We start from the raw sequence: 112,320 nt of genomic DNA on the forward strand, positions 1-112,320 counted from the left end.
CGGTGAGGGCCGCTATACGACCGACGTGAAGCCGGCCGGCACGCTGGTCGCCTTTGTCTTGCGTTCGCCGCTTGCGCATGCGCGCTTCGACCCGCCGCGCCTTGAGGCGGCGCGAAAGGCAGAGGGCGTGAAGCTCGTGTGGACGGCAGCCGATGTCGCCGACATGGCCGCCATGCCCTGTCTCGGATCGGGGCCGGCCAAGGGCGAAATGCGCAAGGCCGAGGTGCCCGTTCTCTGCGAAGGCGTGGTTCGGCATGTGGGGGATGCAGTCGCTTTCGTCGTCGCCGATACAATCGAGAATGCGCGCGCAGCGGCGGAATTGATCGAGATCGATTACGAACCTCTGCCGGTTGCGGTCGGCACCGATCGGCTGCTCGAGGCGGACACGCCGCTCGTATGGCCGGAGCACGGGACCAACCTTGCCTTCGAGTATGAGGTGGGAGACGCGGCCGCGACGGATGACGCGTTCGCTAAGGCCGACAAGGTCGCCCGGCTCAGCCTCGTCAACAACCGCCTCGTCTGCAACTATATCGAGCCGCGCGCGATCGTTGCCGAATACGATCCGGGGCAAGAACGCTGGACGCTGACGGTCGGCTCGCAGGGGGTGCACGGCATGCGCAAGGCGGTCGCCAAAGCGATGCAGGTGGACCCGTCGCGCCTTCGTGTCGTCACGCCGGAGGTCGGCGGCGGCTTCGGCCCCAAAATCTTCGCCTACCGGGAATATCCACTCGCGGCCAAAGCGGCCGCAGTGCTCGGTCAGCCTGTGCGCTGGGTTTGCGATCGCAACGAGCATTTTCAGTCGGATGCGCAAGGCCGCGACAACATCGCGGAGGCGGCGATGGCGCTCGATCAAGACGGCCGCATCCTCGCCATGAAGGTCGATCTCACGGCCAATATGGGTGCCTATCTCTCGCAGTTCGGGCCGTATATTCCTTGGGTCGGGGTCTCGATGACGACTGGGCTTTATGACATCGACATCGCCCATGTGAGCGTCAAAGGCGTCTATTCGAATACCGTGCCGGTCGACGCCTATCGTGGTGCCGGGCGTCCCGAAGCGGCGTTCCTGTTGGAGCGGCTGATCGACGAGGCCGCCCGCGTGGTGGGTCTGGCTCCAGACGAAATCCGGCGACGCAACTTTATCCGGCCGGAGCAATTGCCGTACGAGACCGTCACCGGACGACTGTATGATACAGGCGAATTTGCTGGGCACCTGGATCGGGCGCTGGAGGTCTCGGACCACGCCGGTTTCGAGACGCGCGCCGCAGAGAGCAAGGCGCGCGGACGGCTCAGAGGCATCGGGATGGCGAGCTATGTGGAGGCTTGCGCTTTTGCCGGCTCCGAACCGGCGAAAATCGTGCTCGAAGACGACGGCCATGTCGCGCTTTTCATCGGCACGCAGGCGACCGGACAGGGACACCGCACGGCCTATGCCCAGTTCGTGGCCGAGCGGCTCGGCCTCGATCTCGATCAGATCCGGGTGCATCAGGGCGATACCGATGCGCTGGAAACGGGCGGCGGCACGGGCGGCTCACGCTCCATCCCGCTCGGTGGTCCGTCCGTGCGGATCGCATCGGACAATCTTGCGGAAAAGCTCAAGGATCTGGCTGCCGATGCGCTGGAAGCGGCTGCGGGCGATATCGAGCTTGCCGCCGGAGAGGCGCGGATCGTCGGGACCGACCGGGCGATTTCTTTCGCCGATCTCGCGGCCAGAGCGGGCGACCGCGCCGAGGTGACGGCGATCGGAGAGTTCAAACAGGCGGAAGCGACCTATCCGAACGGCACGCATGTCTGCGAATTGGAGATCGATCCGGAGACGGGCAGCACACGTATCGAACGCTACACCATCGTCGATGATTTCGGGGTGAGCGTGAATCCGCTGCTGCTCGAGGGCCAGGTGCATGGCGGTGTGGCGCAGAGCATCGGCCAGGTGCTTCTGGAGAACACGGTCTATGACGAAGACGGGCAGCTTCTGACCGCAAGCTTCAGCGATTATGCCATGCCGCGCGCATGGGACACGGTTTCCTTCCATTTCGAGACGCGCAACGTGCCTTCGACGCACAATGCCCTCGGCATCAAAGGTGCGGGTGAGGCGGGAACGATCGGCGCGACGCCCGCGGTCATGAATGCCGTTGTCGATGCGCTTTATCGAGAGTACGGGATCCGCCATCTCGACCTGCCGGCGACACCGCTGCGGGTATGGAATGCCATTCAAGCCGCAAAGGCGGCGCTCCCCGGACAACGAGGCTAGGGTGACCAAAGACGTAGCGGACTGCCGGCGTAACGCGCGGCAGAGCCGAGGCGGTGGGCAATCGTGACCACAGCGACCCGCGCCATCATTCTCAAGGTCAGCTCGACCATTGCCTTTGCGCTGATGCTTTCCTGCATCAAGCTCGTCGGCGAGCGCGTGCCGACCGGCGAGATCGTTTTCTTTCGCTCCGCATTTGCGCTCGTTCCGCTCCTCGGCATGCTCGCCTGGCAGAACAAGCTCAAGGAGGCCGTGCGCACCAAAGATCCCTGGAGCCATGCCCGTCGCGGCCTCGTCGGGGTGACCACGATGATGCTGTGGTTCGCCGGCGTCCAGCGCCTGCCTCTGCCCGAATCCATGGCGATCAGCTACGGTGCGCCTTTGATGATCGTCGTGTTGGGCGCCCTGATCCTGCACGAAACGGTGCGCATCTATCGTTCGACCGCCGTTGCTGTCGGTTTCGTCGGCATCATGATCGTGCTGTGGCCGCGCTTCGATCTCCTCTCAAGCGGTGAACTCGGCGGGCGGGAATTCGTCGGCTCGCTCTGCGCGCTCGGCTCCATGGTGCTGACGGCGGTGGTCGCGATCCTCATCCGCAAGATGACGGCGACGGAATCGACCTCCGCCATCGTCTTCTATTTTTCCGTCACGTGCACGGTCGTGGCGCTTTTCACCATCCCGTTCGGGTGGGTCATGCCCGATACGGAAGAGATGATCCTTCTCATCCTGTGCGGGCTTTTCGGTGGCCTCGGGCAGATCACCCTGACGGCCGCCTATCGTTATGCCGAGACGTCAACGATCGCGCCTTTCGAGTATGCCTCGATGATCTGGGGCACGATCGCCGGCTATCTGCTCTTCAATGAAATTCCCGGAATCAACGTCGCCGTGGGCGGAGCGGTCGTCATCGCTGCCGGCATCTTCATCATCTACCGCGAGCATCAATTGGGGCTGGAGCGGCGAAAGATGCGCAAATTGTCGACGCCGCAGGGGTGAGGCGGATGAGCCTCAGAACGCCTTGAAGGTGGGAATCGTTTTGGTGTCCTGGATGCCTTCGATGACGTGCACCTTTTCCTGTACGAAGCGGCCGATGTCGTCGTCTGCGCTCAGATAGAACTTTGCGAGAAGGTCGTAATCGCCTGCTGTGGAATAGATTTCTGACGCGATCTCGGCGTCGGCCAGGGCGGTGGCGACCTGGTAGGCCTGGCCGAGCTGGCATTTGATGAGTACGAAAAACGGGGTCATGGCTGTCTCCTTGGCGCGGAGAAAACCGCAACTGTCCGGTCGCGGCAAGGGCCAAGCGGCCGATGCTTGCAAAGCGGTTCTGAGACCACTAGATCGGAAGACGTCTCAGGGGGTGCCGCTGCAATCTGTAGGCGGCTGAGAGGCGATCCGGCCAACCCCTCGAACCTGATCCGGTTAACACCGGCGGAGGGATGGGATGATGCCGAGAAATCCTCGTCGTTCATTTGCTTCCGCTTCGGGCCGGGTCCGAAGTGGGAGAATTTCATGCCTATGACGATCGACGAGGTCTTTGCGGCGCTGACGGATCTGCGGGCGCGCCGGCCTCTCGTCCAAAACATCACCAACTTCGTTTCGATGAGCGTCTCCGCGAATGCGCTTCTCGCACTCGGCGCATCGCCTGCGATGGTGCATGCCGAGGAAGAAGTCGGTGATTTCGCCAAGCTTGCGGATGCGCTCGTCGTCAATATCGGCACGTTGTCGCCCGCCTGGCTGCGCGCCATGAAAAAAGCCGCCGAGGCCATGGGGGAGCAGCAGAAGCCCTGGGTGCTTGACCCGGTGGCGACGGGCGCGACGCCATTTCGAAGCGAAGCCGCGAACACACTTCTGTCCCTGCGACCCGCGATCGTGCGCGGCAATGCGAGCGAGATCATGAGCCTCGCAGGCGAGGCTGGGGCACTCGGCAGGGGGGTCGATTCTCTTGCCGCCTCCGATCAGGCCGTTGCGGCGGCGAAGGCGCTGGCGCGGACATCGGGAAGTGTCGTTGCCGTGACTGGCGCCACGGATTACGCGACAGATGGCGATGAGGTCGTTTCGATCACCGGCGGGCATGATCTCATGCCGCGCTCGACCGCCCTCGGCTGTGCGCTTTCCGCCTGTGTGGCCGCTTTCTCGGCCGTGCGGCCGCCGCTCGAAGCGGCGACCGCCGGGCTTGCCGTTTATGCCGCTGCCGGCCGGATCGCTGGTGAGCGATGCGGCAACGGGCCTGGTCATCTTCCGGCCGAGCTTTGTGACGCGCTTTTCCGCATGGACAAGGATCTTCTTGCCGCTCATTCCGGTATTGGCGCTGGAAGCGGGGAGGCGAAATGATGCGTCATCCCTTCGATCTTTCGCTTTATCTCGTCACCGATCCGAAGCTCTGTGGTCCGCGCGATTTTTTCGAGACGGTCGCTGCGGCCGTCAAAGGCGGTGTGACGCTGGTGCAGCTGCGCGATCCCGACGCCGGCACGCGTGAACTCGTTGCCATTGCGCGTCGCCTGAAGGCGCTGTTGGAGCCGATGAGCGTGCCGCTCATCGTCAATGACCGCATCGATGTCGCGCTCGCGGCCAGGGCTGACGGCGTGCATCTCGGTCAGAGCGACATGGACGGCGCGGATGCACGGCGGCTGATCGGCGAAGAACGCATCCTCGGGATTTCCGTGGGCAATGCGGCGGAACATGAGGCGTCCCGAGAGGCTCTTTCCGGCGCCGATTATATCGGGGTCGGACCGGTCTATACGACGGCCACCAAGCCCAATGCCGGAGCGGCCATCGGCTTGGAGGGGCTTGCTGCGGTCACAAGAGCGGTCGGGCTTCGCTCCGTTGCTATCGGTGGGATCGGCGCTTCCAATGCCGCCGAATGCATCGCTGCCGGGGCCGAGGGCGTTGCCGTCGTGTCCGCCATCATGGGGGCCGACGATCCACAAGCCGCCGCCCAGGCGCTTCTTGAAGAAATTCGTACAGCGAAGGACACACAATGACGGCCATCGCACTTTCGATTGCAGGCACAGACCCGACCAGCGGCGCCGGCATCCAGGCCGACCTCAAGACTTTCTCCGCCCTTGGCGTCTATGGCGCGACGGTGATCACGGCGCTGGTCGCCCAGAACACATGCGGTGTGAGGGCCATTCACGACGTGCCCGCGGATTTCGTGGCGGCCGAGATGGATGCGGTCTTCTCCGACCTTGCCGTCGGCGCGACCAAAATCGGCATGCTCTCGAAGCCGGCGGTCATCGAGACGGTGGCCGAGGGGCTGACGCGGTGGGAGCCCGGTCCCGTCGTGCTCGATCCGGTGATGGTGGCCGCTTCCGGCGATCCGCTCATTGCCGATGAGGCCGTGACGAGCCTGCGCGAGAGGCTTTTCCCGCTTTCCGCCGTGATCACGCCCAATCTGATGGAAGCGGCCCGCCTGCTCGACGAGGAGCCTGCGGACGATTCCGACACCATGCTGCGCCAGGCGCAGGCGCTTGCCGATTTCGGCGCCGGGGCGGTCCTTCTCAAAGGCGGGCATGGCAATGGCGATGAAGCCGCGGACCTGTTGTGGTTCGAAGGCGAGGCCCATTGGTTCAGCGCGCCGCGCATCGACACCAAGAATACACACGGTACCGGCTGCACGCTGTCCTCGGCGATTGCGGCGGGGCTTGCCAACGGGCTCGGCCTGCCGGAGGCGGTCGATGCCGCCAAGGCCTATGTCCACAACGCCATCGTCAATGCGGACCTTTTGGAGGTCGGCAAGGGGCATGGACCGGTTCACCATTTCTACCGGCAATGGAGGAATGGGTGAGCTCTGGCCACGGCCTCAGCCGGCGCGGCCTTCTCGCCGGAGGGGCGGCGACTGCAGGCGCTGGCGCACTTGCCCGACCGGCAGTCGCCCAAAGCCGCATCGAATGGTCGATGGTCACGTCGTGGCCGAAGAACCTGCCGGGCCCCGGCGTTTCGGCGGAACGGATCGCACGTGATATCGAGCTCGCGTCCGGCGGACGCATGATCGTGCAGGTGCATGCTGCGGGCGAGATCGTCCCGGCCCTTGCCGTGTTCGATGCGGTGTCGGAAGGGACAGCCGAGATGGCGCATACCGCCTCTCTGTTCTGGGCCGGCAAGGCGAAGGTCGCTCCAGTCTTCACCGCGGCGCCTTTCGGCCTGACCCCTCTGGAGCATATCACCTGGATCGACCATGGCGGCGGTCAGGAGCTGTGGGACGAGCTTTATCGCCCGTTCGGGGTGAAGCCGTTCATGGCCGGAAACACCGGCTTTCAGATGGGCGGCTGGTATCGCGGCGAGATCAACTCGCTCGACGATTTCAAAGGCCTCAAAATTCGCATGCCAGGCCTCGGTGGTGAGGTCGCGCGCCGGCTCGGGGCAACGCCCGTGTCGCTGCCAGCATCGGAGATTTTGCCGGCGCTCCAGTCGGGGACGATCGACGCGACGGAGTTTTTGGGGCCCTGGTCCGATCTTGCCATGGGATTCTGGCAGGTTGCGAAGAACTATTACTGGCCGGGCTTTCACGAGCCGAACGGAACCGGCGAGGGCCTCGTCTCGATCTCCGCCTGGGAGAAGCTGCCGGGCGATCTCAAGGCGATCGTGCGCCATGTCCTTGCGGTGGAGAACATTCGCGGCCTGGGCGAGGCCGAATGGGAAAATGCGAGGGCTCTGGAACAGCTCACGCAGGACAAGGGTGTGGTGCTCAGACGGTTTCCCGACGATTTCCTGGCTGCAGCGCGCCAGGCGTCCGACGAGGTCTTCGACGAGCTTGCAGACGCCGGCGGCGTGCAGGCCGAGATCGTTGAAAGCTACCGCTCGGCGCGGGCGCGGATGCAGCCCTGGTCGGAAGTGAGCGAGGCGGCGCTTCTCGCCGCCCGCCGTTGATCAAGTTTTATCGCGTCGACGGACAGGGCGCGCCGCAGGGGGCGCAGGCGACGACGTCGCTCGTTCCCGTCTGATGCAGAGGCGGTGACAGGAGATGGTCGGCAAGAACGAGCAGGAGCCCGAGTGTCACGAAGCCGAAAAGAAGATAACGCGCCATCACCGCCTCAATTCGCCAGACCGAAGGCAGGCCGCAGCCGGATGCCGATCAGAGTGCCGAGAAAGGCCGAGGCGAACCAGATCCACCCGTGCAGGGAACCCGAGGCGATGCCGCCGAGGAAGGCCCCGATGTTGCAGCCGAAGCCGAGGCGGGCGCCGTAGCCCATCAAAAGGCCGCCGATGACGGCGGCAAGCGCGGATTTCGCACTCGGCAGAGGCGCCTTGGCGAAAGATCCCGCAAGTGCGGCGGTCGCCATCGCGCCCAGCACCAGGCCGATATTCATCACCGAGGTGACGTCTGCGAGAAGCGAGGTGTGCAGCGCCTGATCGCCTTTCGGCCATTGCCAGAACTCATAAGCCGACATGTCGATGCCGATCGCCTGTGCCGCCTTCGCGCCCCACAGAGCGAAACCATAGGTGATCGTCCAGGGATGGCCGGCGATGAGGAGCGTCAACAGGTTGAGCACGACGAGTGCGCCACCGGCCCACAGAAGCGGCCAGGGTCCGCGCCAGAAATGCCCGGGCTTCCTGGCCGGGGCCATAAAGTTCGCCCGCTTTTCCATGGCGAAGGTAAGGGCGCCGACGAGCGCAAGGCCGACAAAGATCGCGATCAGCGCACCCGGCACGGTCAGGAACTCGGCGAGGTTGACCGGATCGAAGCCCGGCTGGTCGAGCCACCAGGGGAGCTGAACGGAACCGACGACCGAGCCGATGATGAAGGCGACCAGCGTGATCAGCATCCGGCCTGAGCCCCCACCGAGGGTGAAAAGCGTGCCAGAGCCGCAGCCATTGGCGAGCTGCATGCCGAGGCCGAAGAGGAACGAGCCGACAATGAGCGAGGTGCCGACCGGCGCGATTGCACCCTGGACGGTCAAGCCGGGCACCATCCCGTTGATCAACGGGATGAAAAAGAGTGCCGTGAAGGCGATGACCCAGAGCTGAGCCCGGAGCCCGCGCCCATCGCTTTTCGTGACGCAATTGCGCCATCCGGCGGTGAACCCGAAGGCGCCATGAAGGAGTGCGGCGCCAAGCCCGGCTCCGATCAAAAACAGCGAGGCCATCTTTGGCGAGACCTCGTAGCCGATGATCAGGGTGCCGAGGAGAAGGGCGGCCGCCGCGAAGGCGAGGGCGGAGCGGTCGATCGCGGCGACGATTTCGGCAGCGGATGCGGGAGCACCGCTCCCCCGCGCCGTTTCAGCTGAGACGGACATTCAATCTCTCAAGTTATGACAGGGACAGGAAACGGCAGGCTTAGCCGTTGCCGTTCCACCAGGCCTTGATGTCGTCGAGGCGGCTGCGCTCGCTCTCGACCGGATTGTCGGGATTTTCCGTCCAACCCACCATGGAATCGTCGTAGAGCGTCACGTTCTTGTGTCCGAGAACTTCCGACAGGACGAACCAGTTCATCGAGGCCCAGTGCCCGGTGTTGCAGTAGCTCACCACCTCGGCCTTCGACTGCGCCGCAGCCTCCGGCAGGAGCGATGCGGCGACCGTCTGCGGCACGAGCTTTCCCGTCGCCGGATCGAAGAAGACCGACTGGTCGAGATTGACGGCGCCCGGAAGATGACCGAAGCGCTTCGCGGCCGGATGCTTTTCCTTGCCCTTGAACTGTTCGGCCGGACGTCCATCGAGGAGAACGGTGGAGCCGTCATCGAGATGCGAACGGACGTCATCGCTCGAGACGAGCAGTTCCGGCCGCAGTTGCGCCTTGAAGTCGGCGGCAACGATTTCGGGCGTATCCGTCGCAAGCGTCGTGCTCGGATCGGCATTCCAGGCGCGGTAGCCGCCATTCAAAATGGCGAGGTGATCGAGGCCCGCGAGCTTGAGCGTCCAATAGATGCGCGTCGCGCCGCCGAACTCGCTGGAGCTCGACGCGGCCGGGACAATGACGATGGTCTCGTCGCCGGAAATCCCCAGGCTGCCGATATGTTTCTCAAGAGCTGAAAGCTCCGGAAGCTGACCGGGAACGCCGTCACGCGTCGCGCGCCAGCCGCCCGGATAGGGTGCGTGGACGGCGCCCGGAATGTGGCCTTCCGCATAGGGATCGGATCCGTCCGCCTCGCCCCTCGTATCGAGAACGACGAGATCTGGCTGGTCGAGATTGGTCTTGAGCCAGTCGACGTCCACGAGAGGCCCGGGAACGTCGGCGGCGTGGGCGTGCCCGACAAAGCTGAAGCAGGCTGCGGCCGTGAGAATGATGGCGGCTGCCAGTTCCACGGGAACCAGCCGGCCGAAAAGACGATGATGGGTCATGCGACCTCCGAAATGTGACGTGGCGCCGACCCGGGGGGAAGAGTGGCGCCACCAGCGTCATCCGTGATGACGGAAACTGAGAACGGTTCTCAATGTAGGGCGGAGACAGGCTGCTCCCAAAGCATGCCGATGCGCCTTGCGGCGACAGAGCGCATCTCTGTCCTGCCGAGTGGACGATCGGGAGAATGTTATTCGCTCGCGTCTGGCGAGGCATTCCGAGCGGAGCTTCGTCGGCGCACTTCTGGCTTTTCGGAGCCCGGCTGTATGTGTGGGAAGTTTCCGGCCGCGATCTAGAGATCTGCGGAGCTCAAGGCGGAGATATCCAAGAAATACTGTTTCACTACACTTCCGCAACGGCAATCGTGGCGGTTTTGTCACAATCGCTTACCGAAGACGCGGAGCACGTCCGGTGTCGGCGTTCCGCGATTGCTTGTCCTAAAGACGCATGGCTTAGTGCTGCCACATGTGAGCCAAACGAATCGGGGGAGGGAGCGAATGCACAAACTGAAGAGGCATCTCGGCCATAGCGTGGCCGCCGCCGCACTCATCGCGGTGACAGCGAGCAGCATGGCGCATGCAGGCGCATTCGCGCTGCGCGAGCAGAGTGCTTATGGTCAGGGTATGGCCTTTGCCGGCATGGCAGCGGGCGGCAGCCTGTCGTCGATGTTCTGGAACCCGGCGACACTGAGCGCCGTCATGGGCTTCCAGAGTGAGAGCGTGATTTCCTATATCGCGCCGCGCTCGGATGTCGATATTCTCTCGCCCTTCCCGCAGAACGAAGGGGATATCGCCGAGAACGCGCCCGTGCCCGCTTCTTATTACGGCTACCGGGTGAACGACAACATCATCCTCGGCCTCGGCATCAACGCGCCGTTCGGGCTTGCGACGAAATACGATTACAATTCGCTCGTGCGCACCAGCGGTATTGCGGGAACGACGGAAGTCTTCACGATGGCGGCCAACCCGGTCGTCGCCTATCAGTTCAATGATTACCTCACCATCGCCGTTGGCGCGGTCGTGGAATACGCCAATGTTCGCCTGACCGGCCAAACGCTTCCGGTATTCGGTGTCTCGGCCCTCGACGATGCGGACGACGTCGGGTTCGGCATGACCGCCGGTATTCAGTTGAAGCCGATGGACGGCACGGAAATCGGTATTGGTTATCGCTCCCGCATCGACCACGATCTCGAAGGCCCGCTCGTGACCCAGATCGGGCGGTTCGATGTCGACGCAGACGGTTTCGACATGCCGGACAAGGTGAGCGTCGGCTTGCGTCAGCGCATCATGGATGGTTTCCGGCTGACGGCCGGCCTCGAATGGGCGAATTGGAGCCGCTTCCAGACGGTGACGCTGAGCGGCGCGCCGGCACCGATCCCCCTGGGCTTCGAGTATGAAGACAGCTGGTATTTCGCTCTCGGTGGCGAATACGACGTCAATCCGGACCTCACGGTGCGTGCCGGTGTGGCGCGTGAATTGTCGCCGAACGACAATGCCAACCGCTCCTTCCGCCTGCCGGACAACGATCGCTGGTGGTTCTCCGCTGGTGCGAGCTATCAGGCGACCGAGCGTTTCTCCTTCGACGTCGGCTATTCCTACATCACGGCCGATGACACCGATCTCATTCCGGCGGCTGCCGGAGGCCCGCTCTCCAACGGTCCTTTTGACGGCACCTCGGATGGCTCCGTGCACATCCTGTCTGCGGCTTTGAAGATGAAGTTCGGCGGCCCGCGCACGGAAGAGCCGATCGTCGCCAAATACTGAGGCTTCGTCGAAGTCCTGGAATTCGAAAGGGGCCGGCTGACCGGCCCCTTTTTTGTGCCTTCTGCTTTTGTGATGGCCTTGGTTCAGAGCACGGCCGTTGCGAGCATCCTTCCTCACCAAAACTGCCTTGAGGCAGGCCGTGTGGTCGCGCTCAAAAAGCGACCGGAAGCAGGCCTCCGTCGACCCGGAAATTCTGTCCCGTGATGTAGCCGGCCTGCGCCGAGCAGAGGAAGGCGGCGAGCTCGCCGAATTCTTCCGGCGTTCCGAAGCGCCCGGCGGGAATTGCAGCCGCCTCGCGCTTCGCCGCCTCGTCCTCGCTGATCCCGGTCTTTTCGGCCTGCCAGGAGATCCCCGCACGTAGGCGGTCCGTGTCCATCTTGCCGGGCAGGATGTTGTTGATGGTGACGTTGTGGGGCACGAATTCGCGGCACACTCCGGCGAGGAAGGCCGTCAAACCAGCCCGGGCACCAGAGGAAAGGTCGAGGCCCGGGATCGGCATCAGCACCGACAGGGAGGTGATGTTGACGATCCGCCCGAAGCCGCGGTCGACCATGCCGTCGGCGACGGCCTGAATGAGTTCGATCGGTGTCACCATGTTCTGGGTGACGCCCTCCAACATGTCCTCGCGCGTCAGTTCGCGGAAGCCGCGGCGGGGCGGACCGCCATTATTGTTGATCAAAATATCGACCGCCTTTGCCGCGGTGAGAACGCGCTCTTGTCCCTCACGGCTGCCGATATCGGCGGCGACCGCGGTGACGTCGGCGCCCAGAAGTCGGAGATCGCTTGCCGTTGTCTCCAGGCTCTCCGCGTTGCGGCCATTGATGATGAGCCGGCAGCCGGCTTTGGCGAGCGCTTCCGCGCAGCCTTTCCCCAGCCCGCGGCTTGAGGCGCATACGACGGCTGTCCGTCCTTCGATGCCGAGATCCATGGCGTTCTCCTATGTTTGTTGACGTTTTCTAGGGGAGGCGGCTTTTCATTCCAGCGCGGGACGCCCTGCCGCAGCTTTGCGTCGGCCGATGTCACACAACTGATACCTGAATCGGGTTTTTCATGCTTGAAAGACATGGGAAGCACGGCGATGGCTCCGCCAAATCATTTCCGGACATTGTTTCTATCTGACATTCATCTCGGCACGCGCGGGTGCCAGGCCGAGCTGTTGTTGGAGTTTCTGAAGGTGCATGACGCCGAGACGATTTATCTCGTCGGAGATATCGTCGACGGCTGGCGCCTGCGCCGGGGCTGGTACTGGCCTCAGTACCACAACGACGTGGTGCAGAAGCTTCTGCGCAAGGGCCGCAAGGGCGCCAAGCTCGTCTATATCCCGGGCAACCACGACGAATTCTTGCGCGGCTATCTCGGCAGCCATTTCGGCGGCATCGAAGTGTGTGACAGCGTCATCCATGAGACGGCCGACGGACGCCGCTTCCTGATCATCCACGGCGACCAGTTCGACGTCGTCGTGCGCCATGCCAGATGGCTCGCCTTCCTGGGCGACTGGGCCTATGTCACGGCTCTCGGCGTCAACACCTACGTCAATCAGCTGCGGCGCGCTCTCGGCTTTTCTTACTGGTCGCTGTCGGCCTGGGCGAAGCTAAAGGTCAAGAACGCCGTGAATTTCATCGGTGCGTTCGAAGAAGCGCTCTCGGCGGAGGCGCAGCGCCAGGGCGCCGACGGGGTCGTGTGCGGGCATATCCACCATGCGGCCATTCGCGACGACAGCAATGGCATCAAATACGTCAATTGCGGTGACTGGGTCGAAAGCTGTACCGCGGTGGCCGAGCATCACGACGGGCGGATGGAGATTATCCGCTGGTCGGAGATCATGCGGGCCGCCCCTTTGAGTGAGCCGCATCACGCTCCGACACCGGTTGCTGCCTGAGCATGACCCGATGAGGCTCGTCATTGTCACCGACGCCTGGTTCCCCCAGGTCAACGGGGTTGTGCGCTCGCTCAAGCGGGTTGTCGATATTCTGACCGAGGGCGGCGACGAGGTCACGGTGATCGCGCCGGAGCGCTTTTCCACGCTGCCGATGCCGACCTATCCGGACATCCGCCTTTCCGTGACGACGAAGACGCGTGTCGGCCGCATGATCGAGGCGGCGCGCCCCGATTGCATTCACATCGCGACCGAGGGTCCGCTCGGTTTTCTGGCGCGGCGCCATTGCCTGAAGACGGGGCAGCGCTTCACCACGAGCTACCACACTAAGTTTCCCGAATATGTGCGTGCGCGGGCGCCGGTGCCGCTTGGGGCGCTCTACGGGATGATGCGCTGGTTCCACAACGCCGCCGCCGGCTGCATGGTCGCGACGCCTTCTCTGGAGGCCGAGCTCACGGAACGCGGCTTCCGCAATCTGATGCGCTGGTCGCGCGGGGTCGATTCCCATCTCTTCCATCCGCGTGCCGGGGCCGACCTCGGATTGCCGCGCCCGGTATTCTTGAATGTCGGCCGTGTCGCCGTGGAAAAGAACCTCGCGGCGTTCACGTCGCTCGACCTGCCCGGTTCCAAGGTCGTCGTAGGCGACGGGCCGGCCCTTGCCGATCTGAAAGCGCGTCATCCGGATGTGCATTTCCTTGGAGCCATGGAAGGCGAGGAGCTTGCCCATGCCTACGCGGCTGCGGATGTTTTCGTCTTTCCGAGCCTGACGGACACGTTTGGCAACGTTCTCCTGGAGGCGCTCGCCTCCGGCCTGCCGGTTGCCGCATATCCCGTCACCGGCCCGAGCGATGTGATCGTGGAACCGGAGATCGGGGTTTTGAGCCAGGATCTGCGGGCTGCGGCGCTTCAGTGCCTCGATCTTTCGGGAGAGGCGGCGCGGGCCTATGCGACGCGCTTCAGCTGGGATGCGAGCGTGCAGGAATTTCGCGAGAATCTCGTCAAGGCACAGGGGCCGGACTGCCAGCTCGCCGCATGACGTCGTAGAATAGCGGATACGATACTTTTCTACCTCTTCAAAGCGGATGAAAAACGCCTTAAGGGCGATCCATGACCCTGCCGGTTTCTCTCAACGATATCGAGGCTGCTGCGACCCGCCTGCAAGGGCGAGCCATGCGGACGCCTCTCATTGCTGCGCCAGCCTTGTCGGAGCAATTCGCCGCCCGCGTCTTCCTGAAGCCGGAATGCATGCAGCGGACCGGCTCGTTCAAGTTTCGCGGAGCCTACAATGCGCTGATGGCGGCGGGCGACGCCGCTGCGGGCGGCGTGGTCGCCTGTTCGTCTGGCAATCACGCCCAGGGCGTTGCGGAGGCGGCGCGTCTCGCAGGCGTGCCGGCGACGATCGTCATGCCGGAAGACGCGCCAGCGGTGAAGGTCAATCGAACGCGCGCGGCGGGCGCCCGCATCATCACCTATGATCGTGCGCGCGAAGACCGCGAGGAAGTGCTTGCGGACCTCATCCGCCGCGAGGGCGGCTTTCTGATCCATCCCTATAACGACACCAAGGTCATCGCCGGGCAGGGAACGATCGGGCTCGAGATCGCCTCTGAACTCGCCAATATGCGGCTTGTCCCGGACATCGTGATGATGCCCTGCAGCGGCGGCGGACTGGCTGCCGGCGTGTCGCTCGCGGTGACCGAGCGCGCGCCGAACTGCCGCGTCCTTGCGATGGAGCCTGAAGGCTTCGACGATTATGGGCGATCGCTCGCCGCCGACCAGATCGTCAGAAACGAGCGAACCAGCGGCTCCGTCTGTGACGCGTTGCTGGCGCCTGCACCTGGGGAGATCGGCTTCGCCATCAATCGCGAGCGTCTGTCGGGAACACGCACGGTGAGCGACGATGCGGCGCTCAATGCCATCGCCTTTGCCTATGAGCGTTTTCGGCTGGTGCTGGAGCCGGGGGGCGCGCTCGCCCTTGCCGCCTTGCTGTCGGGTTCGGTCGATGTGCGCGGAACCGTCGTCGTTTTGGTTCTCTCCGGCGGCAATGTCGACGATTCCGTCCTGGCGCAGGCGCTCGCTCGTTATCGCTCGGCGGCTTAGTGGTTTTCTTCCGACGCCCGGTCGCGGTCGTCCCGGCTTTCTTCCGACGCGGTGCCGAAGGGACGGAATTGCTTCAGACGCTCCAGAATGTCAGCCGTCTGTCCTGCGGTTGCCGCGGCATCGGGTGCTGCGTCGTGCAAACCCGCGGCAAGCACCATCAGATCCTGACGCGCCCGTCCCGGCGGCACATTGCCCGCAATTCGCGTCAATTCACGCGCGATCTGACTCGGCTTCAGCTGCGTGCGCAGTGTGCTGACATTCATCGCAAGCCTCGTCATCGCCGTCATCAGCGAACGGGTCTCGGTGCGACGCGAACGGCGCACATATTCCTCGAGGAAAGCGCGTCCCTTCGACGTGCTGGTCAGCGCCGACAGCATCGTCTCGTACTCGATGTCCGTCAGGCCCTTTTCGATCAGGCGCGCCATGCCTTTTCCTCTTCCAGAACGCAATCGCGTTGACGGGTCCGAAGATGGACCGGAAGAGCTTAGAAAGAGCTAATGGCGACGGCAAGCACCGTGCAAGACGCGTTTTCGGACTGAAGAGCGCGGGCTTCCTCGCCGCCGTCTTCTTTGCGCTCGGCGTTTATCTGCCCTTCTTCCCGGTGTGGCTCGAAGCGCAGGGGCTTTCCGACGGACAGATCGGTGTGGCTGTTGCTTTGCCGTTGCTGGTGCGTGCGGTCCTGAGCGGGACGCTCGCCGCGGCCGCCGATCGTCTCGGCGAATTGCGGGTCGCTGCGGCACTTTATGCCGGCATCGCGACCCTCGTTTTCTTTGCTCTCAATTTTGCCGGAGGTGCTGCGGCGCTGCTTCTGATTTCTTCTGCCGCACTGATCTTCTGGAATGCGCTCGTGCCTTTGGGGGATGCTGTGGCGCTCACGGGCGTGCGTCGGCATGGCAATGATTACGGGCGGATTCGGCTTTGGGGATCGGTCGCGTTCATCGTCGGGAATTTCGCTGCCGGCCAGATCATCTCAAGCGTCTCGGTCGATGCCGTATACGGGCTGCAGCTTGCGGCTTTCGCCTTCGGGATCATTGCCGCGCTATCGCTGCCGCTGGTCGGGCGGGCCGCAAAGCTGGCCAAGGGTGGCGGGATGATCGGTTTCCCGAGGGATCGGCGGCTCGTTCTGACCATCGCTGCCGCCAGCCTCGTGACGGGCAGCCACGGCGCTTACTACGCCTTCGGCAGCCTCTACTGGCGCTCGCTCGGTTTCTCCGACCTCGTCATCGCGGCTCTCTGGTCGCTCGGTGTGGTCATCGAAATCGCGCTGTTCTGGTTCGCGCGGCATTTCGTCGGCTGGGGCGCACGACGTTTCCTCATCGCGGGTGCCACGGGCGCGCTGCTGCGGTGGTCGCTCTTTGCCTTCGCAACCGACGTCTCATGGGCCTTCGTCTTGCAGGTCCTGCATGGCCTCACCTTCGCGGCGACGCATCTCGGGGCGATGATGGCGCTCGCCGCAGTCGCTGAAGCAGGGCATACGGCGCGGCTTCAGGCCGCCTACCAGCTGAGCGCCGGGCTGGTGATCGGCAGCGGCACCCTGGCGGCCGGGGCGCTTTACGGGATTGCACCATCTCTGCCGTTCCTGCTCATGGCCGCGTTCGGCGCCTGCGCACTTGCGATTGCATGGCGCCTTCCGCGCGGCCTCAAAGCCTAGAGCAGTCTCTCAGAGCTTTTCTGAAGGCTCAGCCCCAGAGCTGCGGCGTCGGGGGTTCGACGAGCGAGCCCACATAAACAAGGCCGGGCTGGCGATCGCGCGCCAGGAGGAGAGGGCCGTCGAGATCGACGACATCGGCATCCTGGGCCAGGATGACGGCCGGCGCCATCGCAAGCGACGTGCCCACCATGCAGCCGATTATGATCAGATAGCCGCGCCGGCGTGCCTCGCGGACGAGCTCCAGCGCTTCGGTCAGGCCTCCGGCCTTGTCGAGCTTGACGTTGACGGCGTCGTACTTGCCGGTGAGGCCGTCGAGATCGGCGAGTGTGTGAAGGCTCTCGTCGGCGCAGATGGGCGCCACATGCGGCATCTCCCGCAGCATCTCGTCTTCACCGGCCGGCAATGGTTGCTCGATCAGCTGGACGTGAGATTCCGCGCAGGCGCGCATGTTTTCGAGGATGTTGTGCTCGCTCCACGATTCGTTGGCGTCGACGATGAGCGGCACATGCGGCATGGCCGCCCGAACGGCGCGGACGCGTTCCGCATCGCCTTCTCCGCCGAGCTTCAGCTTGAGCACATGATTGTGACCCGCACGGTGAGCCGCGCTTGCCATGTCGCTCGGGCTGCCGAGAGAGATGGTGTACGCGGTCTCGAGCGGGCGGGCGACCATGTGGCCGCAGCGATCCGCGGCGGACGTGCCGTCGCGCTTGGCCTCAAGGTCCCAGAGGGCACAATCGATTGCATTGCGCGCGGCACCGGCCGGCAGCCGCTTTCTCAGCGTTTCGCGGTCGAGCCCTTCAAGGTCGACGCCGCGAATCTGTTCTGCGACGCTTTCAACCGTCTCGCCATAACGCGGATAGGGGACGCATTCGCCCCGTCCGGTATGGGACCCGTCCTTCAGATGCGCGACGATGACCTTCGCCTCGGTGCGCGAACCGCGGGAGATCGTGAAGCTGCCGGCGATCGGCCAGGATTCGACGGCGAGATCGAGCGACAGGCTCATGCCACGAACTCTTTGAGAAGGCGGTCCACGAGTTTGGCGACACCGGTGCGGATCGGATCGCAGGCCGGCAGCCCATAGCGTTCTTCCGCCTCTGCGAGACAGGCTTTCGCCTCGTCGTCAGAGAGTGCCTGCGTGTTGATCGATATGCCGAGCGGGGCAATGTCCGGATTGGTGAGGCGCCCGAGCCGCATCGTTTCCTCGATCACCGCCTCGATCGTCGAAATCGGGGCTTCGACATTGCGCATCTTGGTGCGTGTCGGCTCGTGGCAGACGACGAAGACGTCCGGCTGGGCACCGTGCAGAAGGCCGAGGCTGACGCCGGCAAACGAGGGATGGAAGAGCGAGCCTTGGCCCTCGACGATCTGCCAGTGGTCCGGCTCGGTCGCAGGCGACAGCCACTCAGCCGCGCCGGAGATGAAGTCGGCGACAACGGCGTCGATCGCGACGCCTCGGCCGGAAATCATGACGCCGGTCTGGCCGGTGGCGCAAAAGGTCGAGTTGACGCCGCGTCCGTTGAGTTCGCGATCGATCGCGAGCGCCGCGTATTTCTTGCCGACCGAGCAGTCGGTGCCGACGGTCAAAAGCCGCTTGCCCGGGCGCTTTGTGCCCTTGCCCGTGGCAAAGCGACGATCGGCGTGGCGCGTGTCGTGGAGTTTGACGCCCTCGCGCTCGGCCGCCTCGCGGATCGCGTCGACGGAGGCAAGCCGCACATGCAGGCCGCTTGCGATATCCATGCCGGCTTCGATCGCCTCCACGATCGTCGACGTCCAATGCTCAGGCAACACGCCGCCGGGATTGACGGCTCCGATGATGAGGGTGCGGGCGCCAGCTTCGGTCGCCTCGGCAATCGTCATATCCTTCAGACCCGTATCGGCCTGGCAGCCGGGGAGACGCAGCTGACCGACACACCATTCTCGGCTCCAGTCGACGACACCATAGGCCGTCTTGGCCGCGAGCTTGTCCGGAACGTCGCCGAGGAAAATAAGATAAGGACGCTCAATCATTTGAAATGTGTGGCCTCGTTGCGCTTGTGATGCCTGGTCGGTGCGGGCAAAGTCCGCGCCATGAAGGCCGCACCGTTAGCACGCTGCAAGGGCAGCGTCAGCTGTTGTTACGTCACGTGAGGTTATGACGTCCGATCTCTCCTACGAACTGGTCGGCGAGCGTTTTGTCCTGCGGCCCAAGGGGGTGTGGGCGATCGACCAGGCCGCCAATCTCGGCCGTTCGCTGCAGAAGGCGACGGGCGATCAGGAGAGCCGTGCGCACCGTCTGGAAATCGATCTGTCCGAACTTGAGACGCTCGACACAGCGGGCGCTTTTCTCCTCGTGCGGCTGGAGAAAGCCTGGCGGGAATCGGGCCGGGACGTCACCTATGTCGGCGCGGAGGACGGACGCGAGACCCTGATCGAGAGGGTGCGCGTGGCGCTCAAAGACGGCGAGACGCTACCGCACCCCAAGAAGTCGAACGTTTTTGCCGATGTCGGGCAGACTGTCCTGTCGATCATCGCGGATGCGAGACGCATCGTCACCATGCTCGGCTCGGTGATCCTGGAAATCCTGCACGTCATCCTGCATCCGGGTTCGGCGCGGTTTTATGCGATCATCAACCAGATGGAGATGATCGGGCTTCGCGCCGTGCCGATCGTGGTGCTGATGTCCTTCATCATCGGCGCCATCCTCGCCCAGCAATCGGCCTTCCAGCTGCGCTATTTCGGCGCTGAAGTCTTCTCCGTCGATCTTCTCGGCATTCTCGCTTTGCGCGAAATCTCGCTCTTGTTGACCGCCATCATGGTTGCGGGCCGCTCGGGCAGCGCCATCACCGCGGAGCTTGGCTCCATGCAGATGCGCGAGGAAATCGACGCGTTGCGCGTGATGGGCATGGATCCGATCAATGTTCTCATCCTGCCGCGCATCCTGGCGCTGTTGATCGTTCTGCCGCTGCTGTCCTTCATCGCTGCGCTTGCCACTCTCGCAGGTGGCATGATGATGCTGTGGCTTTATTCGAGCATCACGCCTGATGCTTTCATCGCTCGCCTGCACGACGCCATCGATATGTCGAGCTTCCTCTCAGGCCTTTATAAATCGCCTTTCATGGCGCTCATCATCGGTCTCATTGCCTGCACCGAGGGCATGGCGGTCGGGGGCAGCGCGGAATCGCTCGGTCGCCGGACGACCGCCTCCGTGGTGAAGGCGATTTTCATGGTGATCGTCGTCGACGGGTTGTTTGCCGTCTTCTACGCCGCGATCGGCTTTTGAGGTCTTGATGGAGCAGACGACCAACAAAAGCGGGAACGGGTCCGACGGACGAACCAGCGGCAAGGGCAAAGAGCCGATCATTTCGGTGCGCGGCCTGACCGTCGGCTTCGGCGACAAGCCGATCCTTCAAAATCTCGACCTCGATATCTATCGCGGCGAAGTGCTTGCGATCGTCGGTGCGTCGGGCGCCGGCAAATCGGTGCTGACGCGTGCCATTCTCGGTCTTCTGCCGCGCCGGGAAGGCCGCATCACGGCTTTCGGACACGACCTGACGAAGGGGGGTAACCCAGAGCTCGAGCGCCGTTGGGGTGTTCTCTTCCAGCAGGGCGCCTTGTTTTCGGGGCTGAGCGTCGCCGACAACATCATGGTGCCGATGCGCGAATACCTCGATCTTCCGGAAGCTTTGATGGAATCTCTGGCGACGATGAAGGTCGAACTCGTCGGATTGCGGGCCGCCGACGGCATCAAATATCCGTCAGAACTTTCCGGCGGCATGATCAAGCGCGCGGCCCTTGCCCGCGCGCTGGCACTTGACCCGGAGATCGTTTTTCTGGACGAGCCGACGTCGGGGCTCGATCCCATTTCGGCGGCGGCTTTCGATCAACTGATTGCCGATCTTCGCGAGACTTTGGGTTTGACCGTCGTCATGGTAACCCACGATCTCGACACACTGCACGCCATCGTCGATCGCATTGCCGTGGTCGGTGAAAAACGCATTCTTGTCGAAGGTGACATCGCGACGATGGAGCGCTTCGACCATCCCTGGGTCCGTGATTACTTCAGCGGCGAGCGCGCGCGGGCGGCCGGTCTTTCGGAAGTGAGCCGATAAACATGGAAAGCAAAGCCAATACAGCCGTCATCGGCGCCTTCACCCTTGCTGTCCTGGTTGCGGCCTTCGGCTTCATCTACTGGATGGCGGCCGGGGAGGGCTCGCAGGAGCAGCAGCCGCTGCGCATCGTCTTCTCCGGCTCCATCACCGGCCTCACCAAAGGGGCGCTGGTGCTCTTCAACGGCATCAAGGTGGGCGACGTGAAGTCTTTGGAGATCGATCCGTCGGATCCCTCACGCGTCTATGCGCGCGTCTCTGTCGGTGCCAACACGCCCATCAAGTCGGACACCGAGGTCTCGCTTGGCTTCCAGGGTGTGACTGGCGTCGGCTATATCGAGATGGTCGGGGGCTCCGCCAACGAGCCGGACGTGTGGGAGCAGACGGAGGATGACGTCCCCGTGCTCGTGGCCAAGCAGTCCAACATGCAGGATCTCATGGCCTCGGCACGCGAGATTGCCGGACGGGCGGAATCCACCCTCGATGCCATCGACAAGATCGTTGCTGACAACCGCGACGGCATCAATCGGATCATCTCCAATGTCGACACCTTTTCCGGGGCGCTTAGCGACAACTCGCAGCAGATCTCGAGGCTGATCGATTCCGTCTCCAGCGCGGCCGAGGGTATGGCCGGGATGTCGGGAAAGCTCGATGGCATCATCGCCAAGGCGGATGCGATCGTTGCCTCGGTGCAGCCCGACAAAGTCTCGCAGACCGTCGACAATGTCGCCGAATTCAGCCAGTCGCTCGGAGATACGAGCGCGGAAGTGCGCAAGTTCGTCGAGAATCTCTCCGGCGTTTCCGACGATGTGCGCGAGTTCTCCGATCGCATGCGCAATGTCGGCGAGAAAGCGGACCTCCTGGTGAGCGAAGTTCAGGCGAAGACCGGTCCCATTCTCGAAGCCGTCGATCCGGAAAAGCTCGCCCGCACGCTCGACAATATCGACCGGGTGAGTGGAGCGATCGATCCGGAAGAGGTACGCACGGCCGTCAAGGGCGCGTCCGATCTTGCGGCGACGCTGAGCGCCAGACAGGCCGATATCGACCAGTTCGTCACCCGGCTTTCTGCCGTCAGTACGCGCCTCGACGAGGTGCTGGCAGCGGTCGATCCGGAGCGCGTGCGCAGTGTCGTCGATCAGGCGGAAACGATCGTGGCGAGCGTCGATCCCGCGAAAATTTCCTCAACCGTCGACAATGTCGACCGGATCAGCGCGGCCATCGATCCTGAGCGCATTCGCACCACCGTCGAAGGCGTCTCCGATCTCGCCGCAACGCTCAAGGCGCGGCGCGAACAGATCGACGAGCTGGTGACGCGCCTCGCCTCCGTCAGCACTCAGGCCGACAAGGTACTTGCCGCCGTCGACCCGCAAAAGGTGCAGACGATGGTCAACGATGCGAGCGAGGTCGTCGCGAGCGTCGATCCGCAGAAGATCACCGACACGGTCGACAGCATCAACCGGGTCGCGACGACGGTCGACGAATCGCGAGAGGACATCCGCGTCATCCTCGCCAATGCGCGCCAGGTGTCGGACCGGCTCGGCATTCTGAGTGCGAAGGCCGAGGGGCTTCTCGGCACGCTCGACGACACCGCCTCGAGCGAGGAGGGGCAGGGGCTGATCGCCCAGGCGCGGGCAACGCTCGCCGAAATCCAGACGGCTGCGGCGACCTTCAACGAGCAGGCAAAGACGATCGGCTCCGGGGCTTCGGATTTTTCCAGCCGGGGGCTTGCCGATATCCGCCAGTTCGTGAACGAGGGTCGGCGAACCGTGTCACGGCTGGATTCGCTGATTTCCGATCTGGAACAGAACCCGGGCCGCTTGATCTTCGGCGGAGACAACGCGCCCACCTATCGCGGCCAAAGACGGTAATGGCGACGATGATGGCAAAGTCCGGTTGGGGCAGAGCTCGCAAGGGCGATTGGATGAACATGCGCAAGGATATCGGTAAGGCCAACTCTCGGCGCCGGCGCCGCTTCGGAGGCATGGCCGGGGCCGCGGCGCTCGTCTCTCTGTTGCTGCTCGGCGGCTGCGCCGTACTGCCGAAGACACCTGATTCCATCTATGATTTGACCGCGCCGCAGGATGTTTCTGTGCGCGCCGGGACATCCGCGCAAATCCTGGTTCCAGTGCCTGCCGCGCTCGCAAGCCTCGACACGACGCGCATTGCCGCGCGTCCGACGCCCGCCGAGCTCGCGTACCTGCCGGGAGCGGCCTGGCCCGACACGCTGCCGCGGCTGCTGCAGGCGCGGCTCATGGAGACGCTGCAGAATACCGGGCGTGTGAAAGCCGTCGGCCTGCCGGGGCAGGGGCTTTTGATCGACTATCAGATCGTCCTCGACGTGCGCGCCTTCGAGCTCAGGAACGGCGTCGCCGTCGCGAACTTCAGCGTCAAGCTTCTCAACGACCGCAACGGCCGCGTCGTCGCCTCGCGCGTCGTCCACGCGGAAAGCCCGGTCGGAAGCAACGACAACGCCGCGATCGTCGCCGGCCTGAACCGGGCGATGGATCAGGCGTTCGCCGAGATCGCCAGCTGGACGCTGACGAGCGTGTAGCTGATCGCCGCGGCTCTCACTCCTTCCGGCGGGAGATCGCTGGTGCTGCCGCCGTGTGATTTTTCCTGCCCCGCGAGATTCGAAGCGTGACGGTCACCAACCAAGACGAACTGGATGGGCTGAAGGAAATCGGGCGCATCGTCGCCAATGCCATGCGCTTGATGGCGAAAGCGATGGAGCCCGGGATGACGACCAGAGAACTGGACGACATCGGCCGGGCGTTTCTCGATCGGCAAGGCGCCGTCTCCGCACCGCAAAGCTGTTACGATTTTCCGGGCGCCACCTGCATCAGCGTGAATGAGGAAATCGCACACGGGATCCCCGGCGACCGGATGATCGCTCAAGGCGATCTGGTCAATATCGACGTTTCGGCTTCCAAGAACGGCTATTTTGCCGATACCGGGGCAACGTTTCGCGTCGGTCCCGTCGAGCCTTCGCTGGAGCGCCTGTGCAAAGATGGGGAGCGCGCCATGCAGATCGGCATCGCACAGGTCGGCAGTGACCGGCCGCTCGCGGCCATCGGAGCTGCCATTGGGCGTTTCGCTTCGCAGCGCGGCTACACGCTCATCCGCAATCTTGCCAGCCACGGGGTGGGGCGTTCCCTGCACGAATATCCGGGAGAGATCGCGACCTGGCCCACGCTGAGCGACCGGCGGCGTATCAATAAGGGGCTCGTGCTCACCGTCGAGCCGTTCCTGTCGACAGGCGGTCTCTGGGCGGCCGAGGGTGACGACGGATGGACACTCTATAGCGAGCCCTCCGCCCCCGTGGTGCAGTACGAGCACACGATCGTCGCGACTGATCGAGATCCGATCATTGTGACGCTGCCGGGCTGACGGTCCTGCTGCGCCTCGGCGGTTCAAGCCCGGGCTGAGACCTTTGAGACTCTCCTCAGCTTTCTCATGGCCATTTGGAGACAACAAAAAAGGGCGGCTCGCGGCCGCCCTTTCTTTTGTCCGTGATCGACTGGCTTAGCTCAGCCGGCCCGCCGCATGGGCCAGCATCGTGTAGACCTTGCCGGTGTCCGATGCGAGGTAGCTTTGCGCCATTGCCGGGTCCTTCTGGCGCTTCGCCAGCTGGTCGAGAAGTTTCTCGAAATCGGCGATGTAATGATCGACCGCACGGCGGAATTCGCCGTCGCGCTCGTATTTGCGCCGGATCTCGTCGAACGTCTTCTGACCCTGGATCGTGTAGAGGCGCCGCGTGAAGACGTTGCGCTCTCCCTTGCGGTAGCGCTCCCACAGCTCGAGCGCGGCCTGATGGTCGATCGCCCGGGCGATGTCAACGGACAGCGAGTTGAGGCTCTCCACCATCTGCGAGGGCGAACGGCCCGGCGTCGCATTCTGCGTCGTGGGAGCGGGCTGCGGGGTCGGGGCGGAGGTGGGCTCCGGTCCCGTGTCGTACTCGCTCTCGTCGCTCGAGGCGCGCCGCAAGAGATCCGCCACCCAACCGCGACGCTCGCCTTGCGGGCGCGCTTCCGGTTTCGGCTCAGGCTGCGCTGCGGGACGGGCAAAACGCTCGCTCCACTGCGTCTGCTGGGCTGCGGGCTGTTGGGCAGGGGGCTGTTGGACCGCCGGTTGCGGGGTCTGGGCAGGCACCGGCTCAGGCGCCGCTGCAGGTGCCGAAGGGGCGCTGGCCGGAGCTGGCCCCGTCGAGCGCGGTGCGATCGGGGCGCGGTCGGACGCGCTTTCCGTCTCCAGATTTGCCGCACGGGGCAGGCTGCGCGGCTGCGGTGCTGCTTCGACGGCTTCTTCCCGCCGCGGCGTCGCCGCTGCCGGCTGGGCGGGACGCTTTGCTGAACCTTCGCGGCGCGAGACGATGTCGGTCAGAGCCGAGATCGCCTCGATCTGCTCGGTGATGGCGCGGCGCATCGCTTCCGAAGCGTGACGGGCTTCTTCCGGCATGTCTTTGACGCCGCGACGGAGATCCTCGCGTGCCGATTCAAGCTCGCTCTTCATGTCGCGGGCGGCATGACGCATTTTCTCCGCGGTTTCGGCGAAGCGCTCCGTGGCGCTTTCGACGGCCTCGGAGATTTCCGACATAAGCCGCTCGCTCGCCGCGCGGACCTTTTCGTCGGACCCGGTCGTCACGTCGGCGAGGCGTTCCGTCAGTTCAGCGCGGGCCTGTTCCACGCTTTCCACCGTCCGCTGGCCTTCGGCGATGGCGGCAAGCCGCATCGTCTCGAACTGGCTGATGGCGGCGCGTGCGGCTTCCTCGGCCCGACGACCAAGCGCCTGGGCGATCTGCGCCACACGCTGCTCGGCCGAGCTCAAGGTCTGCTCCAGCTCTTCCGAAGCGCCGGTGGCGGATTGTGCCGCGCGGGCGCTCAGGGCATCGGCCACCTCGTTGATCCGCTGCATGGCCGCGGTCAACGTGGTTTCCAGCTCCTGCGAGGTGGTCTGAACCGACATCGAGGTCTTGGCGCTCAACGATTCCGCGAGAGAGGCAACGCGCTCTTCGGCCGAACCGATAGCCCGATCCAGTTCCTCCGACGTGCTGCGGGCCGTATCGGAGGCCGCAGACGACAGGGAGCCGGTGAGGGCGGCAATGCGCTCTTCCGCCTGCGAAAGGTTCTCTGCGAGCTCCTCGACGGCCTGACGGGCCGACATGGCCGCGCGCGTGCTGAGCGAGCCGGAGATGGCGTTGATGCGCTCCTCCGCCTCCGCGAGGCTCGCGGCGAGTTCCTCTGCGGCCTGGCGAGCCGAATCCGACGCCGTGGAGGTGAGAGAGTTCGCGATGGCGCTCACCCGCTCTTCCGCCGCGCCGAGGCTCTGGGCCAGCTCTTCGGTTGCCCGCTGCGCGGACAGAGAGGCACGCGAGCTCAAGGAATCAGCGACCGAATTGATGCGCTCTTCGGCCGATCCAAGCGTATCGGAGAGCATCGCCGTGAGGCGCGTAAGCTGCTCTTCGACGGAAGAGGCCTGGCCGGTGAGGCCCTGCGCCATCGCTTCCAACGCCTCGGTGGAGCCGCTGATGCGGCCTTCCATCGTGCGGTTGGCCTCGTCGAGCATGCGTCCGGCTTCCGAAAGCGATTCAGACTGGCTGTCGAACTGCGAGGCGATGGCCGTGATGTCACGCAGCACGTGGGTCGACACGTCGCGCAGCGTTTTGATCTGGTCGGAGAGGATCGAGGTCGAGGTGGAGGTGTCCTGCGCTGCCGCCGAGAGGGCGTTGCGCAAGCTCTCCGCCTGGCCGGCGAGGTTGCTCTCGATCGCGGAGAGCTGCTCTCCGCTCGATCCCAGAACTTCGCTCAGCTGTGCGTTGGTTTCTTCCATCCGCGTCAGCAGCGAATCGATATCGGTGCGGAAGCGGGCGTTGGTGCCGGTGACCGCATCGATGATGTTGTGGGAATGCGTGCTGAGGTTGGACAGAAGCGCGCGGGCACTGTCGTCCAGGCGGGCAAGCGATTCCTCGCTCGTCGCGCGGATGGCATCGGCCGTGTTGCGGCTGCGATCCTCCATACCCTCAAAGAGGCTGTCGCGCTGCCGTTCGAGATCCTCCATGAGGCCGGAGCGACGGCTGTCCAGCGCCTCGGTGAGGTCTCGGGTGCGTCCCTCGAGGCCTTCCACGAAGCTCTCCGCCTGCGTTCCGAAGGTGTCGGTGAGGATGCGGTTCTGGTTCTCCAGGCCGTCGATAACGAAGCGCCCGCGGTTCTCGATCGTCTCCACCAGGATCGACGAGCGCGAATCGATGACCGAAGCGAGTTCGCTCTGACGCTGGGTCAGCATGTTGTTCAGCGTTTCGGTCTTCTCGTTGAGCGCGTCGCTGGTGCCGGTGAGCGTCGCCTGCAGCGAGTTCGCCCGGTCGGCAAAACTGTGTTCCACGGCCATCAGGCGCTCGCCGAAGCTCGCATTGACGTCGATCATGCGGCTGGCGATCGTCTCCGTCAGCTCCTGCGTCTTGCTGGTCAGGGTTTCGCCGAGTTCGCCGAGGCGTGCGTCGAGGCTCGTCGTCATCTCCGACTGGCCTTCGTTGAAGGCCGTGGCGATTTCGCGGGTGCGTGCCACCAGCGTGTCGCTGATCTGGCGTGCCCGCGTGTCGAGCGCCGTGTTGATGCGTCCGAGGCGGTCGTCGAGCGTCTCCGACAGGCCGTCGGCGCGTTCGCCGAATTCCTGCGTGACCTCGCCGATGCGCGCCGTGACGCGGTTTTCGAAGTTCGACAGTCGCGCCGACACGGCCATCTCGATCGTCTCGGCCGAGGAGGCGAGGCGGACCGCAACGTTCTCGGCGCTTTCCTTGAGGCGTGTCTCGAATCCGCCGAGGCGGCCGTCGAGGGTCTCTCCGACCTGAGCGACGTGACCGTCGATCATGGCGCCGAGAGCCTGGCCACGCTCGCCGAGCACGGTCGACAGCATCGCCGTCTTCTGGTCGAGCGTCTCCGAAATCGTATTGCCGCGATCGTCGAAGAGGACGTTCAAGCGTTCGACATTGCCGTCGACGCTACGCTGCAGACGCTCTGAGACGTGCTCGCCAGTTTCCTCGAGACGTCCGGCCGAGGCCCGCAACGTGTCCTCGATGTCGGACAGGCGGCCCGTCAGGCGGTCGACATTGCTGTCGAGGCTGGAGCCGAGCCGCTCCGACACGCGCTCGCCGGCTTCTTCGAGCCGGGTTGCCGAGGAGAGAACGGACGTCTCCATCTCGGAAAGACGGCCGGCGAGATGCTCGACGTTGACGTCGATATTCTGACGCAGGCGTTGGCCCGCGCTGTCGCTCGCCTGCTCGAGACGGCCGGCGGAATTGCGCAGTGCGTCTTCCATCTCTGCAACGCGTCCGGCGAGGCGATCCGCATTGCCGTCGAGGCTCGCGCCGAGGCGGCGGGCGACATCGTCGCCGGTCTCCACCAGACGGTCGGCCGAGCCGCGGACGGAGCCTTCCATTTCGGAGAGGCGGCCTGCGAGACGCTCGACATTGACGTCGATGTTCTGGCGCAGGCGTTCGGCCACGCCGTTGCCGGCTTCTTCCAGGCGATCGGCAGAACTCCTGACGGAATCCTCCATCTCCGAAAGACGGCCGGCGAGCCGGTCGGCATTGCCGTCGATGCTGGCGCCGAGGCGGCGGGCGACATCGTCGCCGGTTTCCACCAGGCGCTCGGCCGATCCGCGCACCGAATTTTCCATTTCGGAGAGGCGGCCCGCGAGACGCTCGACGTTGACGTCGATATTCTGGCGGAAGCGTTCAGCCACGCCATTGCCAGCCTCTTCAAGCCGCTCGGCCGAGCTCTTGACGGTCCCTTCCATCTCGGAGAGGCGTCCCGAAAAACGCTCAACATTTATATCGACGTTCTGGCGCAGGCGTTCGCCGACATTGTCGCCGGCTTCTTCCAGGCGAATGGCGGAGCCTTTGACCGTCTCTTCGATCTCCGACAGACGTCCCTTGAGGCGATCTGCGCTCTGATCGAAGCCGGTTTCGATGCGGCCAACCTGCTCTTCCACGGTGCCGGCGACACGTTCGCCGGTCGTCGACAGTCTGCGCTCCGCATCCGTCAGGCGCTGCGTGACACCTTCGAGCTCGGTGTGCATGGCAACCGAAATCGACTTTCCGGTCTGGCCGAGCTGGTCGATGACATTGCGCGAACGGGTATCGAGTGTGTTGACGACGATGTCGCTCGCCCGTTCCAGCCGGCTCGCCGTTTCCTCGGTCTTTTCTCCGATGCGGTCGGCGATGGCATCGCCACGCGCGCCGAGCTGCTCGACGAGCTCGTCGCCGCGGATGGTGATGCGTCCGGCGATATCGGCTCCCGTGGTGCCCAGCCGGTCATTCAGCGCATCGGCGCTCGCCGTGATGCGGGCGGCCACATCCTCGCCGCCGGTCTCCAGGCGTGAGATGAGCTCTTCGCCAGTTGAAGAAATCCGGTCGGTGAACTGACGGCTCGACGTCGTAATCCGCCCGCTCAGCTCTTCGCTGCTGGAGAGGAGGCGGCCGGTCAGTTCTTCGCTGCTCGTGACGAGACGACCGGTCATCGCTTCGCCGGTCTCCGTGAGCTGGCGGGTGAGGCGATCGCTGCTCGAGGTCATACGTTCGGCAAGCTCTTCGCCGCGGCTCGACATACGTTCGGCAAGTGCGGGCCCATCGACCAGGATGGCGTTTTCGATGCGCTGGCTCGATTGGCCGAGATTTTCGAGAAGGGCCGTGGAGCGTTCCGTCAGCGTATAGTTGAGCCGATCCTGAGCCTCGACGATGCGGTCGTTGAGTTCGCCGCCCTTGGAGGCGATGAGCTCGTTCAGCCCTTCGCTGGCGGCGCGGATGCGCTCCAGAAGCTCACTGCCGCGTTCTGTGAAGCTCTCGGTGGCTTCCGACTGGCTGCGGTTCAGCCGGCCGACGAGTTCTTCGCCGCGGTGGTCGATCGTATCGCCGATCTGGCCGCTCACCTGATTGATGCGCTCCAGCAGGCTTTCCGTACGGCTCGAAATGGAGGTGGCGAAATCGTCTCCCGCGCGGGAGAGATCGACGGTCACATTCTTGGTACGCTCGACGAGCAGGTCGGCAATGCGGCGCGCCGCTTCATCGGCGGTGGAGAGAATCTGGTCGCTGGTCTTGGCGAGATCGGAGGTCAGCGTCTCGTGCGCCCCGCCCATCGCCGCCTTGATGCGGTCGGCGTTCTGCAGGATCGCCTCGCGCTCGTTGACGAGCTCGTCGACGAGACGGCGGACGCGCATCTCATTGTCTGTATAGGAGCGCTCCAGCGATGCGACTTCGTTTTGTACCAGCACTTCGAGTTCGCTGGCGCGCGCCAGCGCCCGCTCGATGCCGTCCCCCATGGAGGCGACTTCACGGCGGATCGCCTGGCCGACGGTGACGATCGATTCCTTGGCGATGTTCTCTGGCTCAGCAAGGCGAAGCGCGACTTCTGTCATGGTGCGCGAGACGATGCGCATCTCCTGAGAGCGCCAGATCATCAGCGCCATGACCCAGAACAGGAGGACCGGGACGACGATCGCGACACCGAGAGCGACGAGATGCGGCGCCTCGCGGAGCTGTTCGATCGAATTGAGGGCTGCAATCTGGTCGCGCCAGAGTGCCATCCCGAAGGCCGTGCCGAGGCCGGCCCATACGGCCGACATGAGAAGCGCGGTCCAGAAAGGCGCGTAGGAAGGCCGGCGCTGCAGGGCATAAAGAAGATTGCCGATGGAACGAACGTCGTCATTGGCAGCGCGACGCGCCTTGCGCTCGCTGCTGCGGGACGATTCCGTCTCGGCACGCTTTTCAGCCTTGGTGGGCGCTTCCGTCTTTTTGGAGCGGCCGTTGTTGGCGGGCACGGGCTTTGCCGCCGCCGCACCTCCTGAAGCTTTCGCAGGACTGTTCGCCGCGGCGCCGAAGTCGATCCTCAGCGCTTCTTCGACCGCCGACAACGCCGCTTCGGTCGATTCCGCTTTTGGTATTTTACCCATGACATTCGCTCCGGTCCGTACGCAACCACTCCAACGGACGCCGTGCCGGTCTCTGCCGGCATGCGAGGGTGACATATAAAGGGGCCACCCGTTCTGGACGATTCCTGCCACCCCCTTGGCTGTAGAACCGCCGCCGCCCGATACCGAACGCAGCCGTGTCGACCAGGACACAGCTGCGCCTTCCCATCAAAATGGGTGAATGCATCCTAATATTTATGTAACGGCCTGAGAAGCCGGAATCACCGGATTTCCCGTTTCTGTGCACTTGTTTCATGAATAATATGAATGTGCTGCAGCCTGTCGTGCATGTAGCGAGCTAAGATTCGGGCTATTTTGGGGCACATGCGTGGCGGAAGCGGACGCCACCCGGGCCTTGGGGGCAAAACCATCCGCTTCCACGAAGGAACAGGCCATGGCGGAGGATGCTGCGATCCTCAATGAGGCCCATCTCGATCGGCAGACGATGCACAACGAGGCCTTGAAGGTTGAGATCCTGGCGCTTTTCGTCACCGAGGCGGACCGGCTTTTCAATCAGGTCAAGGAGGCGACCACCGCTTCTGCACGCGGTGAGAGGGTGCACGCCCTCAAGGGCCTTGCCCGCAATATTGGCGCCGAAAGACTGGCTTTGGTGGCCGCTCTCACTGAAGAACGGCTGAAAGCGGGAGGCTGCGACCTTGCGCCGCTCGAAGCCGCCGTGCAAGAGGTTGTGCGATATCTCGCCCGAACCTGAGCCACGGCTCCCTGCGACACGCGGGCACCTGTTTTGTGCCCTTCTTGACATCGCCCGCCGCGTCCCTAAACCCGTGCGGCGCAACACGGATCGATCATGCCAAAAATCACTTTTATCGGTTTGGACGGCGACCGCCACGAGGTGGAAGCCGAAAATGGCTCCACTGTGATGGAAGCCGCTCTCAAGCAGGGCCTTCCCGGAATCGAAGCTGAATGTGGCGGCGCCTGCGCCTGCGCGACCTGCCATGTCTTTGTCGCCGAGGAATGGTTCGAGCGCACCGGCTCTCCGGAGCCGATGGAAGAGGACATGCTGGATTTCGCTTACGATGTTCGGCCGACCTCGCGCTTGTCCTGTCAGATCAGAGTTCGTGACGAGTTGGACGGACTCGTCGTCACCATTCCGGAGCATCAAGCATGACTGGAACGCTTGTTGAAACCGACGTCGCCATCATCGGGGCGGGACCCGTCGGGCTTTTCGCCGTTTTCGAGCTCGGATTGCTCGATCTGAAATGCCATCTGGTCGACATTCTCGATCGCCCGGGCGGCCAGTGCGCCGAGCTCTATCCTGAGAAGCCGATCTACGACATTCCGGGCTGGCCGGAGATTTCGGCCCAGGGCCTCATCGAAAAGCTCATGGAGCAGATCGCTCCCTTCAATCCGGAGTTCCATTTCGGCGAAATGGTCTCCGAACTCGAGCGCACCGAAGATGGCGGTTTCATTCTCAGGACCGATGCCGCGACGACGATCAAGGCGAAGGCGGTCGTGGTTGCTGCCGGCGGCGGGTCGTTCCAGCCGAAGCGTCCTCCGATCCCGGGCATCGAAGCCTATGAAGGCAGCTCCGTCTTCTACGCGGTGCGGCGCATGGAGGATTACCGCGACCACGATCTCCTGATCGTCGGCGGTGGCGATTCGGCCCTGGACTGGACCTTGAACCTGCATCCGATCGCAAAGAGCGTGACGCTCGTCCACCGGCGCCCAGAATTCCGGGCTGCGCCGGATTCCGTCAACAAGATGTTCGCGCTGCAGGAAAAGCACGAGCTGACGTTTCAGCAGGGGCAGGTGACTGCGCTCAAGGGCGGGGACGGAAGTCTGGAAGCGGCCGTTCTCAAGACGCCGGATGGGGAGATCGAAGTCTCCTGCACGCGCATGCTGCCGTTCTTTGGACTGACGATGAAGCTCGGGCCGGTCGCCGAATGGGGTCTCAATCTCCACGAGAATCTGATTCCGGTGGATACGGAGAAGTTCCAGTCCTCCGAGCCGGGCATCTTCGCCATCGGCGACATCAACACCTATCCGGGCAAGCTGAAGCTGATCCTCTCGGGCTTCCACGAGGCGGCTTTGATGGCGCAGGCCGCAAAGCACTACATCGCTCCAGACGAGCGCGTCGTCTTCCAGTACACGACGTCCTCGTCGAAACTGCAGAAGAAGCTCGGCGTCATCTGAGACGGGCTGCTGGTTGCCGCTGCGAAGCAGGCAATCAGCAGCCTTGAGATTGAAGAGAATTGGCGGCTCCGGCCGCCTTTTTTGTGACCTGATCTCTGTTCCGCAGCATGGCGTTGCCGGCTGGGTGGGAAGCCCGCTAGAGGCGTAGCATCAGATTGGCCAGGTGCGAGCGCACCGGCAGAGGCAGGGCGTAATACAAGCGCTTCAGCCGCGGCTTGCCGTAGCCCAGTACGGCGCGCAGGTAGAACCGGCCACGCCAGCTCAGCGGCACGCCGAAATCGTGCACGAGGACTTCACCCGTCCTCCATTCGTGCTTGTTGCGAGAGCGCGGTGCCATCATGTCGTAGCGTGTCACGTCGTTTTCGCAGCACCAGCGGAGATTCAGCTCCGTCAGCACGTTGCCGGGCCCAAACCGGGCATATTCTGGTGCGAACGTTCCCATATACAGGAAGTAATCGTCGCAGTAGCGAAAGCCGATCGCTGTAGCGGCAACAGCATCGCCAACGACAAGCCGCGAGGCGATCATGCGAATGTCTGCGCGGGGATCACCGTAATGCGCGGCCAAAGCCTGGAGGCAGCGATCGCTGCGTTTGTCGAGAAAGGCGCGGCTGGTGAAACCTTTCTCCCTCAGCCATTCACGTTTCACCTGAATGGTGTTCTGTAACCATTGCTGGGTGGTGACTGCGTCTGGCGCAACTTCAAGACGGATTTCCCCTTCCTTCGCGAGTGCCGCCCAGCGTCTCTTCTGCTGGCGGCGCAAGTCCCTTTTCCGGGCAGATAGGATCTTGTCCACGTCGCCTGAGGCAAGGTCGACGAATGGTGCGCCTTCTTCCTCGCCCAGTTTAACGGTCTGCGGCGGCAGCGCCGAGGCGAGTGCGGAATCGGCCCGCACGCGCTCCATCAGGATGAGATCGATGCCGGCTCGCTCCACTTCGGCGAGAGCCTGGGCGAAGAGCGCCGCGGTCTCGTCGTTGTGCGCGACCAGAATGTCTTCATATTGGGCAATGGGTGCGCCGGCGGTTTGCGCCAGCCGCAATGGGCCGATCTTCCAGAAGGCGAGAGGCCAGATCAGCTCGACCTTACCGTTGCGGCGAACAACGACGCATTTGAAACCGACCTTGGGATCGCTCGCAAAATGCTCCGCCCATATCGCCAGATGCTGCGGGGTCTGAAAAATGCGGCCGCGAGGAGAGGCCTCGATCAGCCTTTGCCAATCGGACGTGAGCGACAGCAACGCTGCCGCGCCTTCCACGATCGTCGCTTCGAGAGCTGGCGCGGCTGTTGGAGCGGGAGGCTCTGCCTGATCTTCGGTTTCCGACTTAACGACGCGTTCCAACGATTGTGCGGTTGACATACGGCTTCCCTCTCCGGCGACACCGAAGGTGAGGGTGAATCGTGAAGATTCCCGAAAACCGGTTCCACCGTCCGCTATTTGTTAGCGGGCTCGATCGATCCTGTGATGGCCGGATCATAGATCGGCAGCGAATCGGAGCCGGCTCTCGCAAATCCCATTGCTGCAACAGGAATAGAGCGTCGCGAGTTCGGATCATAGAGCGAAAGGAGGATGGTCATCTTGCCGTCGCCTGCCGGTTCGGCATCCAGCAGCCCCTGGAGTTCGCCGCGCATCAGCTTCAACATGAAGCCTTCGCCGTCGCGCTCGCCGATGATATTGGCACCGTCGCCTTCCGCGCCGTCCATGAAGGAGCCGAAAAAGCGCTTCTGATCGCCGTTGTAGCGCAGCTTTGCGTAGACCGGCGCGGAGAGCGAACCGGTCCAGCATTTTCCGGTCATACCGAAGGCCATCATGCTGCGGCTCGGATCACCGTTGAGCGCGCAATGGAAGCGGAGACCGCTTTCCGGACCGATCAAAAGACGGCCGCTGCCGCGCCATTCGCCCCCGAAGCGCTCCATGAAGGCGACAGCGTCCTCATCGGCCGCTGCGGCCGGCTGAGGGGCAAGCGCGGGAATGCAGATTGCAAGAGCTGCAACGAAAAAAGCGCGCAACATCAATGGCTCCGAATGTGGCGTGGCCTGAACTGATGATCAGCCTAGGAGCCAAATGCCAATCATTCGTTAACCCTACGAGCATTTCGTGGGGATGTTGCCACGACCTCCTGGCGGGAGGCGGAAAACGAAATCAGATCGCCCGCCAGATCCTTGAGGCGGGGCCGCGGCTGCGCCACGAAGGGCACCGGCCGACAAACGTCGAGTGCGGACAGACCGATGCGGGCCGTCATGAGCCCGTTGACGACACCTTCTCCGAGCCGGGCGGAGAGGCGCGCTGCAAGCCCCTGGCCCACCACCTGCTGGAGGAGCGTGTCGCCGATGGCGATCGTCCCCGTCACCGCGAGGTGACTGACGACGGCGCCCGTCAGGCGCATCAAGCCGATCACACCGGGTCGGCCGCCGTAAATGGCGGCGACGCGGCGAATGAGGCTGAGGCAGGCGATCAACACATAGGCGACGTCGATGAGGGCACGAGGGCTGACGGCCGTGACCACGGAGACGCGCTGAGACGCGCTCGAGATCGCCTGCTTGGCACGCTGGTCGAGGGTTGCGACGAGGTCGCGCTCGGCTAGGCGAATTAGGTCGGAGCCATCCATGACCGCGCCGAGATGCTCCTTGAGCTGTCGGCGACCCTGCGCCGTATCTGCCCGGTCGGCATATTGATGGATCAGCTCTTTAACGACTTTGCGCGCCTTGTCGGGATCGTTCTCCTCGTACGCGGCGTCTGCCGTCAGGCGCAGGCGGGCGATCGCCTTGAGGCGCGCGAGCCCCAGGATTTCCCGGCCGATGATGGCGCCGAGCGCGAGAAGAAAGAGACCGAGGCAGGCAAGGCCGACCCAGCCGAGCCAGTCGGCGCGCGTGAAAAGACTGCGAATGAGATCGTCGATGGCAATGCCGATGGCAAGCGACAGAAGCGCGCCAGCCGCGGCGACTGCGAGCCGCCCCCAGCGGATGCCGTTCTTTTTCGGCTCGATGATGGTCGAGACGGCCCGGTCTGCATCCGTTTCCTCGGGATCGAGCTCTTCCCAGACCTCCTCTTCGATCTCGGCTTCCCCGGGTTCGTCTAGGCGGAAGGCTTCCGGGGCGCGGCGGGTCTCCGAGGCGGTCATTGCAGCCGGTCTCCGACAAGAAATTGCAGGGCCTGATCGAGGCGTATGTGCGGCAGTGAGAGTTTCAGGCCGGTTTCACTCCGCTCCACCCGGGGCGGGCGGAAGCGCAGATAGCGTAGCGCCAGCGTGTCGTCGTGGGCTTCCTCTGCAAGGTCCCTCGGCTTCGACTGGAACTGCCGGGCGGCTTCGAAGATCGATTCCGGATCTTTCGGCAAGTCCCCGGGAAACAAGGCGATTTCGCTTGCGCCGTCATAGACTTCGCCCGCGACCTCTTCACCTTCGAGCGGGACTCCGGCGATTGCTGGAAGCTTGCGTCCGCCACGGGTTACCGTCACCTCGCGGGTGGCGCGAACTGCCGCCATCGGCATGACGCTGACCTCGGCACCGGCAAATTCCGCGCGTTTTGCTGCCTTCTCAGTCAGGCGTGCGAGCAGGGCGCCGAGATTGTCGTGATCGGAGCGATGGACATGATCGGCCTTCGTCGCCGCAAACAGGATCTTGTCGATCCGGCGGCTCAAGATCGATGTCAGCCAACTCGCGCGACCCGGCCGGAAGCAGGCGAGGACGTCCGCCAGCGCCTGTTCGAGGTCGCGCAAGGCCGCTGGACCCGCGTTGAGCGCGGCCAGCATGTCGACAAGCACGATCTGCCGGTCGAGTCTCGCAAAATGGTTGCGGAAGAACGGCTTCACCACATGCGTCCGGTAGGATTCATAACGACGCGCCATCATGGCGGCGAGGCTGTCCTGCAGCGGCTCGCGGTCGGGCGAAATATCGAGCGGCGAAAAGGTGAGGGCGGGCGAACCTTCAAGGTCGCCGGGCATCAAAAAGCGACCGGGTGGCAGCATCGAAAGCGCATATTCGTCGGCTCGGGCTGCGCGCAGATACGAGGTGAAGGCGCCGGCGAGCTCCTGCGCCTTCAATTCATCGGCCGGCGCGTCGGGATCGACGCCCTGCAGACGGTGATGCCATTCGGACGCGAGCTCCTGGCGATGCGGTTCGCGTGACATGGCGACAGCCTCGGCCGACCATTCGCCGTAACTTTTGTTGAGAAGAGCGAGATCGAGAAGCCATTCGCCCGGATAATCGACGATGTCGAGATCGAGCCGGCCCGGCCCGAAGGTCCGTTTCCAGGTGCTCGCCGATTCGTATTCCAGGGTGACGCGCAATTCGCTGATGCGTCTCGTCGAGCGCGGCCAGATGCGGGCATCGACCAGATTGCGCACATGCGATTCGTAATCGAAACGCGGGACGGCGTCGTCGGGCTGCGGCTGCAGCTTGGCTCCGGCGAGCCTGCCAGAGGCGTAGGCGTCGAAGAGCGGAAGCCGGCCGCCATGGATGAGATTGTGAACGAGTGCGGTGATGAAGACTGTCTTGCCGGCGCGCGACAGGCCGGTGACGCCGAGCCTCAGGGTCGACGGGCCGCCGAGCACGCCTTCAAGGAGATTGTCGAACGCGTATCTGGCTTCGTCGGCGAGGGTGATGATGGATGCCACTGAGGTTCAGGCTCGTTTTGCGCGCTTTATATGGGCAGAGGCGGTCGCTGGTGCAAAGCGTGCCGTCACGACGTCAGATCGGCTGGCCGGACATATCCCGTCAGGCGTCCTGAGCCCGTCTTCAGCTCCGCCCAGGGCGCGTCGAATTCCAGGATCGAGAGCGTGCCGCTCGGATATTTTACCGCAAGACGCGCCATGTCGTGTGAGGCCCCATCTCCTGAAAGGCTCAAGGCCGCTTCATACGTCATCGGGTTGTGTCCGACGAGGAGACAGCACTCGGCCTTGCCCGCCTCGTCTCGGAGCACCGTCTGATAGTCGCCACCGTTCTCTTCATAGAGCATTTCTGGAAAACGCACGTCTTCCGGAAGCTGCAGGCTTTTGGCGACGAGTTCGAGCGTTTCGCGGGTGCGCTTGGACGGTGAGCAAAGCACCAGATCAGGCGCCAAACCCTCCGCAGCCATAAAGGCGCCCATCGCCTCGGCGGCTTCGCGGCCACGCGCATTGAGCGGGCGCTCGAAGTCCGTGCGGGCGCCGGAATGCCAATCCGATTTGGCGTGACGTAGGAGGAGCAATTTCGGCATCATTGCGACTTAGACGAAACGCGGAGGCAGGGGCAAGCTTCACCTCGTTCATGATGCGGCGTCTATTGTCGCGCAGCCGCAGTTTCGCTTGCGTCCGTATCTGGCGCATCCGTGACGAGATGGTAGTCGGCGAGCTCTTCCAGAGTGAAGAGATAGAGCTGGTTCTTCGGCGTTTCCATGGCGTGGATCCAGACGCGCGGGTCGACGCCGAAATCGATCAAGAGGGCTTGGGCTTCGGCGGAAACCCGCTGTGCCTGATCGAAGCCATCAGAGAGTGAACCGAGCGCATCTGCGCCCTTCATCGCGTAGATCTGATGAACGCCGATCCAGGCCTTCTTGCCGGCATGGCGTTCAACGCCTGACGCGAAAACGAGGGGGCAGGAGGAGGCGCAATACCCCTCTGCTGCGATCCGGGTGTTGAATTCATGCTCGCGGATCTGGCGGGCCATCGACATGGCGTCGGCGACCGACCCGCCCGGCGAGTGAAGCAAGACCTCTGTCCCTGCGGCGAACTCATTGTCCTGGAGGAAGCGCTCGAATTCTCCGGCACTGCCGGGAACGATCGTGCCTTCCATGGAGATCGTCTCGTCATTGAGTGCGCGGAAGCGAACCGGTTCGGCCTCCTCGAAACTGCGGGGAGGTTGCCGCCTTGGTGCGCCGTCGCGATCGGGGGAGACCGGCCGCGTCTGAGGCAGATAGGGGCGGACCTGATCGCCGGGGGCGGGCCGCGGCATGGTGACCGGCTCTCTCGCCGGATTGACGAAAGGATCGGCACGACGTTCGTCGACGATAGATTTCAGATCGAAGCCGACCATTGCCACGGAAAGTGCCACGAGGCCGAAGAAAACGCCTTTGAGGATCGTGCCTTCCGGCAATTGCCGGAGGCGTTCTGTAAAACCGGTCTCGGGCGCCACGGCTTCCCCGGCGTTCGAGGGCTCAGGAGCTGACATTGCCGTGGCCGCCGTGCTGCGAGGGTGCTCCGCCTTTCGGTGTCAAAGTGGTGATGTTGCGTGGCTCCGTCGTCTCGGGGTCGCGGGCGGCTGAGGCGGTCGCTTCCGCCGGTGCCAAAACGGCCGGCTCGGCCGCTCGGGCGGGGTCGGCGGCACGCATGCGCTCGTAAAGCCGCATGGCCACGAGCATGTCTCCGGCCGTCATGGCGTGTTCGTCGACGTCGGGATCTTCGTGATGGCGGATTGCGCCATGTACCGCGACCAGCATCAGAACGAGGACGGCCGGCAGAAGGTCGATGGAGATCGCGCCCGCCCAGGAGGGCAGGAAGTCGCTCGCGTAAAGCAGGACCGCTTCAGGCGTCGATAAAGGCACGAAACGCTTCGGCTGGACGGGCGGCTCGGAGAGGATGTTGTCGGCCGCCGTGGCGAGCGCCGCCGATTGCGCCTGTACGGCCTGTGCCACATTGCCGACGACCGCCGTCTGGCGCTGGCGAAGGTCCGCATCATCGCCGTCGGCCACGGGGGCGATGAAAGACAGCGACAGATCCTCTGCAGCCCGTTTCACGGCGGGGGCGACCGAGGTCTGCTGCAAAGATGCGATGACGCCGGCCAGCGACACCGCCTCTTCGGCGAAGGAGTTCGCCCGCGGATCGATCGGTCCGGAGGCCGAGACAAGGCGGCGCATTGAGGCGAGGTGCTCGCTGCCCTGATCGAACAGGCTTTTGACGCGTTCGCGCGACGCCGCCACCTCATCGGCAAGACCGCGCAGTTGCTGCGACATCTGGTTGAGGAGCTGCACCACCGTTCCTGACCCTGAGGTGCCGGTGAGCGCGCCGGATGAACGCTCTTCATCGGCAAGGCGCGAGAACCTTTCGGCGGCCATCTGGATGTCGGGCAGAAGCGATTGAGCCGCGAGCGCATTGTTGTGCGCTGCGTCGAGATCCTGCGTGTAATCCTCCACCGTGTTCGCGAGGTGCTGTTCCAGCGCCGCAGAACCTGCGAGGGCCGCTGCGTTCAGCCAGGACGACATGGCGACGATCATGATCGAGCCGATGCCCATTGCCGCCCATAAAGCCCGCCGCCCGCCGCGTTCTCGCATGAGAGGCAGGAAGCGCATGAGATAGGTCCAGAAGGCATAGATGCCGACGGAGACCGCCGCCGAATAGATGATCGCCCCGAAGAAGACGATCGAGGCGGAGCCGTCCAGGAGCCCGCGCACGCCCAGATAGGTGTAGACGCCTGAGGCCAGCGCCAGGACGGCGAGGGTGACCTTGGTGGTGAGTTCGAGGCGGTCGATGCTTTCGCGTAGAGCTCGCGCCATGCGGCTTCCCCTTTGTCGCAAAATAGACGGTGCCGCATATTCCGGCCGAGGGGCCCGTGCGACGCGAACGAAACGTGTTCTGTGGCTGCGGTTTATCTGGGGCCGAAGAGGATCGGCTTCCAGAGCTGGTGGAGCAAACGCTCCATCGGCCGCCTCCAGCGCATTCGCCGCAAGCTTTCGATTTGCCAGGCAGGGGGTTGCGGCAGTAGGAGCTGCCTTAAAAGGACGCAACGCTGCTGGCTGCCGCGCAAAGAGGCAATCCAGGCCGATGGCGCCAGCGGCAGGTGAGGTGAGATGATGACGATCGGTGCCCAACCGCATGCTGAGAGCTGGTACGCCAGCAAGGAAGAAGGTCCGGTCTTCCCGGTCCTGGAAGGAGAAGAGGACGTCGAGACCGTGGTCGTCGGCGGCGGTCTTGCGGGCATCACCACGGCGTTTTGCCTTGCGCGTATGGGCAAGAGCGTTGCTCTTCTGGAGGCGAACCGGGTCGGCTGGGGTGCCTCCGGCCGCAATGGCGGCTTCGTCTCGCCAGGCTATGCCCAGTCGATCTTCGCCGTGGAAGCCAAGCTCGGTCTTCCGAAAGCCAGAGCGCTGTTCAATATGGGGCGGGCGGGCACGCAGTTCGTGGCGGAACGCCTCGACGAGTTCGGGCTGCAGCATCTCGTGGGTGGTCGCGGCTGGCTCAAATGCGTGCGCTATCCGGCTGAAGACGCGCTGAAAGAGCGCGCGGAACGGATGGCGCGTGATTATGGCGTTCATTACCAGGTGTGGCCGCGCGAAGCGGTGCGCGAGACGCTTCAGACCGACCGTTATTTCGGAGCGCTTCACGATCCGGAACCGTTTCATCTCGACCCGCTCGCCTACAGCCGCGCGCTTTCTGTCGCCGCAGCCGACAGCGGGGCCAGAATCTACGAGGCGAGCCCGGCGACCGGCCTGTCGCGCGAGAGCGGAGGCTGGCGCGTCACCACGCCCAAGGGGGCGCTTCGTGCGCGACATGTCGTGCTTGCCGGCAATGCGACGCAGGTCGGCCTCTATCCGCCGCTCGAACACGCCGTCCTGCCGGTCTCGACCTATGTCGTCACCAGCGAACCTCTGGGCGACCGCCTCGACAAGGCGATCCATTTTTCCGGCTGCATCGGCGATACGCGCCGGTCGAGCGACTATTACCGAATCGTCGGCTCAGGCGACGATCGCCGTCTCTTGTGGGGCGGACGCATCACCACGGCGCGCAGCGAGCCGAAAGAGCTCGCTTGGATGCTGACACGGGACATCTTGTCGATTTATCCCCAGCTCGGCGCCTTCCGCATCGAATACGCCTGGGGTGGCCTCATGGGCTATCAGCGCAACAAAATGCCGGTCATCGGGCTCCTGGCAGGTGCCCGCGATGCCGGGCTGTGGGGCGTGACGGCATTCGGCGGCCATGGCATGGGGGCGACCGCCACGGGCGGCAACCTCATTGCTGCGGCGATTGCCTCAGGCGACGAGAGCTGGCGGGCGTTTGAGCCGTTCCTCCCGGCCTGGATCGACCGTCTCGTCGGCGGCCGCAACATCTTCGGGCAGGCCGCGACTCAGTTGGTCTATTGGCAGCTGCGCCTGATGGACCGCTGGCAGGAATCCCGGGGCAAATTGTGAGAATGTCAGGCGGCGCGGGCGTGCTGACCGGGGATCTTTGGCGGTTGGGTGCGCGCCAGCCTTTCGGACTGGGGCGGGAGGCTCTTTTTCCCGGCAGACGGCTGCTTGAAGACGAGGCCGGCCTCCGAACTCAGGCGGGCCGTGGCGAGAGCCGCGAGCTCGACGCGCAGGAGGTTTGCGAAAGCCCGGCGTTGCGCTTCGAGGCGCTCGACTTCGGCCTCGCTCGTCACCTTGCGCCGTACGGCGTGAAGGGTGGCGATATAGGTTCGCGCCGCCTCATTGAGGGCCGTGCCGTAGGCCTTGGCCGCGAGCTTTCTTCCGGCTTGCAAGGCCGAGCGCTGCTGCGCGATCGCATCCGTGACCATCGCTTCGGCTACAGCCATGGCGTGCAAATGAGCCGCAGAAGAGTTCGCCTGATTGTTCATAAAGGGAGAATGCCGATGACACGGTTAACGTGAGGTTAGCCATGGCCTTTGACCCTACGTCATATCAAAGGTTCATATTCGAACGCTTGCGCGCCAGTGGTCTTGACCGTATAGGGCACGCCAAGGGCAGACGCGGCACTGCGGGGAAGACCGATGGTGTTGGAGGCAGAGAAAATCTATTCGCCAAGTGAAGATGAGCCGTTCATGAACGAGCGCCAGCGCGAATATTTCCGTAAGAAGCTGCAGGCTTGGAAAGAGGAGATTCTGGCCGAAAGCCGGGAGACTCTGCAGGCTTTGCAGCAGGAAAACCAGAATCATCCCGATCTTGCGGATCGGGCGTCGTCGGAGACGGACCGCTCGATCGAGCTTCGTGCCCGCGACCGGCAACGCAAGTTGATCGCCAAGATCGATGCTGCGTTGCGGCGAATTGAGGATGGCAGTTACGGATTTTGCGAAGAAACCGGCGAACCGATCAGCCTGAAGCGGCTCGACGCCCGACCGATCGCCACTTTGTCGGTCGAAGCGCAGGAACGCCATGAGCGTCGGGAAAGAGTCTACCGCGACGACTGAGGTCTGGGCGGAGATGAATTTTCCTTCGAAGGCTTGAGAATCAAACACCCGGCTGAGCGATCAGCCGGGTGTTTACGTTTTGGATTGAGCGACAGCGCGGGCACCTTTGCGGGCGCCCAGGGCTCAACGGTTCTTCAGATCGCCCGTCAGCTCGCCCAAAAGGCGCGCCATCTCGTCTTCGAGCTGTTCCTGCTCCGACGCCCATTTGCGCTTCGGCTCGAAGGCAACGACGCTCGCCGATTCGTCGTTTTCAAGATTGGCGGTCGAGCGACGCTCCCGCTGCTCCTCGTCGTTTGCCTGATCCTGGCTCTCTCCCGTCTCCGAAGAGAGGGGAGCTGGAGCGATCGCAGGCGCTTCCGGTGCGAGCCGTTCTTCGACCCCATGAGCGTCGTCTCGGTGGATTTCCGGCACTTTTGCCATCACCGAGATTTCGTCGCCGCCGCTTTCGGCCTCCGAAACAGTCTCAGGTTTTGCTGGTGAAACGTCCGGGCCTTCCGGTTGCGCACCCGCCGTCACCTGTTCGCTCGTGTGCGTGCGGGGCGTCACATGTTGGGAGAGCGCGCTTTCCAGCTGACTTGCGATGTCTGCAATCGTCGTTGGCTGCGGACGTTCATCTCTCGGGCTTTGAGCATCTCCCGGGCTCTGGGCCTCGGTCAGTCCGACAGGAGTGTCCGACCTTTTTTCTCCGGCCATGGAAATCGTCGGCCAGGTCACCTGAGCGGTGGTCGTTTGTGCCTCTCCCTTATCCTCGTTGAGAGCAGGGGGAACGTTGAGCGCGGAGCGGTCCGCTCCACCCGGCCTCGCATCGGCCGTGTCGCTGCGCTGGGCCGCGATCTCGCCGAAAGCCTCGCCGATTTCCTCTTCAAGCGAGCGGGTATCGGGCTTGGAAGTCTCGGGTTCGGCAGTCTCGGGCTCGGAAGTCTCGGGCTTGGCCGGCGCGACCTCCTCGGTTGCTTCCTTTGAAACCCGGCGGATGTTCTGGAAGAAGCTGACGGTCGCTTTTTCGATCGCAGCAGTTTCCTGAGGCGCGGCGACCAGCTCCGGTTTCGGGTCGGCCGCTTCCTGAGGCACAGGTGCTCTGCTGGCGGGCCCTTTGTCCTGCTGAGGAGCGGGCCGCTTTGCAAAAGGAAGGGTGTTGGAGAGCGCCTGACTGGCCGGCGTCTCGTCCGGCACCTGCTGTCCCGGTTTCGGGGCGGGACTGAAGAGACCCGACAGCATCCGCGCTCTGAGGGCTGGCGGCATGTCCCCGAAGGGCGTCTCGTGTGCGGCCTTGTTTTCCTCTTTCGCGGCGTCTGCCGACAGGCTTTGCGCCGGCGGATTCCTTAGCTCGCGGTCGTTCGCGTCGGACGCGTCATGACGCGGCTCTGTCCTGGCGTCCGCGGTCCTGCTTGAAAGCTCTGCCGAGGAGGGAGCCGGGCTGTCGTCCTCGTCCATTCCGAAGCGATAGGCCTCAGGCACTGCGCGCCTCGTGCGAACCGGTTCCGCCTCAGATTCCAAAACCTCCGCCGCCTCTGGGCGTGGCCTCGAAAGGTTCGGCGCAAGCGGTGCTGCCTGCGCAACACCGTGCCCGGGGCCATATCCGGGCCCATCTCCTGAGGCTCGTCGGAGGGCGGGCGAGGGGGCGCGGGGTTCGGCCGGGGAAACAGGGGTCTGTCCCATCGGCTGCGGTGCACTCGATGTGGGGGGATACTCGCCACTGTTCGGTGCGGGCGCGCGATGCGGCGCTTGGTAGTCTGGCATCTGCGGAGCAACCGAAGGGCCGCCTGGCCGTCGGGGTGTCGGCTGAGCCGTCGGCCGGCCGCGCACGATCTGCGATTCGACGACGATGTCCGCCGGGCCGCCAATCATCACGAGATGTTCGACCTGATCGCGCCGGATCAGCAGCAGGCGGCGCTTCTGGTCGATGGCATGGGTTTCCATGACCTGCAGCCGGGAAACCCGCTGCGCACCGGCGCCGCGCCCCGGAACGATGCCGCGCCGGGTGATCCAGACGACAAGTCCCAGGATGACGAGAAGGACGGCTATGGCGAGGAGAATGGGGCCCGCAAATGCCCCTGTTGAAAGATCGGTTAAACCGCGCATGGACGCCTCCTTGACTTACGCTACACTCAACCCACGCGGTCGATATGGCACGATAGCCCGGATATTAAGGCTTTTCAAACGAAGCTGTGCCTTGCGAGTCAGTTGCGAGCTCTCGTCAAGGCTGTCACAAGTCACGCAAAGGCCTGCGGCGTGGTTCGCCGAATCGGCTAATCTCACTTAATGGCCGTAACCAGCGATCCCATGGCAGACAGGCAGAGCACCGAGGCTGCAGAAGCCGGAGAGCGGCGCGACAGCATGATTCGTATTTTCCTCTTGTCGCTCGGACTTCTCGTCGTGGCAGGCTCTTACCTCTTCGTCCCGCCGGAATGGACCGATACCGTTGTGCTCGTGTGCCTCGGTATTCTTTCAACCGTTGGCGTCATGTGCCTATTCATGGCGGCCGGGGGCCTCATCCGCTTCGTGCGCTCCCGGGTCGCCGACACGCGCGTGCCGGGTCTTCCCGAACAGCTCTTCGAGGCGATCGGCGAGGGTGCCCTGATCGCCGACAGCGCTGCGGGCGCCATCAAGGCCAACCGTGCCTATTATCGCCTCTATGGTGAGGAGAGCGACGATTTGCGCTCCATCGAGCGGCTTTTCGCGGAAAGCCCCGATGCTTCGGAGGCGATCTATCGCCTTTCCGGAGCCGCCGAAAAAGGCCGTCGGGCGATGGAAGAGATCCGCATGCCGGGTGGGATCGGCGGTCAGTCCGGTTCGGCGCGCTGGTACCGGGTCAAGGTGAACCCGATTGCTGGGCGCCCTGAGCTCGCTTTGTGGCTCATCTCCGACATCACGCGCGAGCGGGAGCATCAAGAGAACATTTTTCAGGAACTGCAGAACGCGATCGATTATCTCGATCACGCTCCTGCAGGTTTCTTCTCCATGCAGCCGGACGGCCGCATCCGATATGTCAATGCCACCTTGGCGGAGTGGCTCGGCATCGATCTTGCGGATTTCGAGCCGGGGGCGGCAGAGATCGGCGATTTCGTCACGGCCGAGAGCCTGTCGGTTCTGGAGGCTTCGGGTCAGCGCGGCGAAACCGCGACGGAGCGGCTCGAAATCGATCTCGTGCGGGCGAACGGGACACGCAAACCCGTGCGTCTGCTGCACCGCGTGCCGGTTTCGGCCGATGGCACAGTGGGCGCCTCTCGCACGCTTGTTTTGGAAGTTGGGCTTGCCGACGGGGATGCCGGGCTTGCGGCAGAACGGCGGTTCACGCGCTTCTTCAACAACACGCCGATGGCGATCGCCTCCGTCGACCATAGCGGGGCGATCAATCTTTCGAATGCGCGGTTCCTGAAACTCTTCCGCAAGAGCGGACCCGCCCGCATCGAGCTGACGAGCGTGGTGAAGGCCGCCGACCGCCCTGCGCTCAAGGCCGCCCTGCATGCGGCGATCAACGGGCAGAGCGATATTTCTCCGGTCGACGCGCAGTTTGAGAGCGACGAGGAAAGAAGCGCGCGCTTCTTCGTCAGCCCGATCGTCGAAGGCGAGCCCGGCGAGGACGCGGCGATCGTTTATGCGCTTGAGACGACCGAGCAGAGGGCGCTCGAGGCGCAGTTCGCGCAGAGCCAGAAGATGCAGGCGGTCGGACAGCTCGCCGGTGGCATCGCGCATGACTTCAACAATGTGCTGACCGCCATCATCGGCTTTTCCGACCTCTTACTATCGAACCACCGGCCATCCGATCCGGCGTTCGAAGACATTATGAATATCAAGCAGAACGCCAATCGTGCCGCGGGTCTGGTGCGGCAGCTCTTGGCGTTCTCCCGCCGGCAGACGCTGCAGCCGCGCGTCATTCGCCTCGAAGAAGTGTTGTCGGATCTCACCGTGCTGCTGGATCGCCTCCTCGGGGAGACCGTCGAGCTCAAGACGGATCACAAGAGCGGGCTGTGGCCCGTCAAGGCGGACCTCAACCAGCTGGAACAGGTGGTGGTCAATCTCGCCGTCAATGCGCGCGACGCCATGCCGAACGGCGGCATGCTTACGATCCGCGCCAGCAATCTGGAGGAGGCCGAGAGCCATCGCTTCCGCCAGGACGGATTCCGGCCCGCCGATTATGTGCTGATCGAGATCACCGACACCGGCACCGGCATGACGCCGGAGGTGATGGAAAAGATCTTCGAACCGTTCTTTTCGACGAAGGAGATCGGCAAGGGAACCGGCCTCGGCCTTTCCACGGTCTACGGCATCATCAAGCAGACGGACGGCTTCATCTTCGTCGACAGCGAGCTTGGAAAAGGCACGACCTTCTCGCTGCTTCTCCCGCGCTATGTGGCGGAGCGGGAAGCGGAGGAGGAGGTGGCCTCGCCCAAGTCCGAGCCGACCGATCTCACCGGCAGCGCCACGATCCTTCTCGTCGAAGACGAAGAGGCGGTGCGCGCCTTCGCCTCTCGCGCGCTCGCCGCGCGCGGCTACGAGGTGCACGAGGCCGCGTCGGGACCGGAAGCGCTTCGCATCATGAAGGACATGGACGGTGCCATCGATCTCGTCGTGTCCGACGTCGTCATGCCGGAGATGGACGGGCCGACGCTTCTGAAAGAGTTGCGCAAGACCAATCCCAACTTGAAGATCATCTTCGTCTCCGGATATGCCGAGGACGCTTTCGCACGGCATCTGCCCGAGAACGAGGACTTCCACTTCCTGCCGAAGCCGTTCTCGCTCAAGGATCTGGCGATCACGGTGAAGCGTGTCCTGCAGCCTTAGCGGTCGGAAAGGTGCCGGGCGGAGGTCGTTCGATTGGATGGGGGGCGGATAGGCTGAGCTGACGTTCTCCCTTGCCTGTTCATATGTTTTCGGCGAATCCGCCGGCCGAGAGGTGTGTCACATGCGTTTTCCCGAGCGTCTCCTTCAGGGCTATCAATCGTTCCGCGATGGCCGGCTGCCCATCGAGCAGCATCAATATGCCGAGCTCGCAGAGGTCGGGCAGAGCCCGGAGATCATGGTCATCGGCTGCTGCGATTCGCGGGTTTCGCCGGAAGTCATCTTCGATGCCCGGCCCGGCGAACTTTTTGTGGTCCGCAATGTGGCCAATCTCGTGCCGCCTTACTCTCCGTCGGCTTCGCAGCACGGTGTTTCCTCGGCGATCGAATTCGCCGTCGAGGCTTTGAAGGTGAAGCACATCGTCGTTCTCGGACATGCCAGATGCGGCGGCATCCGGGCTTTCGCCGACGATGAGGTGGGACCGCTTTCCCCCGGCGACTTCATCGGCAAGTGGATGTCTTTGATCGCACCTGCCGCCGAAGAGCTCGGCCCGCGCGATGCGGCGCCGCTCGACGACTACCTGCAGCGGCTCGAGCAGGTATCGGCGGTGAAGACACTCGACAATTTGATGACGTTTCCGTTCGTGAAAAGGCGCGTGGAAGAGGGCTCGCTCCAACTCCATGCGGCCTATTTCGCGGTGGCGACCGGCCTTTTGATGGTGCGGCGTCCAGACAGCGACGTCTTCGAGCCCGTAGGTGCCGCAGCGCCGGGAAAGTAGGCTTTCCGGCGCGCCTCTTTTGGCCCGCCGAGAGGGGATCGGGCGGTGTTGACGCTATAGAACAAATAGAGTACGAAATTCTCTGAGGAGCGGGTGGTCATCCGCTGAACTTTAGAGGATAGTCCGATGGCGAATCCGTTGCGCGTAGTCGAAGGAGGCAAAGAATCCATGGATCGAACCAAGGCTCTGGACGCTGCTCTCAGCCAGATCGAGCGCTCCTTCGGCAAGGGGTCGATCATGCGGCTCGGCCAGGAGGGGCAGGTCGTCGAGGTTGCGACGATCCCGACCGGTTCGCTCGGACTTGATATCGCGCTCGGTGTCGGCGGTCTGCCGCGCGGGCGTGTGGTCGAGATCTACGGGCCGGAATCCTCGGGTAAGACGACGCTGGCGCTGCACACCGTGGCGCAGGCGCAGAAGAAGGGCGGTATCTGCGGCTTTATCGATGCCGAGCACGCGCTCGACCCGATTTATGCGCGCAAACTCGGCGTCAAACTCGATGATCTCCTGATTTCGCAGCCGGATGCCGGCGAGCAGGCACTCGAAATTGCCGATACGCTGGTGCGGTCGGGCGCCATTGACGTGCTTGTCGTCGATTCGGTCGCGGCCCTTACGCCGCGCGCCGAGCTTGAAGGCGAGATGGGCGATTCGTTGCCCGGCATGCAGGCGCGGCTGATGAGCCAGGCGCTCAGAAAGCTGACGGCCTCGATTTCGCGCTCGCATACGATGGTCATCTTCATCAATCAGATCCGCATGAAGATCGGCGTCATGTTCGGCAGCCCGGAAACGACGACGGGTGGCAATGCCTTGAAGTTCTATTCCTCCGTCCGCCTCGATATTCGCCGGATCGGTGCCATCAAGGACCGCGACGAGGTCGTTGGCAACCAGACCCGGGTCAAGGTGGTGAAGAACAAGCTCGCGCCGCCATTCCGGGAGGTTGAGTTCGACATCATGTATGGCGAAGGCATTTCCCATACGGGTGAGCTTCTCGATCTCGGCGTGAAGGCCGGTATCGTCGAAAAGTCCGGTTCCTGGTTCTCCTACGACAGCCAGCGTCTCGGTCAGGGACGGGAAAACGCGAAGAACTTCCTGCGTGAAAACGAGGATGTCGCCAACGCCATTGAGAAGGCGATCCGTGAGAACGCCGGTCTCATTGCAGACGAGCTTCTGGATGGTCCGCGCCAGGAGGATGAGGGCGGCAAGGCGGCCAAGGCCTGAGTTTTGCCTGCCGTTCGCCCTCTTGGTTTCGCCGGCATCTGCGAGCTGGCGGGGTGAGTGAGCGGAATCTCTGCATCAAGATGTCTTCATAGGGAAAGCCCGCTTCTGGCGGGCTTTCTGGTTTTTGGGCTATTGCATCTTCGGTCTTTTTCTTTTCGCCTGTGGGGCTTTTCTGGTGAGGTCGGCAGGGCCGGGCCGTTCGGAGTGTCACCGGAGATCGGGCGCGGCCGATGGACGCCGATGTTTGCGGCTGGTCGGCTTCTCACCGGACGAGAGCGGGCATTTGCGGCGTCTTGTCGGACTGACGCGTGAGTTGCACAGCTTGCGGTGTTGCGGTGTCGTTTGGCGCCGGGTCGAGCCATGTGGACAGTTCTCCGGCCCGTCGCTAAAACCACCGCCTGCGGGCTTTCGGTGATCCGATGACAGTGGTGATCCGACGACAGCCCGGAAATTCCATTACTTCGGTGCCGGCCGTAGATGTTCGGTGGCCATGAGGTCCAACCACAGGTGTTTCGCCAGATGATCGGCGTCAACGAGATCCGCTCTGCGTTCCTCGACTATTTTTCCAAGCACGACCACGAGATCGTCGCTTCCGGCCCGCTCGTGCCCCGCAACGACCCGACCTTGATGTTCACCAATGCGGGCATGGTCCCGTTCAAGGACTTTTTCACGGGGCGGGCGAAGGCTCCGTATCAGCGCGCAGTCACCTCGCAGAAATGCGTGCGGGCGGGCGGCAAGCACAACGATCTCGACAATGTCGGGTATACGGCGCGTCATCACACCTTTTTCGAGATGCTCGGGAATTTCTCCTTCGGGGATTATTTCAAGGAGCGCGCGATCGAGCTTGCCTGGAACCTCGTCACCAAGGAATTCGGGCTCGACCCGAAGCGGCTTCTCGTCACCGTCTATGCCGACGACGAAGAGGCGTTTTCGCTGTGGCGCAAGATTGCGGGTCTGCCTGAAGAAAAGGTCATCCGTATCGCGACCTCGGACAATTTCTGGCAGATGGGCGAGACGGGACCCTGCGGCCCCTGTTCGGAGATTTTCTACGATCACGGTGCCGAGATCCCCGGAGGGCCTCCGGGCTCGCCCGACGAGGATGGCGACCGCTTCATCGAAATCTGGAACCTCGTCTTCATGCAGTTCGAACAGGTGGCGGGCGGAGAGCGCCACGACCTGCCGCGACCGTCGATCGATACGGGCATGGGGCTCGAGCGGATCGCGGCCGTTCTGCAGGGCGTGCACGACAATTACGATATCGACCTTTTCCGGCATCTGATCGAGGCCGTGGAAGGTGCGACGCGCGCCAAGGCGACGTTGGAGAACCGTGCGAGCCACCGCGTGATCGCCGATCATCTGCGGGCGACGAGCTTTTTGATCGCCGACGGTGTGCTGCCGTCGAACGATGGGCGGGGCTACGTGCTGCGTCGCATCATGCGGCGGGCGATGCGGCACGCGCATCTTCTCGGCGCCGAGGAGCCGGTGATCTATTCGCTGGTCCCGACTCTCATGCGCGAGATGGGGGGCGCCTATCCGGAGCTGATGCGCGCCGAGGCTCTCATCACCGAGACGATCCGTCTGGAAGAGAGCCGTTTTCAGCGTACGCTGTCGCGCGGGCTGAGCCTTCTCGATGAGGCGGCGGGCTCGCTTCACAAAGGCGACATGCTCGACGGCGAGACCGCCTTCAAGCTCTATGACACGTATGGATTTCCGCTCGATCTGACGCAGGATGCGCTCAAGAATCGCGGCATCAGCGTCGATCTCGCCGGCTTCAACGATGCGATGGAGCGCCAGCGCGCCGAGGCCCGCGCAAGCTGGGCCGGATCTGGCGAGGCTGCGACGGAAGAAGTCTGGATGGCGCTCAAGGAAGAGCATGGCGCCACGGAATTCCTCGGCTACGGCACGGAAACGGCGGAGGCCGTCACCCTTGGTTTCGTCAAGGAGGGTGAGCGCGTGTCCGAGCTCGATGCCGGCGATGCGGGCGCGGTGGTGGTCAACCAGACGCCGTTTTATGGCGAATCGGGCGGCCAGGTCGGCGACACCGGCGTCATCCGCAGCGAGGCGGGCGGCGTCTTCCGCGTGGAGGATACGCAGAAGAAGGCGGACGGGCTTTTCGTGCATTTCGGGCGGATGGAGGAGGGCAGGCTCTCCGTCGGCGACAATGTCCGCATGATCATCGAAGGCAGGCGCCGCACGACGATCCGCGCCAACCACTCGGCGACCCATCTTCTGCACAAGGCGCTGCGTGACACGCTCGGTCCGCATGTGGCTCAGAAGGGGTCTCTCGTGGCTCCTGACCGGCTGCGGTTCGATTTTTCGCATCCGAAGCCAATGAGCGAGGAGGAGCTGCGGCTCGTCGAGGACCGCGCCAACGCCGTCATCTTGCAGGATGCGCCGGTGACGACGCGGCTGATGGATCGCGAAGCGGCGATTTCCGCGGGGGCCATGGCGCTCTTCGGCGAGAAATACGGCGATGAGGTGCGGGTCGTCTCCATGGGCACCGAAATCGGCGAGAATGGCGGCGAGACGAAACCCTATTCGGTGGAGCTCTGCGGCGGCACGCATGTCGGCGCGACGGGCGAAATCGGCCTCGTAAAGGTGTTGAACGAGGGGGCGGTTGCCGCGGGCGTGCGCCGCGTCGAGGCTCTGACGGGCGAGGCGGCACGCCGCTATCTCGCCGAGCAGGACAGGCGCGTGAAGGATCTCGCCGGTCGTCTCAAGGTGCGCCCGGAAGAGCTTGTCGAGCGTGTCGACGGTCTCATGGAAGAGCGCAGGCGGCTCGAACGCGAGCTCGCGGAAGCGAAGAAGCAGCTGGCCATGGGCGGCGGCAAGGCGGGCGCGGAGCCCGTCAGAGAAATCGGCTCAATCAAGCTGATGGCGCGCCTCGTCGAAGGCGTCGCGCTCAAGGATCTGCGCGGCATCGTCGATGAGGGCAAGCAGGCCGTCGGATCCGGCGTCGTCGCCATCGTGGGTGTCAACGACGGCAAAGCGGGTCTCGCCGTCGGCGTCACCAGCGATCTGACGGACAAGTTCAACGCCATCGACCTGGTGCGGCTTGGATCTCAGGCCCTGGGCGGCAAAGGCGGTGGCGGGCGCCCGGATATGGCGCAGGCCGGTGGTCCGGATGCCGGCCAGGCCGAAGCCGCACTCGCGGCGATCACCGCGCGGGTCGAAGAACTCGCGGCATAGGCCTGTTTTGTTAAAAGGGCGGGCGCGGCGCCGTTGAAGATCGCCGCCCCGTCTTTCAGGCTGTTGCTTTCGGGCTATTTGTGACGGCGGTTTTCGGCGATTTGCCGAAGACCTTCCTGGTCGACGATCGCCACCTTCTGGCGCCCGCTCTTGACGAAACCGGCCTCTTCCCAGGCGCTGAGGAGCCGGCTGACCGTGTGAAGCGTGGTCCCGGTCATCTCCGCAATGTCCTGGCGGGTGATCGGGAAATCGATTTCCACCCCATCTTCGGTCGGGCGTCCGGCCTGTTCGGTGAGGCGCAGAAGCGCCTGCGCCACGCGCTGCTCGACCTGCTGGGTGGCCATCTCCACGACGCGGGCCTGAGTTTCCTGCAGGCGCGCGCCGACCGTGCGCGAGGCGTTGTCGGCGAAGGCCGGAAAACGCGCCGCAAAATCGGCCCAGAGATGGGTCGGCCAGGTCAGCACCACGCAATCGACGGCGGCCACGGCGCTGGCCGGATAGGATTTGCGGCCAATCGCCGGCGCGATGCCGAAGAGCTCTCCTTCGTTGATGTAGCGGGTGATCACCTGGTCGCCGCCGGGTGTGGTGCGGACCACGCGCACATGCCCGTTCAGGAGAAGATGGAAGGAATGCGCCTCCGCCTCCTGCTCGAAGATCGTCGCCTCGCGGGGATAGCGGGCGGAACGAGCTGTCTTGAGGATGACGTCGAGATCATCTGGCTGCAGCCCTGCAAAGAGCGGCAGATCCTGGATGAGCGACCGATCGAGAGCGGGCAAACAGGTCTCCCTCGCAAACCGCGGAACGCAGTGCCGGTCTCCGTTCTAAACGGCTTGAGCGGCGGAGGAAAAGCGGTTCGCGAAGAAGTTCTGCGGCATCGGAAGACAATGCGGGGGCAGGCGAGGGGAACACCGCTCGTTTGACGGCCTCACGGCGTCGCGTGTCGGCGTCGTCCCCACAGGATCGGTGCGTAGCGGAGCGCGAAGGCGAGAAAGGCGAGGCTCCAGACGAGGCCGCCGAGCGTGATGAGCGCGGCATAGAGGCCGATCGCGAAGGTCGCGGCGATTCGGAGGACGGCGCCTAGGCTGACGGCTCCATAGAGCGCCCGCGTCCAGCGGTCCGCGTGGATCGCGCGGCCCGTATGGCCGAGGCTTGCGCGCGTCATGATGGCGAGCGTCATGGTGCCGATCGCGCCGGCCGTCAAAGCATGAATGGCGGCGCTCTGCGTGATCAGCGTCGGTGCAAGAATGGAGCCGCCGACGAGGACGAGTGAGATCGCGAGCCAGAGATAGCCGAGATGCAAGACGAGGACGATCGGTTCGCCGACGGTGGCGTGTCCGCGCCAGCGCGACAGGCGCAGACCGAGAAGGAGGCCTGCCGCCAGCCAGAGGATGCCGGTCACGGGGGCATAGGGGAAGACGACCCAGGCGGGGATGGCGGCAAGCGTTGCGAGGAGGGCGATCTTGTCGATCCGGCCGAAAGGCGCGGGCAGATTTTTGTCGCCATTCTTCACGAGCCAGTTGCGGGTGAAGCTCGGGGTTACGCGACCGCCAATGAGGGCGATGAGAAGTGCGATAAGGCCGAGAGCGAGACGCACGGCGTAGCCGGAGGAGATGAACCCTGCGGTCTCTGCATGGAAAAGCGCGTTGGCGAGCGCGAACACGGAAAGAATGACGGCGACCGGCATGTTCTTCCAGTTCTTGCCGGCAACGACTTCGCGGACAATGGCAAATGCGAGGGCTACGGGAAAGGCGAGGTCGAGCGCAAACGCGAGTGCAGGCATGGCCACGAAGGCTGAGGCGATGCGCCCGAGAAGCCAAAGCGCAACGAGGCCGAGAAGCGGTTTTCCGCTCAAAGGGAGGCGGCCCGTCCAGTTGGGTACGGCCGTCAGAATGAAGCCCGCGATGATGGCGCCGACATAGCCGAAGATCATCTCGTGCTCGTGCCACGAGAGCGCGTCGAACGGGCCCATGGGGCTGCCGCCTGCAAAATACATCCACAGCCAGAACGGAATGGCGAGGCCAGCGAAGAGTGTGCCGGCGAAAAAGAAGGGCCGAAAGCCGTAAGACAGGATGGGGGCTACGTCGAGGCTGCGGCCGCGCGTGTCTTTGTTGCTGACGCCCTCCGCCCGCTCGCGCCGCGGAACGGAACGGTCGATAAGGGTGGCGTTAATCCTGTCGGTGATCGGGCACATGATCGTCTCTCGCTTGCTTGCGCCAAGAGTAGCGGGAGCGGACAGAACGTCTTTGCGCTTCGGCAAATTGCGGAAGGGGAGGTCGGATCGGACAGGGAGCACTCACGACGACCTCTCGCCGCTCTCTCAGTTCGTGGCGCCGAGGCTTCCTTCGGCGGGAGCCGCCTGACGCTCCAGATAGGCTCGGGGCGGCGTGCCGAGAACGCGCTTGAACATCGTCGTGAAGGCGGCCGGATTGTCATAGCCGAGATCGATCGCGACGGCCGTCACGGCCTCGCCGGCGGCCAATCGCGGCAAGGCCGCCATCAGACAGGCCTGCTGGCGCCAGGCGACGAAACTCAAGCCGGTTTCGCGGCGAAAAAGGCGTGTGAAGCTCCGCCGCGACAGGCTGAGAGCTTCGCTCCATTCATCGATCGTGCTGTGCGGCGTCGGATGAAGCAGGAAGGTGCGGCAGAGCCGCAGCAAAGGGTCGGTCTTGGGTAGCGGGAGCGACAACGGCAAGGCCGGGAGACGGTGCATTTCGTGTTCGACGAGCCGCATGAGCGCGGTGTCCCGCTCATCGAGCTCGCCGTATCGCGGCAGTGCCACCGCTTCGGCGAGGAGGTTGCGCATGAGAGGCGAGATGCCGACGACCTGACATCGGGCCGGCATCGCTTCGGCGGCCTCGGGGAGGAGATAGAGGCTCTGGATCTTCACTCGGCCTAACATGTGGACCTCATGGACCACTTGAGGCGGGATCCACATGCCGCGTTCGGGCGGCATCACCCAGGCTCCGTCGCGGGTGACCATCATCACGACGCCGGTCGAGCCGTAGAGGAGCTGGCCTCTGCGATGATTGTGCGGCGCGATGATCTGGCCGTCCCGATACTCGGTGCCGAGAGCGATCACGCGGCGCGGAATGTCATCTGCGAAAGGGAGAAGGGGAGGATTTTTCAAGATCGTGGCCCAGTCTCGTAGGACAATGACCCTAATGCGGTGGCGGGCCGCCGTCGATGGGGCTTGCTAGGCGGTCTCCCCAAAAGCCGGCAGTCGCCGGCTGAAATCCGCACAGGCTCGAAAGGCCCCTCGAATGACCTCCGTCACTGCCTCCCGTTCCGGTTCCGGCGGTACCGCCTTTGCGGTGCTGGGCGCGGCGAGCTTCTGCCATCTTCTCAATGACATGATGCAGTCGCTGGTGATTGCGGCCTATCCGATCTTCAAGTCGGAGTTCGATTTGAGCTTTGCGCAGCTCGGCCTTTTGACGCTCACCTATCAGGCGACCGCTTCGATGCTGCAGCCGCTCGTCGGTCTCTATACCGATCGCCGGCCGCAGCCTTATTCGCTACCTGTCGGGATGAGCTCCACGTTGTGCGGGCTCCTCGCGCTCGCATTCGCGTCGAGCTATCCGGGCCTTCTCGTCGGCAGCGCGCTTCTCGGCATCGGCTCCTCGATCTTTCATCCGGAATTGTCGCGCCTGGCGCGTCTCGCCTCCGGCGGTGCACACGGGCTCGCACAGTCGATCTTCCAGGTCGGTGGGAATGCCGGCGCCTCGCTCGGTCCCATCGTCGTCGCGTTTTTCGTTCTGCCGCGCGGCCAGGAGAGCATCGCCTGGTTTGCGCTCGTGGCGCTGTGCGGGATCATCGTGCTGACGCGGCTCGGCGGCTGGTACAAGCGTCATGTCGAGCGCCGACCGGTGGCGCGGCGGGGCAGTGGCGAAGAGAGCGGGCTCGGCCGTCGCGAGATTGCGCGTGCGCTGATGCTCCTCTTCGGTCTGATCCTCTCGAAGTATTTCTATCTCGCGAGCTTCACGAGCTATTACGTCTTCTACCTGATGCATCGCTTCGGGTTGCCGCAGGGCGAGGCGCAGCTCTACCTGTTCGTGTTCCTCGCGTCTGTGGCGGCGGGCACGTTGATTGGCGGGCCGGTGGGCGACCGCATCGGGCGCAAGGCGGTGATCTGGACATCGATTGCCGGTGTTCTGCCCTTTACGCTCGTTCTGCCCTATGTCGGGCTTCCCGCGACCGCCGCCCTCAGCGTTTTGATCGGCCTCATTCTCTCTTCGGCCTTCTCTGCGATCGTCGTCTATGCGCAAGAATTGATGCCCGGGCGTGTCGGGATGGTCTCCGGGCTCTTTTTCGGCCTCGCCTTCGGTATGGGCGGTATTGGCGCGGCACTCGTCGGCGTTCTCGCCGATTGGACGAGCATCGAGTTCGTCTACAAGATCTGCGCCTTCCTGCCGGCGATGGGCTTTCTTGCTGCCTTCCTGCCAGACGCGGAAGGACGGCGCCGGGCGCGTCTGGAAGCCCGCCTCTCGTCCAACGCGTCAGAGCGCTGACGAGCCCCCAAAGAAAAAGGGCGGCTCGCCGCCGCCCTTCATTAATCGTGTCAGAAAGACTGGTCCGTCAGCCCATCGCCTTCTGCAAATTCGTGTCGATCTTGTCGAGGAAGCCCGTCGTCGACAGCCACGGCTGATCGGGACCGACGAGCAGGGCAAGGTCCTTCGTCATGGCGCCCGATTCGATGGTGTTGACCACCGTCCGTTCGAGCGTGTCGGCGAAGTGCTTCAGTTCCTTGTTGTCGTCGAGCTTGGCGCGGTGCGCGAGACCGCGGCTCCAGGCGAAGATCGAGGCGGTCGAATTGGTCGACGTCTCTCGGCCCTGCTGGTGCAGACGGAAGTGCCGGGTGACGGTGCCGTGCGCGGCCTCCGCTTCGACCGTGTTGCCATCCGGCGTCATCAGCACCGAGGTCATCAGGCCGAGGGAGCCGAAGCCCTGCGCGACGGTATCGGACTGCACGTCGCCGTCGTAGTTCTTTGCCGCCCAGACGAAGCCGCCCGACCATTTCAGCGCCGCCGCGACCATGTCGTCGATCAGCCGGTGCTCGTAGGTGATCTGGCGCGCCTCGTATTTCTCCTTGAACTCGGCCTCGTAGATCTCTTGGAAGAGGTCCTTGAAGCGGCCGTCATAGGCCTTGAGGATCGTGTTCTTGGTCGAAAGATAGACCGAGTAGCCGCGCATCAGACCATAGTTGAGGGAGGCGCGGGCGAAGTCGCGGATCGATTCGTCGAGGTTGTACATGCCCATGGCGACGCCGCCGTCGGGGAAATCGAACACTTCGTATTCCTTGGAATCCGAGCCATCCGTCGATTCCCAGCGCATCGTCAGCTTGCCGGCACCCGGGACGACGAAATCCGTCGCCTTGTACTGGTCGCCGAAAGCGTGGCGGCCGATGACGATCGGCTTCGTCCAGCCGGGGACGAGCCGCGGCACGTTCGAGCAGATGATCGGCTCACGGAAGACGACGCCGCCCAGAATGTTGCGAATCGTACCGTTCGGGGAGCGCCACATCTTTTTGAGGCCAAATTCTTCGACGCGGGCCTCATCCGGCGTGATCGTGGCGCATTTGACGCCAACCCCGACCTTCTTGATCGCCTCGGCCGCATCCACCGTCACCTGATCCTCGGTGGCATCACGGTTCTCGATACCGAGATCGTAGTACTGGAGATCGAGGTCGAGATAGGGGTGGATGAGCTTTTCCTTGATGTAGTGCCAGATGATCCGTGTCATCTCGTCGCCGTCGAGTTCGACGACGGGGTTCTCCACCTTGATCTTCGCCATGGATTTTCCTGTCTGCGTTGCTCGGTGCTGCGCGGGTCCGGAGCGGCTTTTCCGCACATTCAGATCAACGGGCGTATAGCAAACGCCCTCCGCCGCGCAAACACGGCGAAGGGCGAGAAATCGATTCTCTCATGAGGCTCGTCGCGAGCCTGCCGCGTTCAGGTCATAGGAGACCCGCGAGCGAGAGGATGATGATGATGATGGCGACCAGGCCAACGAGGTAGACAATATTGCGCATGGCGGGTGGCTCCGTGGCTGTTGAGGCTTATAAGCGCTGTTGCGTCGAAGGTGCCGCTCAGGCGAGGCCGAGCAGCGACAGAACCGCCACGACGATGACGATCAGACCAACGATATAGATAATGCTTCGCATCATGCCCTCTCTCAGTGTGCGTTCAATTCAGCTTTGCGGTGACAATTCCTGCTTTGCGACATGGTTCCGCGGATTTCTTGGCCCGCTGGGTCAAAGGAGGGGCGCGTGAGCGGCGAGAGCGGGGCAAAAACCCCTCAAGTCCCTGGGCCTGCAATCATCCTCGTCGAGCCGCAACTTGGCGAGAATATCGGCATGGTCGCCCGGGCAATGGCGAATTTCGGTCTGTCCGATCTGCGTCTCGTTGCGCCACGTGACGGCTGGCCGAACGAAAAGGCGCGCGCCGCGGCAAGCCGGGCCGATCATGTGATCGACGCGGTCCGGGTCTATGACAATGTCGCGGATGCGGTCGCAGAGCTTCGCTTCGTGCTCGCGACCACAGCCCGCACGCGCGAGATTCCGAAGGAGGTTCTGGGTCCGCGCGAGGCGGCGGCTGCCTTGCGCGAACACGAAAGCCTCGGTCAGGAGACCGGCCTCTTGTTCGGTCGCGAGCGCTGGGGGCTCGTCAACGAAGAGATCGCCTATGCCGACAAGATCGTGACGTTTCCCGTCAATCCGAGTTTCGCTTCCCTCAATCTGGCGCAATCCGTGCTTCTGATGAGCTACGAATGGCTGCAATCCGGCCTCGGTGAGGGCGAGCTTCCGACGCGGGCGGGGCTTCCGGAGCTCGATGAGATGCCGGCGCCGAAAGCGGAACTGGTCGGTTTGATGGAGCATCTGGAGAGCGCGCTCGAGCCGACGGGCTATTATCGCACCGAAGAAAAGCGCCCCGTGATGGTGCGCAATCTGCGAGCCATGCTGCAGAGGCCGGGGTTTACGACCACGGAAATCCGTGCGTTGCGCGGCGTGGTGGCCGCGCTCGAGGGCCGCAAAACGAAACGCGATATCGCGAGAGCGGCCGGCGAAGAGGATGAGTGACGAGAATGCATGACGCCGGCCCGGTGCTGGTGTTCGATTCCGGCCTCGGCGGACTTTCCGTCGTTCGGGCGATCAGCCAACAATTACCTCGCATCCGTCTCGTCTATGTGGCCGACGATGCAGCCTTTCCCTACGGGGATTGGGAAGACGACCAGCTGCGCACGCATATCGTCGAGCTGATGGGGCGCCTCATCGCCCAGTATCGCCCGACGGCGGTCGTCATTGCCTGCAACACGGCGTCGACGCTCGTTCTGCCGGCGCTGCGGGCCCGATACGAGATTCCCTTCGTCGGCACGGTCCCGGCGATCAAGCCGGCTGCCGAACAGACCAAGACCGGGATCATCGCCGTTCTTGCGACACCCGGCACCATGCGGCGCGATTATACGCGTGATCTCATCCGAAAGTTCGCCTCGCTCGTTCATGTGCGGCTCGTCGGCGCGCCGTTGCTGGCGGCGTTCGCCGAAGCGCGGATGCGCGGCGAAGCGATCGACGAGAGGTCGCTCGCAGAGCAGATCGAACCGTGCTTTGTGGAGATCGAAGGGCGGCGTACCGATATGGTGGTGCTCGCCTGCACGCATTATCCGTTCCTGGCCGATTTATTCGACAGGCATGCACCATGGCCGGTGTGTTTCATCGATCCCGCACCAGCCATTGCGCGTCGGCTGGCGAGTGTTCTGGAAGATCGCCGCGTGGATGGAGGGCGGGGGAGTGCCGCATTTACGAGCGGCCGGCCAGTACCTGCGCCGGTATTGGAGATCCTGCGGCAGTATCGGCTGGCTGCAGCTTAATTCCGGATCGGATGTTTCGCCGGCACGCCCGCAGGGAGACGGACGTGCCGGCGATGCCGATCGCTCGGCTTCAAAGAGTAACTATTCGGCTTTGAGGAAGTCGCCGACGTCCAGGAGCACGAATTCGTTGTCGTCGGCCTTGTCGAGGGACCGGCCTGCCGAGAAGGGCAGGTTGTTGTCGTTGCCGACGACGATATGCGTCGGGTCGACCACATCCACGTTCTCGATCGTCACGAAAGGCATGTCGTAAAAGCCTTCGCCGCCGCCCTGCACCTTCTTGCCGTCGGTGTCGTCGATCTTGAGAAGGTCGATGTAGCCGATCTTGCGGACAGGCCCGCCTTCCATCTCGTCGGTCATCTCGATCTTGTAGATGCGCTTCAGCCTGGCCGGATTGGCGAAGCAGTCGGTTGCCGTCGACTTCGGGTCGTCACAGGCCTCGTCGGCTGAGCCGGCGCCATTGTCGCGCTCGATGACGAGGCCGTGCGTGTCGTCGATCATGTTGAAGTCGCCGATCGCCTCGCCGCCCTCGGCGAGCGGATAGAGCCAGGAGCGGCCGGTCCATTCGCCCTTCGCCACATCGAATTCGATGATGCGCAATGCCGGATGGCCGTCGACCTTTTCGACTTCGCCGTCGACATAGACCGGACCTTCCAGCAGACCGTAGAGCTTCGACTTGTCGGGGGAGGAGGCGAGACCTTCGTAACCGCCGGAGCGCTTCAGATTGAAGGCGGGCATTTCGGTCGCCGGATTGCCAGGCAGGCGCAGGAAGGGATTGTCGGGCGAGGTGACCGGTTTGTCGCCGATTTTCGTCTCGACGAGTGTCTCGAGCTCTCCGTCCTTGTTGAATTTGAGGAGATAGGGCCCGAATTCCTCGCCGATCCAGAAGCCATCTTCGACCGGCTGGATCGATTCGACGTCGAAATCGGCACCGGTCAGATAGCGGCTTTCCGAGCCTTCGTTGACGATCGGGAAGGGTGCCACCTCGTTCGGATCGGACAGGAAAACGGTGTCGAGCCGGTTCACCTTGTTCGCGTCCCAGTCGAACGACAGATGATGGATCATCAAGGCCGCATCGGCCGAATTGATCTTGGAGCCGAAACCGTTGTCGGAGAGCGACCAGAAGGTGCCGTCGTCCATTTTCTTGATGCCGGAGAAACCCTGGATCGGCTGGCCGTCGAACGGCATGTTGAGGCCGGTCAGACGTGTACCGTCTTTGCCCGCGACCTTTGCGTCGCCGGCGCGATGGAAATCGGAGGAGGTGAACTTTGCGGAGGTGGCGAGGCTCGCCGGAGCGTCCTTCGGCGGCTCGACGAAAGTGGCTGCCGGCAGCACGGCATGCGCTTCGAGCTTCGCCGGGAACGCCTTCTCCTGCGCGTTCGCGTGGCTCAGAAGAGCGGCGGAAGCGGTTGCCGCCAGAAGGAATGTGCGCATCATCAATGTGGCCTCTCATTTCGGGTGCGCCTGGGCGCGCCAGGCTCTTCCATGAAGACGGCTTTCGTTGCAGGCCGTTGACGGGCGGATGAAGCGACGATGAAGAGCCCAGGAAGGCTTGCCGCCGCGGTTGGTGTTTGACAGCAAGCGATAAAACCCATAAGTGAGCCGCGGCCCGGCGCTTTCAGCGCGCGGGGCCCGCACCCGTGGGGTCACTTCCGCCAACTTTTGTTCGGATCGGAATTTCGGCGAGCGCTTCGCCGAGCCCCTGTCAGTCGTTTGTCCGCATGGGCGGCACGGGCGGCAGAGGAGGGCGCGTTTCGAAACGCGAAACGGTAAGGATATCAGCGTTATGAGCAAGCGCCAGAGCGCCAAGTACAAACTTGATCGCCGCATGGGCGAAAATATCTGGGGTCGCCCGAAGAGCCCGGTCAACAAGCGTGAATATGGCCCGGGCCAGCACGGTCAGCGTCGCAAGTCGAAGCTTTCGGACTTCGGTGTGCAGCTGCGCGCCAAGCAGAAGCTGAAGGGCTATTACGGCGAGATCCGTGAAAAGCAGTTCCGCAAGATTTACGACGAGGCCGCGCGCCTGAAGGGCGACACCTCGGAGAAGCTGATCGGCCTGCTGGAGAGCCGTCTCGACGCAATCGTCTACCGCGCGAAGTTCGTGGCGACGGTCTTTGCGGCACGGCAGTTCGTCAATCACGGTCATGTCCGCGTCAACGGCCAGAAGGTCAACATCCCGAGCTATCGCTGCAAGCCTGGCGACGTGATCGAAGTGCGCGAGCGCTCCAAGCAGATCGCCGTCGTGCTCGAGGCGACCGATCTCGCCGAGCGTGACGTGCCGGATTACATCGATGCCGACCACAACAAGATGACGGCCACCTTCACCCGCGTGCCGGCCTTCTCCGAAGTGCCGTATCCGGTGACGATGGAGCCGAACCTCGTGGTCGAGTTCTATTCGCGCCAGTAAACGGTTGCGATCCCAAAGCTTTTCAAGGGCCGCCTTCGGGCGGCCCTTTTTGTATCCATGGGCTTGAGCGAGCGGGCGGCTTCGGTGAAGGTGCGGGCGATGAGCGACGTTCTGGACGACATCGACGACGTGCTGGACGGGGCCGTGCCTCAGCCCGAGCCCGAGGAAGCTTCGGAAGCGACCCATCCGCTGTTCCGCCATGCGCCGGGCAGTGTCGCCTTCAAGAAGCTGCGCAAAAGGCTCCTGCGCGAAGTGCGCGAGACGTTGTCGACCTACGGGATGGTCGAAGAGGGCGCCCGGTGGCTCGTCTGCCTCTCCGGCGGCAAGGATTCGCACGCGCTCCTTGCCGTGCTTCTCGACCTCAAATGGCGGGGCCTCTTGCCGGTCGATCTGCTTGCCTGCAATCTCGATCAGGCCCAGCCGGGCTTCCCGGCCGAGATCCTGCCCGACTATTTCAAGCGACACGGCATTCCCTACAGGATCGAGCGGCGCGACACCTATTCGGTCGTGACGGAGAAGATCGCGCCGGGGCAGACGATGTGTGCGCTGTGCTCACGCCTCAGACGCGGTCATCTTTACCGGATCGCGCGCGAGGAAGGCTGTCAGGCCGTCGTTCTCGGCCATCACCGGGAAGACGCGCTCGAGACCTTTGTCATGAACATGCTGAACGGCGGCCGGCTTTCCTCGATGCCACCGAAGCTCAAGAACGACGCGGGCGATCTCCTGGTGCTGCGGCCGCTCATTCGCTCGGCCGAGGCGGATCTGGAGCGTTTCGCTGCAGGCCTCGAAGCCCCGATCATCCCGTGCAATCTCTGCGGATCGCAGGACGGGCTGGAGCGCCAGCGGGTGAAAGACATCCTGGCAGAATGGGAGCGCGAGCGGCCCGGCACCAAGGCAAACATGCTGCGAGCGCTCGCGCATCTGCGTCCCTCGCATCTGCACGATCCGACCCGCTTCGATTTCGGCGCTTTGTAGGTGAGCGGCGCTTCTTGCGCTCAGGCCATGGCGCGCCCGGTTCTGCGCGCTTTTTCGTTACGAATAGCGCTGGCGAAACAGAACGCCGTGTTCAGCGACGAGCACGGTCGCGATCGCCAAACCGGAAAGAATGGTGAGACCGAAGGCGAAGGGCGTGACGCTGCCATCGTAAAGGTAGCCCACGAACGCCCCGAAAAAGCCGCCGCCGAAGGTCTGCATGAAGCCGAGCACGGAGGAGGCCGTTCCGGCGACATGGCCGAGCGGCTCCATGGCGAGCGCGTTGAAATTGGTGCCGACGAAGCCGAAGAAAAAGAAGGCTGCGCTGATCAGCGGAAAAAACAGCCAGAACGGCATCGGGCCAGCATAAATGACCGACAGGATGGCCGTGACGAAGCTCAAGGCGCAGAAGCTGATCAGCGCCGTGTGAGCGAGGCGGCGCATGCCGAAACGGCCGACAAGGCGGGAATTGGCGAAAGAGGCGCCCGCGATCAGAACGGCGCTGCCGGAGAAAGCCACGGGAAACCAGGGGCCTAGGCCAAAGACCTCGACAAAGATCTGTTGCGATGAATTGAGGTACGAGAACAGACCCCCGAAGGCGAGAGCCGTGGCAAAGGCGTAGCCGAAGGCCTGCCGGTTGGTGAGCACGATGCGGAAGGCCTCGATGACCTTGCGTCCGTTGAGAGGGCGGCGGTTCTCGTCGGCAAGCGTTTCGGGCAGGCGCATTCCAGACCACAGCAGGACGATGGCGCCGAAGATTGCCGTGAAGAACAAGATCCAGTGCCAGCTTGCGACGAAGAGCACGAGCTGGCCGAGGGTCGGCGCAAAGATCGGCACGGCCATGAAGACCATCATGACGAGCGACATGAGGCTCGCCATCTGCCGTCCGCCGAAGGTGTCGCGCACGACTGAGATTGCAACGACGCGGGTTGCAGCTGCGCCCATTCCCTGCACCGTCCGGCAGGCGAGAAGAATGCCGAAATCGGGCGCGAGGGCCGAGGCCGTGCCCCCGACGACATAAATCACGAGGCCCGCGAGCAGGATCGGACGGCGGCCGAAGCGGTCGGCCAGTGGACCGAAGACGAGCTGGGCGATGCCAAAGCCCACCACGAACGCCGTGACGACGAATTGCCGGGAGTTCTGATCCTCGATCGAAAAGCTGCCTGCGATGTTGTCGAGGGCCGGCAGAATGATGTCGATCGCCATGGCATTGAGCGCCATCATCGAGGCGGCGAGGGCGACGAACTCGACATAGGGGATTGTCAGCCGGGAGGCGGCAGGCGTGGAGGATGGCATTGAAACGGTCTCCCCGGGCAGGACGTAGGCCCGCGCGGAACGAGTGCGGCAGAATTGTTGGGAGACCGGGTTCTAGGGCCCGCGGCGGACCCCTGCAAGGTCACGGGGCAAGCCGAATGCCCCTTCGCTGCGCCGGGAAGCGGGTCGCCTCAAAATGAAAGAGCCGGCTTTCGGCCGGCTCGGTCTTTGCAAATGAGATAATCCGCAGCCCGATTTAGCAGGAAATCAGGAGACTCGCTTATTCAGCCGCAGCTCCCGTCAGGCATCGCTGAGCGGTGATCGAAGACGCGCGAGCGCGACCTCCGCTCGCCCTTACGCCGCTTTGGCGACGCCTTTTTCTTCCATCAGGTTCTGCAGCTCGCCCGCCTGGAACATCTCGCGGATGATATCGGCGCCACCGACGAACTCGCCCTTCACGTAAAGCTGCGGGATGGTCGGCCAGTTGGTGTAGTCCTTGATCCCCTGGCGCAGATCGTCGGATTCCAGGACATTGACGCCCTGATAGGCGACGCCGAGATAATCGAGGATCTGAACGGTCTGGCCCGAGAAGCCGCATTGCGGAAAGGTCGGCGTGCCTTTCATGAACAAGACGACATCGTTGGACTTCACCTGGCTATCGATCCATTCGTTGATCGCTGACATGATCGCTGGTCCTCCAGACTGCGGGCGCGGCCGCGCAGTCTCGTCGGTTATTCCGGGATGCTGGTCTGCAGGGCGAGGGCGTGCAATTTGCCACCCATGTCTCCCTTGAGCGCCTCATAGACCATCTGATGCTGCTGCACGCGGCTCTTGCCGCGAAAGCTTTCGGATACAACCTCTGCGGCGAAATGGTCGCCGTCGCCGGCAAGATCCCTGATCGTCACACTCGCATCGGGAAATGCTTCGCGTATCAGACGCTCGATCTCCCCTGCATTCATCGGCATTCTTGGTTGCTCCTCGTGCGTATGCGCCGAATGTGGTCAATCGACCCTGAAACGTCAATCCGGCGACCCTGAAAGGTCAATCTCGCCTTTCGCATGGGGAGGGCCGCTCAGGCCCCCGCCATGTATTTGGGAAACCAGCCTTCGAAGGCTTCGCGAAGCGCGGCGACGGCGGCCGAGCCGGCATTGCGGAACGTCAGCGCATCGCCCGCCACTTTGCCGATTTGAACGGCCGGTACGCCCGCCTTCGCGGCGGCCTGCAAAACTCTTTCCGCCTCTTGCGGCTCAAGCGTCACCACATAGCGAGCCTGATCTTCTCCGAAGAGAGCACGATCGGCACGCCCGGGCGCTTCCTCGATTTCGGCTCCGAGATTGCCGGCGAGTGCCATTTCGGCAAGCGCCACGGCAAGCCCGCCATCGGAGCAATCGTGCACGGCGGTGACGGTGCCCTCGTGAATGAGACCGCGGACGAAATCGCCGTGCTTCATCTCCCTGGCGAGATCAACGCGCGGCGGGGCACCTTCCTCGCGGCCGAAAATCTCTCGCAGATAGACCGACTGGCCGAGTTCTGAGCCCCAGCTTTCGGCGTCCGCACCGATGAGGAGGATAACATCACCCTCTTGTTTGAACGAGATGGTGGCCGCCTTCTTCCAGTCATCGAGAAGGCCGATACCGGCGATCGTCGGGGTCGGCAGGATCGCCTGACCAGAGGTCTCGTTGTAGAGCGAGACATTGCCGGAGACGATCGGGAAGGAAAGCGCCTTGCAGGCCTCGCCCAGCCCCTGCAGCGCCTTCACGAAGACGCCCATGATCTCCGGCTTTTCCGGATTGCCGAAATTCAGATTGTCGGTGACGGCGAGCGGCGTTGCGCCGACGGCCGTGATGTTGCGCCAGCATTCGGCAACCGCCTGCTTGCCGCCCTCGAAGGGATCGGCTTCGACATAGCGCGGGGTTACGTCGGAGGAGAGGGCGAGCGCCTTGTCGCCCTTCGCGCCGAAGCTCCGGTCGATCCGGACGACGGCGGCGTCGCCGCCCGGCCGCACGACGGTGTTGCCCTGGACGAGGTGGTCGTATTGCTCAAAAACCCAGCGTTTTGACGCGAGGTCCGGCGTGCCCATCATCTGGATGAGGGCGAGGCCGAGATCGCCCGGCGCGGGAAGGGAGGCGAGGTCGAGCGGCGCGGCCTTGGCAGGTTCCACCCAGGGACGGTCGTATTCCGGGGCTTCGTCGCCCAGATCCTTGATCGGCAGGTCCGCCACTTCCTCGCCGTAGCGCGACACACGGAAGCGGAGATCGTCGGTGGTTTCGCCGACCTCGGCGAAGTCGAGGCCCCATTTCTTGAAGACCGCCTCGGCCGCTTCGCGCTTGTCGGGGCGCAGCACCATCAGCATGCGCTCCTGGCTTTCCGACAGCATCATCTCATAGGCCGTCATGGCGCGTTCGCGGGTCGGCACCTTGTCGAGGTCGAGACGGATGCCGAGATCGCCCTTCGCGCCCATTTCGACGGCGGAACAGGTGAGGCCGGCGGCGCCCATGTCCTGGATGGCAACGACGGCGCCTGTCGTCATCAGTTCCAGGCAGGCTTCCAGAAGACGTTTTTCGGTGAAGGGGTCTCCGACCTGGACGGTCGGGCGCTTCGACTGCGTCTCTTCACCGAACTCGGCGGAGGCCATCGAGGCGCCGCCGACGCCATCGCGTCCGGTCTTGGCGCCGAGATAGACGACGGGAAGGCCGACGCCTTCCGCCTTGGAATAGAAGATCGCATCTTTCCGGGCGATGCCGAGGGCGAAGGCGTTGACGAGGCAATTGCCGTTGTAGCGGGGATGGAAATTCACCTCGCCGCCGACCGTCGGCACGCCGAAGGAATTGCCGTAGCCGCCGACACCGGCGACGACGCCCGCCACGACGTGGCGCGTCTTTTCATGGTCCGGCTCGCCGAAGCGCAGCGCGTTCATCGCCGCCACGGGCCGTGCGCCCATGGTGAAGACATCGCGCAGGATGCCGCCGACGCCGGTCGCGGCCCCCTGATAGGGCTCGATGTAGGAGGGGTGGTTGTGGCTTTCCATCTTGAAGACGGCCACGAGACCATCGCCGATATCGACGATGCCGGCGTTCTCGCCAGGGCCGCAGACGACCTGCGGTCCGCTCGTCGGCAGCGTTTTCAGCCACTTCTTCGAGCTCTTGTAGGAACAATGCTCGTTCCACATGGCCGAGAAGATGCCGAGCTCGGTGATCGTCGGCGTGCGCCCGATCAGTTCCAGGATCCGCTCGTATTCGTCGGGCTTGAGCCCGTGGGCGGCAATGAGGTCTTCGGTGATCTCGGGCGCGTTCTGTGGATGCATGTCTCTGCCTGATGCTTCTGGCCGCCGTGTCTTAGCGCGTGATGGCGCGCGACACACCCGCTCTTGCGAAAAATCCCCATGCATGGAGGCGCAGCAGGTTTTGGGCGTCGCCGGAAGCGTTCAGAGCGACCGCCTCAATTGTAGCTGTCGTAGGCGGCCGGACCCTGATCCAGAAGGCGGCGGAGCGTGCGGAAGCCCTCGGCCGTGCGGTCGCTATCCTTCACGGTGGTGAAACCGACGCGCACGCCATGGAAGGAGGTGTCGGAGCGGACCGGCTTGTACTCGTCCTCCTCGTCGATGCGGATGTTCTCGCCCAGCGCGGCGTTCTTGAACGTGCCGGAAAGCCACGGCTCCGGAAGATTGAGCCACAGGAACGGGGACACGTCGTCCAGATAGACATCGAGGCCTGAGAAAATCTCGCGCGCCAGGCCAACACGCCGTGCGATTTCCGCCTGGGTCTTCGCCATCAGCTCGAAGGCCGCGCCGGAGGCGATCAGCCGGGCGACGAGCTCGGCCATCAGGAAAGGCTTTCCGCCGGTCAGCATCTTGTGGGCGATGTTGATGCGATTGGCGAAATGCGGAGGGCAGGCGACGAAGCCGCCGCGCAGGCCGGCCGCGACGGCCTTCGACAGGCTGCTCACATAGAAGACGCGCTCGGGTGCAATCGATGCAATCGGTGGCGGTCCTCCGCGCGACAGGACCCCATAGACCGCGTCTTCGATGATGTAGGTCTGATGGCGATAGGCAATGTCGGCGATCTCCCGTCGGCGCGTTTCGCCCATTACGGCGAGAGTGGGGTTCTGCAAGGCCGGCATGACGAACAGGATTTTCGGGTGCTGCTGTGCGCAGAGGCGCTCGAAATCCTCCGCTATCGGGCCTTCGCGGTCGGCGGCCACCTGCACGGGGCGCCGACCGAGGAGTGCTACGCTGCGCGCGATCGAGGCATAGGTGAGGGGCTCGAAGGCGATGCGATCGCCCGGCGACGTCACCGCGGCGACGATGGTCATGATGGCGGCATGGGCACCGAATGTCGGGACGACGTCTCCCGGAGATGGCTCCCAGTCGTGTCGTGTCAGCCAGCGGGCTCCTGCCTCGGCCCATCGTTGCGGCACGTCCCGAATGTAGTTGGAGACCGCGTTCGGGTATTCCCGGCATATCTCGCCGGTCAGCCGTGCCATCACAGCCGCCGCGCCGTTCTCGGGCGCCGCCGTCGTGTCGAATCTGAGGGCCCCCTCCGGCCCCGGCCGATCGCCGGTGGCATAGGTGATCGTGGGCGGCAGAGGCGCCTGGCGCGCATGCGCGGCCTGCACATAGGTGCCGCGACCGACTTCACCGGACACGAGGCCTCGCTCCCGGGCGAGGGAATAGGCGCGGCTCACCGTGCCGATGGTCACGCCGATATCAAAGGCGAGATTGCGCTGCGGCGGCAGCCTCGTGCCCGCGGGGAGCTGACCCGCGTCGATCGCCTGCTCGAGCTGATCGGCGAGGCGGACATAAAGCGGCCCCTGGCCGGAGGAGAGATCGGGAAGCCAATTTGTCATGGTGTCAATGTTGTATATTGCACCAATCAGCAGGGTCAATCAAAACATTGCCTGTCGCAAGTCGTACCGATGGAGACGAACGATGGGTTCAATTGCTACATTTTCCAGTGTCAGGCTTTCCCGCTTTCAGCAGGCGCAGCTGGGCATGCGAATTGTTGTGGTGCGCCTGTCGAGCCGGCTTGCGCTTATGATTGAAAGGCGACGCACGAGGCGAGCGCTGCTGTCTCTTACGGATGACCAGCTGAAGGATATCGGTGTCTCACGAGCCGATGCGTATCGCGAGGGGCTTCGCCGTCCCTGGGATGTCTAGGCTTCGCGCTCGCGCCCTGGCAGGTGCGTCGCCGCTCGGCGGGCGCCCGCTGCCGCGTCAGCGGAAACCGAGAGTCTTATGAGAGACTTCGGCGTCTTGATTGAGATATCGAATCAAGCTGTGCAGGCGCTGGAACCGGCGGACCAGCGCGCGATGTCGGCCCGTATCCGCGGAGCCGCCTCGGTGGCGAGGAGCGGACCGAAGAGTTTGACTTCGGCGCCGCGGCCATCTTCCTGAGCCTGGACGACCAGCCGCGGCAATCCGCCGGGCTCGTTCTTCGGCAGGACGAGAATGCGCGGCTGCCCGGAATAGGAATTGAGTTCCGGCGCGTAGATGTAGGAGGCGAAGGTCGCATCGCCCGCGAACCAGCATTGCCCCATGGCGCGGGCGATGCGCGTCGATGCATCGAGCGGCCGATCGCTGGCCGAATAGCTCAGATAGTCTTTTTGAGCCTGGGTGCAGCCGGCCGCGACGAGTGTCGCGATGGCGATGCCGGCAAATCCGCGCAATGGGGAGCGGATTGGCCGAACCTTGCGGCCGGATGAGCCGCTCAAGCGGCCTTCTCCTGCAGGCCTTCCACGAGCCCCTTGAAAAGGGCGAGCCCGTCGTCGCCGCCATGTGCGGCTTCCACGAGATCTTCCGGGTGTGGCATCATGCCGAGCACGTTGCGGCGCTCATTGGTGATGCCGGCAATGTCGCGCTGCGAGCCGTTGGGATTGGTGCCGTCGGCGTAGCGGAACACGACCCGATCCTCGGCTTCGAGCCGATCGAGGGTTTCCGTGTCGGCAAAATAGTTTCCGTCGGCATGGGCGACGGGGCAGCGGATCACCTGGCCGGAGCGATAGAAGCTCGTGAAGGGCGTTGCCGTGTTCGTTACCTTGAGCTTGACCTCGCGGCAGACGAATTTGAGCGAGGCGTTGCGCATCAATGCGCCGGGCAGAAGGCCCGCTTCGCACAGGGCCTGAAATCCGTTGCAGACGCCGAGCACCATGGCGCCGTCATTGGCGCGCCTGGCCACGTCGCGCATCACCGGAGAATGGGCGGCGATCGCGCCGGAGCGCAGATAATCGCCGAAAGAGAAGCCGCCAGGGAGCACGATCAGGTCGACGCCGGAAGGCAGGCTCGTCTCTCCGTGCCAGACGATGTCGGCATCGCGCCCGGAGACGAGGCGGAGTGCCGCCGCCATGTCGCCTTCGCGGTTGGTGCCGGGAAACTGGATGATGGCGGCTTTCATGCGTGTATCCGATTTGTCAAAGAAGCCAGCGAAAGGCGCGACGAAGCTCCGCCTCTGCGTTCGTTAGATAGCATCGGCCATGGGCGATAAGAACCCGTTCCGGTTTGCGCTCCAGCATTTCTTTCACGGTCTGGCGCAGCTTCTTTTTGTGGCCGAGAAAGGTGAGGCGAACGTCGCGTGGCGTCGAACCGTTCGGATCCAGCACGCCGCCGATCTTCATAAGCGGCGGCATGTGGCGGCAGGTGACGCGGTCGCGCTCGAAGTTCTCGATCATGTCGGTCAGAACGAGCGTTTTTGACGGAACATGGAAGAGCTCGAGCTCCGTCATGAAGCTGCCGATGAGCGGAAACAGCTCGACTTCGCCAGCCCATGCCGCCGGGGCTTCCTCGCAGAGTTCCGCATCGAAGCCTGAAAACCGCTCTTTTGCGGCCTCGCGTACGCCGGGGGCGGCATAGGCGATCGCGTTCGGGAAGCGCGCCTTCCACTCGCCGATCCACCAAAAATGCAGACGGTTCGGGGCGACGAGGAAGCGGACCTCTCCGAGCGCCGCGAGGGCTTCGACGAGATCTTCGCTGAGTGGCGTCGGGGAGTGCAGGAGAAGGGCGCCGTCGGCAAGACGGATCACGGTCATGCGGGTCGTGAACGGCAATGTGCCGATCACGTAGCTCATGGCGATCTCCGGCCCGTCGACGATCCACACATTCTCGGCGATGGGCTTGAGAGCGTTGAGCGGTTCGTAAGGGATGAGGCAGCTCATCTGGCGGTTCTCCGAAGGATGAGTCGTCCCTCTCTCAGATCAACTTGGCGGGCATATGACGGTGCGTCTGCCGCGAGAAGCCGCTTCAACCTGCCTGCAGATCGCCTGGGGGAGGAGCTTTCCGGATTTTTTGTTCCGTCGGCCATTCCGGTGGACGGTAACCGCCGACCATCCATTCCAAAACGCGACAGGCGATTGGATTGGGCGGCCTCGCGGTTGCCACGCTTTCGGCTTCCCATTTGCGCACGGTACGTCCGTTTGTGTTGAGGATTGTGCCAAGTTCTGACGCCGAGAGGCCTAATCTCCGCCGAGCCTCTTTGAATTCGCGGGGAGTCCTTATCACTTTATAACGCCAGTCGCCGAGAGTACGACTATCGTGCCGACAATCGTAGCAAATATAAAGATGTTCACTGCAAGAACAGCCTGAAAGACGTCTGCCTTTGTGACCGCACGCTCTTCGATCTGATCAAGGCGTCTGGCAAGCGCGTCAAATTCGGTTTCGGTCATATTATGTGTCACCGTTCAAGCCGCGATTTGGAGGAGCTTGTTGTCCTCTGATGTGCGCAATATAGACCTGTCGGGCCTCATGACTAAATGCGTCTTTGCGTCTCCGATCGTCTCGGAACACGCTTTCGTTCGGTGGCGACGAAAGCTAGGCGGTTGTTGAGTTTATCTAGGAGGCAGGCGTTTTCGAGGCGCTGCGGTTTCCGCCCGTGCCGCGATTACAGCATTTCGATGCGATAATCTTCGATCACGGTGTTGGCGAGAAGCGTCTCGCACATTTCGCGGATGCGTTCTTCGGAGGCGTGCTCCGGCGCGAGCTCGATGTCGATGACCTTGCCCTGGCGCACCGATTCGACACCGGAGAAACCGAGAGCGCCGAGCGCGCCCTGAATGGCCTGGCCCTGCGGGTCCAACACGCCGTCCTTCAGCGTCACGAAAATGCGGGCTTTCATGCCATCTTCCGCGCCGGTTCGGCCGGGCGGCCCCTCTATGCTGCGGTGCTGCCGACTGCGTCGGCTCCGTCTGAATAAACAAAAACGCGGCGCCGGGGCGAGCCCGCGCGCCGCGCGATCAACATGTCTTTTTCAGGCCCACGGACGGTGCCGAGCCTACTGAACCAGGACAGGGCCCGTGCCGGTGACACGCTCGTTGGAGTTCAACAGGCCGAGCCGGCGCGCAACTTCTTGATAAGCCTCTAGGAGGCCGCCGAGATCGCGGCGGAAGCGGTCCTTGTCGAGCTTCTCGTTGGAGCTCATGTCCCACAGACGGCAGGAATCGGGCGAGATCTCATCGGCGACGACAATGCGCATCATGTCGTTCTCGAAGAGGCGGCCGCATTCCATCTTGAAATCGACGAGGCGGATGCCGACGCCGAGGAAAAGGCCCGACAGGAAGTCGTTCACACGAATCGCGAGCGACATGATGTCGTCCATCTCCTGGGGCGTGGCCCAGCCGAAGGCCGTGATGTGTTCTTCCGACACCATCGGATCGTCGAGTTCATCGTTCTTATAGTAGAATTCGATGATCGAGCGCGGCAGCGGCGTGCCTTCGTCGATGCCGAGCCGCTTCGAAAGAGACCCTGCGGCGACGTTCCGGACAACGACCTCGAGCGGGATGATCTCCACCTCGCGAATCAACTGCTCGCGCATGTTGAGGCGCCGAATGAAATGGGTCGGGATGCCCATGTCATTGAGATTGTTGAAGATGTACTCGGAGATGCGGTTGTTCAGAACGCCCTTGCCATCGACGATTTGATGTTTCTTGGCGTTGAACGCGGTCGCGTCATCCTTGAAATGCTGAATGAGCGTTCCCGGCTCCGGCCCCTCGTAGAGGATCTTGGCCTTGCCTTCGTAGATGCGGCGACGACGGTTCATAGGTTTCAGTCTAACGATCATGATGAGGAAAGATGGGCTGGCGAGTGTCGGCTCCGAAGCGGCGATCCGCCATTTGCTGTCGGAACCTAGCCGAAAGCTCGGGGAAGCACAATGTCGTGTTAACGGCGGCGGTTGGCGGCATTGCGGAGCGCATACTCTCCCGCTAACAGAGCCGTAGTCGTGGGAGGGAGTGAGCGGCTATGACAACATTCGACGATCGCGAAAACGCTTATGAGAATAAGTTCGCGTATGACGAAGAGCTGAAGTTCAAGTCGATCGCGCGGCGTAACCGTCTTCTTGGCCTCTGGGCTGCTGAAAAGCTCGGAAAAGATGGCGAAGATATGGAGGCTTACGCTCGCGAGGTGGTGAGGGCAGATTTCGCCGAACCTGGTGAAGAAGATGTCTTTCGCAAGGTAAAGACCGATCTGGAGGCGGGCGGCGTGTCCTGCTCCGACGAAGAGCTCCGTCAGCTCATGCGCCGTTTCCTGGTGGAAGCGGCCGAGCAGATCGAGGCCGCACGCTGAGCGAGGACAATAACGCCAGGAGGCTGCCGACGCTCGCGGGACGACTGCGGGCGGGCGAGAAACTCGTTTCCGCCTGGTCGGGCCTTCCTGATCCGCTCATCGCCGAGACGCTCGCAAGGCTCGGCTTCGATGCGGTCACGCTCGATATGCAGCACGGCTTTCATTCGACCGAAAGCGTGCTGAGGGGAATCGCCGGTGCGGCACTCGCCGGCAAGCCTGCGATCGTGCGCATCCCGGTCGGCCGCTTCGACATGGCGAGCCGCGCGCTCGATATGGGCGCTGCGGCGGTGATTGCTCCGATGATCAACGATATCGACGATGCGCGTGCCTTTGCGGCGGCGACGAAGTTTCCTCCGCTCGGCGAACGCTCCTGGGGGCCGCATCGGGCCATGCAGCTTTCGCGGCATGGGGACGTCTCGACGTTCATGCGGACAGCGGATGGCGAGACGCTTTCCTTCGCCATGATCGAAACCCGCAAGGCCTTTGACCGTCTCAACGATATTCTGGACGTCGAGGGGATCGATGGCGTTTTCGTCGGCCCTGCGGATTTTTCCATCGCCTGGAGCGAAGGGGCGAAGGTCGATCCTCGCCTTGAAGAGATGATGCCGGCAATCGAGGCGATCGCAGCGGCTGCGGATCGGAGCGGCAAGCTCGCCGCCATCTATGCGGCAGATCCCGGCCTTGCCGGGCGCTACCGCCAGATGGGGTACCGGCTCGTGGCGACCGCGTCCGATACTGAAAGTCTGGTTTTGGGGGCCACGAGCCTTCTGGAGCGTGCGAAGGCGGAATAAAGCCGCTCGCCTCCGCCACTCCGGCGTCCGCCACTAAAGACTCGCACGGGACGTTCGGGTCGGCTCCGCTTCGGGGTCGCGCCTGCCTGCGGTCGAGGCGGCCTAAAGAACCTGACGCAGGATGATAAACCCGATCGCTGAGAGGATCGCGGCTGCTGGCAGGGTCACGACCCAGGCAAAGGCGATCGGCCGCATGAGCTTCCAGTTCGTCTGACGGTTGACGAGGCCGATCCCTAAGACCGAACCGATCAGGATATGCGTGCTCGACACCGGCAGACCGAAGATCGAGGCAAGCAGGACGACGGCGGACGCGGACAGCTCGGCGGAGAAGCCCGAAGCCGGATGCATGGTCGTCAGGTTGTGCCCGACCGTCTGAATGACATGTTTGCCGATGAACCAGAGGCCGGCCACGAGCGCGACGCCGAAGGTGATCATGGCAAGCGCGGGCACCGGCACATTCTGCTCGATCGAGCCGCTGCGCAAAACGTCAAGGATCGCGGCGAAGGGACCAATGGCGTTGGCAATGTCGTTGGAACCGTGGCTGAAGGCGAAGCCGGCGGCGGTGAAGACCTGCATCCAACTGAACAAGAGAAAGGTCGCGCGTCCGAGCGGCTCACTTTTCAGGAGCCTGGCGACGACGAAGACGGCCATCCACACGGCGATCCCGGCCATCGCGATGATCAGGAGATCTTCGACGAGGCTGAGGCCGAGATGCAGGTTCTCCAACCCTTTCAGGAGAAGCACAGCAGCGATCACCATGGCGCCGAAAGATGCGATCGGCGGGACGAGCTTTTCGAGCGCGCGGTGGGGCCGGAGCTGTTCGCGCCGCTCCTCGATGCGCTGCAGCTCACGGTAATAATCGGTCTCGAGGTTCTCCGGCCCCAGATCCTTGTCGGCGACCACATTCATGTCGCGCGTCAGAGCGTGGGTGTAGGAGAGCTGCTGGATTTCCGACAAACGTTCGAAGGCTTCCTTGTGCTTCTTGTTGTGCTCGATCTTCGCCTGGCGGATCTGATCGAGCTTGGCGTTCATCGTGTCATTGTAGGAAAGAATGCGCTTCTTGATCTGCCAGAAGAGCAGATAGGCGACGGCACCGCCGAGAAGCGGTGAGAGAACCCAGGAGACCACGATCTGGCCGACCTTCGTCCATTGGACGAGAGAAAAGGCAGCTTCCGGCCCGCTCATCAGGATACCGAGCGTGATCGAGCTGCCGACGATCGCGCCCACGATCGAATGCGTGGTCGAAACGGGAAATCCGCGCGTGGTGGCGAAGAGCAGCCAGAGTGCGGCGGCGATCAAGGCCGACATCATGATGAAGACGAAATCCGCAGGGGCGACGTCGAGATTGCCCAGTTCGACAATGCCATCGCGGATGGTGTCGGTGACGGCGCCGCCGGCGATGATGGCGCCGCTGACTTCGAAGATTGCAGCGACGGCAAGCGCCTGGCGGATGGTCAAAGTGCCGGCGCCGACGCTGGTGCCGAACGAATTGGCGACGTCATTGCCGCCAATATTGAAGGCCATGAAAACCCCGAAAAGGGTAGCCGCGACGAGGACGGTGCTGCGATGGCCGTCGGTGTAGCCGTTTGCCCAGAAGAGAAAATACCCGGTTACGCCGACAAGGAGGACGAGAAAGACGATGCTAAGCCAGGAAAGCTCGTCGCGCAATCGTGTCTGCGGCTCGCCTGTATGGATCTCTGTCGCCATTCGATCGCTCTGCCTTTCCGGCGACGGTTTGCGAGGGGAAAATCCTCAACCTTCGTCATAAGTTGTCGCCGCTTCTAGGACTAAGCGGCTGGCGATTACATGCGTGTGACGTCTGATTTGATGCGGCACGTGAAAATACTTTCGCGGCTTAAGAAGTTGCGCGTCCGCTGTGGTCGAAGCCACCGGCCTCGGCCCCCGTCATCGGAGCGGCAACCGGATGTTTCTGAAAAAATGCCAGAGCGTCTTTGATGTCGCGGAGGAGAAGTCTGCCGAGATCGGCGCTGAAGCCATGGCGGACGAGAATGCGCTGCACAGCGAGGTCTTCGCGCTCGGGCGGCATGGAATAGGCCGGAACCTGCCAGCCGCGCGTGCGCAGGCGATCGGCGAGATCGAAGAGCGTGAAGCCGGGATTGATGTCCTTCTTCATCGACCAGGAGACGGCCGGGATGCCGTCGGTGCCACCCGTGTGGATCATGTCGAAGAGGCCGAAGCCCGCAATTGCGTCGGCGAGGGCCGCGGCATTGGCGTAGCAAGCCTCTTGCACGCGGCGGTAGCCTTCGCGGCCGAGGCGCAGGAAATTGTAATACTGGCAGATGACCTCGCCGCCCGGCCTGGAGAAATTGAGCGCGAAGGTGGGCATGTCGCCGCCGAGATAGTTGACCCGGAAGACGAGGTCCTCCGGCAGGTCTTCGGCCGTGCGCCAGAGAGCCCAGCCGACGCCGAGCGGTGAGAGCCCGAATTTGTGGCCGGAGGCGTTGATCGATTTCACGCGCGCAAGGCGGAAGTCCCAGGCGAGGCCCGGCACCGTGAAGGGGGCGAGGAAGCCGCCGCTTGCCGCATCGACGTGCACCGGAATGTCGAATCCGGTTTCGTCTTCCAAAGTGTCGAGCGCCGCGCAGACGCCGACGACATCCTCATACTGGCCCGTGAAGGTGACGCCGAGGGTCGGAACGACACCGATCGTGTTCTCGTCGCAGCGCGTGATCACCTCGTCGGGGGAGAGGATGAGGCGGTCGCCCTGCATCGGGATCTCGCGCAGCTCAACGTCCCAATAGCGGGCGAATTTGTGCCAGCAGACCTGCACCGGACCGGTGACGAGGTTGGGTCGGTCCGTCGGCCGGCCGGCTTGCCGGCGTCTTTCACGCCAACGCCATTTCATCGCCATGCCGGCGAGCATTGCCGCCTCGCTCGAACCTGTGGTCGAGCAGCCGACGGCGGCGCCGTCCGGGGCGTTCCAGAGATCGGCCAGCATGCGGACGCAGCGCCCTTCGATTTCGGCCGTCTGCGGGTACTCATCCTTGTCGATGATGTTCTTGTCGGCCGTTTCGGCCATCAGGCGGGCGACTTCAGGCTCCATCCAGGTGGTGCAGAAGGTCGCGAGATTTTGGCGTGAATTGCCGTCGAGCATGAGCTCGTCGCGGATCGCCGCATAGATGTGGCGGGGATCGTGCTCGCCTTCCGGCAGCCGCATCTTCGGAAGCTCGCGGATCGAATCCGCCGAGGCATAGATGTCGTCGATCTCGGGCGAGGAGATTTTGTGCCGAGGCTTCTGGTGGTGGAGGGGCATATCGGCCTCCCTGGTGGCGCAGCGTCGTTTCGTCCGCAGAGCTTCGCCGCTTCGGGTTGCCAGAGAATGACCGGCCGCGGTTTTTGCGACCGGGAGGCCGTCAGAGCTGTCCCATCATGCGGGCGAAGACCATCAGGCCCTCCGGCCAGGGCCCGTGACCGGAGTCTGAGTTCATGTGGCCGGACTCGCCGCCGTCGATGAAAAGAGCGCCCCAGGCAGCGGCCCAGTCTTCCGACGTCTCGAAGGCGCAATAGGGATCGCTGCGGCTTGCGACGACCAGGGTGGGGAAGGGCATTGGCTCTCTTGGAACCGGGAGAAACGTGCGCCCCTCCGGGAGCTCGTCGCCGCAAAGATCAAAGTCTGGCGGGGTCACCAGAAAGGCCGCACGCACCGCCGTACCAGCGAGATGCGCAGCCGCATGCACGATGGTGAGCGCGCCGGCGGAATGGCCGACGAGCACGACCGGTCTTTTGGCGAGCTTCACCGCGGCGATCAGATTGGCCGTCCAATCGGACCGGTCGGGTCGCGACCAGTCCTGCTCGATCATCTCCGCAGTCCCTATCTGTCTCGCCCAACGCGCATACCAATTGTCGGGCTTCGGACCGTAGAGGCCGGGATGGATCAAAATATCGGCTTCGCGGGCTTTCATGCGCTCGAGACTTGGTGAAGCGGTGGGAGGGTGTCGTGCAGCTCAGTTTGCGCCGAAAACGCGGGCAAAGATCGTGTCCACATGCTTGGTGTGATAGCCAAGATCGAACATCGCCTCGAGCTCGGAAACCGGAATCTTTTGAGTCACCTCCGGGTCGGCCTTCAACTCCGACAGGAAGTCGGCGCCGCGCTCCCATGTCTTCATGGCGTGCTTCTGGACGAGGCGGTAGGAATCTTCTCGCGACATGCCGGCCTGGGTGAGGGCTAGCATCACGCGCTGCGAATTGTGCAGGCCGGCAAGCTTGTCGAGATTCTGCTGCATGCGCTCGGGATAGACGACGAGCTTCTCGATGACGCCGGCGAGGCGGGCGAGAGCAAAATCGAGCGTGATCGTGGCGTCGGGGCCGATCATGCGTTCGACGGAAGAATGCGAGATGTCGCGCTCATGCCAGAGTGCCACGTTCTCCATGGCCGGCACGGAGAAGGCACGCACCATGCGGGCGAGGCCAGTGAGGTTTTCCGACAGAACCGGATTGCGCTTGTGCGGCATCGCCGAAGAGCCCTTCTGGCCCGGCGAGAAATACTCCTCCGCCTCCAGCACTTCGGTGCGTTGTAGATGCCGGATTTCGGTTGCGAGCCTTTCCATCGAGGAGGCGATGACGGCAAGCGTGGCGAAGAAGGCGGCATGGCGGTCGCGCGGGATCACCTGCGTGGAGACGGGTTCCGGCTTCAACCCCATTTTCTCGGCGACGTATTCTTCAACCTTCGGGTCGATGTTGGCAAAAGTGCCGACGGCGCCGGAGATGGCGCAGGTGGCGATCTCCGCGCGTGCTGCGACGAGGCGCTCGCGGTTGCGGGCAAACTCCGCATAGGCCTGGGCGAGCTTCAGCCCAAAGGTCGTCGGCTCGGCATGGATGCCGTGCGAGCGGCCGATCGTCGGCGTATCTTTGTGCTCGTAGGCGCGGGCCTTGAGAGCGTCGAGCAAACGGTCGAGATCCGCGAGCAGAAGATCTGCCGCGCGCGCAAGCTGCACCGAGAGACAGGTGTCGAGGACGTCGGACGAGGTCATCCCCTGATGGACGAAACGCGCCTCCGGTCCGACGATCTCCGAAAGATGCGTGAGGAAGGCGATGACGTCATGCTTCACCTCGCGCTCGATTTCGTCGATGCGCTCCACATCGAAGGTGGCGGAGCCGCCCTTTTCCCAGACTTTTTCCGCAGCGTCCTTGGGCACGCGTCCCATTTCGGCCATGGCGGAGAGGGCATGCGCCTCGATCTCGAACCAGATGCGGAATTTCGTCTCGGGCGACCAGATCGCCACCATCTCGGGGCGTGCATAGCGCGGAATCATGGGAAGGCTCCTTCAATCGCCCTTCCGTTTAATGACGGTATCGGGCTGGGGCAACGGCAACGGCACCGCTTGCTGGCGCTTCCGGCCTCGCAATAGGTATGAGGGCGGGCGGGTGACCGATGGGATTGCGCCTGCACGGGAAAATGAAAGCTGCGATTCTTGCGGGAACGGCATGAGATGGTAGACGCGGAGGTGCGGACAGCAAGTCGGCTGCTTCAAGGAGAAAAAGTGTGAAGCCGTGTCTCATGCTCGACGTCGACGGCGTTCTCGTCCACGGGCATCCTGAGGGAGATTCCTGGGTCGAGAACGTGGAGCGCGATCTCGGTGTCACGCCTGCGATCCTGGAGACCTGCTTTTTCGAGCCACACTGGGCCGATGTCATCGTCGGCAAAAAGCAGCTTCTGGACGTGCTGGAGAGGTGTCTGCCGCCTGTGGCGCCCTGGCTCGCACCGCAGGACTTCGTCGATTACTGGTTTGCCCACGACAATCTGCTCGACGAGGCTCTCTTGTCGGAGGCGGACAATCTGCGCCGCCACGGCATGCTCGTGTTTCTTGCGACGAACCAGGAGCATATGCGGGCGCGCTACCTGTTGGAGCATCTTCGCCTTGGCGAACATGTCGATGGGATCGTCTATTCGGCCGCCCTCGGCGTCAGGAAGCCCGACCGAGCCTTTTTCGACGCCGCTCTGGAGCAGAGTGGGTCGGTCGCCCGGAACACCGTTCTCGTGGACGATATGCGCGCAAATGTCGAAGCTGCGCGTGACGCCGGCTGGATGGCGATCCAGTGGACACGCGGCAAGAGCCTGGTCGGCCTCCTCGAGGCCGAGTGCGCCTGCGACGCCGAGGCCTGAGCCTGCGGTTAGCGAGGCCGGCGAAACTCCATGCTTGTGATTAGCCGGAGCACGAGTGGCGAGATCCGTCGCGGAGGCGAGGAGTGCTCAAATCTGTCGGCGCCGTCTCCAGGCTCTTTCATGAGGGGGGCGAGAAGGATCGAAGCCTGCGGATTTCAGATTGGCGCCCGGCGACGGCTGGATGCGAAGAATGCGGAGAAGAAATAGGCGGTTGCCCTCACGCCTCCCGGATCGGCAGGGACGGGGTGTCTTTCACGGTGGCGACGACGATGCGCGACTGGACATCGGTGACGAGCTCGTTGTCGAGGAGCTTGGAGCGCAGGAACCAGTCATAGGTGTGGATGTCGGTGGTGACGATCTTGAGCAGATAATCGACCGCACCCGTTACCCGCTCGCAGACAAGCACTTCCGGCCAGGAATTCACCAGCTTGTCGAATTTCTCCATGTTCTGCCGGCTCGGCACGCCGAGCTTGACGAAGGCGTACGCGACGAAATCGAGCCCGACCGCGTTGCGCTCCACCAGCGCCACCACAGCGCGGATGATGCCCTCTTCTTTCAGTCGCTTGATGCGCCGCCAGGCCGGCGTTTGGCTCATCCCCGCTTCGCGCGCGATATCTGCCACCGACAGGGACGCATCGCGCTGCATGATCCGCAGAATGCGAATCTCGCCTGGGTCAAGTTCAATCTCCTGAGGCCTCTGCACGTTATTCTCTCCTCCCGCCGCGGAAGCTAATTTTTAGGTCTCCGGCCGCTCAAGCCGTATCGCCAAAACGCCCTTTCCAGGTCGGGAGACGATCGCTTTGCGTGTCTGTCGCCCAGTAGACGGCGCGAGCGACCGCCCGTGCCAGAACCACTGGGGCAGCTGCGCAGAGCTCCAGCATCATGGAAAGGGGCTCCATGTTCGGATCCGTTTGAGCTTTGCCTGTGGACAATGCGAAGACCGTGTCGCCGTCGAAGGGTGTGTGGGCCGGATAGATCGACAGAGCAAACCCGTCATGTGCGACCATAGCAAGGCGCTTTGCCTCAGCCTTCGTCAACGGCTGATCGGTCGCAATGACGGCAATCGTCGTATTGGCGGCCGGTGTCGGATCGAATTTCGTGATGCGTGCGGCCGTCTCCGGACTGGCTGTGCCTGGAAAACCGAGGCCGCCGAATTCGTGGTCGACCTCGAAAGGGGCTGCACGGAAATGAGGCCCGTCGCCGAACGTCACGGCACCGACGGCATTGACCGCGACGAAGGCGGCGATGGTGGCGCCCGAGGCGAGTTGCTCGCCGGCATGGCCGAACCCGCCCTTCAGATTGGCGGTCGTCGCACCCGTGCCGGCTCCGAGAGTTCCCACCTCCACCGCTCCCCCCGGCGCCGTTTCCAGAGCGGAGGCGCAGGCGCGATAGGCCAATTCGGGGTAGGGGTTGGCGACAGCCGCTCGTTCTTTTGCCGGAAGAAAGCTCTTGTCCCCGCCATTGGCGAGATCGAACAAAATTGCTGTCGGAACGATCGGGACGCGAAGCCCCGCCACCTCGAAGCCGCGACCGTTCTCCGCAAGAAAGGACATGGCGCCATCGGCCGCCGCAAGCCCGAAGGCGGAGCCGCCTGACAGGACGATCGCGTCGACTTTCGACACGCTCGCTTCCGGCTCGGCAAGGCCGAGCTCGCGCGTTCCGGGCGCGCCGCCGCCGATATGCGCGCTCATCACCGCAGGTTCATCCGGCAGGAGGACAGTGACGCCCGATTTCAGAGTTTCATCGGAAGCGTGGCCAATGCGCAGACCTGCCGGCATTCCAGAAAAGGGTACCGGATAACGATTCATGCCGGATCAAAACGCAGCGGCAGGCAAAAGAAAAGCCCCGGCGGAGATACCGCCGGGGCCGATCGAAAAAGCGGGTTAACGCGCTTACGATTTCTTCTCTTCGGTAGCTTTTTCGTCGCCCGCGTTGAGGTAATCGTAGCTGCCGTCGTGCCATTCGTAGAAGACGTAGCCCGGCAGCGACACGTCGCCCTTGTCGTCGAAGGAGAGCTCGCCGAGAACCGTGTCGAAGGTTCCGGTGTTCAGAGCCTCGTTGACTTCGTCATAATCGGCCGCGCCGGCCGTTTCGACTGCCTGAGCCCAGGCCTGAATCGCGGCGTAGGTGTAGAGGACGTAACCTTCGGTCGGCTTGCCGGCATCTTCCAGCTTCTTCACGATCGGGGCGGCCGTCTCGCTCTTCCGCGGATCCGGCGAGAAGGTCATCATCGTGCCTTCGCCGGCATCGCCGGTGATGGCCCAGTATTCGTCGGTGACGAGGGCGTCGCCGGAGATCAGCTGCACATCCATGCCCTGATCCTTCATCTGGCGCGCCATCAGGCCGGCTTCGGTGTGATAGCCGCCGACATAGAGGACGCCGATGCCTTCCTGCTTCAGCTTGGAAACGAGGGCCGTGTAGTCCTTTTCACCGGCCGTGTAGGCCTCGTACATGTCGGCCTTCTTGCCGGCCGCTTCCATCGCCGCCTTGGTCTCGTCGGCGAGGCCCTTGCCGTAAGCCGTCTTGTCGTGGATGACGGCGACTTTCTTGTCCGGATAATGCTCGGCGATGAATTCGCCGGCGACCTTGCCCTGCTGGTCGTCACGGCCGCAGACGCGGTAGGTGCCGCCGTCCGGGTTCGGGCGCTCGTCCGTGAACGTCGGATTGGTCGAAGCCGGGGAAATCTGGACGATGCCTTCTTCCGCGTAAACTGCGGAAGCCGGGATCGACGATCCCGAGCAGAAATGGCCTGCTACGAAGACGACGCCCTTGCCGGCCATCTGGTTGGCGACGGCCACAGCCTGCTTCGGGTCGCAGGCGTCGTCGCCGATTTCAAGAACGAGTTTCTCGCCGAGGACGCCGCCCTTCTCGTTGATGTCTTCCACCGCCTGCTGGGCGCCAGCCTTCATCTGCTCGCCGAAAGAGGCGTACTGGCCGGTCATCGGCCCGACCGTGGCGATCGTGATATCGGCCCATGCCGCACCCGTCATTGCGAAGCTCAAAGCGACGCCTGCCAACATTGCTTTTTTCAATGGATTCTCCCTCTTTCTTAGATGGCACCATGATCTAAAAGACCCGCGGTGCACGTGCGGGTGATTGAGGCGAACCTCAATTGTCTCGATCTAAGCCCATTCTCCTCCCGGATGGTACGGCTTTTGCTGACATCCGGATCTATGCCTAGACCTTACGTTTCCAGCCAAACGGCCCTGAACGGTGGTAAAGGAAACTATACTGCTCGCTCATCTGGTGCGAGCGATTCATCTGCCGGGCCGCGGCTGCAATCAGCATCAATGCGATGAAGTCGACGACATAATAGTGAAGACCCGTCGCAAAGCCTGCGGGCGGCAAGAGAAACGTGCCGTTGAACAGGCTGTAATGGATGAAGCGTACAGCCAGAGACAGAAGCGCGATATAGACGGCAAGACGCAGCCAGGAGCCCCAGGTGAGCGCGACGGCACGCCCTGTCATCCAGGCCGCAAGCCCGCCGAGCACGAGCGTGACGAGCGCGAATTCCGTGAGCGAAACTTCCCAGATCAGGTTCATTCGGCCGCCTCTTTTCTGCCGCCCTCGAGATAGGCTGCCCGAACTTCCGGCCTTGCCAGAAGCTCTACCCCCGTGCCCGACATCGTGATCTGTCCGTTGACCATGACATAGCCGCGATGGGCGAGGCGGAGCGCATGAAACGCGTTCTGCTCGACGAGGAACACGGTCAGGCCCTCTTCTCGGTTCAGCTCCTTGATGACTTCGAAGATCTGTTTGACCACCATCGGCGCGAGGCCGAGGGAGGGTTCGTCGAGAAGCAACAGGCGAGGCCGGCTCATCAAGGCGCGACCGATCGCGAGCATCTGCTGCTCGCCGCCCGACAACGTTCCCCCGCGCTGATGCTGACGCTCCTTGAGGCGCGGGAAAAGGTCGAACACCCGCTGAAGATCGGCATCGAAGCTCGCGCCGTCGGTGACGAGAGCGCCCATCTGCAGGTTCTCCATCACCGTCATGCGCGGGAAGATGCGGCGCCCTTCTGGAGACTGTGCGATGGAGCGCTGCATGATGTCATGCGTCGGCAGATGGGTGATGTCCTCGCCATCATAGACGATGCGTCCCTTGCGGGCCTGCGGGTTGCCGCAGATCGTCATCATCAAGGTGGACTTGCCGGCGCCGTTGGCTCCGATGAGGGTGACGATCTCGCCTTCGAAGACGGCGATATCGACGCCGCGCAGGGCGATGATGTTGCCGTAATAGGTCTCGACGCCTTCAACGGCGAGAAGCGGATTTTGGCCCGTCATGGCTTCGTCTCCTGCTCGCCTGCGGGCTCTCCGGCAGACGCCGCCTGTCCGGCCGCTGCTGCGGCTGCCGCTTCGGCTTCCGCCTCGGCGACCTCCTCGTCCTCGACGCCGAGATAGGCGGCGATCACCGAAGGATCGTTTCTGACGTAATCGGCCGAGCCGTCGGAAATCTTCTCGCCGTAATCGAGCACGACGACATGGTCGGAAATCTCCATCACCACGCCCATATCGTGTTCGATCAGGAGCACGGAGGTGCCGGCTTCCGATCGAATGAACTGAAGAAGCTCGTTGAGCTCGCTCGATTCGCGCGGGTTCAGTCCCGCCGCCGGTTCGTCGAGGCAGAGAAGCTGCGGGTCGGTGCACATTGCACGGGCGATCTCAAGCCGGCGCTGGTCGCCATAGGGCAGGGCGGCCGCGGGTTCGTCGGCGCGCTCCTTCAGGCGAATGTGCTCCAGCCAATAGACGGCCTTGTCGATCGACTTCTGTCTTGCCTTACGGAACCCCGGCAGGTTGAAGATCCCGCCGATGGTGAATCCCGAGGCGGCCATCAGCGCGTTGTGCTGGGCGACGAGCAGATTTTCCAGAACCGTCATGCCCCCGAAGAGGCGGATGTTCTGGAAGGTGCGGGCGACCTTTGCATCGCGTGAGATGCAGAAATCCGGCATCCGCTCCAGCAGGAAGATCGCTCCCTCGGCGGTGCTCATCGATTGCTCACCGCTTTCCGTCAGCTTGCGGACCTCCGCGTCGGAGATGGTGCTGCCGTGGCGCATGATGATGCGCCCTTCGGTCGGTTTGTAGAACCCGGTGACGCAGTTGAAGACCGTCGTCTTGCCGGCACCGTTTGGTCCGATGAGGGCGGTGATATCGCCCCGACCGACATTGAAGGAGAGATCGTCGACGGCCACGAGGCCGCCGAAGCGCATGGTCAGGTTTTCGACCGTGAGGACCGGGCTTTCGTCCCAGCGTCCCGGCTCGCTGACATTGTCTTTGAGAGCTGCAGACATCAGTGGCCCTCACCTTGAGAGACCATATCGGCGCTGATCGTCTGACGTTCCTTCAAAATGGCGGATGGCTCGCGCGTGGCGATGAGGCCGCGGGGACGCCAGACCATGATGATCACCATGAGAAGACCGAAGATCAGCATGCGGTATTCGGCGAAATCACGGAAGAGCTCGAAGCCGCCGATCATGACGATCGAGGCGATGACGACGCCCATCTGCGAACCGAGCCCGCCCAGCACCACGATCGCCAGGATCAGTGCCGATTCCATGAAGGTGAAGCTTTCCGGCGAAATGAAGCCCTGACGCGTGGCGAAGAAGGCGCCGGCGAAGCCACCGAACATGGCGCCGATGGCGAAGGCCGTCAGCTTCGTATTGGTGGTGTTGATGCCAAGCGACCGGCAAGCGATCTCGTCTTCGCGCAGGGCTTCCCAGGCGCGCCCCAGCGGCAGTTTGCGGAGCCTGAGCGTCACCAGGTTGGTGATCATGGCAAGCGCCAGGATGATGTAGAAGAAGTAGGCCTGCTTGTAGGCGGAATCGTAGCCGATCCCGAGAAGGCCGGGCAGGTTTTCCGCGCCCCGCTTGAATTCCAGCCCGAAGAATGTCGGATCGGGAATGCCGGAGATGCCGTTCGGCCCGCCGGTGAACGTATACCAGTTCAAGAGCACGACGCGGATGATCTCACCGAACGCGAGTGTGACGATGGCGAGATAATCGCCTCGAAGCCGCAGCACCGGGAAGCCGAGAATGAGGCCCCAGCAGGCCGCCAGGATGCCCGCGATCGGAAGAGCGAACCAGAAGCCGACTTCGAAGAACTGGGCGAAGAGGGCGAAGGAATAGGCGCCCACCGCATAGAAGGCGACGTAGCCGAGATCGAGGAGGCCCGCGAGGCCCACCACGATGTTCAGCCCCCAGCCGAGCATGATGTAGGTGAGAACGAGCACGCCCAGATCGATGAACTGCTTATCCTTCATCGGGAAGAGGGCGAGGATGATGACCGGGTAGAGGACCGCCGCGACCAGTGCCACGACTCCGACCGACTTCGAATGGCGCGCGAAATGCTCAGATAACGGTGTGCCTTCGCCGGAGCCGAAGGCGCGCAGAAGAAGCGGCCTCGTTCCGGTCTTGGTGGCCGGCCGCCACAGCAGAATGCGAAAGAGGAGACGGCCGACGAAGACGACGACGATGGCGGTGCCGAAGGCTTGCCAGCGGGTCGACAGGTCCAGTCCACCGATCGCGATGTCGGTGCGGAAGCCGATGAAAAAGAGGAAGAGAGCTGCTGCGATCGCGGCGGCGATGGCGGCATCCTTCAAGGCAGCGGCGATTGCGGAAAGACGCTGCGGTTCTTCGACGAAGGGGGGCTCGCCGGCATAGCCGGCGACGCGCTGTTCCCACTCCACCAAGGCGCCTGGCGCCTGCTTTTCGTCGGCGCTGCCTGCCTGGTTTATGTTGGACATGTCAGACTTTCTCGACTTCCGGTTTGCCGAGGAGCCCGGAGGGCAGGAAGATGAGCGTGATCGCCAGGATCGAGAACGCCGCCACGTCCTTGTACTCCACCGAGAAGTATCCGGACCAGAAGGTCTCGATGAGACCGATGGCGAGGCCTCCGAGCATGGCGCCGGGCAGAGAGCCGATGCCGCCCAGAACGGCCGCTGTGAAGGCTTTCACGCCGGCGATGAAGCCGATGTAGAAGTCGATCACGCCGTAGTAGAGCAGGAACATGACGCCCGCGACGGCCGCAAGGGCGGCGCCCATGACGAAGGTCAAAGAGATCGTCCGGTCAACGTTGACGCCAAGCAGCGAGGCCATCTTGGCATCCTGCTCGCAAGCCCGCTGAGCGCGTCCGAGCGAGGTCTTGGAGATCAGCATCGAGAAGCCGGCCATCAGAACGACGGTCGTGACGATGATGATGATCTGCATGTAGGAGAGCTGCACCACGATACTGCCGGTCTCCGCATCGCCCTGCATCAGGGTGATACCTCCGGTGATCTGCGGCGGCAGCGGCTTAACGCGCGCGCCCTGCGTCAGCTGCACGAAGTTCTGCAGCGTGATCGACATGCCGATGGCGGTGATGAGCGGCGCCAGGCGGAAGGAGCCGCGAAGCGGCCGGTAGGCCATGCGCTCGACTGTCCATCCCCAGACGGAGGTGAAGATCATCGCGATGATGAGGACTGCAAGCAGGATGAGCGGCAGTGCCGTCACTCCGATTGCGAGCATAATCAAGAAAACGGTGAGAGCGATGAAGGCGCTCACCATAAAAATATCGCCATGGGCGAAATTGATCATGCCGATGATGCCGTAAACCATCGTATAGCCGATGGCGATAAGGCCGTAGATCGAACCGAGCGTGACGCCGTTGATCAGCTGCTGAACGAAATATTCCATCGTTCTTTAATTGTACCCCTCTTATGGCCATTATTTTATTATAGGCTCACGTTCGAGTGCGGAACACTCGAACGCCAAAGAGGTCAATCGTTTAGCAAGCCGTCACACTGTGCACAATATGCGGCGGTGGACGGTGTGACGGTTTCGACGAAAGTCTGAAATATTCAGATTATGGAAGACGAACGGCGATACCGGCGCGCACCGTGTCTACAGATGGTTCGAAGCTCGCCGCACCTGCAACGACATCGCCGGTCACGTCTTCGAATTCGTCGTGGAGATACTCGAGCCGCCCAAACACGTGATCGGTAATCGCAACGTCGACACCAGCACCGACCGTCCAGCCTTTCGCAGGCTCGACATTGAGCGAAGACGTGCCTTCCTGTTGGAAGTGGACTTGCGTGATGGCAAAACCGCCCGCGAGGTAGGGCAGGAACCGGTCCCAGGCATAACCGATACGGCCGCGCACATGCGCATCCCACATCGGCTCCTTGTCGAGCCGCACGCCCGCGATGGTCGATGTCGATTCGCCCTCGCGGAGGCTGAGATCGGCATCGAGGCCCGTGACGACATTGCCAAACTGGTAGTTCGCACCAAGGAACATGCCCGTGCCGAAGCTGCCGTCGCTCGCATCATCGCTGCCGAGGCCGGCGATCTCTGCATCGTCCTGGAGCATCGACGCGCTGACCATCGCACCGCCGTAAAAGCCCGACCAGGTGTTTCCGGGCCTCGTCAGGAAGCTTTCGGGATAGTCCTTAAAGCCGTTGCCGAGAGCGAAGATGATGGCGCCACGAAACTGCTGGGCCTCCGGCTCGAACTCCGTCGAGCCGCCGCTGAAGACGTAATCCTCGGCGCCGAAGCGGGTGTAGAGGTATTCCGCGCGCAGGCGGATCGGATAGTAGACCGCAACTTCGAGGCCGGCGCCGACCGACCAGCCGAGATGGCGGGTCACATCGCCCTGGGTCATCGGCGCGAGAGAATGGCCATGGATCTCGGCCACGCGGCCGCCGGCCATGACGTACGGCATGAAGCGGCCCCACGTATAGCCGAGGCGCCCATAGACACCGGCATCCCAGATGTAATCGCTGCCCACTGAGACGGACGCATTTTCCGTCTTGGTCTCGTGGATGGTGATGTCACCTTCCAGGCCGAGGACGACATTGCCGAAGAGCCAGTTGTAGCCGCGCAGTCCGCCGCCGGAAAAACCGCCATGGTCGCTCATGGAGAAGTCGGTGCCGGCGGGGGTCCGACCGTCGATATTGTCCGACGACCAACCGAAATGCATGCCGGTGTAGAAGCCCTCCCATTGCGACACGGACACCGGAGATGTGACCGGAACATAGGGTGCGGGCGCTTCTGGAAGATCGGCGGCGAGAGCGGGGCCTGCAAGGACGACCATGCCGAAGACGGCTGTTCCAAGACCACGCATCCAAATCACCTCGAGCTTCCGCGAACTTCGCAATCGAGGGCAGCTATCTTCCCCGCAGGATCAGGCGTCAATTGAACGAGCCTGCCGAGGTGCAGTTCACGAAACGGTGTTGCCGATCGGCCATAGAGCCCGGGAAGGCGGTCGGTGAATATTCCGGGCTGGTCCTTTGTGCAGTACGGGGCCTGCGGTTTTCGCAAGCCCCGAGGTCGCGAGCTCCGGCATTCGCGGAGGCCTTCGATCAGTTTCCGCGCAGATATGAGAAGACAGCGCGGTTGAATTCCGCCGGCGCTTCGACGGCCGACAAATGCGCTGCGTGCACGATCTCCTTGCGGGCGCCTGCGATGTTGTCGGCAATAAGTTCGCCGTCCTGGGGAGGTGTCGAGGGATCACTGTCGCCGATGAGGATGAGAACGTCCGCCTCGATCGCCGACAGGGTTGGACGCAGATCCATGTCGCGGATCGCGGCGCAGCAGCCTGCATAGCCTGCGGGTTCGGTTGCCCGGATCTGCTCTGCGATGCGCTCCACTTCATCGGGATTGTCGCGGCGAAAGGTGGCTGTGAACCAGCGTTCGGTGACGCCGTCGACCTGGGCTTCCATGCCGTTGTCAGTGACGGCCTTGATGCGCTCGTTCCAGAGGTCGGCTGGTGGCATATGGGCGGACGTGTTGCACAAAGCGAGTTTGCCAAATCGCGCCGGGTGATCGCGCGCCAGGACGATGCCGGTCATACCGCCCATGGAGAGGCCGCAGAAATCGGTCTTGTCGATCTTCAAAAGGTCCAAGAGCTCGACGACGTCCTGGCCGAGGCGTTCCATGGAGAAGGCGTCTGCCGGGACGGGAGAGCGGCCGTGACCGCGCTGGTCGTAGCGGATGACCCGAAAATCGCCCTCCGCCTCGTCGACCTGGGCGTCCCACATGGCGAGATTGGTGCCGAGCGAATTTGAAAAGACGAGGGGCGGCGCCGAGCGGTTGCCGGCTTCCTCATACCAGATGCGGGCTCCATCGCTTAACTCACAAAACGGCATTCGGATTCTCCTTTGCGCGATTGTCGTGGAACGAGAGGGGTTTGGCAGGCAGGTCTAAGAGTTCGATTCCGCTTTCAGCCGCCGGCGAAACGATTCCTCTCGTCGCTCGGGCCGGTCGCAGACTTAGGCTTCGCCTGCGGCAGAGGAAAGGCGGATGGGGCGTTTTCATCAGGCGGATGGTCTGGTGAGCGGCTTGATCTATACTGGTAGCGAGAGCCCAAGCCGATAGGAGCCCCATGTCCGTCCGACCCTTGCCGCAATCGATCGACGAGACGCTCCAGCTTTTGAACGGTGCCGGATATGTCGCCGACCGCTCGCTCGCGACCGTCCTCTTCCTGTCTCTCAAGATGGGCCGGCCACTCTTCCTGGAGGGGGAGGCAGGCGTCGGCAAAACGGAAATCGCCAAGGTCTTGTCGCAGACGCTCGATCGCCGCCTGATCCGACTGCAATGCTATGAAGGCCTCGACGTCGCGAGCGCGGTCTATGAGTGGAACTACACGGCGCAGATGATCGAGATCAGGCTCGCGGAGGCCGCCGGCGACAGCGACCGGCGGATGCTTGCGGAGGATGTGTTCTCCGAGCCGTTTCTCATCAAGCGTCCCGTCCTGCAGGCGTTAGAACCGGATCTGAACGGACCGCCGATTTTTCTCATCGACGAACTCGACCGTGCCGACGAGGCATTCGAAGCCTTTCTCCTGGAAGTTCTGTCCGACAATCAGGTCACGATCCCCGAGATTGGGACGATTCGCGCGCCCGAACCGCCGGTCGTCGTCGTCACGACCAACCGCACGCGTGAGATCCACGACGCTTTGAAGCGGCGCTGCCTCTATCATTGGGTGGATTATCCGGACGCCGAGCGGGAACTGCGCATCGTCAACGAGCGCGTGCCGGGCGTTCGCGAGCGGCTTGCCCGCGAGGTCGTCGGCTTCGTTCAGCGGCTGCGCCGGGAAGATCTGTTCAAGAAGCCGGGTGTTGCGGAGACGCTCGATTGGGCGAGTGCGCTCACCGAGCTCGACATGGTGGCGCTCGATCCGGAGGTGATTTCCGATACGCTTGGCGTGCTTCTCAAATACCAGGACGATATCGGCCGGATCGAGGGCAGCCGCTCGAAGCAGCTTCTGGACGAGGCGCGGGCCGAGCTCGCCGCTGCCGAGTGAGGGACGGGTAGCGTCGTGACGGAGACAGGCGGCAAGATCGCCGACAACATCGTCTATTTTGCCCGGGCGCTGCGGCGCGCGGGGCTGCCGGTCGGCCCCGCCGCGGTCGTCGATGCGATCCGTGCGGTCGAGGTTGCGGGCATTTCTTCGCGCGACGACTTTTATTGGACCCTGCATGCGGTTTTCGTGAACAAGCGCGCCGATCGCCCGGTCTTCCATGAAGCTTTCGAGCTGTTCTGGCGCGAGCGCGGGCTCGTGGAGAAGATGCTCGAGCTCTTGTCGCCGGTGGCCCCGCCACGGCCCGCGGAGACCGAAAAGCCGAAGCCTGGGCAGCAGCGCGTCGAGGAGGCGATGCAGGCGCTGAAAGAGCGCCGCGAGGAAGAGGTCTTTCCCGAAATCGAGATCGATGCACGCATGACGGTGAGCGAGAAGGAGATTTTGCGCCGCAAGGATTTCGCGCAGATGAGCGCCGAGGAGATCGCCTCCGCGATGCGTGCGCTCGCCTCTCTGCAGTTTCCCGACGATCAGATCGTGACCCGGCGGCTTGTCGCTGCGACACGGGGCAAGGTCGATCCGCGCCGCACGGTCCGTGCCACCATGCGTTCGGCGGGCGATCTGATCCTGCCGCAGGCGCGCAAGCGCAAGGTGCAGGAGCCGCCGCTCGTGGCGCTTGCCGACATTTCCGGTTCGATGAGCGAATATTCCCGCGTGATGCTGCATTTCCTGCATGCGCTGTCGTCGCGCCGGAAAGTTCACTCGTTCCTTTTTGGTACGCGGCTCAGCAACGTGACGCGGCAGCTGCGCTACAAGGATCCCGACGAGGCGCTTGCGGGCTGCTCCGACGCGGTCGTCGACTGGTCGGGCGGCACGCGCATCGCCGATGCGCTGCACGTCTTCAACCGCGACTGGTCGAGGCGGGTGCTGGGGCAGGGCGCGACGGTGCTTTTGATCACCGACGGGCTGGAGCGCGAAGAGGGGGCGGATCTCGGGGCGGAGGCTGCGAGGCTCGGCCGCTCCTGCCGTCGCCTGATCTGGCTCAATCCGCTCCTGCGTTTTGAGCAATTCGAGGCCAAGGCACGTGGCATTCGCGCGATCCTGCCCCATGTCGATGACTTTCGGCCGGTGCATTCGTTGGAGGCGATTGAGGATCTGGTGAAGGCCTTGTCGACACCGGCCAAGAGGCCGCGCCCGGCAGTGAGCCGGGCCGCCTGAGGGAGAGGACCATGGCAGAGATGTTGGAACACGACGCGCTTGCCACAGCTGAAGCCTGGCGCGCGGCCGGACGGAAGGTGGCGCTCGCCACCGTCGTCGAGACCTGGGGTTCGGCGCCGCGGCCTGTCGGCAGCCACCTCGTCATCGACGAAGAGGGCAATTTCGAAGGCTCGGTTTCGGGAGGTTGCGTCGAAGGCGCCGTCGTCGGCGAAGCGCTCGAGCTTCTGGAGAGCGGGGCGACGAAAATGCTCGAATTCGGCGTTGCCGATGAGACGGCCTGGCGGGTCGGTCTCTCCTGCGGAGGCCGCATCCGCGTCTTCGTCGAACCGGTGGCGTGATGGAGCTGTCGCTTCTCAAGGCGCTCAACGAAGAGCGCGCCGCCCGGCGCGCCGCCGTCCTCATCACCGATACGGCAAGCGGCGAGGCACGTCTCGTCAAAGAGAGCGAGGCTGCGGGAGATCCGCTCGCGGGGGAACTTTCAAGGCGTCTTCGCTCCGGCCGATCCGGGATGCTGGAGGATGGCCGGACTTTTCTGACCGTCGCGGTGCCGCCACCACGGCTCGTTGCGATCGGGGCCGTGCATATCAGCCAGGCCCTGGCACCGATGGCGAAACTTGCGGGCCTCGACGTCACAATCATCGATCCGCGCACGGCCTTTGCGACGGAAGAGCGGTTCCCGGGTGTTTCGCTCATCGCAGAATGGCCTGAAGAGGCGCTCAAGAATATCCCCTTCGATGCCTATACGGCGGTCGCCGCGCTCACCCATGATCCGAAGATCGACGATTTCCCGCTGCGGGAGGCGCTCGCCGCCGGCTGTTTCTATGTCGGGGCTCTCGGGAGCCGGAAGACGCACGGCAAGCGTGTGGAGCGGCTTCTCGAAGCCGGTGTCGGCTCAGCCGATGTCGAGCGGATTCATGCGCCGATCGGTCTCGACATCGCTGCGGCCTCGCCGGCCGAAATCGCCGTCGCCGTTCTTGCGGAAGTGATCGCGGCGCTCCGCAAGGGCCCGTCGATGGCACGTGAGGCCGCTTGAAGTTCGGCCCGATCGCGGTCGCAGAGGCCGAAGGTGCCATCCTGGCCCATAAGGTCCGGGCAGGCGACCTGTCGCTGAAGAAGGGCGCGCGGCTGAGTGCCGAGGACATCGCACGGCTTCAAGCTGCCGGGATCTCTGAGGTCATTGCGGCGCGGCTCGATGCCGGCGACGTCCATGAAGATCAGGCCGCCGAACGCATCGCCCGCGCGATTGCCGGCGGGCATCTCCGCATCGAGGCGCCGTTCACCGGACGCTGCAATCTTCACGCCGAAGCCCCTGGAGTCTTTAGAGTCGACAAAGATCTGATCGACGCCCTCAACCGAGTTGATCCGGGGCTGACGGTGGCAACGCTTGCGCCGTTCGAAGCGGTCGAAGCGGGCCGCATGATCGCGACGGTGAAGATCATCCCTTTCGCACTCTCTGAAGAGGTTCTCGAGACGGCCGAGAGGCTTCTCGCGAGCCATGGACCGCCTCTGTCCGTGGCGGCGTTCCGCCCTTGCCGGGTCAGCCTCGTGTCGACATGCCTGCCATCGACGCAGGCGAAGATGCTCGACAAGACGCGGCGTGTGCTGGAAGCCCGGCTCGAGAAGGCGGGGGCGAGCCTCACCGACGAGACGCGCGTCGCGCATGTGACCCAAGCATTGGCGGAGGCGTTGCGGCAGCCGGCGTCGGAAGGTGCGGATATGATCGTCGTCTTCGGGGCTTCCGCGATCACCGATCAGGACGACATCATCCCGGCTGCGCTCCGCATGGCCGGCGGTCGCGTTCTGCATTTCGGCATGCCGGTTGATCCGGGCAATCTTCTCCTCATTGGCGAACTCGGCGGCCGCCCGGTGATCGGGGCTCCCGGTTGCGCCCGCAGCCCGAAAGAGAACGGATTCGACTTTGTGCTGAATCGCTTCCTGGCGGGACTTGAGGTCAAGCCTGAAGACATCATGGGGATGGGCGTCGGGGGTCTGTTGTCGGAGATCGTATCGCGGCCGCAACCTCGTCAGCCGTCCGAGGGGGATGGCGGTGTGGCCGCCATTGTGCTTGCGGCCGGGCGTTCGCGGCGTATGGGCGGTCCGAACAAGCTTCTCGCCCGGTTCGACGACGTGCCGCTCGTGCGTCGCACCGTGGAGACGGTCACAGCTTCCGGCGTCTCGGAGGTCGTGGTGGTCACCGGCCATATGCGCGAGGCAGTGGAAGAGGTGCTTGAAGGAAGCGGAGCGCGCCTCGTTCACAATCCCGATTTTGCCGAAGGGCTCGCAAGCTCTCTGCGGGTCGGATTGCGCGCCTTGCCCGAAGACGTGTCGGGTGCGCTCATCGTCCTTGCCGATATGCCAGGGCTGACACGCGAAGCGATTGGCCAGATGCTCGCGGCCTTCGAGCCCGACGCCAGCCGCAGCATCGTGCTTGCGACCGCGTCGGGGAAACGCGGCAATCCGGTTCTCTGGGCGCGCCGCTATTTTGACGAGTTGTTGCAGGTGAGTGGTGACACCGGCGGCCGGCATGTGATCGGGCTTTATCCCGACGACGTCTTTGAGGTCGAGATCGGCGCGGCCGCGCGGCTCGACGTCGACACGCCCGAGGCGCTGCATGCCGCCGGTGGTGTAATCGATCTAGCCCGCGAGGGTTGATCCTGGTCATGGTGAAGTCGGAGGTCGCCGCTATTCTGCGCTCATGAGGGGATCGATCGCATTGGCGGGCCTGCTTCTGCTGGCAGCCGCGCAGGGGGCTGCGGGCCAGAACATCGCCCGCGGCGAAGCGCTGGCTGAAGAGTATTGCTCCCGCTGTCACGCCGTCGGATCGACGGGCACGAGCCCAATGCCGCCTGCGCCAGCCTTCCGCGATCTGTCCGAGCGCTATCCGATCGACACATTATGGGAAGCTCTTGCGGAAGGCATCGTGACCGGCCATCCGGCCATGCCGGAATTCCGCTGGCCGCCCGCCGATATCGACGACATTCTTGGCTATATCAGCTCGATCCAGCCGTCGGAGGACGGTCCGGCTGCTGGCAGCACTCCTGAGTGAAGGCTGCTAAGCCATTGTTCACGCTTATGATTTCGACCAAGGGCTAGTAGACTTTTAATCTCTGAGACGCAATCATTGCACCTCCTGACCCAGGAGGAGAGCATGCAGCAGAACAGCGAGGAGAGTGATCTCGGCCGCCAACTCGCCGGTTATGGCCTGACGACCGCCAGTGTTTTCTACTACATGCCGGAGCGCCCGAAGCTCATTCAGAGCTTCGTCTGGCAATTCTACGACGTAGCGCCCGACCATCCGCGATTGGAGCGCTTCCTCGATTATTGGCGCCGCGAGATCGATGCGGCCATCCATTCGGTTGAGATTGCCCATGAGCGTCTGATCAAGCCGTCGGAATGGCGTCTCGCGGCTTTCGAAGGGCGGCTCAACTAAAAGCCCGAAGAGGAATCGGGCGCTCGGCCATCCCTTGACTTTCCAGTGGCTGGAACCCTTATCCAGCAGGAAAGCGTGGGAGTTGGCGCATGAATATCGGCGATGCGGCGCAGGCCTCCGGCCTGCCCCCAAAAACGATCCGCTATTACGAGGATATCGGGCTCGTACAGCCGGACCGGCGCGGCAACAATTACCGCGACTATTCCGATACCCACGTCCACAATCTGCAGTTCCTGGCGCGCGCCCGATCTCTGGGATTTTCCATCGAGGAATGCCGTCAGCTTCTGTCTCTCTACGCAGACCGCTGCCGGGCGAGTGGCGACGTGAAGGCGATTGCGATCCGCCATATCGGTGAGATCGAGCGCAAGATCGCCGAACTTCAGGCGATGCACGATACGTTGTCCAATCTCGTCGAGGCCTGTCATGGCGACCATCGTCCCGATTGCCCGATCCTCAAGGATCTGGCCGGGGGTGGGACGTGACGTCGAAGGCGATCTCTTTCGTCGTCCTGGCGCTTGCGATCGCCGCTTTCCTCGCCATCCGGGCGTTTGTGCCTGGCAATGGCGATGCCCGGATTGCGGACGTCAAAGTGCCGGAACTTTCGCCCGACGCTGAGGCGGGCAGGGCGCTCTTTGCGGAGAACTGCGTCGCCTGTCATGGCGAGAGTGCCGCCGGGACAGAAGCCGGGCCGCCGCTCGTGCATGCGGTCTACGCGCCTCAACATCACAGCGATCAGGCGTTTCAGCTTGCCGTGGCCCGCGGCGTGAGCGCGCATCATTGGAGCTTTGGCAACATGGCGCCGGTGGAAGGTCTGTCTCAGGCCGAGGTGAGCAAGATCGCCGCCTATGTGCGCGAATTGCAGCGCGCGAACGGGATTCTGTGAGCGCGGCCCAAGCCGGTGCTACATCAGCCCCATGCCGCGAAAGCTCGCATGGCCGTCACGGCCGATGATGATGTGATCGTGCACAGTCACCCCCAAAGGCTTGCCGACGTCGATGAGCGTCTTCGTCATCTGAATGTCGGCGCGAGACGGTGAGGGGTCGCCGGATGGATGATTGTGGACCAGAATGAGGGCGGTCGCCGAGAGTTCGAGGGCGCGGCGCATCACTTCGCGCGGATAGACCGGGGTGTGATCGACCGTGCCCCTCTGCTGCACCTCGTCGGCGATGAGTGCGTTCTTCTTGTCCAGGAACAGGATGCGGAACTGCTCGCGATCCTCAAATGCCATCGCCGTGCGGCAATAGTCGAGAAGCGTCGACCAGGAGCCAAGAACCTGACGGCTTCTGACTTCGTGACGCCCAAGACGTTCGGCGAAGGCGCGCAGCAATTTCAGCTGCAGGATGACGGCGTCGCCGACGCCGTCGATTTCCTTCAGACGTGTCGGCGAGGCGGCCAGAACTTCGCCGAGAGAACCGAAGGTGGCGAGCAGAGCCTTGGCGATCGGCTTCGTGTCGCGCCGGGGTAGGGCGCTGAACAGAGCGAGCTCCAAAAGCTCGTAATCCGCCAGCGAGTCGGCTCCTGCCTCGCGAAAACGGCTGCGCAAACGGTCTCGGTGGCCGTGATAATGGATCCGGGCAGGGCCGGCCTCTTCGAAATCAAAGCCCACGGAGGTCTCAGGGCCGGCCGTAGCCGGCCGGCGACAGCGTGAAGATTTCCACCCCGTCCTCCGTGACACCGATGGAATGCTCGTATTGCGCGGTGAGGGACCTGTCACGGGTCACAGCCGTCCAGCCGTCGTTCAGGAGTTTAACGTGCGGGCGTCCGAGATTGATCATCGGTTCGATCGTGAAGATCATCCCAGGTTCGAGCGCGAGCCCTTCGCCGGGACGCCCGTAATGCAGGATATTCGGCGGTTCGTGGAAGGCCAGCCCGACGCCGTGGCCGCAGAAATCGCGCACGACCGAACAGCGCTCGGCTTCCGCGTAGCTTTGGATGGCATGACCAATATCGCCGAGCGTCGCGCCGGGTTTCACCGCGTCGATCCCGCGCATGAGGCACTCATAGGTGACCTCCATCAGCCGTTCAGCCGCCCGCTTGATCTGGCCAACCGCGTACATGCGGCTTGAATCGCCATGCCAGCCGTCGAGGATGAAGGTGACATCGATATTGGCGATGTCGCCCTCTTTGAGCGGTTTCTCGTTGGGGATGCCGTGACAGACGACATGATTGAGCGAGATGCACGAGGCTTTGCGGTAGCCGCGATAATTGAGCGTTGCCGGGAGTGCATCATGCTGAAGCGCGAAATCGTAAACGAAATCGTCGAGCTCTTGCGTGGTGACGCCCGGTTTGACGCGCTCGGTCAATTCATCGAGGCAGGTGGCAGCGAGCTGACCGGCCCGGCGCATGCCGACAAAACCTTCCTCGCCGTAGGTATGGATGGAGGCCTTTTCGCGCTGGCCTGAAAGTGCGTTCTGCATAGGATGGAACCGTCCTTATTCGGCGACAAGCTAGCCGATTGAGGCGTCCCTTTTAAAGGGGAGATGGAGCATTTCAGCTTCCATATGGGGAAGGGGGCGGCGGCAAGCCAGATTGGACTTGCCGGCAGCTACGACAAAGGGCACTCAGTCTCAATGAGCGAGATCGAAGCGAATACCGCACACCCGACTGGGGCCGCGCCCCGGGCAGCCATGCTGGTGATCGGCGACGAGATCCTGTCGGGCCGCACCAAGGACAAGAACATCGGCACACTTGCCGATTTCTGCACCGACCTCGGGATTGATCTGGAGGAAGTGCGGATTGTCGGCGATCAGAAGCATGCGATCGTGGCGGCGCTGAAGGCGCTGTCGGCGGCTTATGACATTGTCTTCACCTCCGGCGGTATCGGCCCGACGCATGACGACATCACGGCGGATGCGGTTGCGAGCGCGTTCGATCGTCCGCTCATTCATCATCCCGAGGCGGTTCGGATTCTGCGGGAGCGGGCCGAGGCGCGCGGCTGGGAGCTCAATGAGGCGCGCCTCAGAATGGCGCGGACGCCGGAAGGCGCCGACCTCATCGCCAATGCGGTCTCGGGCGCCCCCGGCTTCAAGATCGGCAACGTCTATGTGATGGCGGGCGTGCCGGCTGTGATGGAGGCAATGCTTGCGGCACTTGCGCCCATACTGCCGCATGCCGCGAAGATCATGTCTGTGACGATCGAGGCGGGACGCGGGGAAGGAGAGATCGCTGATTGGCTCTCCGACCTTCAGGACGAGCACCCGGAGGTGCGTTTCGGTTCCTACCCCTACCAGGACGGAAGGCGCTTCACGACCCGCATCGTGATCCGCTCACGGGATGGAGAGGCGCTAAAAAAGGCAGCCGAGGCCGTGGAAAGCCGCCTGCAAAGCGGATAAGAGGCCGGAAAGAACGAGAGAGATATGGTGCAAGAAAAGGCCTTCCCGGTTTCCTGGGAGCAGTTTCATCGCGACGCGCGGGCGCTGACCTGGCGGCTCGCCGGCGCCGGCCCCTTCGAGGCAATCGTGTGCATCACGCGGGGCGGGCTCGTGCCGGCGGCCGTCGTGTCGCGCGAACTTGAAATCCGGCTGATCGAGACGGTCTGTGTCGCGTCCTATCACGACTACAAGACACAGGGCACGACCGAGGTCCTGAAGCCGATTTCGGAGCAGGTGCGCCATCTCGGCGGAGCGGGCGGCAAGGGCGTCCTCATCGTCGACGATCTCGTCGATACCGGAAAGACTGCCGCCATCGTGCGAGAAATGTTGCCGGATGCGCATTTCGCTACGGTCTATGCAAAACCCAAGGGGCGCCCGCTGGTCGATACGTTCGTTACGGAAGTGTCCCAGGATACCTGGATTTATTTCCCGTGGGATCTGGGGTTGAGCTTCCAGCCGCCGATTTCCGGCGCACCCAGCTGACGCCACGCGCGCAGGCGACATCTTGCTTCGGTATCAACCTATCCTGGCGATAACCGGCCTCCTTCTGGTGGCGCTGGGCGTGGTGATGATTCTGCCGGCCCTCGTCGATCTTTCGGCCGGCAATCCCGACTGGATGGTGTTTGCGCTCTCAGGCGTCGTGACGGCCCTCGTCGGTGCGGTGTTCGCCATTGCGGGGCGCGAGGACGAGCCGGTCGGTCTCAACCTCAAGCAGGCCTTCATTCTCACCACCGTCCTGTGGTTCGTACTGCCGGGGTTCGCGGCTCTGCCGTTCCTCGGCCTCGATGTCGATTATGCGGACGCCTTCTTCGAGACGGTCTCCGGCATGACGACGACGGGTTCCACCGTCCTCACGGGCCTCGACAGTCTGCCGCCCGGCATTCATCTCTGGCGCTCGCTCCTGCAATGGATCGGCGGCGTCGGCATCGTCGTCATGGCCATCATCATGCTGCCGTTCCTGAAGGTCGGCGGTATGCAGCTCTTCCACGCGGAAAGCTCCGACCGTTCGGAGAAGGTGCTGGCGAAGTCGTTCGATCTCGCCGCCTGGATCGGCGGCATCTATGTTGGCCTGACGCTCCTCTGCGCGCTCGCCTATGCGGCCGGCGGCATGACCTTCTTCGATGCGATCTGCCATGCGATGACGACGCTCTCGACCGGCGGCTTTTCGACCCACGACGCGTCCTTCGGTTATTTCGGCGATAATCCGGAGCTTCTTTGGACAGGCAGCTTCTTCATGCTGGCGGGGGCCATGCCTTTCGTGGCCTATATCGGCGCGTTGCGTGGTCGTCCGTATGAGATCTTTCGCGATCCTCAGGTGCTTGCGCTTGTCGGTCTCCTGCTGATCGTGTGTACGGGCCTTGCGGTCCAGCTGACGCTGACGGGCGAGTTCACTTTCGGCCAGGCTCTTCGGCACTCCACTTTCAACGTCGTTTCCGTGGTGACGACGACCGGCTATGCCTCGCTCGACTACACGCAGCTCGGCACTTTTTCGGTCGGCCTTTTCTTCGTGCTCACCTATGTGGGGGGCTGCACCGGCTCCACGGCCGGCGGCATCAAGATCTACCGTCTCGTAATCCTGTGGGAGATCATCCGGCGCCAGATCCGGCTTCTCGCCCATCCTTCGCGCGTCGATCCGCTGCGCTATGCCGGCCGTCGTATCCCGGCCGATGTTCCACCCTCGGTCCTTGCCTTCCTGACGCTTTATGTCGGGACCACGGTGATCATCACGATGATTCTCGCGGCGCTCGGCCTCGACTTCGTCACCGCCATTTCCGCGGCGGTGACTGCGGTCGGCAATGTCGGTCCCGGGCTTGGCGAGATCGTGGGGCCGGCCGGCAATTTCGGGTCGCTTCCGGATGCCGCCAAGATCGCGCTCACTTTTGCGATGGTGCTGGGGCGGCTGGAGCTCTTCACGGTCCTGGTGCTTTTCGACCCGGCCTTCTGGCGCTGGTGAGACGCCTCTTGCCGGCCGTCATAAGCCCGGCTAGGCAAAGTGCTACGCGCGGGCGTGGCGGAACAGGTAGACGCAAGGGACTTAAAATCCCTCGGTTGGAAGACCATGCGGGTTCGAGTCCCGCCGCCCGCACCATTCTGCCACCTCAGTTCTCTGCTCCCCCTTGTTGGAAAGGGCAGGACCCGGGCCGCTCGGTCTCAAGCCCCTGATTTCGTAGGGGCCAAAGAAAAACCCGCCGGCCGGAGCCGACGGGTCGTGTCTGTCTGAGTGAACGCTGGGTGCTTACTGCACGCCTTCGTATTCCGGCGCGTCTTCCAGCTGATTCTCGGTGGCATTGATCGAATAGCGGGTTTCGCCGTTCGCATCCTTCTGGACGTTGAGCGTGTCATACTCAACCGCAACCGGCTTCTCGCCGATGCCCAGGAAGCCGCCGACATCAATGATCACAGCGCGGACATCGCCATTCTGGCCGACAATCACATCGTCGATATCACCGACGCTCTCGTCGTTGCTGCCATAAACAGTGGCGCCCATAATGTCCTCGGCGCTCATGCCGCTCGGCTGCGCACCACCCGGAACGGACTTGCTCGAAGCCATGTCGTTCTGATCGCGCGAAGCGGTGGTCATCGATCCCGCGCCGGCACTTTCATTTGTGCCCGATGTGGTCGTGTCGGTCTGACGGTTCTGTGCCGTCTGCGAACCTGTGGTATCTGCGTTCATGTCGCTGCTGTTGCTGGCGACATCGCCTTCACGGTCTGACATGTCCCACTTCGGCGCGTTCTCCAGATCGGCGCGCGTCATCGGGATCGTGAGGCGCGGCTCATCCTCGTTCGATGCCTGGGTCATTTCGATCTGGTCGAATTTGACGGCCACAGGCTTCTCGCCCACGCCGAGGAACCCGCCCACATCGATCACGATCGAGTCGATCTTGCCGTTGTCGGCAAGGATGACATCGTCGATCTCGCCGACGCTCTGCTGCTGAGCATCCGGGTTGGCGGCGAGCTGGTTATTCTCGCCGCTCTGCCCAGTACCCGTGGAGCCGTCGCCAGTCGCCGAAGCCGGACGGTTCGTCGCCATTTGCTGGTTGGTGCTATCGCCGGAGGCCGTTCCGTTCGTGCCCATGGCCGTCGTCTGGCCGCTGGCGTCGGTCTGGACCTGGTTCTGCATATCGGTCACAGGTTCGCCGCTCGCCATGGTGTCGTTCTGACCCGTAGAACCGCTGGCCTGACCGCTGTCGGTGTTATTCTGCATGGCCTGCTGCTGGCCGGCCTTGTCACCCATGGAGCCGGCGCCCGTCGCGTCCTGACCCGTGGTCGACGAGTAGACTTCCCGTCCGAGCCAGTCGCTCAGGCGGGTTTCGCCCTGCTCCGGTTGCGCAAACGCGGTCTGGCGATCCTGGCCGCTCATTGCGCTGTCTTTGGTCGTCTTTGTGCTCGAGGCTGTCTGCTGCGACTGATCCTTCGTCATGGCCCCGCTTGCAGCGCCAGCCGAAGAGGCGGTCGTCGCGGACGCATCCGTGGAGCTCGCGCTGTCGTTGCCGCCTTCTTTCTGCATATTCGCATAGCTGCGCTGGTTGTCGTTCTCCTGGAACTCAGGAGCGTTCTTCAGTTCTTCCTCGGTGGCATCCACGACCAGGCGCATTTCGCCATTCTGATCCTGGGTCACCTGGAACTGATCGTAATCCAGGGCGACTTCTTTTTCGCCGAGGCCGAGAAAGCCGCCGACGCCGATAATAGCGGCAGTGATGTTGCCGTTCTCGTCGACGAGAAGATCGTCGATATCGCCGACTTCTTCAGCGTCCGGTCCGGCCGAGGAGTAGACGGTCTGGCCCATCCAGGATGAGGCGAGATCCTCGCCCTGCTTCTGCTGCGTCTTGACGCCCTGGGTGGTGGACTGAGCCTGCGTCGTCTCGTTCTGAGTGGCCGGCTGCGTCTGGGCGATCGCGCCGGTGGTCAACAGTGCGGCAATCGCCGTACTCGCCATCAATGTGCGGATCATATAGTAATCTCCTTGCATCTCGGATGCTATTGAGGCCGCGCGGATATGTGTGGAAGCCGTTCGCGCGGCCGTTACCACCCGACAACGTTAAATGGTCGATCGGGTTCCGATTGCGGAGATGTATTACGCTCTGAAATGCTTAGGCGGTAAAAGAATATAGCCAATCCTGGCGGCGCATCAAAACTTCGCCGGGAAGCGCCAGAAGCGCTGTGTTCCTAAGGCCCGCGACGAGACTGGGCATGGTGTAGATCTGGAGATTGCTCTCCGCCATCGATACAACCTTACGGACGCGTGTCTTGCGCGAAAGCTCGTAGCGGGCGAGTTTTCCAGAAAGCGCTCCGTCGCCTGCGAGCTCGGCGGAAAGCGTCGCGGCATCCTCGATCCCCATTGCTCCTCCCTGAGCGGCTGTCGGCAACATGGCGTGGGCGGCATCGCCGATGAGAACGGCACGCCCTTTTGTCCAAGCGAGGCTCGGGTCGACGGTCTGGAGCGGCCAGGGCAGCCATTTGTGGCGTAGGGTCTCAGAGCCGAAAAATGCTGTGAGCTCGGGCGCCGCATGGGAGAGTGCAGGTCCCGATTGGCCGGTCGCTCTTTGCGGCTCGATTGCCACGATGTTGAGGCGTTCGCCCCGCCGGATGGGATAGTAAACAACGTGCCAGCCGGGGCCCATCCATAACGTGGTGCAACTCGTATCGAGCCAGTCGGGCGCGGCCGAGACGTCGATGCTCACGCGCCAGGCGACATGTGTCGAAGAGGAGGGGTCGGCCCCGGAGACGAGCTTTCGGCGTACGACCGAACGAAGCCCGTCTGCTCCGACGACGAGATCGGCGTGATGTTCCGTGCCGGCAGCCTCGAAGGCGACACCGCTCTCTTGCTCGTCAAAAGCCTCCACACCTGCGCCGAGATGAAGGCGCACCGTGGCCTCTTTGCGAACTGCCTTCAAAAGGACGTCTTGCAGGTCGGCGCGATGGATCAGCCAGTAGGGCGCGCCGTAGCGCGCTTGCGCCCATTCTCCCAACGGGAGCGTTGCGAGGAGGTTGAGGCGCTGGCCGTTGCCGATCTGCAGCTTGTCAGGCGCGACGACGCATCTGCCGAGTTCCTCTCCGAGTCCCAGCGCGAGGAGAATCCGGGAGGCGTTGGGCGACAACTGGATGCCGGCGCCCACTTCTTCCAACGTCTCGGCACGCTCGAAGAGATCGAGCTCGAAGCCCCTGCGCGCCAGCGAAAGTGCGAGAGTCAGGCCGGAGATGCCGGCCCCGATGACGGCGATGCGCATTCTATAAGAAAGGGCAGGGACGGGTGCCCATGCTCCCCTTCAGCCTCATTCCTGGTAAACGGCTTCGGTCGGACGCGCCTGCTTCGGGCTGAGCGAACGATCGAGCTTGTAGAGGGTCGAGCAGTACGGGCAGATGATTTCGTGCTCGTCGCCCATGTCGAGGAAAACATGCGGATGGTCAAACGGGGGCAGAGCGCCGATGCACATGAATTCGCTGGCGCCGACCGAAATCGCCTCCACTCCGCCGGTATTATGAAAATGCGGAACCACGTTCTCCGCCATCGTCACTCGTCCTGTGCGCTGTTGCTGGTTTGCGGAACATAGGCGTGCACGGGCGGCGGGCCAATGTCAAAATTCCAGCTCCTCGCGGTGCCGGCTCGTGCATCGCGTTGACCGTCTGCCACATGAAGGGCTAAGCGGCGGCATGATCCATTTGCACGTCCATCCTTCTCATGCCCTCCTTTGAAACGTCAGACGGCGTCGCCATCGCCTATCTCGACCAGGGAGAGGGCGAACCGCTTCTCCTTATCCATGGCTTCGCTTCGAGCCACCGGGTCAACTGGCAGTCCACCGGCTGGGTGTCGGCCTTCAATGAGGCCGGATATCGCGTCATCGCGCCTGACAATCGCGGCCATGGCTGGTCCGACGCACCGCATTCCGCCGACGCCTATGGCATGGACCGGATGGCGCGGGATATGCTGGAGCTTCTCGATCATCTCGGCCTCGAACGAGCCCTCATGATGGGATATTCGATGGGCGCGCGGATCGCCGCGCATCTTGCCGTCGCTGCACCCGAGAAGGTTGAAGCCCTCGTTATCGGCGGGCTCGGCGATCAGCTCATCCAGGGGTTCGGCGAGGCTGATGACGTTGCAGCCGGCATGCGCGCCGCCTCCATGGACGAGGTCGTTGGCGAGACCGCAAAAGGATTTCGCGTCTTCGCCGAACAGACCGGTTCGGATCTCCTGGCGCTTGCCGCCTGTATGGAGGCGGGCCGCGAGAACCTTACTCCCGATATGCTCGGCAAGCTCACGATGCCGGTCCTGATCGTCGTAGGGTCCGAGGATGAGGTGGCCGGCGATCCGGAAGCGCTGGCAAAACTCATCCCCGGCGCCGAGACCGCGATCATCCCGCGGCGTGACCACATGCGCGCGGTGGGGGACAAGGCGACCAAGGCCGCCGTTCTGGAGTTTTTGGAGAGGCTGCGCAAAGCAGCTTAACGGCGTCAGCGCGTGGTGGGCGATGGGTGCGAACCGGCGCCGATCATGTCGGCGAGCTGTTGACCCCGGGTCGCGCCGGCATATGCTGATTTTCAATGGAAGCTATATAACACGGTGCGTGGTCCGCGAGAGCGGTGGCGAAGGCAGAGAGAGCCTGCAAAACCTCTCTGGCCAACTGGGCGCACCGCACCAGATATCCGGGCGCCGGAGAACCGGATCGTGACGCAGCGAGAGGAGCCGATATGGCTGTCGAACAAACCCGCCTGAGCTCGGGAGCCGAAACGGTCGATCCGGTCTGGGCGCAGCTGCGCCGCGAAGCCGAGGACATCGTCGCCCGCGAGACCGTGCTGGCCGCCTTCATCTATTCGACGATCTTGAACTATCCGCGGCTGGAGGATGCGGTCGCTCACCGTGTCGGCGACAGGCTGCGCCATCCCGGCATTTCGACGGGCCAGATCATCCGGTCCTTCGGCGAGATGTATGAGGATCAGCCGGAACTGTCGGAGGTTCTGCGCATCGATCTGATGGCCGTCTATGACCGCGATCCGGCTTGCGAGCGGCTGATCGAGCCGGTCCTCTATTTCAAGGGTTTCCACGCGATCCAGTCGCACCGGCTGGCGCATTGGCTTTGGCAGCAAGGTCACAAGGATTACGCGCTTTATCTGCAAAGCCGGGCTTCGGAAGTTTTCCAGGTCGATATTCATCCCGCCGTTCCTCTCGGCCGGGGGATCTTCATCGACCACGCGACGGGTATCGTGATCGGCTCCACGGCCGTGATCGAAGACGATGTCTCGATCCTGCAGAACGTGACGCTCGGTGGGACAGGAAAATCCTGTGGCGACCGCCATCCGAAGATTCGTCATGGCGTCCTCATCGGCGCCGGCGCCGAGGTTCTCGGCAATATCGAAATCGGCCATTGCTCGCGGGTGGCGGCCGGCTCGGTCGTGTTGAAACCGGTGCCGCCTATGGTCACGGTTGCGGGCGTGCCGGCGCGAATCGTCGGAAAAGCGGGCCGCGACGAACCCGGTCGTTCCATGGATCAGCTCTTGCGCGAGGCGGAGCAGGGCAGCGACGACGTTTCCGGCTGAGCCGGTTGAGATCGGCCCCTCGTTATGTCAGGACGGGCCAAACCAAGTTAAAGGGTGTCGCGTTGAGCATCGACGAACTGAAAAAACTCCAGGCCTACCTGCAGAGGCTTTTCGACAACGAGAAGATCCAGGTGAAGGCTCGGCCGCGGAAGGACGATTCGGCGGAGGTGTTCGTCGGCGAGGAATTCGTCGGCCTCATTTTCCGGGACGATGAGGATGAGGATCTCTCCTACAATTTCTCGATGGCGATCCTGGATTTCGACCTGCGCGCCTGAAGGCCGCCGCAGACGAACATGACGTGAAAATGCGGGCGGTCGCGGTGAGCGGCCGCCCGTATCTCGTTGGGCCCATCTGAGACGGTTACGTTATCTTTCCAGCGATCGCGACGTGCACCTTGACGTGCTTCGTCGCTTTGCGCCGCGGGGAAGCAGGGCCTGAGATCGTGTGTCTCGGACTTGTGGTGGCGGGGCTGTGGAGTGCATGTTCAGGCACGGTGTTTCTCAGTTCCTGGTGGCTGCCCGCACATGAGCATTTATTGTCTGAAAGAACGGAAGCCTGACCTGCCCGAGAGCGGGGCGTATTGGATCGCGCCCTGCGCAAGTGTGATCGGCGACGTGCGCCTGGGAGAAGACGCGAGCATCTGGTTCGGCGCTGTCCTGCGGGGCGACAACGAGCCGATCACCGTCGGCCCTCGTTCCAACGTTCAGGATCTCAGCGTCATCCATACCGATCCCGGGTTCCCCTGCACGATCGGTCGCGATTGCACGATCGGCCACCGCGCCATCCTGCATGGCTGCACGATCGGGGATTTTTCACTCGTCGGGATGGGCGCGATCGTTCTGAACGGCGCCAAGATCGGCCGTTTCTGTCTGATCGGCGCCGGCGCCCTCATCACCGAGGGCAAGGAGATCCCAGATTATTCTCTCGTCGTCGGTTCCCCGGGCAAAGTGGTGCGCACGCTCGACGAGGCTGCGCAGGAGGGCCTGCGGGAATCGGCCGCGAGATATGTCGACAACGGCCGACGCTTTCGGGAATCGCTCGGAGAAATATAGAACGCTCCTGCCTGACACCCAGAATTTCCCCGCTCGATAAAGCGCCGGCCGGCCTCCTTTCGGAGACCGGCCGCTGAGCCCGGTCGGGGACGGGAGAGTTTGGAGGCGACCAGGCTAGGTCAAATTCAGCGTACGCGACCTGTGGCGTCGAGCGGCTGCCAGCGGGAATCGTCGATGGCGACCCACTTCTTCGGATCCGCGATGTCCTGCCGTTTCACGTAACGGTAGCCGGTCTCGCTCCACAGCCGGATATCGGAGACCTTGTTGTCGAGCACGTAGTCGCCGCGATCGGTGCGCACCACGAGCACAGCATGGCCGGCGCCCACTTCGTCGAAAACGACGGCGACCAGAAGGTCGGATGTGGGCCAGCCGCGTGCCACGAGCTGCTTGCGCTTCAGAAGTACGTAATCCTCGCAATCGCCGTAGCCCTGCGGGAGTGTCCAGACTTCTTCCTGCCCATAATATTCTTCGTCCGTCACCGCTTTGACAGTGTCGTTGACGTAATTGTTGACTCGCACAAGATCCTGCCAGCGCGACGGCGTCAGCTGTATGGGCGAGCGGCCGCCATGAACCGCGCATTCGTCCGGAAATGATTTGCAGAAGGCACGATGTCCGATGGGTGGCGAGGCATAGCGTCCCGTGCGCATAACCGGCGCGCTGATGCTGCCCGTGATCCTGATGCCAAGACCGGAGCTTGTCTGTTGGGCCTGGACCTCCGCCGGGGCCGCCACAAAGATGGCGAGGGCAAAAGCTGCCCCAAGCACTGTTCCGGTCACTCTGTTCAACCGCATATCGCGATCCCCCGTTTTGGGAGACCGTATCCCCGGCCGCTTATGCGTGGGCTAAGCGGTTCTTTCGGAGTTTCACGCTTTCGGCAAGCTCTTCTTTACGCTGCCTACCATTTGGTTGAAATCAGGAAGTTTTCCTGAAATTGTCGGCAAGTTGAAGTGCTTTTACATCAGAGTCGATTATCGGTCTGGTTAAAAAGATGTTGTTACGAAGAGGGGCAAAGAGGGGCGTCATAGACTCCCGTCTGTGAAGAACTCTTCCTCGATAATCTGCTCGATCTCTTCTTCCGACATGATGCGCATAAATTCGATGGCGATGCCGTCGCTGAAATGGCGTACGACGCGTCCTCCAAGTCGGCCGAGATTGACGCGGGAGCCGATCGGCGGGCGCTCTGAAATCGCCAGCGCTGCGCCGGTCTTCGACATGTCGATGATCTTGCAATCGACCTGCCTGCCGCCGGGCAGGGTGACCCGAGTTTCCGTGGTGGCCGGCACACGCCGCACGGAGCGGCGGTCGTCGCGGAGCTTGAGCACGTCGCGCCGTCCGAGCCAGGCGAGCGTATTCGCGAGCTTTTCCCGTTTGCGCGCAGACGCCGTGATCGTGATGGCGAAGCCATTTTGCGTGTGCCGCGTAATGATGCCTTCGATGCGCCCAATCTGCTCGGCATAGATGATGATCTTCTCGCCGACATTCCCTTTGAGAGGACTGATGATCGCGGCCCCGCCTGCGGAGACGTTGCGCATCTCGCATGGGTTCTCTTCCTGATCCGCAAACATGCAGCGGCCGAGCAGGTTGACCTCGACACGCTCGTGTTGACGACGATTGCCTTCAGGGTCCTCCACGGTGATCTCCACCGTCTCTTCGGGCATGTCAGTGTCTGTGGAAGCGATGGTCATTGCTCGTGAAGCCAGGCGCCTGTGGCAAAACTATCATAGTGCAAGTTAACCATCTGTAAGCGTGTGTGGCAGAAAGAAACAGTGTTTTTCCAAGTCTTTTCCTTGCCCGGACGCTCTGTGCTTGCGAAGGGGTGGGCCGTAATCCCCCGGATGCTCCACCTTTTCGCCTGTCTCCGAAGAAGCGACCCGCCCATGCAAGAACGAGAACGAGAGAGAATGTTCAACCTGCCGACGGTCCTCGTATGGACGGTCGGTGCGCTCCTTATCGTGCATGTCATCCGCGCCCTGTTGCCTTACCAGAGCGACGTCGAGGTGCTCATGACGTTCGGCTTCGTGCCGGCACGCTATACGGGTGCGGCTTCATTCCTCCCTGGAGGGATCGCTGCCTGCTTTTGGACGCCCCTCACTTATGCGCTGCTGCACGCCGACTGGCTGCATCTCGGCGTGAACGTTCTTTGGATGCTGAGCTTCGGGAGTGCCGTGGCGCGGCGTTTCGGAGCCTCGCGCTTCCTCGTCCTGCTGCTGGTGACGATCGCCGCGGGTGCGCTCGCGCAGTTTCTGGCGATGCCGGGGAACGAGACCCTCGTCATCGGAGCTTCCGCTGGCGTCTCCGGCATTACGGCTGCGGCCGCGCGTTTCGCCTTTGCGCCGGGCGGTCCTCT

General features: G+C 63.3%; 107 protein-coding genes, 1 tRNA gene and 1 riboswitch (2 of these 109 running past the window's edge). Of the genes, 53 read left to right on the plus strand and 55 right to left on the minus strand.

The genetic code is table 11. The features are described 5' to 3' along the window. Positions 1-2,248: the 3' portion of a xanthine dehydrogenase family protein molybdopterin-binding subunit gene (locus tag EO094_RS07675; RefSeq protein WP_128291625.1), read on the plus strand. 74 nt of this gene lie to the left of the window's left edge; only the last 2,248 of its 2,322 coding nucleotides appear in the window; its start codon lies off the left edge, out of view; it ends in the stop codon at positions 2,246-2,248. Between the two features lie 63 nt (positions 2,249-2,311). Then, positions 2,312-3,238 (plus strand): DMT family transporter, encoded by a 927-nt coding sequence (locus EO094_RS07680; protein WP_246008386.1) that lies wholly within the window; start codon positions 2,312-2,314, stop codon positions 3,236-3,238. A 12-nt stretch (positions 3,239-3,250) separates the two neighbouring features. Here the strand turns inward: EO094_RS07680 and EO094_RS07685 are convergent, their stop codons facing one another. Then, positions 3,251-3,487: an Lrp/AsnC ligand binding domain-containing protein gene (locus tag EO094_RS07685; RefSeq protein ID WP_128291626.1), complete on the minus strand. Its 237-nt coding sequence runs from the start codon at positions 3,485-3,487 to the stop codon at positions 3,251-3,253. A gap of 98 nt (positions 3,488-3,585) precedes the next feature. Then, positions 3,586-3,696, plus strand: a riboswitch (TPP riboswitch). A gap of 55 nt (positions 3,697-3,751) precedes the next feature. On the opposite strand from EO094_RS07685, the gene thiM reads away from it, so the two are divergent. From thiM to EO094_RS07705, 4 genes are read left to right on the plus strand one after another with little or no spacing between them, the layout of a single operon-like run. Next, positions 3,752-4,573 (plus strand): hydroxyethylthiazole kinase, encoded by an 822-nt coding sequence (gene thiM, locus EO094_RS07690; protein ID WP_246008387.1) that lies wholly within the window; start codon positions 3,752-3,754, stop codon positions 4,571-4,573. Continuing rightward, positions 4,570-5,223 carry a thiamine phosphate synthase gene (thiE, locus tag EO094_RS07695; protein ID WP_425455851.1) on the plus strand — a complete coding sequence of 218 codons (654 nt, stop codon included), beginning with the start codon at positions 4,570-4,572 and terminating at the stop codon, positions 5,221-5,223. Before thiM ends, thiE begins: the two co-directional genes overlap by 4 nt. Beyond that, on the plus strand, positions 5,220-6,026 hold the full coding sequence (gene thiD / locus EO094_RS07700; RefSeq protein ID WP_128291627.1) for a bifunctional hydroxymethylpyrimidine kinase/phosphomethylpyrimidine kinase: 807 nt from the start codon (positions 5,220-5,222) through the stop codon (positions 6,024-6,026). Before thiE ends, thiD begins: the two co-directional genes overlap by 4 nt. Continuing rightward, a complete protein-coding gene (locus EO094_RS07705; protein WP_246008388.1) occupies positions 6,023-7,108 on the plus strand; it encodes a TRAP transporter substrate-binding protein in 1,086 nt (361 codons plus the stop codon). Before thiD ends, EO094_RS07705 begins: the two co-directional genes overlap by 4 nt. Positions 7,109-7,115: 7 nt before the next feature. Here the strand turns inward: EO094_RS07705 and EO094_RS18410 are convergent, their stop codons facing one another. Genes EO094_RS18410 through EO094_RS07715 form a run of 3 tightly spaced genes read right to left on the minus strand, consistent with a single transcriptional unit; the run spans position 7,116 to position 9,517 of the window. Further along, positions 7,116-7,265 carry a hypothetical protein gene (locus tag EO094_RS18410; protein WP_164879583.1) on the minus strand — a complete coding sequence of 50 codons (150 nt, stop codon included), beginning with the start codon at positions 7,263-7,265 and terminating at the stop codon, positions 7,116-7,118. Positions 7,266-7,272: 7 nt separating this feature from the next. Further along, positions 7,273-8,475 carry a YeeE/YedE family protein gene (locus EO094_RS07710; RefSeq protein WP_128291629.1) on the minus strand — a complete coding sequence of 401 codons (1,203 nt, stop codon included), beginning with the start codon at positions 8,473-8,475 and terminating at the stop codon, positions 7,273-7,275. 40 nt (positions 8,476-8,515) lie between these two features. Continuing rightward, entirely contained in the window at positions 8,516-9,517 is a 1,002-nt protein-coding gene (locus EO094_RS07715; protein ID WP_128291630.1) for a sulfurtransferase, read from the minus strand. Positions 9,518-10,012: 495 nt separating this feature from the next. On the opposite strand from EO094_RS07715, the gene EO094_RS07720 reads away from it, so the two are divergent. After that, positions 10,013-11,278: an OmpP1/FadL family transporter gene (locus EO094_RS07720; RefSeq protein WP_128291631.1), complete on the plus strand. Its 1,266-nt coding sequence runs from the start codon at positions 10,013-10,015 to the stop codon at positions 11,276-11,278. A 151-nt stretch (positions 11,279-11,429) separates the two neighbouring features. Here the strand turns inward: EO094_RS07720 and EO094_RS07725 are convergent, their stop codons facing one another. Continuing rightward, positions 11,430-12,206: an SDR family oxidoreductase gene (locus tag EO094_RS07725; protein WP_128291632.1), complete on the minus strand. Its 777-nt coding sequence runs from the start codon at positions 12,204-12,206 to the stop codon at positions 11,430-11,432. A 150-nt stretch (positions 12,207-12,356) separates the two neighbouring features. Between EO094_RS07725 and EO094_RS07730 the strand changes: the two genes are divergently transcribed. From EO094_RS07730 to EO094_RS07740, 3 genes are all read left to right on the plus strand, one after another. Beyond that, the gene (locus EO094_RS07730; protein ID WP_128291633.1) at positions 12,357-13,157 is read left to right on the plus strand and encodes a UDP-2,3-diacylglucosamine diphosphatase; all 801 of its coding nucleotides are present in this window, start codon (positions 12,357-12,359) and stop codon (positions 13,155-13,157) included. A 10-nt stretch (positions 13,158-13,167) separates the two neighbouring features. Further along, positions 13,168-14,190: a glycosyltransferase family 4 protein gene (locus EO094_RS07735; RefSeq protein WP_128291634.1), complete on the plus strand. Its 1,023-nt coding sequence runs from the start codon at positions 13,168-13,170 to the stop codon at positions 14,188-14,190. 71 nt (positions 14,191-14,261) lie between these two features. After that, positions 14,262-15,251 (plus strand): threonine ammonia-lyase, encoded by a 990-nt coding sequence (locus tag EO094_RS07740; RefSeq protein ID WP_128291635.1) that lies wholly within the window; start codon positions 14,262-14,264, stop codon positions 15,249-15,251. Here the strand turns inward: EO094_RS07740 and EO094_RS07745 are convergent. Then, positions 15,248-15,676, minus strand: a complete 429-nt coding sequence (locus EO094_RS07745) for a hypothetical protein (RefSeq protein WP_128291636.1) — start codon at positions 15,674-15,676, stop codon at positions 15,248-15,250. The genes EO094_RS07740 and EO094_RS07745 overlap by 4 nt on opposite strands. A 44-nt stretch (positions 15,677-15,720) precedes the next feature. Between EO094_RS07745 and EO094_RS07750 the strand changes: the two genes are divergently transcribed. Beyond that, complete coding sequence (locus EO094_RS07750; RefSeq protein WP_128291637.1) at positions 15,721-16,902, plus strand: MFS transporter; 1,182 nt, start codon at positions 15,721-15,723, stop codon at positions 16,900-16,902. 28 nt (positions 16,903-16,930) lie between these two features. On the opposite strand, the gene dgcA is transcribed toward EO094_RS07750, so the two are convergent. Together dgcA and dgcN are read right to left on the minus strand one after the other, a co-directional pair. Then, positions 16,931-17,905, minus strand: coding sequence for an N-acetyl-D-Glu racemase DgcA (gene dgcA / locus EO094_RS07755; RefSeq protein ID WP_128291638.1), 975 nt, complete (start codon positions 17,903-17,905; stop codon positions 16,931-16,933). Then, positions 17,902-18,909, minus strand: a complete 1,008-nt coding sequence (gene dgcN, locus EO094_RS07760; protein WP_128291639.1) for an N-acetyltransferase DgcN — start codon at positions 18,907-18,909, stop codon at positions 17,902-17,904. The genes dgcA and dgcN overlap by 4 nt, the downstream gene beginning before the upstream one ends. Positions 18,910-19,033: 124 nt before the next feature. Between dgcN and EO094_RS07765 the strand changes: the two genes are divergently transcribed. The 5 genes from EO094_RS07765 (at position 19,034) to map (EO094_RS07785) (ending at position 24,374) form a co-directional block, all read left to right on the plus strand. Next, positions 19,034-20,161 carry an ABC transporter permease gene (locus EO094_RS07765; RefSeq protein WP_128291640.1) on the plus strand — a complete coding sequence of 376 codons (1,128 nt, stop codon included), beginning with the start codon at positions 19,034-19,036 and terminating at the stop codon, positions 20,159-20,161. A 7-nt stretch (positions 20,162-20,168) separates the two neighbouring features. Beyond that, entirely contained in the window at positions 20,169-20,990 is an 822-nt protein-coding gene (locus tag EO094_RS07770) for an ABC transporter ATP-binding protein (protein ID WP_128291641.1), read from the plus strand. 2 nt (positions 20,991-20,992) lie between these two features. Then, complete coding sequence (locus tag EO094_RS07775; protein ID WP_128291642.1) at positions 20,993-22,855, plus strand: MlaD family protein; 1,863 nt, start codon at positions 20,993-20,995, stop codon at positions 22,853-22,855. Between the two features lie 53 nt (positions 22,856-22,908). After that, entirely contained in the window at positions 22,909-23,538 is a 630-nt protein-coding gene (locus EO094_RS07780; protein ID WP_246008389.1) for an ABC-type transport auxiliary lipoprotein family protein, read from the plus strand. An 86-nt stretch (positions 23,539-23,624) separates the two neighbouring features. Continuing rightward, positions 23,625-24,374: a type I methionyl aminopeptidase gene (gene map / locus EO094_RS07785; RefSeq protein ID WP_128291643.1), complete on the plus strand. Its 750-nt coding sequence runs from the start codon at positions 23,625-23,627 to the stop codon at positions 24,372-24,374. Positions 24,375-24,509: 135 nt separating this feature from the next. On the opposite strand, the gene EO094_RS07790 is transcribed toward map (EO094_RS07785), so the two are convergent. Beyond that, entirely contained in the window at positions 24,510-30,926 is a 6,417-nt protein-coding gene (locus EO094_RS07790) for an apolipoprotein A-IV repeat region-like domain-containing protein (protein WP_164879584.1), read from the minus strand. Between the two features lie 412 nt (positions 30,927-31,338). Between EO094_RS07790 and EO094_RS07795 the strand changes: the two genes are divergently transcribed. From EO094_RS07795 to EO094_RS07805, 3 genes are all read left to right on the plus strand, one after another. Further along, the gene (locus EO094_RS07795; RefSeq protein ID WP_128291645.1) at positions 31,339-31,656 is read left to right on the plus strand and encodes an Hpt domain-containing protein; all 318 of its coding nucleotides are present in this window, start codon (positions 31,339-31,341) and stop codon (positions 31,654-31,656) included. Positions 31,657-31,752: 96 nt separating this feature from the next. Then, entirely contained in the window at positions 31,753-32,073 is a 321-nt protein-coding gene (locus EO094_RS07800) for a 2Fe-2S iron-sulfur cluster-binding protein (protein WP_128291646.1), read from the plus strand. Beyond that, the gene (locus tag EO094_RS07805; protein ID WP_128291647.1) at positions 32,070-33,098 is read left to right on the plus strand and encodes an NAD(P)/FAD-dependent oxidoreductase; all 1,029 of its coding nucleotides are present in this window, start codon (positions 32,070-32,072) and stop codon (positions 33,096-33,098) included. The genes EO094_RS07800 and EO094_RS07805 overlap by 4 nt, the downstream gene beginning before the upstream one ends. Before the next feature lie 136 nt (positions 33,099-33,234). Here the strand turns inward: EO094_RS07805 and EO094_RS07810 are convergent, their stop codons facing one another. From EO094_RS07810 to EO094_RS07840, 7 genes are all read right to left on the minus strand, one after another. Next, positions 33,235-34,350, minus strand: a complete 1,116-nt coding sequence (locus EO094_RS07810; RefSeq protein WP_164879585.1) for a GNAT family N-acetyltransferase — start codon at positions 34,348-34,350, stop codon at positions 33,235-33,237. A 176-nt stretch (positions 34,351-34,526) separates the two neighbouring features. Beyond that, positions 34,527-35,105 carry a hypothetical protein gene (locus tag EO094_RS07815; RefSeq protein ID WP_128291649.1) on the minus strand — a complete coding sequence of 193 codons (579 nt, stop codon included), beginning with the start codon at positions 35,103-35,105 and terminating at the stop codon, positions 34,527-34,529. Positions 35,106-35,164: 59 nt separating this feature from the next. After that, a complete protein-coding gene (locus EO094_RS07820) occupies positions 35,165-36,214 on the minus strand; it encodes a YcjF family protein (protein ID WP_128291650.1) in 1,050 nt (349 codons plus the stop codon). Continuing rightward, on the minus strand, positions 36,211-37,707 hold the full coding sequence (locus EO094_RS07825; RefSeq protein ID WP_128291651.1) for a YcjX family GTP-binding protein: 1,497 nt from the start codon (positions 37,705-37,707) through the stop codon (positions 36,211-36,213). The genes EO094_RS07820 and EO094_RS07825 overlap by 4 nt, the downstream gene beginning before the upstream one ends. Before the next feature lie 65 nt (positions 37,708-37,772). Beyond that, the gene (locus EO094_RS07830; RefSeq protein WP_128291652.1) at positions 37,773-38,291 is read right to left on the minus strand and encodes a SixA phosphatase family protein; all 519 of its coding nucleotides are present in this window, start codon (positions 38,289-38,291) and stop codon (positions 37,773-37,775) included. A 59-nt stretch (positions 38,292-38,350) separates the two neighbouring features. After that, on the minus strand, positions 38,351-39,238 hold the full coding sequence (locus tag EO094_RS07835) for a COG3904 family protein (RefSeq protein WP_128291653.1): 888 nt from the start codon (positions 39,236-39,238) through the stop codon (positions 38,351-38,353). After that, positions 39,225-40,559: a hypothetical protein gene (locus tag EO094_RS07840; RefSeq protein WP_128291654.1), complete on the minus strand. Its 1,335-nt coding sequence runs from the start codon at positions 40,557-40,559 to the stop codon at positions 39,225-39,227. Before EO094_RS07840 ends, EO094_RS07835 begins: the two co-directional genes overlap by 14 nt. A gap of 294 nt (positions 40,560-40,853) precedes the next feature. On the opposite strand from EO094_RS07840, the gene EO094_RS07845 reads away from it, so the two are divergent. Then, positions 40,854-42,191 (plus strand): NAD(P)/FAD-dependent oxidoreductase, encoded by a 1,338-nt coding sequence (locus EO094_RS07845; protein WP_128291655.1) that lies wholly within the window; start codon positions 40,854-40,856, stop codon positions 42,189-42,191. A 5-nt stretch (positions 42,192-42,196) separates the two neighbouring features. Here EO094_RS07845 and EO094_RS07850 read toward each other — a convergent pair whose 3' ends face one another. After that, positions 42,197-42,574 carry a hypothetical protein gene (locus tag EO094_RS07850; protein ID WP_128291656.1) on the minus strand — a complete coding sequence of 126 codons (378 nt, stop codon included), beginning with the start codon at positions 42,572-42,574 and terminating at the stop codon, positions 42,197-42,199. Between the two features lie 195 nt (positions 42,575-42,769). Here EO094_RS07850 and dksA point away from each other — a divergent pair, with 195 nt between their 5' ends. After that, positions 42,770-43,186: an RNA polymerase-binding protein DksA gene (gene dksA / locus EO094_RS07855; protein WP_092811269.1), complete on the plus strand. Its 417-nt coding sequence runs from the start codon at positions 42,770-42,772 to the stop codon at positions 43,184-43,186. A gap of 123 nt (positions 43,187-43,309) precedes the next feature. Here the strand turns inward: dksA and EO094_RS07860 are convergent, their stop codons facing one another. Next, positions 43,310-44,644 (minus strand): hypothetical protein, encoded by a 1,335-nt coding sequence (locus EO094_RS07860; RefSeq protein WP_246008390.1) that lies wholly within the window; start codon positions 44,642-44,644, stop codon positions 43,310-43,312. Between the two features lie 396 nt (positions 44,645-45,040). Here EO094_RS07860 and EO094_RS18690 point away from each other — a divergent pair, with 396 nt between their 5' ends. The 5 genes from EO094_RS18690 (at position 45,041) to alaS (ending at position 53,150) form a co-directional block, all read left to right on the plus strand. Continuing rightward, entirely contained in the window at positions 45,041-45,247 is a 207-nt protein-coding gene (locus tag EO094_RS18690; RefSeq protein WP_246008391.1) for a hypothetical protein, read from the plus strand. Positions 45,248-45,448: 201 nt separating this feature from the next. Continuing rightward, positions 45,449-47,971 carry a cell cycle histidine kinase CckA gene (gene cckA / locus EO094_RS07865; protein WP_425455852.1) on the plus strand — a complete coding sequence of 841 codons (2,523 nt, stop codon included), beginning with the start codon at positions 45,449-45,451 and terminating at the stop codon, positions 47,969-47,971. Positions 47,972-48,092: 121 nt separating this feature from the next. Beyond that, a complete protein-coding gene (locus EO094_RS07870) occupies positions 48,093-48,746 on the plus strand; it encodes a carbonic anhydrase (protein WP_128291659.1) in 654 nt (217 codons plus the stop codon). Positions 48,747-48,872: 126 nt separating this feature from the next. After that, entirely contained in the window at positions 48,873-49,961 is a 1,089-nt protein-coding gene (recA, locus tag EO094_RS07875) for a recombinase RecA (protein WP_128291660.1), read from the plus strand. A 519-nt stretch (positions 49,962-50,480) separates the two neighbouring features. Then, entirely contained in the window at positions 50,481-53,150 is a 2,670-nt protein-coding gene (gene alaS / locus EO094_RS07880; RefSeq protein ID WP_128291873.1) for an alanine--tRNA ligase, read from the plus strand. A gap of 74 nt (positions 53,151-53,224) precedes the next feature. On the opposite strand, the gene EO094_RS07885 is transcribed toward alaS, so the two are convergent. From EO094_RS07885 to EO094_RS07895, 3 genes are all read right to left on the minus strand, one after another. Then, positions 53,225-53,926, minus strand: coding sequence for a Crp/Fnr family transcriptional regulator (locus EO094_RS07885; protein ID WP_128291661.1), 702 nt, complete (start codon positions 53,924-53,926; stop codon positions 53,225-53,227). A gap of 149 nt (positions 53,927-54,075) precedes the next feature. After that, positions 54,076-55,341, minus strand: a complete 1,266-nt coding sequence (locus EO094_RS07890) for an NnrS family protein (protein WP_128291662.1) — start codon at positions 55,339-55,341, stop codon at positions 54,076-54,078. A 126-nt stretch (positions 55,342-55,467) separates the two neighbouring features. Then, complete coding sequence (locus EO094_RS07895; protein WP_128291663.1) at positions 55,468-56,277, minus strand: AraC family transcriptional regulator; 810 nt, start codon at positions 56,275-56,277, stop codon at positions 55,468-55,470. Positions 56,278-56,410: 133 nt separating this feature from the next. On the opposite strand from EO094_RS07895, the gene EO094_RS07900 reads away from it, so the two are divergent. Then, entirely contained in the window at positions 56,411-57,655 is a 1,245-nt protein-coding gene (locus EO094_RS07900) for an MFS transporter (RefSeq protein ID WP_128291664.1), read from the plus strand. Between the two features lie 67 nt (positions 57,656-57,722). Here EO094_RS07900 and EO094_RS07905 read toward each other — a convergent pair whose 3' ends face one another. Further along, positions 57,723-58,937, minus strand: coding sequence for an NADP-dependent isocitrate dehydrogenase (locus EO094_RS07905; RefSeq protein ID WP_128291665.1), 1,215 nt, complete (start codon positions 58,935-58,937; stop codon positions 57,723-57,725). A 475-nt stretch (positions 58,938-59,412) separates the two neighbouring features. Between EO094_RS07905 and EO094_RS07910 the strand changes: the two genes are divergently transcribed. Continuing rightward, complete coding sequence (locus EO094_RS07910) at positions 59,413-60,222, plus strand: RNA methyltransferase (RefSeq protein ID WP_281275238.1); 810 nt, start codon at positions 59,413-59,415, stop codon at positions 60,220-60,222. A 5-nt stretch (positions 60,223-60,227) separates the two neighbouring features. After that, a complete protein-coding gene (gene murI / locus EO094_RS07915; RefSeq protein WP_128291667.1) occupies positions 60,228-61,010 on the plus strand; it encodes a glutamate racemase in 783 nt (260 codons plus the stop codon). 81 nt (positions 61,011-61,091) lie between these two features. On the opposite strand, the gene EO094_RS07920 is transcribed toward murI, so the two are convergent. Beyond that, a complete protein-coding gene (locus tag EO094_RS07920) occupies positions 61,092-62,441 on the minus strand; it encodes an esterase-like activity of phytase family protein (protein WP_128291874.1) in 1,350 nt (449 codons plus the stop codon). Positions 62,442-62,793: 352 nt separating this feature from the next. Here EO094_RS07920 and rpsD point away from each other — a divergent pair, with 352 nt between their 5' ends. Both rpsD and ttcA read left to right on the plus strand, forming a co-directional pair. After that, entirely contained in the window at positions 62,794-63,414 is a 621-nt protein-coding gene (gene rpsD, locus EO094_RS07925; RefSeq protein WP_092816678.1) for a 30S ribosomal protein S4, read from the plus strand. Positions 63,415-63,513: 99 nt separating this feature from the next. Then, a complete protein-coding gene (gene ttcA, locus EO094_RS07930; protein WP_128291668.1) occupies positions 63,514-64,389 on the plus strand; it encodes a tRNA 2-thiocytidine(32) synthetase TtcA in 876 nt (291 codons plus the stop codon). A gap of 57 nt (positions 64,390-64,446) precedes the next feature. Here ttcA and EO094_RS07935 read toward each other — a convergent pair whose 3' ends face one another. The 5 genes from EO094_RS07935 to EO094_RS07955 all read right to left on the minus strand — a co-directional run bounded on the left by EO094_RS07935 (position 64,447) and on the right by EO094_RS07955 (position 70,485). After that, positions 64,447-65,682 carry a multidrug effflux MFS transporter gene (locus tag EO094_RS07935; RefSeq protein WP_128291669.1) on the minus strand — a complete coding sequence of 412 codons (1,236 nt, stop codon included), beginning with the start codon at positions 65,680-65,682 and terminating at the stop codon, positions 64,447-64,449. A gap of 312 nt (positions 65,683-65,994) precedes the next feature. After that, positions 65,995-66,324: a Grx4 family monothiol glutaredoxin gene (grxD, locus tag EO094_RS07940; RefSeq protein WP_128291670.1), complete on the minus strand. Its 330-nt coding sequence runs from the start codon at positions 66,322-66,324 to the stop codon at positions 65,995-65,997. A 47-nt stretch (positions 66,325-66,371) separates the two neighbouring features. Continuing rightward, a complete protein-coding gene (locus EO094_RS07945; RefSeq protein WP_092816322.1) occupies positions 66,372-66,605 on the minus strand; it encodes a BolA family protein in 234 nt (77 codons plus the stop codon). 107 nt (positions 66,606-66,712) lie between these two features. Beyond that, on the minus strand, positions 66,713-68,944 hold the full coding sequence (gene purL / locus EO094_RS07950; RefSeq protein WP_128291671.1) for a phosphoribosylformylglycinamidine synthase subunit PurL: 2,232 nt from the start codon (positions 68,942-68,944) through the stop codon (positions 66,713-66,715). 134 nt (positions 68,945-69,078) lie between these two features. Then, on the minus strand, positions 69,079-70,485 hold the full coding sequence (locus EO094_RS07955) for an aminotransferase-like domain-containing protein (RefSeq protein ID WP_128291672.1): 1,407 nt from the start codon (positions 70,483-70,485) through the stop codon (positions 69,079-69,081). An 82-nt stretch (positions 70,486-70,567) separates the two neighbouring features. On the opposite strand from EO094_RS07955, the gene EO094_RS07960 reads away from it, so the two are divergent. Further along, the gene (locus tag EO094_RS07960) at positions 70,568-70,795 is read left to right on the plus strand and encodes a YjiS-like domain-containing protein (RefSeq protein ID WP_128291673.1); all 228 of its coding nucleotides are present in this window, start codon (positions 70,568-70,570) and stop codon (positions 70,793-70,795) included. A 113-nt stretch (positions 70,796-70,908) separates the two neighbouring features. Here EO094_RS07960 and EO094_RS07965 read toward each other — a convergent pair whose 3' ends face one another. The 6 genes from EO094_RS07965 to purC form a co-directional block, all read right to left on the minus strand. Continuing rightward, a complete protein-coding gene (locus EO094_RS07965) occupies positions 70,909-71,349 on the minus strand; it encodes a hypothetical protein (protein ID WP_128291674.1) in 441 nt (146 codons plus the stop codon). Then, complete coding sequence (gene purQ, locus EO094_RS07970) at positions 71,346-72,029, minus strand: phosphoribosylformylglycinamidine synthase subunit PurQ (protein ID WP_128291675.1); 684 nt, start codon at positions 72,027-72,029, stop codon at positions 71,346-71,348. Before purQ ends, EO094_RS07965 begins: the two co-directional genes overlap by 4 nt. 16 nt (positions 72,030-72,045) lie before the next feature. Beyond that, complete coding sequence (locus EO094_RS07975) at positions 72,046-72,786, minus strand: DUF4336 domain-containing protein (RefSeq protein ID WP_128291676.1); 741 nt, start codon at positions 72,784-72,786, stop codon at positions 72,046-72,048. A 339-nt stretch (positions 72,787-73,125) separates the two neighbouring features. Next, entirely contained in the window at positions 73,126-73,293 is a 168-nt protein-coding gene (locus EO094_RS18415; protein WP_164879586.1) for a hypothetical protein, read from the minus strand. A gap of 215 nt (positions 73,294-73,508) precedes the next feature. Then, positions 73,509-73,742, minus strand: coding sequence for a phosphoribosylformylglycinamidine synthase subunit PurS (gene purS, locus EO094_RS07985; protein ID WP_128291677.1), 234 nt, complete (start codon positions 73,740-73,742; stop codon positions 73,509-73,511). 156 nt (positions 73,743-73,898) lie between these two features. Then, entirely contained in the window at positions 73,899-74,663 is a 765-nt protein-coding gene (gene purC, locus EO094_RS07990) for a phosphoribosylaminoimidazolesuccinocarboxamide synthase (RefSeq protein ID WP_128291678.1), read from the minus strand. Between the two features lie 200 nt (positions 74,664-74,863). Between purC and EO094_RS07995 the strand changes: the two genes are divergently transcribed. Both EO094_RS07995 and EO094_RS08000 read left to right on the plus strand, forming a co-directional pair. Beyond that, positions 74,864-75,187 carry a DUF1476 domain-containing protein gene (locus EO094_RS07995; protein WP_128291679.1) on the plus strand — a complete coding sequence of 108 codons (324 nt, stop codon included), beginning with the start codon at positions 74,864-74,866 and terminating at the stop codon, positions 75,185-75,187. A 23-nt stretch (positions 75,188-75,210) separates the two neighbouring features. After that, positions 75,211-75,978, plus strand: a complete 768-nt coding sequence (locus tag EO094_RS08000; protein WP_128291680.1) for an HpcH/HpaI aldolase family protein — start codon at positions 75,211-75,213, stop codon at positions 75,976-75,978. A gap of 102 nt (positions 75,979-76,080) precedes the next feature. Here EO094_RS08000 and EO094_RS08005 read toward each other — a convergent pair whose 3' ends face one another. The 4 genes from EO094_RS08005 to purB all read right to left on the minus strand — a co-directional run bounded on the left by EO094_RS08005 (position 76,081) and on the right by purB (position 81,251). After that, entirely contained in the window at positions 76,081-77,685 is a 1,605-nt protein-coding gene (locus EO094_RS08005) for an inorganic phosphate transporter (RefSeq protein ID WP_128291681.1), read from the minus strand. Positions 77,686-77,833: 148 nt separating this feature from the next. Continuing rightward, positions 77,834-79,252: a glutamate decarboxylase gene (gene gad, locus EO094_RS08010; RefSeq protein ID WP_128291682.1), complete on the minus strand. Its 1,419-nt coding sequence runs from the start codon at positions 79,250-79,252 to the stop codon at positions 77,834-77,836. A gap of 100 nt (positions 79,253-79,352) precedes the next feature. Continuing rightward, positions 79,353-79,901, minus strand: a complete 549-nt coding sequence (locus EO094_RS08015; RefSeq protein WP_128291683.1) for an RBBP9/YdeN family alpha/beta hydrolase — start codon at positions 79,899-79,901, stop codon at positions 79,353-79,355. 42 nt (positions 79,902-79,943) lie between these two features. Continuing rightward, positions 79,944-81,251: an adenylosuccinate lyase gene (purB, locus tag EO094_RS08020; protein ID WP_128291684.1), complete on the minus strand. Its 1,308-nt coding sequence runs from the start codon at positions 81,249-81,251 to the stop codon at positions 79,944-79,946. A gap of 230 nt (positions 81,252-81,481) precedes the next feature. Between purB and EO094_RS08025 the strand changes: the two genes are divergently transcribed. Beyond that, positions 81,482-82,102, plus strand: a complete 621-nt coding sequence (locus EO094_RS08025; protein ID WP_128291685.1) for an HAD-IA family hydrolase — start codon at positions 81,482-81,484, stop codon at positions 82,100-82,102. A gap of 217 nt (positions 82,103-82,319) precedes the next feature. Here the strand turns inward: EO094_RS08025 and EO094_RS08030 are convergent, their stop codons facing one another. From EO094_RS08030 to pcaD, 10 genes are all read right to left on the minus strand, one after another. Further along, positions 82,320-82,805 (minus strand): Lrp/AsnC family transcriptional regulator, encoded by a 486-nt coding sequence (locus EO094_RS08030; protein ID WP_261214090.1) that lies wholly within the window; start codon positions 82,803-82,805, stop codon positions 82,320-82,322. Positions 82,806-82,854: 49 nt separating this feature from the next. Then, a complete protein-coding gene (locus EO094_RS08035; protein ID WP_128291686.1) occupies positions 82,855-83,910 on the minus strand; it encodes a P1 family peptidase in 1,056 nt (351 codons plus the stop codon). Between the two features lie 84 nt (positions 83,911-83,994). Then, positions 83,995-85,134, minus strand: coding sequence for a branched-chain amino acid ABC transporter substrate-binding protein (locus EO094_RS08040; protein ID WP_128291687.1), 1,140 nt, complete (start codon positions 85,132-85,134; stop codon positions 83,995-83,997). Positions 85,135-85,279: 145 nt separating this feature from the next. Then, positions 85,280-85,645 carry a DUF6867 family protein gene (locus EO094_RS08045; protein WP_128291688.1) on the minus strand — a complete coding sequence of 122 codons (366 nt, stop codon included), beginning with the start codon at positions 85,643-85,645 and terminating at the stop codon, positions 85,280-85,282. Further along, positions 85,642-86,385 (minus strand): ABC transporter ATP-binding protein, encoded by a 744-nt coding sequence (locus EO094_RS08050; protein ID WP_128291689.1) that lies wholly within the window; start codon positions 86,383-86,385, stop codon positions 85,642-85,644. The genes EO094_RS08045 and EO094_RS08050 overlap by 4 nt, the downstream gene beginning before the upstream one ends. After that, on the minus strand, positions 86,382-87,389 hold the full coding sequence (locus tag EO094_RS08055; protein WP_128291690.1) for an ABC transporter ATP-binding protein: 1,008 nt from the start codon (positions 87,387-87,389) through the stop codon (positions 86,382-86,384). The genes EO094_RS08050 and EO094_RS08055 overlap by 4 nt, the downstream gene beginning before the upstream one ends. Next, a complete protein-coding gene (livM, locus tag EO094_RS08060) occupies positions 87,389-88,840 on the minus strand; it encodes a high-affinity branched-chain amino acid ABC transporter permease LivM (protein ID WP_128291691.1) in 1,452 nt (483 codons plus the stop codon). Before livM ends, EO094_RS08055 begins: the two co-directional genes overlap by 1 nt. Position 88,841: 1 nt before the next feature. Continuing rightward, a complete protein-coding gene (locus EO094_RS08065; protein WP_128291692.1) occupies positions 88,842-89,768 on the minus strand; it encodes an ABC transporter permease subunit in 927 nt (308 codons plus the stop codon). A gap of 169 nt (positions 89,769-89,937) precedes the next feature. Next, positions 89,938-91,194, minus strand: coding sequence for an outer membrane protein (locus EO094_RS08070; RefSeq protein ID WP_128291693.1), 1,257 nt, complete (start codon positions 91,192-91,194; stop codon positions 89,938-89,940). Between the two features lie 238 nt (positions 91,195-91,432). Further along, positions 91,433-92,218, minus strand: a complete 786-nt coding sequence (gene pcaD, locus EO094_RS08075; RefSeq protein WP_128291694.1) for a 3-oxoadipate enol-lactonase — start codon at positions 92,216-92,218, stop codon at positions 91,433-91,435. A 236-nt stretch (positions 92,219-92,454) separates the two neighbouring features. Here pcaD and EO094_RS08080 point away from each other — a divergent pair, with 236 nt between their 5' ends. The 9 genes from EO094_RS08080 (at position 92,455) to EO094_RS08120 (ending at position 98,900) form a co-directional block, all read left to right on the plus strand. Further along, complete coding sequence (locus EO094_RS08080; RefSeq protein WP_128291695.1) at positions 92,455-93,375, plus strand: AAA family ATPase; 921 nt, start codon at positions 92,455-92,457, stop codon at positions 93,373-93,375. Between the two features lie 15 nt (positions 93,376-93,390). Next, the gene (locus tag EO094_RS08085; protein WP_128291696.1) at positions 93,391-94,587 is read left to right on the plus strand and encodes a vWA domain-containing protein; all 1,197 of its coding nucleotides are present in this window, start codon (positions 93,391-93,393) and stop codon (positions 94,585-94,587) included. An 11-nt stretch (positions 94,588-94,598) separates the two neighbouring features. Next, positions 94,599-94,925, plus strand: coding sequence for an XdhC family protein (locus EO094_RS08090; RefSeq protein WP_370642313.1), 327 nt, complete (start codon positions 94,599-94,601; stop codon positions 94,923-94,925). Further along, the gene (locus EO094_RS08095) at positions 94,925-95,620 is read left to right on the plus strand and encodes an XdhC family protein (RefSeq protein WP_128291697.1); all 696 of its coding nucleotides are present in this window, start codon (positions 94,925-94,927) and stop codon (positions 95,618-95,620) included. The genes EO094_RS08090 and EO094_RS08095 overlap by 1 nt, the downstream gene beginning before the upstream one ends. Continuing rightward, entirely contained in the window at positions 95,617-97,239 is a 1,623-nt protein-coding gene (locus tag EO094_RS08100) for an NTP transferase domain-containing protein (RefSeq protein ID WP_128291698.1), read from the plus strand. Before EO094_RS08095 ends, EO094_RS08100 begins: the two co-directional genes overlap by 4 nt. A 61-nt stretch (positions 97,240-97,300) precedes the next feature. Beyond that, on the plus strand, positions 97,301-97,633 hold the full coding sequence (locus tag EO094_RS08105) for a c-type cytochrome (RefSeq protein WP_246008392.1): 333 nt from the start codon (positions 97,301-97,303) through the stop codon (positions 97,631-97,633). Positions 97,634-97,735: 102 nt separating this feature from the next. Then, positions 97,736-98,017, plus strand: a complete 282-nt coding sequence (locus EO094_RS08110) for an usg protein (RefSeq protein ID WP_128291700.1) — start codon at positions 97,736-97,738, stop codon at positions 98,015-98,017. Positions 98,018-98,106: 89 nt separating this feature from the next. Beyond that, positions 98,107-98,499: a Cu(I)-responsive transcriptional regulator gene (cueR, locus tag EO094_RS08115; protein WP_128291701.1), complete on the plus strand. Its 393-nt coding sequence runs from the start codon at positions 98,107-98,109 to the stop codon at positions 98,497-98,499. Beyond that, positions 98,496-98,900, plus strand: a complete 405-nt coding sequence (locus EO094_RS08120) for a c-type cytochrome (protein WP_205649841.1) — start codon at positions 98,496-98,498, stop codon at positions 98,898-98,900. The genes cueR and EO094_RS08120 overlap by 4 nt, the downstream gene beginning before the upstream one ends. A gap of 18 nt (positions 98,901-98,918) precedes the next feature. Here EO094_RS08120 and radC read toward each other — a convergent pair whose 3' ends face one another. Together radC and map (EO094_RS08130) are read right to left on the minus strand one after the other, a co-directional pair. After that, complete coding sequence (gene radC, locus EO094_RS08125; RefSeq protein ID WP_246008393.1) at positions 98,919-99,623, minus strand: RadC family protein; 705 nt, start codon at positions 99,621-99,623, stop codon at positions 98,919-98,921. A 7-nt stretch (positions 99,624-99,630) separates the two neighbouring features. Beyond that, positions 99,631-100,434: a type I methionyl aminopeptidase gene (map, locus tag EO094_RS08130; RefSeq protein ID WP_128291704.1), complete on the minus strand. Its 804-nt coding sequence runs from the start codon at positions 100,432-100,434 to the stop codon at positions 99,631-99,633. A gap of 153 nt (positions 100,435-100,587) precedes the next feature. Between map (EO094_RS08130) and EO094_RS08135 the strand changes: the two genes are divergently transcribed. From EO094_RS08135 to EO094_RS08150, 4 genes are all read left to right on the plus strand, one after another. Beyond that, positions 100,588-101,349, plus strand: coding sequence for a competence/damage-inducible protein A (locus EO094_RS08135; RefSeq protein ID WP_425455862.1), 762 nt, complete (start codon positions 100,588-100,590; stop codon positions 101,347-101,349). A gap of 24 nt (positions 101,350-101,373) precedes the next feature. Continuing rightward, positions 101,374-101,871, plus strand: a complete 498-nt coding sequence (gpt, locus tag EO094_RS08140; protein WP_092816248.1) for a xanthine phosphoribosyltransferase — start codon at positions 101,374-101,376, stop codon at positions 101,869-101,871. A gap of 22 nt (positions 101,872-101,893) precedes the next feature. Beyond that, complete coding sequence (locus tag EO094_RS08145; RefSeq protein ID WP_246008394.1) at positions 101,894-103,342, plus strand: TrkH family potassium uptake protein; 1,449 nt, start codon at positions 101,894-101,896, stop codon at positions 103,340-103,342. A 48-nt stretch (positions 103,343-103,390) separates the two neighbouring features. Further along, positions 103,391-103,477 (plus strand) — tRNA-Leu (locus tag EO094_RS08150). A 147-nt stretch (positions 103,478-103,624) separates the two neighbouring features. Here EO094_RS08150 and EO094_RS08155 read toward each other — a convergent pair. The 3 genes from EO094_RS08155 to EO094_RS08165 form a co-directional block, all read right to left on the minus strand. After that, positions 103,625-105,340, minus strand: coding sequence for a PRC-barrel domain-containing protein (locus EO094_RS08155; RefSeq protein ID WP_164879587.1), 1,716 nt, complete (start codon positions 105,338-105,340; stop codon positions 103,625-103,627). A 139-nt stretch (positions 105,341-105,479) separates the two neighbouring features. Next, positions 105,480-106,616: an FAD-dependent monooxygenase gene (locus tag EO094_RS08160; RefSeq protein WP_128291706.1), complete on the minus strand. Its 1,137-nt coding sequence runs from the start codon at positions 106,614-106,616 to the stop codon at positions 105,480-105,482. A 45-nt stretch (positions 106,617-106,661) separates the two neighbouring features. After that, positions 106,662-106,898, minus strand: a complete 237-nt coding sequence (locus EO094_RS08165; protein ID WP_128291707.1) for a zinc-finger domain-containing protein — start codon at positions 106,896-106,898, stop codon at positions 106,662-106,664. A gap of 170 nt (positions 106,899-107,068) precedes the next feature. On the opposite strand from EO094_RS08165, the gene EO094_RS08170 reads away from it, so the two are divergent. The 4 genes from EO094_RS08170 (at position 107,069) to EO094_RS08185 (ending at position 109,973) form a co-directional block, all read left to right on the plus strand. After that, a complete protein-coding gene (locus tag EO094_RS08170) occupies positions 107,069-107,833 on the plus strand; it encodes an alpha/beta fold hydrolase (RefSeq protein ID WP_128291708.1) in 765 nt (254 codons plus the stop codon). 242 nt (positions 107,834-108,075) lie between these two features. Further along, a complete protein-coding gene (gene cysE, locus EO094_RS08175; RefSeq protein WP_092816238.1) occupies positions 108,076-108,921 on the plus strand; it encodes a serine O-acetyltransferase in 846 nt (281 codons plus the stop codon). Positions 108,922-108,983: 62 nt separating this feature from the next. Then, positions 108,984-109,196 carry a DUF3126 family protein gene (locus EO094_RS08180; protein WP_092816236.1) on the plus strand — a complete coding sequence of 71 codons (213 nt, stop codon included), beginning with the start codon at positions 108,984-108,986 and terminating at the stop codon, positions 109,194-109,196. 249 nt (positions 109,197-109,445) lie between these two features. After that, entirely contained in the window at positions 109,446-109,973 is a 528-nt protein-coding gene (locus EO094_RS08185) for a gamma carbonic anhydrase family protein (protein ID WP_128291709.1), read from the plus strand. A gap of 125 nt (positions 109,974-110,098) precedes the next feature. Here the strand turns inward: EO094_RS08185 and EO094_RS08190 are convergent, their stop codons facing one another. Together EO094_RS08190 and EO094_RS08195 are read right to left on the minus strand one after the other, a co-directional pair. Further along, positions 110,099-110,764: a transglutaminase-like cysteine peptidase gene (locus EO094_RS08190; RefSeq protein WP_128291710.1), complete on the minus strand. Its 666-nt coding sequence runs from the start codon at positions 110,762-110,764 to the stop codon at positions 110,099-110,101. Positions 110,765-110,992: 228 nt separating this feature from the next. After that, positions 110,993-111,631, minus strand: a complete 639-nt coding sequence (locus EO094_RS08195) for a PilZ domain-containing protein (RefSeq protein WP_128291711.1) — start codon at positions 111,629-111,631, stop codon at positions 110,993-110,995. 243 nt (positions 111,632-111,874) lie between these two features. Between EO094_RS08195 and EO094_RS08200 the strand changes: the two genes are divergently transcribed. After that, positions 111,875-112,320, plus strand: the 5' portion of a protein-coding gene (locus EO094_RS08200; RefSeq protein ID WP_246008395.1) for a rhomboid family intramembrane serine protease. 250 nt of this gene lie beyond the right edge of the window; only the first 446 of its 696 coding nucleotides appear in the window; its start codon is at positions 111,875-111,877; its stop codon lies off the right edge, out of view.

The sequence above is a fragment of the Afifella aestuarii genome (assembly GCF_004023665.1).
GTDB lineage: Bacteria > Pseudomonadota > Alphaproteobacteria > Rhizobiales > Afifellaceae > Afifella > Afifella aestuarii.

Excerpts from the sequence above, each read along its gene's own strand:
- EO094_RS07685 (WP_128291626.1), bottom strand. The coding sequence starts at position 3,487 with ATGACCCCGTTTTTCGTACTCATCAAATGCCAGCTCGGCCAGGCCTAC.
- thiM (WP_246008387.1), top strand. The coding sequence starts at position 3,752 with ATGCCTATGACGATCGACGAGGTCTTTGCGGCGCTGACGGATCTGCGG.
- thiE (WP_425455851.1), top strand. The coding sequence starts at position 4,570 with ATGATGCGTCATCCCTTCGATCTTTCGCTTTATCTCGTCACCGATCCG.
- thiD (WP_128291627.1), top strand. The coding sequence starts at position 5,220 with ATGACGGCCATCGCACTTTCGATTGCAGGCACAGACCCGACCAGCGGC.
- EO094_RS18410 (WP_164879583.1), bottom strand. The coding sequence starts at position 7,265 with ATGGCGCGTTATCTTCTTTTCGGCTTCGTGACACTCGGGCTCCTGCTC.
- EO094_RS07710 (WP_128291629.1), bottom strand. The coding sequence starts at position 8,475 with ATGTCCGTCTCAGCTGAAACGGCGCGGGGGAGCGGTGCTCCCGCATCC.
- EO094_RS07715 (WP_128291630.1), bottom strand. The coding sequence starts at position 9,517 with ATGACCCATCATCGTCTTTTCGGCCGGCTGGTTCCCGTGGAACTGGCA.
- EO094_RS07720 (WP_128291631.1), top strand. The coding sequence starts at position 10,013 with ATGCACAAACTGAAGAGGCATCTCGGCCATAGCGTGGCCGCCGCCGCA.
- EO094_RS07725 (WP_128291632.1), bottom strand. The coding sequence starts at position 12,206 with ATGGATCTCGGCATCGAAGGACGGACAGCCGTCGTATGCGCCTCAAGC.
- EO094_RS07730 (WP_128291633.1), top strand. The coding sequence starts at position 12,357 with ATGGCTCCGCCAAATCATTTCCGGACATTGTTTCTATCTGACATTCAT.
- EO094_RS07735 (WP_128291634.1), top strand. The coding sequence starts at position 13,168 with ATGAGGCTCGTCATTGTCACCGACGCCTGGTTCCCCCAGGTCAACGGG.
- EO094_RS07740 (WP_128291635.1), top strand. The coding sequence starts at position 14,262 with ATGACCCTGCCGGTTTCTCTCAACGATATCGAGGCTGCTGCGACCCGC.
- EO094_RS07745 (WP_128291636.1), bottom strand. The coding sequence starts at position 15,676 with ATGGCGCGCCTGATCGAAAAGGGCCTGACGGACATCGAGTACGAGACG.
- EO094_RS07750 (WP_128291637.1), top strand. The coding sequence starts at position 15,721 with ATGGACCGGAAGAGCTTAGAAAGAGCTAATGGCGACGGCAAGCACCGT.
- dgcA (WP_128291638.1), bottom strand. The coding sequence starts at position 17,905 with ATGAGCCTGTCGCTCGATCTCGCCGTCGAATCCTGGCCGATCGCCGGC.
- dgcN (WP_128291639.1), bottom strand. The coding sequence starts at position 18,909 with ATGATTGAGCGTCCTTATCTTATTTTCCTCGGCGACGTTCCGGACAAG.
- EO094_RS07765 (WP_128291640.1), top strand. The coding sequence starts at position 19,034 with ATGACGTCCGATCTCTCCTACGAACTGGTCGGCGAGCGTTTTGTCCTG.
- EO094_RS07770 (WP_128291641.1), top strand. The coding sequence starts at position 20,169 with ATGGAGCAGACGACCAACAAAAGCGGGAACGGGTCCGACGGACGAACC.
- EO094_RS07775 (WP_128291642.1), top strand. The coding sequence starts at position 20,993 with ATGGAAAGCAAAGCCAATACAGCCGTCATCGGCGCCTTCACCCTTGCT.
- EO094_RS07780 (WP_246008389.1), top strand. The coding sequence starts at position 22,909 with ATGAACATGCGCAAGGATATCGGTAAGGCCAACTCTCGGCGCCGGCGC.
- EO094_RS07790 (WP_164879584.1), bottom strand. The coding sequence starts at position 30,926 with ATGGGTAAAATACCAAAAGCGGAATCGACCGAAGCGGCGTTGTCGGCG.
- EO094_RS07795 (WP_128291645.1), top strand. The coding sequence starts at position 31,339 with ATGGCGGAGGATGCTGCGATCCTCAATGAGGCCCATCTCGATCGGCAG.
- EO094_RS07800 (WP_128291646.1), top strand. The coding sequence starts at position 31,753 with ATGCCAAAAATCACTTTTATCGGTTTGGACGGCGACCGCCACGAGGTG.
- EO094_RS07805 (WP_128291647.1), top strand. The coding sequence starts at position 32,070 with ATGACTGGAACGCTTGTTGAAACCGACGTCGCCATCATCGGGGCGGGA.
- EO094_RS07815 (WP_128291649.1), bottom strand. The coding sequence starts at position 35,105 with ATGTTGCGCGCTTTTTTCGTTGCAGCTCTTGCAATCTGCATTCCCGCG.
- EO094_RS07820 (WP_128291650.1), bottom strand. The coding sequence starts at position 36,214 with ATGACCGCCTCGGAGACCCGCCGCGCCCCGGAAGCCTTCCGCCTAGAC.
- EO094_RS07830 (WP_128291652.1), bottom strand. The coding sequence starts at position 38,291 with ATGATGCCGAAATTGCTCCTCCTACGTCACGCCAAATCGGATTGGCAT.
- EO094_RS07835 (WP_128291653.1), bottom strand. The coding sequence starts at position 39,238 with ATGTCAGCTCCTGAGCCCTCGAACGCCGGGGAAGCCGTGGCGCCCGAG.
- EO094_RS07840 (WP_128291654.1), bottom strand. The coding sequence starts at position 40,559 with ATGGCGCGAGCTCTACGCGAAAGCATCGACCGCCTCGAACTCACCACC.
- EO094_RS07845 (WP_128291655.1), top strand. The coding sequence starts at position 40,854 with ATGATGACGATCGGTGCCCAACCGCATGCTGAGAGCTGGTACGCCAGC.
- EO094_RS07850 (WP_128291656.1), bottom strand. The coding sequence starts at position 42,574 with ATGGCTGTAGCCGAAGCGATGGTCACGGATGCGATCGCGCAGCAGCGC.
- dksA (WP_092811269.1), top strand. The coding sequence starts at position 42,770 with ATGGTGTTGGAGGCAGAGAAAATCTATTCGCCAAGTGAAGATGAGCCG.
- EO094_RS18690 (WP_246008391.1), top strand. The coding sequence starts at position 45,041 with ATGTTCGACCTGATCGCGCCGGATCAGCAGCAGGCGGCGCTTCTGGTC.
- cckA (WP_425455852.1), top strand. The coding sequence starts at position 45,449 with ATGGCCGTAACCAGCGATCCCATGGCAGACAGGCAGAGCACCGAGGCT.
- EO094_RS07870 (WP_128291659.1), top strand. The coding sequence starts at position 48,093 with ATGCGTTTTCCCGAGCGTCTCCTTCAGGGCTATCAATCGTTCCGCGAT.
- recA (WP_128291660.1), top strand. The coding sequence starts at position 48,873 with ATGGCGAATCCGTTGCGCGTAGTCGAAGGAGGCAAAGAATCCATGGAT.
- alaS (WP_128291873.1), top strand. The coding sequence starts at position 50,481 with ATGATCGGCGTCAACGAGATCCGCTCTGCGTTCCTCGACTATTTTTCC.
- EO094_RS07890 (WP_128291662.1), bottom strand. The coding sequence starts at position 55,341 with ATGTGCCCGATCACCGACAGGATTAACGCCACCCTTATCGACCGTTCC.
- EO094_RS07900 (WP_128291664.1), top strand. The coding sequence starts at position 56,411 with ATGACCTCCGTCACTGCCTCCCGTTCCGGTTCCGGCGGTACCGCCTTT.
- EO094_RS07905 (WP_128291665.1), bottom strand. The coding sequence starts at position 58,937 with ATGGCGAAGATCAAGGTGGAGAACCCCGTCGTCGAACTCGACGGCGAC.
- murI (WP_128291667.1), top strand. The coding sequence starts at position 60,228 with ATGCATGACGCCGGCCCGGTGCTGGTGTTCGATTCCGGCCTCGGCGGA.
- EO094_RS07920 (WP_128291874.1), bottom strand. The coding sequence starts at position 62,441 with ATGCGCACATTCCTTCTGGCGGCAACCGCTTCCGCCGCTCTTCTGAGC.
- rpsD (WP_092816678.1), top strand. The coding sequence starts at position 62,794 with ATGAGCAAGCGCCAGAGCGCCAAGTACAAACTTGATCGCCGCATGGGC.
- ttcA (WP_128291668.1), top strand. The coding sequence starts at position 63,514 with ATGAGCGACGTTCTGGACGACATCGACGACGTGCTGGACGGGGCCGTG.
- EO094_RS07935 (WP_128291669.1), bottom strand. The coding sequence starts at position 65,682 with ATGCCATCCTCCACGCCTGCCGCCTCCCGGCTGACAATCCCCTATGTC.
- grxD (WP_128291670.1), bottom strand. The coding sequence starts at position 66,324 with ATGTCAGCGATCAACGAATGGATCGATAGCCAGGTGAAGTCCAACGAT.
- EO094_RS07945 (WP_092816322.1), bottom strand. The coding sequence starts at position 66,605 with ATGCCGATGAATGCAGGGGAGATCGAGCGTCTGATACGCGAAGCATTT.
- purL (WP_128291671.1), bottom strand. The coding sequence starts at position 68,944 with ATGCATCCACAGAACGCGCCCGAGATCACCGAAGACCTCATTGCCGCC.
- EO094_RS07955 (WP_128291672.1), bottom strand. The coding sequence starts at position 70,485 with ATGACAAATTGGCTTCCCGATCTCTCCTCCGGCCAGGGGCCGCTTTAT.
- EO094_RS07960 (WP_128291673.1), top strand. The coding sequence starts at position 70,568 with ATGGGTTCAATTGCTACATTTTCCAGTGTCAGGCTTTCCCGCTTTCAG.
- purQ (WP_128291675.1), bottom strand. The coding sequence starts at position 72,029 with ATGAAAGCCGCCATCATCCAGTTTCCCGGCACCAACCGCGAAGGCGAC.
- EO094_RS07975 (WP_128291676.1), bottom strand. The coding sequence starts at position 72,786 with ATGAGCTGCCTCATCCCTTACGAACCGCTCAACGCTCTCAAGCCCATC.
- EO094_RS18415 (WP_164879586.1), bottom strand. The coding sequence starts at position 73,293 with ATGACCGAAACCGAATTTGACGCGCTTGCCAGACGCCTTGATCAGATC.
- purS (WP_128291677.1), bottom strand. The coding sequence starts at position 73,742 with ATGAAAGCCCGCATTTTCGTGACGCTGAAGGACGGCGTGTTGGACCCG.
- purC (WP_128291678.1), bottom strand. The coding sequence starts at position 74,663 with ATGAACCGTCGTCGCCGCATCTACGAAGGCAAGGCCAAGATCCTCTAC.
- EO094_RS07995 (WP_128291679.1), top strand. The coding sequence starts at position 74,864 with ATGACAACATTCGACGATCGCGAAAACGCTTATGAGAATAAGTTCGCG.
- EO094_RS08005 (WP_128291681.1), bottom strand. The coding sequence starts at position 77,685 with ATGGCGACAGAGATCCATACAGGCGAGCCGCAGACACGATTGCGCGAC.
- gad (WP_128291682.1), bottom strand. The coding sequence starts at position 79,252 with ATGCCCCTCCACCACCAGAAGCCTCGGCACAAAATCTCCTCGCCCGAG.
- EO094_RS08015 (WP_128291683.1), bottom strand. The coding sequence starts at position 79,901 with ATGAAAGCCCGCGAAGCCGATATTTTGATCCATCCCGGCCTCTACGGT.
- purB (WP_128291684.1), bottom strand. The coding sequence starts at position 81,251 with ATGATTCCGCGCTATGCACGCCCCGAGATGGTGGCGATCTGGTCGCCC.
- EO094_RS08035 (WP_128291686.1), bottom strand. The coding sequence starts at position 83,910 with ATGAATCGTTATCCGGTACCCTTTTCTGGAATGCCGGCAGGTCTGCGC.
- EO094_RS08045 (WP_128291688.1), bottom strand. The coding sequence starts at position 85,645 with ATGAACCTGATCTGGGAAGTTTCGCTCACGGAATTCGCGCTCGTCACG.
- EO094_RS08050 (WP_128291689.1), bottom strand. The coding sequence starts at position 86,385 with ATGACGGGCCAAAATCCGCTTCTCGCCGTTGAAGGCGTCGAGACCTAT.
- EO094_RS08055 (WP_128291690.1), bottom strand. The coding sequence starts at position 87,389 with ATGTCTGCAGCTCTCAAAGACAATGTCAGCGAGCCGGGACGCTGGGAC.
- livM (WP_128291691.1), bottom strand. The coding sequence starts at position 88,840 with ATGTCCAACATAAACCAGGCAGGCAGCGCCGACGAAAAGCAGGCGCCA.
- EO094_RS08065 (WP_128291692.1), bottom strand. The coding sequence starts at position 89,768 with ATGGAATATTTCGTTCAGCAGCTGATCAACGGCGTCACGCTCGGTTCG.
- EO094_RS08070 (WP_128291693.1), bottom strand. The coding sequence starts at position 91,194 with ATGCGTGGTCTTGGAACAGCCGTCTTCGGCATGGTCGTCCTTGCAGGC.
- pcaD (WP_128291694.1), bottom strand. The coding sequence starts at position 92,218 with ATGCCGTTTTGTGAGTTAAGCGATGGAGCCCGCATCTGGTATGAGGAA.
- EO094_RS08080 (WP_128291695.1), top strand. The coding sequence starts at position 92,455 with ATGTCCGTCCGACCCTTGCCGCAATCGATCGACGAGACGCTCCAGCTT.
- EO094_RS08090 (WP_370642313.1), top strand. The coding sequence starts at position 94,599 with ATGGCAGAGATGTTGGAACACGACGCGCTTGCCACAGCTGAAGCCTGG.
- EO094_RS08095 (WP_128291697.1), top strand. The coding sequence starts at position 94,925 with ATGGAGCTGTCGCTTCTCAAGGCGCTCAACGAAGAGCGCGCCGCCCGG.
- EO094_RS08110 (WP_128291700.1), top strand. The coding sequence starts at position 97,736 with ATGCAGCAGAACAGCGAGGAGAGTGATCTCGGCCGCCAACTCGCCGGT.
- cueR (WP_128291701.1), top strand. The coding sequence starts at position 98,107 with ATGAATATCGGCGATGCGGCGCAGGCCTCCGGCCTGCCCCCAAAAACG.
- map (WP_128291704.1), bottom strand. The coding sequence starts at position 100,434 with ATGCAGAACGCACTTTCAGGCCAGCGCGAAAAGGCCTCCATCCATACC.
- EO094_RS08135 (WP_425455862.1), top strand. The coding sequence starts at position 100,588 with ATGAGCGAGATCGAAGCGAATACCGCACACCCGACTGGGGCCGCGCCC.
- gpt (WP_092816248.1), top strand. The coding sequence starts at position 101,374 with ATGGTGCAAGAAAAGGCCTTCCCGGTTTCCTGGGAGCAGTTTCATCGC.
- EO094_RS08155 (WP_164879587.1), bottom strand. The coding sequence starts at position 105,340 with ATGATCCGCACATTGATGGCGAGTACGGCGATTGCCGCACTGTTGACC.
- EO094_RS08160 (WP_128291706.1), bottom strand. The coding sequence starts at position 106,616 with ATGCGCATCGCCGTCATCGGGGCCGGCATCTCCGGCCTGACTCTCGCA.
- EO094_RS08165 (WP_128291707.1), bottom strand. The coding sequence starts at position 106,898 with ATGGCGGAGAACGTGGTTCCGCATTTTCATAATACCGGCGGAGTGGAG.
- EO094_RS08170 (WP_128291708.1), top strand. The coding sequence starts at position 107,069 with ATGCCCTCCTTTGAAACGTCAGACGGCGTCGCCATCGCCTATCTCGAC.
- cysE (WP_092816238.1), top strand. The coding sequence starts at position 108,076 with ATGGCTGTCGAACAAACCCGCCTGAGCTCGGGAGCCGAAACGGTCGAT.
- EO094_RS08185 (WP_128291709.1), top strand. The coding sequence starts at position 109,446 with ATGAGCATTTATTGTCTGAAAGAACGGAAGCCTGACCTGCCCGAGAGC.
- EO094_RS08190 (WP_128291710.1), bottom strand. The coding sequence starts at position 110,764 with ATGCGGTTGAACAGAGTGACCGGAACAGTGCTTGGGGCAGCTTTTGCC.
- EO094_RS08195 (WP_128291711.1), bottom strand. The coding sequence starts at position 111,631 with ATGCCCGAAGAGACGGTGGAGATCACCGTGGAGGACCCTGAAGGCAAT.